The sequence below is a fragment of the Bradyrhizobium sp. CCBAU 051011 genome, from assembly GCF_009930815.1.
GTDB lineage: Bacteria > Pseudomonadota > Alphaproteobacteria > Rhizobiales > Xanthobacteraceae > Bradyrhizobium.
On record NZ_CP022222.1, the window covers coordinates 6,540,607 to 6,647,916 of the forward strand.

Annotated in this window: 123 protein-coding genes and 2 pseudogenes (2 of these 125 cut by a window edge); 56 read left to right on the forward strand and 69 right to left on the reverse strand. The window is 63.0% G+C overall.

What is annotated here, in order from left to right:
• The 3 genes from ACH79_RS30665 to ACH79_RS30675 all read right to left on the reverse strand — a co-directional run.
• A protein-coding gene (locus ACH79_RS30665; RefSeq protein ID WP_161854275.1) for a polysaccharide deacetylase family protein crosses the window boundary here: on the reverse strand, window positions 1-876 show its 5' portion. It extends 81 nt beyond the left edge of the window; the window shows 876 of its 957 coding nt (coding positions 1-876); it begins with the start codon at window positions 874-876; the stop codon falls past the left edge of the window.
• A gap of 157 nt (window positions 877-1,033) precedes the next feature.
• Entirely contained in the window at window positions 1,034-1,606 is a 573-nt protein-coding gene (locus ACH79_RS30670; RefSeq protein WP_161854276.1) for a glutathione peroxidase, read from the reverse strand.
• Window positions 1,607-1,678: 72 nt separating this feature from the next.
• On the reverse strand, window positions 1,679-3,283 hold the full coding sequence (locus ACH79_RS30675; RefSeq protein ID WP_371419298.1) for a L,D-transpeptidase family protein: 1,605 nt from the start codon (window positions 3,281-3,283) through the stop codon (window positions 1,679-1,681).
• A 355-nt stretch (window positions 3,284-3,638) separates the two neighbouring features.
• Between ACH79_RS30675 and ACH79_RS30680 the strand changes: the two genes are divergently transcribed.
• On the forward strand, window positions 3,639-4,187 hold the full coding sequence (locus tag ACH79_RS30680) for a CreA family protein (RefSeq protein ID WP_161854278.1): 549 nt from the start codon (window positions 3,639-3,641) through the stop codon (window positions 4,185-4,187).
• A 40-nt stretch (window positions 4,188-4,227) separates the two neighbouring features.
• Here the strand turns inward: ACH79_RS30680 and ACH79_RS30685 are convergent, their stop codons facing one another.
• Window positions 4,228-4,518, reverse strand: a complete 291-nt coding sequence (locus ACH79_RS30685) for a hypothetical protein (protein WP_161854279.1) — start codon at window positions 4,516-4,518, stop codon at window positions 4,228-4,230.
• A gap of 386 nt (window positions 4,519-4,904) precedes the next feature.
• Here ACH79_RS30685 and ACH79_RS43250 point away from each other — a divergent pair, with 386 nt between their 5' ends.
• The 4 genes from ACH79_RS43250 (at window position 4,905) to ACH79_RS30700 (ending at window position 7,326) form a co-directional block, all read left to right on the forward strand.
• The gene (locus ACH79_RS43250; protein WP_202639068.1) at window positions 4,905-5,066 is read left to right on the forward strand and encodes a hypothetical protein; all 162 of its coding nucleotides are present in this window, start codon (window positions 4,905-4,907) and stop codon (window positions 5,064-5,066) included.
• 44 nt (window positions 5,067-5,110) lie between these two features.
• On the forward strand, window positions 5,111-5,509 hold the full coding sequence (locus tag ACH79_RS30690; protein WP_161854280.1) for a hypothetical protein: 399 nt from the start codon (window positions 5,111-5,113) through the stop codon (window positions 5,507-5,509).
• A gap of 100 nt (window positions 5,510-5,609) precedes the next feature.
• Window positions 5,610-6,836, forward strand: coding sequence for a serine hydrolase (locus ACH79_RS30695; RefSeq protein ID WP_161854281.1), 1,227 nt, complete (start codon window positions 5,610-5,612; stop codon window positions 6,834-6,836).
• A gap of 40 nt (window positions 6,837-6,876) precedes the next feature.
• Complete coding sequence (locus ACH79_RS30700; protein WP_161854282.1) at window positions 6,877-7,326, forward strand: ester cyclase; 450 nt, start codon at window positions 6,877-6,879, stop codon at window positions 7,324-7,326.
• Window positions 7,327-7,344: 18 nt separating this feature from the next.
• Here the strand turns inward: ACH79_RS30700 and ACH79_RS30705 are convergent, their stop codons facing one another.
• The 3 genes from ACH79_RS30705 to ACH79_RS30710 all read right to left on the reverse strand — a co-directional run bounded on the left by ACH79_RS30705 (window position 7,345) and on the right by ACH79_RS30710 (window position 9,332).
• Complete coding sequence (locus ACH79_RS30705; RefSeq protein ID WP_161856652.1) at window positions 7,345-7,572, reverse strand: DUF6719 family protein; 228 nt, start codon at window positions 7,570-7,572, stop codon at window positions 7,345-7,347.
• Between the two features lie 20 nt (window positions 7,573-7,592).
• A complete protein-coding gene (locus ACH79_RS43255; protein ID WP_202639069.1) occupies window positions 7,593-7,745 on the reverse strand; it encodes a hypothetical protein in 153 nt (50 codons plus the stop codon).
• An 87-nt stretch (window positions 7,746-7,832) separates the two neighbouring features.
• Complete coding sequence (locus ACH79_RS30710) at window positions 7,833-9,332, reverse strand: PLP-dependent aminotransferase family protein (protein ID WP_161854283.1); 1,500 nt, start codon at window positions 9,330-9,332, stop codon at window positions 7,833-7,835.
• A 62-nt stretch (window positions 9,333-9,394) separates the two neighbouring features.
• Here ACH79_RS30710 and ACH79_RS30715 point away from each other — a divergent pair, with 62 nt between their 5' ends.
• Together ACH79_RS30715 and ACH79_RS30720 are read left to right on the forward strand one after the other, a co-directional pair.
• Entirely contained in the window at window positions 9,395-10,132 is a 738-nt protein-coding gene (locus ACH79_RS30715; RefSeq protein ID WP_161854284.1) for a pyridoxamine 5'-phosphate oxidase family protein, read from the forward strand.
• 52 nt (window positions 10,133-10,184) lie between these two features.
• Window positions 10,185-11,462 (forward strand): ArgE/DapE family deacylase, encoded by a 1,278-nt coding sequence (locus ACH79_RS30720; RefSeq protein ID WP_161854285.1) that lies wholly within the window; start codon window positions 10,185-10,187, stop codon window positions 11,460-11,462.
• Between the two features lie 100 nt (window positions 11,463-11,562).
• On the opposite strand, the gene ACH79_RS30725 is transcribed toward ACH79_RS30720, so the two are convergent.
• Window positions 11,563-12,354, reverse strand: a complete 792-nt coding sequence (locus ACH79_RS30725) for a cobalamin-binding protein (protein ID WP_161854286.1) — start codon at window positions 12,352-12,354, stop codon at window positions 11,563-11,565.
• Window positions 12,355-12,477: 123 nt separating this feature from the next.
• Here ACH79_RS30725 and ACH79_RS30730 point away from each other — a divergent pair, with 123 nt between their 5' ends.
• Complete coding sequence (locus ACH79_RS30730) at window positions 12,478-12,876, forward strand: PaaI family thioesterase (protein WP_161854287.1); 399 nt, start codon at window positions 12,478-12,480, stop codon at window positions 12,874-12,876.
• 131 nt (window positions 12,877-13,007) lie between these two features.
• On the opposite strand, the gene ACH79_RS30735 is transcribed toward ACH79_RS30730, so the two are convergent.
• The 3 genes from ACH79_RS30735 to ACH79_RS30745 all read right to left on the reverse strand — a co-directional run bounded on the left by ACH79_RS30735 (window position 13,008) and on the right by ACH79_RS30745 (window position 16,197).
• On the reverse strand, window positions 13,008-14,048 hold the full coding sequence (locus tag ACH79_RS30735; RefSeq protein WP_161854288.1) for a phenylacetaldoxime dehydratase family protein: 1,041 nt from the start codon (window positions 14,046-14,048) through the stop codon (window positions 13,008-13,010).
• A gap of 29 nt (window positions 14,049-14,077) precedes the next feature.
• Entirely contained in the window at window positions 14,078-15,091 is a 1,014-nt protein-coding gene (locus ACH79_RS30740; RefSeq protein ID WP_161854289.1) for a carbon-nitrogen hydrolase family protein, read from the reverse strand.
• A 152-nt stretch (window positions 15,092-15,243) separates the two neighbouring features.
• Window positions 15,244-16,197 (reverse strand): helix-turn-helix domain-containing protein, encoded by a 954-nt coding sequence (locus tag ACH79_RS30745; protein ID WP_161854290.1) that lies wholly within the window; start codon window positions 16,195-16,197, stop codon window positions 15,244-15,246.
• 263 nt (window positions 16,198-16,460) lie between these two features.
• Between ACH79_RS30745 and ACH79_RS30750 the strand changes: the two genes are divergently transcribed.
• Window positions 16,461-17,093 carry a GNAT family N-acetyltransferase gene (locus tag ACH79_RS30750; RefSeq protein ID WP_161854291.1) on the forward strand — a complete coding sequence of 211 codons (633 nt, stop codon included), beginning with the start codon at window positions 16,461-16,463 and terminating at the stop codon, window positions 17,091-17,093.
• 80 nt (window positions 17,094-17,173) lie between these two features.
• Here ACH79_RS30750 and ACH79_RS30755 read toward each other — a convergent pair whose 3' ends face one another.
• Window positions 17,174-17,476 (reverse strand): hypothetical protein, encoded by a 303-nt coding sequence (locus ACH79_RS30755; protein WP_057862860.1) that lies wholly within the window; start codon window positions 17,474-17,476, stop codon window positions 17,174-17,176.
• A 145-nt stretch (window positions 17,477-17,621) separates the two neighbouring features.
• Window positions 17,622-18,308 carry a DUF2161 domain-containing phosphodiesterase gene (locus tag ACH79_RS30760; protein ID WP_161854292.1) on the reverse strand — a complete coding sequence of 229 codons (687 nt, stop codon included), beginning with the start codon at window positions 18,306-18,308 and terminating at the stop codon, window positions 17,622-17,624.
• Between the two features lie 195 nt (window positions 18,309-18,503).
• On the opposite strand from ACH79_RS30760, the gene ACH79_RS30765 reads away from it, so the two are divergent.
• Entirely contained in the window at window positions 18,504-19,217 is a 714-nt protein-coding gene (locus tag ACH79_RS30765; protein WP_246738199.1) for a GrlR family regulatory protein, read from the forward strand.
• Here the strand turns inward: ACH79_RS30765 and ACH79_RS44385 are convergent.
• From ACH79_RS44385 to fabG, 3 genes are all read right to left on the reverse strand, one after another.
• Window positions 19,214-19,468: a hypothetical protein gene (locus ACH79_RS44385; protein WP_246738200.1), complete on the reverse strand. Its 255-nt coding sequence runs from the start codon at window positions 19,466-19,468 to the stop codon at window positions 19,214-19,216. The two genes, ACH79_RS30765 and ACH79_RS44385, sit on opposite strands and share 4 nt — an antisense overlap.
• Window positions 19,465-19,665, reverse strand: a complete 201-nt coding sequence (locus ACH79_RS30770; RefSeq protein WP_161854294.1) for a hypothetical protein — start codon at window positions 19,663-19,665, stop codon at window positions 19,465-19,467. The genes ACH79_RS44385 and ACH79_RS30770 overlap by 4 nt, the downstream gene beginning before the upstream one ends.
• Window positions 19,666-19,730: 65 nt before the next feature.
• Complete coding sequence (gene fabG, locus ACH79_RS30775) at window positions 19,731-20,411, reverse strand: 3-oxoacyl-ACP reductase FabG (RefSeq protein ID WP_161854295.1); 681 nt, start codon at window positions 20,409-20,411, stop codon at window positions 19,731-19,733.
• Between the two features lie 128 nt (window positions 20,412-20,539).
• On the opposite strand from fabG, the gene ACH79_RS30780 reads away from it, so the two are divergent.
• The 3 genes from ACH79_RS30780 (at window position 20,540) to ACH79_RS30790 (ending at window position 22,318) form a co-directional block, all read left to right on the forward strand.
• Window positions 20,540-21,247 carry an SGNH/GDSL hydrolase family protein gene (locus ACH79_RS30780; RefSeq protein ID WP_161854296.1) on the forward strand — a complete coding sequence of 236 codons (708 nt, stop codon included), beginning with the start codon at window positions 20,540-20,542 and terminating at the stop codon, window positions 21,245-21,247.
• A 105-nt stretch (window positions 21,248-21,352) separates the two neighbouring features.
• Window positions 21,353-21,553 carry a hypothetical protein gene (locus ACH79_RS30785; RefSeq protein WP_161854297.1) on the forward strand — a complete coding sequence of 67 codons (201 nt, stop codon included), beginning with the start codon at window positions 21,353-21,355 and terminating at the stop codon, window positions 21,551-21,553.
• A gap of 72 nt (window positions 21,554-21,625) precedes the next feature.
• Entirely contained in the window at window positions 21,626-22,318 is a 693-nt protein-coding gene (locus ACH79_RS30790; protein ID WP_161854298.1) for a hypothetical protein, read from the forward strand.
• Between the two features lie 292 nt (window positions 22,319-22,610).
• Here the strand turns inward: ACH79_RS30790 and ACH79_RS30795 are convergent, their stop codons facing one another.
• Window positions 22,611-23,357, reverse strand: coding sequence for a tyrosine-protein phosphatase (locus tag ACH79_RS30795; protein WP_161854299.1), 747 nt, complete (start codon window positions 23,355-23,357; stop codon window positions 22,611-22,613).
• 92 nt (window positions 23,358-23,449) lie between these two features.
• On the opposite strand from ACH79_RS30795, the gene ACH79_RS30800 reads away from it, so the two are divergent.
• Window positions 23,450-23,767: an MliC family protein gene (locus ACH79_RS30800; RefSeq protein ID WP_161854300.1), complete on the forward strand. Its 318-nt coding sequence runs from the start codon at window positions 23,450-23,452 to the stop codon at window positions 23,765-23,767.
• Between the two features lie 93 nt (window positions 23,768-23,860).
• Here the strand turns inward: ACH79_RS30800 and ACH79_RS30805 are convergent, their stop codons facing one another.
• Window positions 23,861-24,064: a DUF2735 domain-containing protein gene (locus ACH79_RS30805; RefSeq protein ID WP_371419299.1), complete on the reverse strand. Its 204-nt coding sequence runs from the start codon at window positions 24,062-24,064 to the stop codon at window positions 23,861-23,863.
• A 580-nt stretch (window positions 24,065-24,644) separates the two neighbouring features.
• Between ACH79_RS30805 and ACH79_RS30810 the strand changes: the two genes are divergently transcribed.
• From ACH79_RS30810 to ACH79_RS30825, 4 genes are all read left to right on the forward strand, one after another.
• The gene (locus ACH79_RS30810; RefSeq protein ID WP_161854302.1) at window positions 24,645-25,682 is read left to right on the forward strand and encodes a glutamine synthetase beta-grasp domain-containing protein; all 1,038 of its coding nucleotides are present in this window, start codon (window positions 24,645-24,647) and stop codon (window positions 25,680-25,682) included.
• A gap of 193 nt (window positions 25,683-25,875) precedes the next feature.
• Window positions 25,876-26,580 (forward strand): hypothetical protein, encoded by a 705-nt coding sequence (locus tag ACH79_RS30815; RefSeq protein ID WP_161854303.1) that lies wholly within the window; start codon window positions 25,876-25,878, stop codon window positions 26,578-26,580.
• Window positions 26,581-26,586: 6 nt separating this feature from the next.
• Window positions 26,587-27,270 (forward strand): substrate-binding domain-containing protein, encoded by a 684-nt coding sequence (locus ACH79_RS30820; protein WP_161854304.1) that lies wholly within the window; start codon window positions 26,587-26,589, stop codon window positions 27,268-27,270.
• 32 nt (window positions 27,271-27,302) lie between these two features.
• Entirely contained in the window at window positions 27,303-28,127 is an 825-nt protein-coding gene (locus tag ACH79_RS30825) for a tetratricopeptide repeat protein (protein ID WP_161856653.1), read from the forward strand.
• 11 nt (window positions 28,128-28,138) lie between these two features.
• Here the strand turns inward: ACH79_RS30825 and ACH79_RS30830 are convergent, their stop codons facing one another.
• Window positions 28,139-28,582, reverse strand: a complete 444-nt coding sequence (locus tag ACH79_RS30830; RefSeq protein WP_246738201.1) for a DMT family transporter — start codon at window positions 28,580-28,582, stop codon at window positions 28,139-28,141.
• A gap of 142 nt (window positions 28,583-28,724) precedes the next feature.
• On the opposite strand from ACH79_RS30830, the gene ACH79_RS43260 reads away from it, so the two are divergent.
• The gene (locus ACH79_RS43260; protein WP_141686549.1) at window positions 28,725-28,874 is read left to right on the forward strand and encodes a hypothetical protein; all 150 of its coding nucleotides are present in this window, start codon (window positions 28,725-28,727) and stop codon (window positions 28,872-28,874) included.
• An 83-nt stretch (window positions 28,875-28,957) separates the two neighbouring features.
• A complete protein-coding gene (locus ACH79_RS30835) occupies window positions 28,958-29,662 on the forward strand; it encodes a GrlR family regulatory protein (protein ID WP_161854306.1) in 705 nt (234 codons plus the stop codon).
• Here the strand turns inward: ACH79_RS30835 and ACH79_RS30840 are convergent.
• Genes ACH79_RS30840 through ACH79_RS30850 form a run of 3 tightly spaced genes read right to left on the reverse strand, consistent with a single transcriptional unit; the run spans window position 29,659 to window position 33,273 of the window.
• Window positions 29,659-29,859 (reverse strand): hypothetical protein, encoded by a 201-nt coding sequence (locus ACH79_RS30840; RefSeq protein ID WP_161854307.1) that lies wholly within the window; start codon window positions 29,857-29,859, stop codon window positions 29,659-29,661. The genes ACH79_RS30835 and ACH79_RS30840 overlap by 4 nt on opposite strands.
• On the reverse strand, window positions 29,856-30,959 hold the full coding sequence (locus ACH79_RS30845; RefSeq protein ID WP_246738202.1) for a PepSY domain-containing protein: 1,104 nt from the start codon (window positions 30,957-30,959) through the stop codon (window positions 29,856-29,858). The genes ACH79_RS30840 and ACH79_RS30845 overlap by 4 nt, the downstream gene beginning before the upstream one ends.
• Before the next feature lie 52 nt (window positions 30,960-31,011).
• Window positions 31,012-33,273 (reverse strand): TonB-dependent siderophore receptor, encoded by a 2,262-nt coding sequence (locus ACH79_RS30850; RefSeq protein WP_161856655.1) that lies wholly within the window; start codon window positions 33,271-33,273, stop codon window positions 31,012-31,014.
• A gap of 298 nt (window positions 33,274-33,571) precedes the next feature.
• Between ACH79_RS30850 and ACH79_RS30855 the strand changes: the two genes are divergently transcribed.
• Window positions 33,572-34,447, forward strand: coding sequence for a S1C family serine protease (locus ACH79_RS30855; protein ID WP_161854308.1), 876 nt, complete (start codon window positions 33,572-33,574; stop codon window positions 34,445-34,447).
• Window positions 34,444-34,821 carry a response regulator transcription factor gene (locus ACH79_RS30860; RefSeq protein ID WP_161854309.1) on the forward strand — a complete coding sequence of 126 codons (378 nt, stop codon included), beginning with the start codon at window positions 34,444-34,446 and terminating at the stop codon, window positions 34,819-34,821. The genes ACH79_RS30855 and ACH79_RS30860 overlap by 4 nt, the downstream gene beginning before the upstream one ends.
• 35 nt (window positions 34,822-34,856) lie before the next feature.
• Here the strand turns inward: ACH79_RS30860 and ACH79_RS30865 are convergent, their stop codons facing one another.
• From ACH79_RS30865 to ACH79_RS30880, 4 genes are read right to left on the reverse strand one after another with little or no spacing between them, the layout of a single operon-like run.
• Window positions 34,857-35,081: a hypothetical protein gene (locus tag ACH79_RS30865; protein ID WP_161854310.1), complete on the reverse strand. Its 225-nt coding sequence runs from the start codon at window positions 35,079-35,081 to the stop codon at window positions 34,857-34,859.
• A 6-nt stretch (window positions 35,082-35,087) separates the two neighbouring features.
• Complete coding sequence (locus ACH79_RS44390; RefSeq protein ID WP_246738203.1) at window positions 35,088-35,594, reverse strand: hypothetical protein; 507 nt, start codon at window positions 35,592-35,594, stop codon at window positions 35,088-35,090.
• Window positions 35,591-35,815, reverse strand: a complete 225-nt coding sequence (locus tag ACH79_RS30875; protein WP_161854311.1) for a hypothetical protein — start codon at window positions 35,813-35,815, stop codon at window positions 35,591-35,593. Before ACH79_RS30875 ends, ACH79_RS44390 begins: the two co-directional genes overlap by 4 nt.
• Window positions 35,816-35,830: 15 nt before the next feature.
• Complete coding sequence (locus ACH79_RS30880) at window positions 35,831-36,013, reverse strand: hypothetical protein (RefSeq protein ID WP_161854312.1); 183 nt, start codon at window positions 36,011-36,013, stop codon at window positions 35,831-35,833.
• 233 nt (window positions 36,014-36,246) lie between these two features.
• Here ACH79_RS30880 and ACH79_RS30885 point away from each other — a divergent pair, with 233 nt between their 5' ends.
• The gene (locus tag ACH79_RS30885) at window positions 36,247-37,869 is read left to right on the forward strand and encodes an ABC-F family ATP-binding cassette domain-containing protein (RefSeq protein WP_161854313.1); all 1,623 of its coding nucleotides are present in this window, start codon (window positions 36,247-36,249) and stop codon (window positions 37,867-37,869) included.
• A gap of 95 nt (window positions 37,870-37,964) precedes the next feature.
• On the opposite strand, the gene ACH79_RS30890 is transcribed toward ACH79_RS30885, so the two are convergent.
• Window positions 37,965-38,939 carry a glycerophosphodiester phosphodiesterase family protein gene (locus ACH79_RS30890; protein ID WP_161854314.1) on the reverse strand — a complete coding sequence of 325 codons (975 nt, stop codon included), beginning with the start codon at window positions 38,937-38,939 and terminating at the stop codon, window positions 37,965-37,967.
• 161 nt (window positions 38,940-39,100) lie between these two features.
• Between ACH79_RS30890 and ACH79_RS30895 the strand changes: the two genes are divergently transcribed.
• Window positions 39,101-39,976, forward strand: a complete 876-nt coding sequence (locus ACH79_RS30895; RefSeq protein WP_161854315.1) for an MBL fold metallo-hydrolase — start codon at window positions 39,101-39,103, stop codon at window positions 39,974-39,976.
• A gap of 129 nt (window positions 39,977-40,105) precedes the next feature.
• On the opposite strand, the pseudogene ACH79_RS30905 reads toward ACH79_RS30895, so the two are convergent.
• Together ACH79_RS30905 and ACH79_RS30910 are read right to left on the reverse strand one after the other, a co-directional pair.
• Window positions 40,106-40,456: pseudogene (locus ACH79_RS30905) on the reverse strand (PAS domain-containing protein); the annotation flags it as partial.
• Window positions 40,457-40,595: 139 nt separating this feature from the next.
• On the reverse strand, window positions 40,596-42,680 hold the full coding sequence (locus ACH79_RS30910) for a methyl-accepting chemotaxis protein (RefSeq protein ID WP_161854316.1): 2,085 nt from the start codon (window positions 42,678-42,680) through the stop codon (window positions 40,596-40,598).
• 160 nt (window positions 42,681-42,840) lie between these two features.
• Here ACH79_RS30910 and ACH79_RS30915 point away from each other — a divergent pair, with 160 nt between their 5' ends.
• Together ACH79_RS30915 and ACH79_RS30920 are read left to right on the forward strand one after the other, a co-directional pair.
• Window positions 42,841-43,596: an SDR family oxidoreductase gene (locus ACH79_RS30915; protein WP_161854317.1), complete on the forward strand. Its 756-nt coding sequence runs from the start codon at window positions 42,841-42,843 to the stop codon at window positions 43,594-43,596.
• Window positions 43,597-44,230: 634 nt separating this feature from the next.
• Window positions 44,231-44,488 carry a hypothetical protein gene (locus tag ACH79_RS30920; protein WP_161854318.1) on the forward strand — a complete coding sequence of 86 codons (258 nt, stop codon included), beginning with the start codon at window positions 44,231-44,233 and terminating at the stop codon, window positions 44,486-44,488.
• Window positions 44,489-44,508: 20 nt separating this feature from the next.
• On the opposite strand, the gene ACH79_RS30925 is transcribed toward ACH79_RS30920, so the two are convergent.
• Window positions 44,509-44,943, reverse strand: coding sequence for a hypothetical protein (locus ACH79_RS30925; protein WP_161854319.1), 435 nt, complete (start codon window positions 44,941-44,943; stop codon window positions 44,509-44,511).
• 424 nt (window positions 44,944-45,367) lie between these two features.
• Here ACH79_RS30925 and ACH79_RS30930 point away from each other — a divergent pair, with 424 nt between their 5' ends.
• Entirely contained in the window at window positions 45,368-45,592 is a 225-nt protein-coding gene (locus tag ACH79_RS30930; protein WP_161854320.1) for a hypothetical protein, read from the forward strand.
• Window positions 45,593-45,737: 145 nt separating this feature from the next.
• Window positions 45,738-46,538 (forward strand): SDR family NAD(P)-dependent oxidoreductase, encoded by an 801-nt coding sequence (locus ACH79_RS30935; protein ID WP_161854321.1) that lies wholly within the window; start codon window positions 45,738-45,740, stop codon window positions 46,536-46,538.
• Window positions 46,539-46,664: 126 nt separating this feature from the next.
• Here the strand turns inward: ACH79_RS30935 and ACH79_RS43275 are convergent, their stop codons facing one another.
• Together ACH79_RS43275 and ACH79_RS30940 are read right to left on the reverse strand one after the other, a co-directional pair.
• Window positions 46,665-46,817: a hypothetical protein gene (locus ACH79_RS43275; RefSeq protein ID WP_202639070.1), complete on the reverse strand. Its 153-nt coding sequence runs from the start codon at window positions 46,815-46,817 to the stop codon at window positions 46,665-46,667.
• Window positions 46,818-46,826: 9 nt separating this feature from the next.
• Entirely contained in the window at window positions 46,827-47,060 is a 234-nt protein-coding gene (locus ACH79_RS30940; RefSeq protein ID WP_161854322.1) for a hypothetical protein, read from the reverse strand.
• 236 nt (window positions 47,061-47,296) lie between these two features.
• On the opposite strand from ACH79_RS30940, the gene ACH79_RS30945 reads away from it, so the two are divergent.
• Window positions 47,297-47,482, forward strand: coding sequence for a hypothetical protein (locus ACH79_RS30945; protein ID WP_161854323.1), 186 nt, complete (start codon window positions 47,297-47,299; stop codon window positions 47,480-47,482).
• 53 nt (window positions 47,483-47,535) lie between these two features.
• On the opposite strand, the gene ACH79_RS30950 is transcribed toward ACH79_RS30945, so the two are convergent.
• From ACH79_RS30950 to ACH79_RS30955, 3 genes are all read right to left on the reverse strand, one after another.
• Complete coding sequence (locus ACH79_RS30950) at window positions 47,536-48,582, reverse strand: hypothetical protein (RefSeq protein ID WP_161854324.1); 1,047 nt, start codon at window positions 48,580-48,582, stop codon at window positions 47,536-47,538.
• Between the two features lie 280 nt (window positions 48,583-48,862).
• Entirely contained in the window at window positions 48,863-49,006 is a 144-nt protein-coding gene (locus ACH79_RS43280; RefSeq protein WP_202639071.1) for a hypothetical protein, read from the reverse strand.
• 7 nt (window positions 49,007-49,013) lie between these two features.
• Window positions 49,014-49,247, reverse strand: coding sequence for a hypothetical protein (locus tag ACH79_RS30955; RefSeq protein ID WP_057856073.1), 234 nt, complete (start codon window positions 49,245-49,247; stop codon window positions 49,014-49,016).
• Between the two features lie 316 nt (window positions 49,248-49,563).
• Between ACH79_RS30955 and ACH79_RS30960 the strand changes: the two genes are divergently transcribed.
• Entirely contained in the window at window positions 49,564-49,929 is a 366-nt protein-coding gene (locus ACH79_RS30960; RefSeq protein WP_161854325.1) for a hypothetical protein, read from the forward strand.
• A gap of 64 nt (window positions 49,930-49,993) precedes the next feature.
• On the opposite strand, the gene ACH79_RS30965 is transcribed toward ACH79_RS30960, so the two are convergent.
• Window positions 49,994-50,326, reverse strand: a complete 333-nt coding sequence (locus ACH79_RS30965) for a hypothetical protein (protein WP_161854326.1) — start codon at window positions 50,324-50,326, stop codon at window positions 49,994-49,996.
• A 183-nt stretch (window positions 50,327-50,509) separates the two neighbouring features.
• Between ACH79_RS30965 and ACH79_RS30970 the strand changes: the two genes are divergently transcribed.
• From ACH79_RS30970 to ACH79_RS30980, 3 genes are all read left to right on the forward strand, one after another.
• Complete coding sequence (locus ACH79_RS30970; RefSeq protein WP_161854327.1) at window positions 50,510-51,100, forward strand: NADPH-dependent FMN reductase; 591 nt, start codon at window positions 50,510-50,512, stop codon at window positions 51,098-51,100.
• Window positions 51,101-51,103: 3 nt separating this feature from the next.
• A complete protein-coding gene (locus ACH79_RS30975) occupies window positions 51,104-51,622 on the forward strand; it encodes a hypothetical protein (RefSeq protein WP_371419300.1) in 519 nt (172 codons plus the stop codon).
• Window positions 51,623-51,738: 116 nt separating this feature from the next.
• Window positions 51,739-51,918: a hypothetical protein gene (locus tag ACH79_RS30980; RefSeq protein WP_161854328.1), complete on the forward strand. Its 180-nt coding sequence runs from the start codon at window positions 51,739-51,741 to the stop codon at window positions 51,916-51,918.
• A gap of 106 nt (window positions 51,919-52,024) precedes the next feature.
• Here ACH79_RS30980 and ACH79_RS43285 read toward each other — a convergent pair whose 3' ends face one another.
• Complete coding sequence (locus ACH79_RS43285) at window positions 52,025-52,249, reverse strand: hypothetical protein (RefSeq protein WP_202639372.1); 225 nt, start codon at window positions 52,247-52,249, stop codon at window positions 52,025-52,027.
• A 153-nt stretch (window positions 52,250-52,402) separates the two neighbouring features.
• Here ACH79_RS43285 and ACH79_RS30985 point away from each other — a divergent pair, with 153 nt between their 5' ends.
• A complete protein-coding gene (locus ACH79_RS30985) occupies window positions 52,403-52,549 on the forward strand; it encodes a hypothetical protein (RefSeq protein ID WP_246738204.1) in 147 nt (48 codons plus the stop codon).
• Between the two features lie 109 nt (window positions 52,550-52,658).
• On the opposite strand, the gene ACH79_RS30990 is transcribed toward ACH79_RS30985, so the two are convergent.
• Complete coding sequence (locus tag ACH79_RS30990; RefSeq protein ID WP_161854330.1) at window positions 52,659-53,567, reverse strand: ketopantoate reductase family protein; 909 nt, start codon at window positions 53,565-53,567, stop codon at window positions 52,659-52,661.
• Window positions 53,568-53,877: 310 nt separating this feature from the next.
• Here ACH79_RS30990 and ACH79_RS30995 point away from each other — a divergent pair, with 310 nt between their 5' ends.
• Window positions 53,878-54,468, forward strand: a complete 591-nt coding sequence (locus ACH79_RS30995) for a septal ring lytic transglycosylase RlpA family protein (protein ID WP_161856657.1) — start codon at window positions 53,878-53,880, stop codon at window positions 54,466-54,468.
• Between the two features lie 21 nt (window positions 54,469-54,489).
• On the opposite strand, the gene hisC is transcribed toward ACH79_RS30995, so the two are convergent.
• Window positions 54,490-55,563 (reverse strand): histidinol-phosphate transaminase, encoded by a 1,074-nt coding sequence (gene hisC / locus ACH79_RS31000; protein ID WP_161854331.1) that lies wholly within the window; start codon window positions 55,561-55,563, stop codon window positions 54,490-54,492.
• Window positions 55,564-55,582: 19 nt separating this feature from the next.
• Window positions 55,583-56,431, reverse strand: coding sequence for a pyridoxal kinase PdxY (gene pdxY, locus ACH79_RS31005; protein ID WP_161854332.1), 849 nt, complete (start codon window positions 56,429-56,431; stop codon window positions 55,583-55,585).
• Window positions 56,432-56,541: 110 nt separating this feature from the next.
• Here pdxY and ACH79_RS31010 point away from each other — a divergent pair, with 110 nt between their 5' ends.
• Window positions 56,542-56,811 carry a DUF2312 domain-containing protein gene (locus tag ACH79_RS31010; protein WP_161854333.1) on the forward strand — a complete coding sequence of 90 codons (270 nt, stop codon included), beginning with the start codon at window positions 56,542-56,544 and terminating at the stop codon, window positions 56,809-56,811.
• 603 nt (window positions 56,812-57,414) lie between these two features.
• Here ACH79_RS31010 and ACH79_RS31015 read toward each other — a convergent pair.
• Window positions 57,415-57,759, reverse strand: a complete 345-nt coding sequence (locus tag ACH79_RS31015; protein ID WP_161854334.1) for a tRNA-binding protein — start codon at window positions 57,757-57,759, stop codon at window positions 57,415-57,417.
• Between the two features lie 169 nt (window positions 57,760-57,928).
• Here ACH79_RS31015 and ACH79_RS31020 point away from each other — a divergent pair, with 169 nt between their 5' ends.
• Entirely contained in the window at window positions 57,929-58,597 is a 669-nt protein-coding gene (locus ACH79_RS31020) for an FMN-binding negative transcriptional regulator (protein ID WP_161854335.1), read from the forward strand.
• A 72-nt stretch (window positions 58,598-58,669) separates the two neighbouring features.
• Here the strand turns inward: ACH79_RS31020 and ACH79_RS31025 are convergent.
• Window positions 58,670-58,979 (reverse strand): annotated as a pseudogene (locus tag ACH79_RS31025) (glutathione S-transferase family protein); the annotation flags it as partial.
• Window positions 58,980-59,269: 290 nt separating this feature from the next.
• Here ACH79_RS31025 and ACH79_RS31030 point away from each other — a divergent pair.
• Entirely contained in the window at window positions 59,270-59,539 is a 270-nt protein-coding gene (locus ACH79_RS31030; protein ID WP_161854336.1) for a hypothetical protein, read from the forward strand.
• Window positions 59,540-59,633: 94 nt separating this feature from the next.
• On the opposite strand, the gene ACH79_RS31035 is transcribed toward ACH79_RS31030, so the two are convergent.
• Window positions 59,634-59,984 carry a zinc ribbon domain-containing protein YjdM gene (locus ACH79_RS31035; RefSeq protein WP_161854337.1) on the reverse strand — a complete coding sequence of 117 codons (351 nt, stop codon included), beginning with the start codon at window positions 59,982-59,984 and terminating at the stop codon, window positions 59,634-59,636.
• Between the two features lie 450 nt (window positions 59,985-60,434).
• Between ACH79_RS31035 and ACH79_RS31040 the strand changes: the two genes are divergently transcribed.
• Together ACH79_RS31040 and ACH79_RS31045 are read left to right on the forward strand one after the other, a co-directional pair.
• Entirely contained in the window at window positions 60,435-61,433 is a 999-nt protein-coding gene (locus ACH79_RS31040) for a tripartite tricarboxylate transporter substrate binding protein (RefSeq protein ID WP_161854338.1), read from the forward strand.
• Between the two features lie 189 nt (window positions 61,434-61,622).
• Window positions 61,623-62,657 carry an SH3 domain-containing protein gene (locus tag ACH79_RS31045; protein WP_161854339.1) on the forward strand — a complete coding sequence of 345 codons (1,035 nt, stop codon included), beginning with the start codon at window positions 61,623-61,625 and terminating at the stop codon, window positions 62,655-62,657.
• A gap of 103 nt (window positions 62,658-62,760) precedes the next feature.
• Here ACH79_RS31045 and ACH79_RS31050 read toward each other — a convergent pair whose 3' ends face one another.
• Window positions 62,761-64,830 (reverse strand): ATP-dependent helicase, encoded by a 2,070-nt coding sequence (locus ACH79_RS31050; protein ID WP_161854340.1) that lies wholly within the window; start codon window positions 64,828-64,830, stop codon window positions 62,761-62,763.
• Between the two features lie 249 nt (window positions 64,831-65,079).
• On the opposite strand from ACH79_RS31050, the gene ACH79_RS31055 reads away from it, so the two are divergent.
• From ACH79_RS31055 to ACH79_RS31065, 3 genes are all read left to right on the forward strand, one after another.
• Window positions 65,080-65,793, forward strand: a complete 714-nt coding sequence (locus tag ACH79_RS31055) for an ROK family protein (RefSeq protein WP_161854341.1) — start codon at window positions 65,080-65,082, stop codon at window positions 65,791-65,793.
• 93 nt (window positions 65,794-65,886) lie between these two features.
• Window positions 65,887-66,246, forward strand: a complete 360-nt coding sequence (locus ACH79_RS31060; RefSeq protein ID WP_161854342.1) for a hypothetical protein — start codon at window positions 65,887-65,889, stop codon at window positions 66,244-66,246.
• A gap of 217 nt (window positions 66,247-66,463) precedes the next feature.
• Complete coding sequence (locus ACH79_RS31065; RefSeq protein ID WP_161854343.1) at window positions 66,464-66,763, forward strand: cytosolic protein; 300 nt, start codon at window positions 66,464-66,466, stop codon at window positions 66,761-66,763.
• A gap of 11 nt (window positions 66,764-66,774) precedes the next feature.
• Here the strand turns inward: ACH79_RS31065 and ACH79_RS31070 are convergent, their stop codons facing one another.
• Window positions 66,775-67,620 (reverse strand): BA14K family protein, encoded by an 846-nt coding sequence (locus ACH79_RS31070; RefSeq protein WP_161854344.1) that lies wholly within the window; start codon window positions 67,618-67,620, stop codon window positions 66,775-66,777.
• Window positions 67,621-68,255: 635 nt separating this feature from the next.
• Between ACH79_RS31070 and ACH79_RS31075 the strand changes: the two genes are divergently transcribed.
• Window positions 68,256-69,230, forward strand: coding sequence for a tripartite tricarboxylate transporter substrate binding protein (locus ACH79_RS31075; RefSeq protein ID WP_161854345.1), 975 nt, complete (start codon window positions 68,256-68,258; stop codon window positions 69,228-69,230).
• Between the two features lie 232 nt (window positions 69,231-69,462).
• Window positions 69,463-69,993 (forward strand): DUF4760 domain-containing protein, encoded by a 531-nt coding sequence (locus ACH79_RS31080; protein WP_161854346.1) that lies wholly within the window; start codon window positions 69,463-69,465, stop codon window positions 69,991-69,993.
• A gap of 199 nt (window positions 69,994-70,192) precedes the next feature.
• Here ACH79_RS31080 and ACH79_RS31085 read toward each other — a convergent pair whose 3' ends face one another.
• The 3 genes from ACH79_RS31085 to ACH79_RS31095 all read right to left on the reverse strand — a co-directional run bounded on the left by ACH79_RS31085 (window position 70,193) and on the right by ACH79_RS31095 (window position 76,361).
• Entirely contained in the window at window positions 70,193-70,747 is a 555-nt protein-coding gene (locus ACH79_RS31085; RefSeq protein ID WP_161854347.1) for a DUF2846 domain-containing protein, read from the reverse strand.
• Between the two features lie 360 nt (window positions 70,748-71,107).
• Window positions 71,108-72,535 (reverse strand): hypothetical protein, encoded by a 1,428-nt coding sequence (locus ACH79_RS31090; protein WP_161854348.1) that lies wholly within the window; start codon window positions 72,533-72,535, stop codon window positions 71,108-71,110.
• 91 nt (window positions 72,536-72,626) lie between these two features.
• Entirely contained in the window at window positions 72,627-76,361 is a 3,735-nt protein-coding gene (locus tag ACH79_RS31095; protein WP_161854349.1) for a vitamin B12-dependent ribonucleotide reductase, read from the reverse strand.
• Between the two features lie 785 nt (window positions 76,362-77,146).
• Here ACH79_RS31095 and ACH79_RS31100 point away from each other — a divergent pair.
• Complete coding sequence (locus tag ACH79_RS31100; RefSeq protein WP_161854350.1) at window positions 77,147-78,043, forward strand: DMT family transporter; 897 nt, start codon at window positions 77,147-77,149, stop codon at window positions 78,041-78,043.
• 274 nt (window positions 78,044-78,317) lie between these two features.
• Entirely contained in the window at window positions 78,318-79,382 is a 1,065-nt protein-coding gene (locus ACH79_RS31105; RefSeq protein ID WP_161854351.1) for a ketopantoate reductase family protein, read from the forward strand.
• A gap of 57 nt (window positions 79,383-79,439) precedes the next feature.
• Here ACH79_RS31105 and ACH79_RS31110 read toward each other — a convergent pair whose 3' ends face one another.
• The 3 genes from ACH79_RS31110 to ACH79_RS31120 form a co-directional block, all read right to left on the reverse strand.
• Window positions 79,440-79,772, reverse strand: coding sequence for an HNH endonuclease (locus ACH79_RS31110; protein WP_161854352.1), 333 nt, complete (start codon window positions 79,770-79,772; stop codon window positions 79,440-79,442).
• 104 nt (window positions 79,773-79,876) lie between these two features.
• Window positions 79,877-82,111, reverse strand: a complete 2,235-nt coding sequence (locus tag ACH79_RS31115; RefSeq protein ID WP_161854353.1) for a CHASE3 domain-containing protein — start codon at window positions 82,109-82,111, stop codon at window positions 79,877-79,879.
• Between the two features lie 18 nt (window positions 82,112-82,129).
• Window positions 82,130-82,534 (reverse strand): response regulator, encoded by a 405-nt coding sequence (locus ACH79_RS31120; protein ID WP_161854354.1) that lies wholly within the window; start codon window positions 82,532-82,534, stop codon window positions 82,130-82,132.
• Window positions 82,535-82,715: 181 nt separating this feature from the next.
• On the opposite strand from ACH79_RS31120, the gene ACH79_RS31125 reads away from it, so the two are divergent.
• Complete coding sequence (locus ACH79_RS31125; RefSeq protein ID WP_161854355.1) at window positions 82,716-83,606, forward strand: DMT family transporter; 891 nt, start codon at window positions 82,716-82,718, stop codon at window positions 83,604-83,606.
• 60 nt (window positions 83,607-83,666) lie between these two features.
• Here ACH79_RS31125 and ACH79_RS31130 read toward each other — a convergent pair whose 3' ends face one another.
• On the reverse strand, window positions 83,667-84,347 hold the full coding sequence (locus ACH79_RS31130) for a BA14K family protein (protein ID WP_161854356.1): 681 nt from the start codon (window positions 84,345-84,347) through the stop codon (window positions 83,667-83,669).
• 266 nt (window positions 84,348-84,613) lie between these two features.
• Between ACH79_RS31130 and ACH79_RS31135 the strand changes: the two genes are divergently transcribed.
• The 3 genes from ACH79_RS31135 to ACH79_RS31145 all read left to right on the forward strand — a co-directional run bounded on the left by ACH79_RS31135 (window position 84,614) and on the right by ACH79_RS31145 (window position 86,314).
• The gene (locus ACH79_RS31135) at window positions 84,614-85,024 is read left to right on the forward strand and encodes an NADH:ubiquinone oxidoreductase subunit NDUFA12 (RefSeq protein WP_161854357.1); all 411 of its coding nucleotides are present in this window, start codon (window positions 84,614-84,616) and stop codon (window positions 85,022-85,024) included.
• Window positions 85,025-85,097: 73 nt separating this feature from the next.
• Window positions 85,098-85,541, forward strand: coding sequence for a MarR family winged helix-turn-helix transcriptional regulator (locus ACH79_RS31140; RefSeq protein WP_161854358.1), 444 nt, complete (start codon window positions 85,098-85,100; stop codon window positions 85,539-85,541).
• A gap of 68 nt (window positions 85,542-85,609) precedes the next feature.
• Complete coding sequence (locus ACH79_RS31145; protein WP_161854359.1) at window positions 85,610-86,314, forward strand: hypothetical protein; 705 nt, start codon at window positions 85,610-85,612, stop codon at window positions 86,312-86,314.
• Window positions 86,315-86,777: 463 nt separating this feature from the next.
• On the opposite strand, the gene ACH79_RS31150 is transcribed toward ACH79_RS31145, so the two are convergent.
• Window positions 86,778-87,482 (reverse strand): DJ-1/PfpI family protein, encoded by a 705-nt coding sequence (locus ACH79_RS31150; protein WP_161854360.1) that lies wholly within the window; start codon window positions 87,480-87,482, stop codon window positions 86,778-86,780.
• A 130-nt stretch (window positions 87,483-87,612) separates the two neighbouring features.
• Between ACH79_RS31150 and ACH79_RS31155 the strand changes: the two genes are divergently transcribed.
• Window positions 87,613-88,551, forward strand: a complete 939-nt coding sequence (locus ACH79_RS31155) for a GlxA family transcriptional regulator (RefSeq protein ID WP_161854361.1) — start codon at window positions 87,613-87,615, stop codon at window positions 88,549-88,551.
• Window positions 88,552-88,859: 308 nt separating this feature from the next.
• Here the strand turns inward: ACH79_RS31155 and ACH79_RS44395 are convergent, their stop codons facing one another.
• The 6 genes from ACH79_RS44395 to ACH79_RS31185 all read right to left on the reverse strand — a co-directional run bounded on the left by ACH79_RS44395 (window position 88,860) and on the right by ACH79_RS31185 (window position 94,364).
• Window positions 88,860-89,063: a hypothetical protein gene (locus tag ACH79_RS44395; protein WP_246738206.1), complete on the reverse strand. Its 204-nt coding sequence runs from the start codon at window positions 89,061-89,063 to the stop codon at window positions 88,860-88,862.
• Between the two features lie 272 nt (window positions 89,064-89,335).
• Window positions 89,336-89,824 carry a hypothetical protein gene (locus ACH79_RS31165; protein WP_161854362.1) on the reverse strand — a complete coding sequence of 163 codons (489 nt, stop codon included), beginning with the start codon at window positions 89,822-89,824 and terminating at the stop codon, window positions 89,336-89,338.
• A gap of 284 nt (window positions 89,825-90,108) precedes the next feature.
• The gene (locus tag ACH79_RS31170) at window positions 90,109-91,005 is read right to left on the reverse strand and encodes a hypothetical protein (protein ID WP_161854363.1); all 897 of its coding nucleotides are present in this window, start codon (window positions 91,003-91,005) and stop codon (window positions 90,109-90,111) included.
• 325 nt (window positions 91,006-91,330) lie between these two features.
• A complete protein-coding gene (locus ACH79_RS31175) occupies window positions 91,331-92,551 on the reverse strand; it encodes a citrate transporter (protein ID WP_161854364.1) in 1,221 nt (406 codons plus the stop codon).
• A 38-nt stretch (window positions 92,552-92,589) separates the two neighbouring features.
• A complete protein-coding gene (locus tag ACH79_RS31180) occupies window positions 92,590-93,537 on the reverse strand; it encodes an alpha/beta hydrolase (protein ID WP_161854365.1) in 948 nt (315 codons plus the stop codon).
• A 47-nt stretch (window positions 93,538-93,584) separates the two neighbouring features.
• A complete protein-coding gene (locus tag ACH79_RS31185) occupies window positions 93,585-94,364 on the reverse strand; it encodes an SDR family NAD(P)-dependent oxidoreductase (RefSeq protein ID WP_161854366.1) in 780 nt (259 codons plus the stop codon).
• Window positions 94,365-94,698: 334 nt separating this feature from the next.
• On the opposite strand from ACH79_RS31185, the gene ACH79_RS31190 reads away from it, so the two are divergent.
• Window positions 94,699-95,694, forward strand: coding sequence for a DUF2155 domain-containing protein (locus ACH79_RS31190; protein WP_161854367.1), 996 nt, complete (start codon window positions 94,699-94,701; stop codon window positions 95,692-95,694).
• A gap of 97 nt (window positions 95,695-95,791) precedes the next feature.
• Here ACH79_RS31190 and aat read toward each other — a convergent pair whose 3' ends face one another.
• Complete coding sequence (aat, locus tag ACH79_RS31195; protein ID WP_161854368.1) at window positions 95,792-96,466, reverse strand: leucyl/phenylalanyl-tRNA--protein transferase; 675 nt, start codon at window positions 96,464-96,466, stop codon at window positions 95,792-95,794.
• 135 nt (window positions 96,467-96,601) lie between these two features.
• On the opposite strand from aat, the gene ACH79_RS31200 reads away from it, so the two are divergent.
• The gene (locus ACH79_RS31200) at window positions 96,602-97,543 is read left to right on the forward strand and encodes an AEC family transporter (RefSeq protein ID WP_161854369.1); all 942 of its coding nucleotides are present in this window, start codon (window positions 96,602-96,604) and stop codon (window positions 97,541-97,543) included.
• 12 nt (window positions 97,544-97,555) lie between these two features.
• Here ACH79_RS31200 and ACH79_RS31205 read toward each other — a convergent pair whose 3' ends face one another.
• Genes ACH79_RS31205 through ACH79_RS31230 form a run of 6 tightly spaced genes read right to left on the reverse strand, consistent with a single transcriptional unit; the run spans window position 97,556 to window position 102,193 of the window.
• Complete coding sequence (locus ACH79_RS31205) at window positions 97,556-98,431, reverse strand: amidohydrolase (protein WP_161854370.1); 876 nt, start codon at window positions 98,429-98,431, stop codon at window positions 97,556-97,558.
• An 18-nt stretch (window positions 98,432-98,449) separates the two neighbouring features.
• The gene (locus tag ACH79_RS31210) at window positions 98,450-98,833 is read right to left on the reverse strand and encodes a RidA family protein (RefSeq protein ID WP_161854371.1); all 384 of its coding nucleotides are present in this window, start codon (window positions 98,831-98,833) and stop codon (window positions 98,450-98,452) included.
• A 28-nt stretch (window positions 98,834-98,861) separates the two neighbouring features.
• Entirely contained in the window at window positions 98,862-99,665 is an 804-nt protein-coding gene (gene hpaH / locus ACH79_RS31215; protein ID WP_161854372.1) for a 2-oxo-hept-4-ene-1,7-dioate hydratase, read from the reverse strand.
• A 3-nt stretch (window positions 99,666-99,668) separates the two neighbouring features.
• Complete coding sequence (locus ACH79_RS31220; RefSeq protein ID WP_161854373.1) at window positions 99,669-100,529, reverse strand: fumarylacetoacetate hydrolase family protein; 861 nt, start codon at window positions 100,527-100,529, stop codon at window positions 99,669-99,671.
• 57 nt (window positions 100,530-100,586) lie between these two features.
• Window positions 100,587-101,204, reverse strand: coding sequence for a flavin reductase family protein (locus ACH79_RS31225; RefSeq protein WP_161854374.1), 618 nt, complete (start codon window positions 101,202-101,204; stop codon window positions 100,587-100,589).
• Window positions 101,205-101,215: 11 nt separating this feature from the next.
• Entirely contained in the window at window positions 101,216-102,193 is a 978-nt protein-coding gene (locus ACH79_RS31230; protein WP_161854375.1) for a tripartite tricarboxylate transporter substrate binding protein, read from the reverse strand.
• 167 nt (window positions 102,194-102,360) lie between these two features.
• Here ACH79_RS31230 and ACH79_RS31235 point away from each other — a divergent pair, with 167 nt between their 5' ends.
• Complete coding sequence (locus tag ACH79_RS31235) at window positions 102,361-103,158, forward strand: IclR family transcriptional regulator (RefSeq protein WP_161854376.1); 798 nt, start codon at window positions 102,361-102,363, stop codon at window positions 103,156-103,158.
• Between the two features lie 591 nt (window positions 103,159-103,749).
• Window positions 103,750-104,865 carry a serine hydrolase gene (locus tag ACH79_RS31240; protein ID WP_202639073.1) on the forward strand — a complete coding sequence of 372 codons (1,116 nt, stop codon included), beginning with the start codon at window positions 103,750-103,752 and terminating at the stop codon, window positions 104,863-104,865.
• Between the two features lie 202 nt (window positions 104,866-105,067).
• Here ACH79_RS31240 and ACH79_RS31245 read toward each other — a convergent pair whose 3' ends face one another.
• The 3 genes in view from ACH79_RS31245 to ACH79_RS31255 are tightly spaced (each overlapping or abutting the next) and all read right to left on the reverse strand, a layout consistent with a single transcriptional unit that may run on beyond the window.
• Entirely contained in the window at window positions 105,068-106,162 is a 1,095-nt protein-coding gene (locus tag ACH79_RS31245; RefSeq protein ID WP_161854378.1) for a sensor histidine kinase, read from the reverse strand.
• Window positions 106,159-106,599: a response regulator gene (locus ACH79_RS31250; protein ID WP_161854379.1), complete on the reverse strand. Its 441-nt coding sequence runs from the start codon at window positions 106,597-106,599 to the stop codon at window positions 106,159-106,161. The genes ACH79_RS31245 and ACH79_RS31250 overlap by 4 nt, the downstream gene beginning before the upstream one ends.
• Window positions 106,596-107,310: the 3' portion of a CHASE3 domain-containing protein gene (locus ACH79_RS31255; protein ID WP_161854380.1), read on the reverse strand. 815 nt of this gene lie beyond the right edge of the window; the window shows 715 of its 1,530 coding nt (coding positions 816-1,530); the start codon falls outside the window, past its right edge — the gene reads right to left on this strand; it ends in the stop codon at window positions 106,596-106,598. Before ACH79_RS31255 ends, ACH79_RS31250 begins: the two co-directional genes overlap by 4 nt.

A 107,310-nucleotide genomic window follows, 5' to 3' on the forward strand; every position in this document is an offset into this window, starting at 1 on the left:
GTCATATTGCGCGATGGTCTGCACCGGCGTCTTGGCCCGCATCGCGACCACCTTGTAGCCGCCGGCCTTCAGCTTCTTCAGAAGTTCGGGCAGGGCTTCGGCGGTGTGTTTCTGGAAGTCGTGCATCAGGATAATGCCCTTGCCGTTTTTCTCGACCTTGCGCATCACGTTGTCGATGATCGTCTGCGCCTTGCTCGCCTTGAAGTCGAAGGAATCGAGGTCGCAGGAGAAGATCCCGATGTTGCGCTCGCCGAGATAGGTGACCATTTCCGGCGGGTGCTGCAGCGCGGGGAAGCGGAAGAACGGCGCCGGCGCCTTGCCGCCGAGCGCCCATTTCACGGCGCTGAAGCCCTTTTCGATTTCCTCCTTGCGCTGCTGATCCGTCAGCTTCTTGTTGACGAGCGCGGCATGCGACCAGGTGTGCGACCCGATCGAATGGCCGCCCGCCATCACCTGCTTGAGGATCTCAGGATAATAGGTGGCGTGCTTGCCGATCGGGAAGAAGATGCCGGTGGTGCATTCCTCCGCGAGCGTCTTCAGCACCGCAGGCGTATTCACCGGCCACGGGCCGTCATCGAAGGTCAGCACCACCTCCTTGTCGCGCAGGAAGTCGAGCTCCTTGAAATGCTCGAAGCCAAAGCCTGGACCGCCCGTGGTGTCGATCTCGACGGTACGGCCGATGCCGAGCGCGTTCGGATTGTTGCAGGGCGGACGGGTCGAGACCGGTGCTGGCGGCGGGGCGGGGGCTGGCGCCGCCGCGGGAGTGGCCTGGGGAGCCGCCGTCGCGCCCTTGGTGGGTATCGCCTGCGACCACGCCGCGCTTGATGCCAACAGCGAAACCGCGCCTGCAAAGATCATCCCTGCCGCAACACGCATCTTGTTTTCCTTAAATTTGAATCCCGCACCCGGTCGCGGCGCTTCGGCCGTCCGGTCTGCCTCCATTCCCCGAAGCAGATAGTAGCCTAGTTGGAGTGCTCGCGCCAACGCAACCGTTGCGATCACGCGCAGCGAATTTGTCCCCGAGCCGGTTAATTCAGGAAGCGGCCAGTGCCCGAGCGATAGCGGTTTTTACCCGTGTATCCACGGGGTCGACGGATTCCGGGAAGACCTCGGCGATGTAGCCGTCGCGGCCGATCAGGTATTTATGGAAGTTCCAGCGTGGAACATCCTTCGGCCGCGCCTCTGCCGCCCATTTGTAGAACGGATGCGCGTTAGGTCCCTTGACGACGGCCTTCGCGGCGATCGGGAAGGAGACGTGGTGATTTTGCGTGGTCGCGGTGATTTCGGTCGCGCCGCCCGGCTCCTGGCCGCCGAAATCGTTGGACGGAATGCCGACGATCATCAGGCCGCGGCCGCCGAATTCGGTCCACAATTCCTGCAAGCCACCATATTGCGGCGTGTAACCGCAGAGCGAAGCGGTGTTGACGATCAGGATCGGCCGGCCGGCAAATTCCGAAAGCCTGATATCGCCGCCGGAAAGTCCCGGAAACGAAAACGCGTAGGCCGTGATCCGGCTCATGCCGGCCTGCGCCAGGGATTGCCTGCTCGAGGCGGCGGCTGCGATCGCGGCCAGCGCCGCTGATATCACGCTCCTGCGGTCGATCATGAAACGCCTCGGCTGTGGTTCAACAGCGCAAAGCATAGCGCAACGTCCGGACGGTCGCCGCTCAACAAGCCGTTATGGCCGGATCGCGCGCAGAGGAACGATGAAATCGGTGCCTTCGCCGGTCTCGCCGCCCTGGTTGATGCTGTGATCGGACACAATGATCGAGCCGCCGGTGGTCAGGACCTCCGCGATCCGCACGAGCGCGTCCTGCGGGATCGTGATGCGGTCCAGCGCCTCGGCCGGGCTGTTCTGAGCCGGCAGCGGCTTCGCCTCGGTGGCTGAACCGCCGGCCGGCCTGCGCCGAACAGGACGTTCGTCCTCGCTGACGGGAACTGCGTTGCGGGCCGCCGGCAGCGACACCACCGACCAGCGCAGCAGGTTGGGATCGTTCTTGTCGGCCTCCGCAGTGAAGACATGCGTGCCCAGCGGCCGGTCGCCCGGCGCGATCGTTACGGGAACGTCGAACTGCGGCTTGAAGTTCTCGCGGACGTAGAGCTTGGCGTCCTTGCGGCTGACGAACACGGCGATCTGACCGGCACGCCGGGGCGCTTCGACCTTGGCAGCCTTTTCCGCACCACCGGGCAGACGCGTCGTATCTTTCTTCGCGTCAGGTGCAATGGCCTGTGCATCGGTGACCGCCTTGACGGGCTCTGTCGGCTTTTCGGTCACCTTCGATTCAGTAGCGTTGGATTCCGCCGCTTCGACCTTGGCAGGCTCCGCATTGACGATCGCGGCCGTCGGGGCCTCGCTGTTCACCTCATCGGACTTTGTTTCCGACTTCGCTTCGACTTTCGCCTCGCCGGACTTGTCCCAGGCCTCCGTGTTCGCCGTATCGCCGGCCGGCTGCGCCTTGGCTGCAGACGGTGCTGCATCGGACATGACCGCGTTCTTCGCCGCCAGCGCGCGGCTGGCATCGGCTGTATGGGTTTGTTCGCGCAACGGGGCGGTGTGGCCAACGGTGGATCTGAGATCGAGACTTGGCTCCGAGTTCGCCAGGCCGGCATTCTCCGGCTTGGTCGCGCGGCCGGCGTCCGCGCCCTTGTCGCTCTTTATCGCGGGCGCATCGAGCTTGGGGTCGTCGGCGATCAGGGGCTGCGGCACGACCTTCTGCGCCACCAGCAAGGGGTGCGCGATACTGGCCGGCGTGATCTGGCCGGGCGTGATGATGACGCGCGCGCCCATCCTCGTCCAATTCCACATCTTCACGGCAAAGGCCGTCGGCATGCGGATGCAGCCGTGCGACGCCGGATAGCCCGGCAGCACGCCGGCATGCAGCGCAACACCCGACCAGGTGATGCGTTGCATGTAAGGCATCGGTGCGCCGCTGTAGATGTTGGAGCGGTGCATCTTGTGCTTCTGGATGACGCTGAACACGCCCATCGGGGTCGAGTGACCTTTCATGCCCGTCGAAACCGGGCTTTCGGCGAACAACCCGTTGGCGTCGTAGACGCGGAGCTTCTGCTGCTCGATCGAGATCGCGATGATCAGCGGACCCTGCGGCTTGGCTTTGGATTCCTTGACGGCCGCCTCGACCTTGGCCGAAGGCCGGCGTGCCTTTGGCTTGCGCGGCTGCGCCGGCGGCATGGGCCGGTAATAGCTCGGATCGGAATCCTGCCAGTAGAAGAGGGCTGCGGCATCTGCATTGGAAGCGGCGGCGACGGCACCGGCCGCGGTCAAAATCGCTATCTGCCAAAATCGCTGTTTGGAAATCTTGCCCGCACCACTCGCACTGAAAAATCGATGCCCGTTCACGCGCATACCCTCAATCCAGCTACTCGAATCTACTGTCCTGCCAATTCATTTGTTGTCGCAGAGGCGAAAAGCGTTCACCAGCGTAAGCCTTCTAATTTCAGTGCTTTTCGCCCTAATCGTAGCAAAAAAGCCTCACATTCCGTTAAACCGCGTCGGCTCGATCTGACGCCATCCATAAGGCGGTACTTGGGCCTGTACTTGGGCCCACCAATCTTCCCGTGGCCTTCCTGTGTGACATTCCGGCACTACATAGGCGATGAGCCCTTCATCGGAGATATCAATGACATCCAAGGCCGTCGTTACGTGTGACAAGAAGTGGAAGATTCTGGCCTTGGTGGTAGTGGTGCTGGCGTTGTGGCAGGCCGGCCCGGCCTTTGCCGCTGATGAGCCCGATCTGATTTTTCGCCGGTCGACGGTGTTCAAATGGCTGAGCCCGAACGACAAGCTCGCAACCTACGCCGTCGACGATCCCGAGGTCGACGGGGTGGCCTGTCACTTCACGGTGCCGGAAAAGGGCGGTTTCAAGGGCTGGCTTGGCCTCGCCGAGGAGGTCTCGGATATCTCGTTGGCCTGCCGCCAGATCGGCCCCGTCAAGTTCAAGCACAAGCTGGAGCAGGGCGATGACATGTTTCGCCAGCGCCGCTCGCTGTTCTTCAAGAAGATGCAGATCGTTCGCGGCTGCGACGCCAAGCGCAACGTGTTGGTCTACATGGTCTATTCGGACAGGCTGATCGAAGGTTCACCCAAGAACTCGACCTCCTCGGTGCCGATCATGCCCTGGGGGACGACCGACGCCGCGGTTCAGAAATGCGGTGAATTCATCCAGTAAGCCCCGATGGCCTCCCGCGTCCGGGATGGGGGTTTTGGGCTTACCGTTTGAGCGGATTGGAATATTGGCGGGCCTCCGGGCCGGGAACGACCTTGCGGTCGCGGCAACCGACCAGATGCACCAATTTCTGCGGCGCCGAAACATTGCCGCGGAATTCGCTGCCTTGCTGCGACATCGCACCACAAACGCTTGACGGATGCGCTGAGGCTTTTTCCTGGTGCTTCAGGGAAGGATCGATCCGCGAGTTACTCCCGGACAAATTTCCAACAACCGGCTGGCCGGGTTTGCGGGTCGGGGTGTCATTGCCAACATCGATGTTGCGATGGCCCACGACTGCTGTCCTTTGTTGAGGAGGGGTCGAAACGCACGAGCCCGCGCAAAGTTGCACGGTGTCCGGTTGAGTCGGCCGGACCGAAGCTTCGGTTCATCCGGTAAGCCTGCGAACGAGACGTTCCTCGTCCACTGGACGAGGGTCAAAGCGGTTCCAATGGCCGGCTTGCAGTGTTCAGCCGGAACATCTGAAGCGAGGGCGGCCTGGCTGAATTCATTGGGCTTTTCCCGCCATTGTTTCGTCGGGCAGCGGCGACGAAACAATTCTCCTGTGTGACGAAACCATTTTTCGTTTTCGGCGCAGAGGTCCGGAAACGGCCCGCGGCTATCCAGATTGGCAACGAGACGGCGGCGGCTAGCGGCCACCGACAACCGGAGACAGTTCAGATGCGGAACCTCAGCTTCATCCTCGCCTTTGCCTTCGTTCTGGCGGGTCCCTCGATGGCTGGTTCCTCCGATCAGGCCCTGCCGGGCGTCGGCACCTTTGCCTATAGCGGCTCGCCGGTTGCGACCACGGCCGATCAGCAGATGGTCTTGGCCGCCAAGTAAGCGTGGCGTATCCGTTGCAACGAGATCGCCGATAAAGGCCCTGCATGCTGGCACGTATCTGTTTGACCGTAATTCTGACGTCCCTCCTTCTCAGCGGTGCGGCGCAGGCTCAGGTCCAGTTTCAGCCGCCGCAGACCTCATTCCGTTCGCTCTTCAAGGTGCCTGACCCGCGCGGCGAGTTCGTGCGGCTCTGCGCGCCCCATATGGTCGGACGCTGGGCCCATCCCGAAAGCGTCTGCGGCTGCCTGCATGATTACGCCGCCGCGACCGTGGAAGATGCCGACCTGCGCGAAGCGCTGCTGCGCGGCATCAGCGAGACCGGGGTGCCGACGATCGAAACCGCATGGGTCCCGGCGTCGAAGCAAGCCCTGATCGGCCCGACCTTCACCAAGATCGCCAAGCCGACGCTGCAATGCATGTTCGAGCCGGCGACGAACCAGTAACGTCGGCGTTACTTAGTCTCCTACAATTCCCTCAGTCTCGACACGCCGACAACGCCCATTGTAAGCAACGGTCGGTCGACGATCTGTGCGGGGCCTGTCAATGCAGCCCGGACGAATCCTGCTCTCATGCGCGGTGCTTCTCGTGCTGGGCGTGCCAGCCGCCGCTGCGCCCGATGAGGACCTGTTGGGAAAGGCGGCCGGCTACCCGATCGGCTCGCGCGCCAACTGGTTTTATGACGAGCATGTCCGGGTCGGATCGTTCAGCCACCTCGACAGCATCCTGCCGCACTACACGCTGAAGAAGGCGGCTTCTCCGCGGCCGCTACGGAAAGTTTCCACCGAGCCGAAGATCGACTATCGGTTCGAACAGCAGACCTATACGCTTGACGACTTTCTCAACCATCAGCGCGTCACCGGCTTTCTGCTGATCAAGGACGGCGAACTCCTGGCCGAACGCTATCAGTACCATCGCAATGCGGACCACCGTCTCGTTTCGCATTCGATGGCGAAGTCCATTGTCAGCATTGCAGTGGGGATGGCGCTGGCCGAAAAGAAGATTGCCTCGCTCGACGACACCATCGCCCAATACGTGCCAGGGCTTGCCGGCAATCCCTATGGCGAGACGACGATCCGCAACATGCTGCGGATGGCGTCCGGCGTGCCGTTCCAGGAAATCTATGACGGCAAGGACGATCTGGCGAAATTCAACAGGATCCGCCTGACGCAGGACTCGGTCGCGGCGCTGCGCGCGTTTACGACGCGCGAGGTCGAGCAGGGGACGCGCTTTCACTATGCGTCCAACCAGACCGTTGCTCTCACGCTGTTGGTCCGCGCGGTGACTGGCACGTCGGTGAGCGAATATCTGACGACGCGCCTGTGGCAGCCGATGGGCGCGGAGGCTGATGCGACCTGGGTCAGGATCAAGGACGGCACCGAAACCGGCTCGGGGAGTTTCAATGCGGTCCTGCGCGACTATGGCCGCCTGGGCTTATTGCTGGCGAACGACGGCGCCCTGGGCGACAGGCAGATCGTGCCGAAGGATTATCTGCTCGACGCCACCGACTGGCACCGCCAGCCCGAGGCGTTCACGCCGCGCAAGGCCACGCCCTATTTCGGCTATGGCTACCAGTTCTGGCTGTTTCCGGGCGAGAAGCGGCGGTTCGCGCTGCTCGGCGTCTACGGCCAGTCGATCTTCGTCGATCCCGAGCTCAAGCTGGTGATGGTCATTACCGCGGCGGCGAAGAACGCCAGTGTCGGCAAGGAGCTGTTCGCGCGCGAGCGCGATGCGCTGTGGCGCGGGGTCGTCGCCAAATATGGCAGCTGGTAGGCTGGGCTCAACATCGAACAGATAGCACAGGGGAAAGACCATGCGATCCATCATCATCGGGCTTATCAGCATATTGCCGTTCGTTGTGTCTCCGGCTTCGGCCGCCGACGCGGCCAGTGAGGAAGCCAACAAAAAGGCAGTACTCGAATTCTACGATGCGGCGCTGAACCGGAAGGACTTTGACGCCGCCGCGAAGTATTTCGGACCGCACTATATCCAGCACAATCCGACGGCGCCTGATGGCATCGAAGGTTTCAAGACCTTCCTCGGTTTCCTCAAGGAGAAGTTTCCGGACTCCCGCAGCGAGATCAAGCGTGTCTTTGCCGACGGTGACTACGTGATCCTGCACGTCCACAGCGTACGCGAAAAGGGCACGCGCGGCCGCGCCATCGTCGACATTTTCAGGCTCGAGAACGGCAAGATCGTCGAGCACTGGGATGTTATCCAGGAAGTGCCGGAGAAGGCCGCCAACACCAACGGCATGTTCTAGCGCCTCGCGAGCGCGCCGCTATCGTTTCTTCGTCCCCAGCCGCGGAATGCACTTGCGCGTGCGCACCACGCCAGACGTCGTCATCTGCGAGCCCTGGACTTCCTTGATCTGTCCCGCCGGGCACGATCCGTCGTCGACCAGAACACGCTGGCCGAGCCTGAGGTCGACGATGTCCTGCTCGCGCGAGACCGCTTGAGCGAACGCAGGCGTGGCGAGCAACGACAGAACGAGGGCGGCGGCTTTCATCGGCGTCAAATCGGTCTTCCTCACTTGGTCTTGATCTTCAGCCCGTCGGGACCGACATTGATCTGCAGGCCCTCGGGTTCTTGCTTGGCCTTATAGAGATTGTAGCTGAGCGCGCCGACCGCGACGATCAACACGCCGATAATGAGATAGAGGACGTTGCGATTGCCAGGCATCCGCCATTTCCACCGTGACATTGATTTGAGGCATTGAGCTTAGTGACGCGGCGGCGATTCTGATAGAGCGCCGGCCGGCCGGAGCGGTCAGCTCGCGGCTTTCCGCTGTTTGCCTCGATCGGTTCCGCGGGCCTTGCGAGCTGCCTGCAACGCGGCGAGCGATGACTTCGCCAGCCGTTCGGCCGAGGCGACCAGTTGCGGCAGCTTGTGGCCGGCAAATCCCAGCACAAAGCCGGGGAGCGGCCGCGCGCGAAAATAGGTTTCCGCCAACAGCCAGCCTGCGACACCGGCATCCGCCTTTGCCTTTGCGGCAACCAGCGGATCGGTCGATGGATCGAACCGCGCGACCAGATGCAGGCCCTGCGAGGGCACCGGCACCGAGAGCATTCCCTGCGATGCCGCCGACAGGGTCGAGGCCAGCACATCGCGCGCTTCGCGGTAGATCCCGCGCACCTTGCGCAGGTTGGCCGCGAACGCGCCGGAATTGAGCATGTCCGCCACGGCGCCTTCGAGCAGCGTGCCGGGAAAGCGATCGAGCGCAGCGCGGGCGGTCGTCACCGGCCCGACCAGCCGCTCGGGCAGCGCGCAATAGCCGATGCGCAATCCGGGAAACAATGTCTTGGCAAACGTGCCCATGTAGATGACGCGCGAGAGGTGGTCGATGCCGGCGAGCGACAGCAGTGGTGCGCCGTCGTATCGAAACTCGCTGTCGTAATCGTCCTCGATCACGAAGGCGCCGGCGTCCCTGGCCCAGTCGAGCAGCTCCAGCCGCCGCGGCATCGACATCTGCACGCCCAGCGGAAACTGGTGCGACGGGGTCACGTAGGCCGCGCCCGCCGTAGCAGCGAGAGCCCGGCCCCGGGCCACGATCATGCCTGATACATCGACAGCCACGGCGACGGGACGCAGGCCGCAATGTCCGATCGCTCGTCTTGCGGCGGGATAGCCGGGGTCCTCGCACCAGATCTGATCGCCAGGCTTGAGGATCGCGCTGAGCACGATCCGCAACGCGTGCTGCGTTCCCGACGTCAGCATGATCTGGTCCGGATCGCAGCGCAGCCCGCGCGCCGACAGCAGGTGATCGGCAATCGCGGCGCGGAGTTCATGGCTGCCTCGCGGGTCTCCATAGTGAAGGTGCTCGGTGCCGAAGGCGCGCATGCGCCGGCCGGCAAACGCCCGGAAGCGCTGCAGCGCCCGCTCGTCGATATGCGTGCAGCCGAGCGCCAGCGGGCCCTGCTGCTGCAGCTCGACCGCGATCTTGGTCTTGCGTGCCTCGTTGGCTGGGGCAGGGATGCGCGCGGCGACGAAGGTGCCGGAGCCGACGGTGGCCACGGCAAAGCCATCCGCGATCAGCCGCTCATAAGCCGAGGTGACGGCGTTGCGGCGGAAACCGGTCTGTTTTGCAAGGGTGCGCGACGGCGGCAGCGGCTCGCCGGGTTTTGCGATCCCGCCCGTGATGGCGTGACACAGCGCCTGATAGAGCCGGTGCTGGGAAGAGGCGCCCGGCGTGACGTGCGCACCCGAGAGATCGAGCGCGAGCTCGGCCTTGCGTCGCGGCGGCGGCAAATTGGTCGGAATGTTTCGCATGGAATTGGCACTATCGCAGACCAAATTGGCCGGTACAACTGTCAACGACCGCACTCAATTGGATGGGGACTGCCGTGACCGACGCCGTGACCGCCGACGCGTATCCGTTATCGCCGCGAAACCAGGTGAAGCGGCGCCACGATCGCGGCTTCTACGACCATGCCACGGTCCATCGCCTGCTCGACGCCTCGATGCTGTGCCACGTCTCCTATGTGATCGACGGCCAGCCCTATTGCACGCCGACGTTCTTCTGGCGCGAGGGCAGCAAACTGTACTGGCACGGCAGCAGCGCCAGCCGCATGCTGCGCAACCAGTCGGAGGGCGAGCGGGTCTGTCTTACGGTCGCACATCTCGACAGCCTGGTGCTGGCCCGCTGCGGCTTCAACCATTCGGCGGACTACCGCGCCGTGATGGCGTTCGGCACGGCATACCTCGTCACCGATCCGATCGAGAAGGAACGCGCACTGGTCGCCATGGTCGACCGCTTCTTTCCTGACCGCACCGCGAGCTTGCGACAAAGCACGGTGCAGGAGATCAAGGCGACATCGGTCATCGCGATGGAGATCGAGCAGGCGTCCGCCAAGATCAGGTCGAAGGGCGTCGCCGACGACGATGAGGACTATGAGCTGCCAATCTATGCCGAGCGGATTCCGGTGCGCACAGTGCTGGGGCGGCCGGAACCCTGTCCGCGGCTGCTCGACGGCGTCGAGCGCCCGGCGTCGCTGCGCGGCTATTCGGAAGGCCGCCTGCTCGAAGATGCATTGCGGGATGCGCATTTTGCGCATTACGCCGGCGGCTGAGATCGGGGTAGGGTGGACGCTCCTTCCTCGATTTGCTGACTGGAGCCGCCGCATGACGACCGATCCGCAACAAAGAATCCTCGACGCCGTTGACGCCGGCTTTGACGCGCAACTGGCGACGACACGGGATTTCGTTGCGATCCCCTCGACCCGCGGCGCTGAAGGGCCGTGTCAGGACATGATCGGCGATCTCCTGCGCCAACGCGGCTATGAGGTCGATGACTGGCATATCGATGTCGAGGATTTGAAGGGTCTGCGCGGCTTCGGCCCGATCGAACATGATTTCTCCAAGGCACGCACAGTGGTCGGTACCTACCGTCCCTCCAATAATGCCGGCAGATCGCTGATCCTGCAGGGCCATTGCGACGTCGTTCCGGCAGGTCCCCTCGACATGTGGGAGACGCCGCCGTTCTCGCCCACGATCAAGGATGGCAGGATGTACGGCCGCGGCGCCTGCGACATGAAGTCCGGCACCATCGGCGCGCTCTATGCGCTGGATGCGATCAAGGCCGCGGGACTGAAGCCTACGGCGCGCATCCATTTTCAGTCCGTGATTGAGGAAGAGAGCACTGGCGTCGGCGCGCTCTCGACCCTGCAGCGCGGTTATCGCGCGGACGCCTGTTTCATCCCGGAGCCGACCGGCGAGACCATGGTCCGCTCGCAGGTCGGCGTGATCTGGTTTCGGCTGAAGGTGCGCGGCTTCCCGGTGCACGTCTTCGAGGCCGGCGCGGGCGCCAATGCGATCATGGCGGCCTATCACTTGATCCACGCGCTGCAAAAACTCGAGGCTGACTGGAACGAGCGCGCCAAGGCGGACCGCCATTTCAAGGCAGTCAGCCATCCGCTCAACTTCAACCCCGGCATCATCAAGGGCGGCGATTGGGCCTCCAGCGTGCCGGCCTGGTGCGACGTCGATTGCCGCATCGCGGTCCTGCCAGGCTGGTCGATCGCCGAATGCCAGAAGGAGATTTTGGCCTGCGTGTCGGCGGCCGCGCGCGATCATCGCTTCTTGTCCAACAATCCGCCGCAGGTCGAATGGTCGGGTTTCTTGTCGGAGGGCTATGAACTGACGAACTCTGCCGAACCGGAAGCCGCTTTTGCGAAAGCGTTTGGCGCGGTCTATGGCGGCACGGTGCCGGATCGGGCGTTCACCGCGCTGACCGATACGCGGTTCTACGGGTTGAACTACAACATCCCGAGCCTCTGCTTCGGCGCGAAGGGTGCCGCGATGCACGGCTTCAACGAATATGTCGAACTGGATTCGCTGCGGAAGTCGACGAAAGCGACTGCGCTGTTCATTGCAGAATGGTGTGGGGTGGAGAGGGTGTAGGAGCCGCGCTGCCGTAGGGTGGGCAAAGCGAAGCGTGCCCACCATGACTTGCATCGGATGCTAGAATGGTGGGCACGTCGCTGACGCTCCATTGCCCACCCTACGACACCGGCGAAGGCCACAACGCCTTCACGATCGCGTCCAGCCCATCCGTCAGCGCCGCCGGGCCGGGCTGCAGGATGATCGTCGACTTGATCTCGACGATGCGGTTGTTGCGCACGGCCGGGATATCGCTCCAGCCGGGACGCTGGCGGATACGATCCGGCACCACCTTCTTGCCGCACCAGGAGGCGAGGATCACATCGGGCGCCGCGTCGCGCACCGCATCAGGCGAAATGATCCGGTCCTTGGCCGCCTGCTGAAACCGCAAGTTCGGCAGCGCGTCCTCGCCGCCGGCGATCTCAATCAGTTCGGACACCCACCCGATGCCGGAGATCAGTGGATCGTCCCATTCCTCGAAATAGACCTTTGGCTTCGGCGCGGGCCGGGGCGTCGCCGCGATGCGTGCGAGGCGCTCTTCGAAGTTTCTCGCGAGTTGATCTGCGTGCCCCGCCGCCCCGACCATAGCACCGAGCGTGCGGACCATCGCGAGAATGCCGGCGATGTCGCGCTGGTTGAAGACGTGGATGGCGATCCCGGCGCGCACCAGATCGGCGACGATGTCCGCCTGAAGGTCGGAGAAGGCCAGCACGAGATCCGGCTCGAGCGCCAAAATCTTCGGAATGTCGGCGGAGATGAAGGCGGCGACCCGCGGCTTCTCGCGGCGGACCTGCGGCGGCCGCACCGCATAGCCGGAGACGCCGACGATGCGGTCCTGCTCGCCGAGCAGGTACAGCGTCTCAACGGTCTCTTCGGTGAGGCAAACGATCCGGCGGGGTGGGAACTGGCGCATGCCGGAGAATGCCGAATTTCGGCCCGCATGTCACGGCAGCCATTACCTCGGAGGTCATTGCCTCATTTACCGGCAGCCGCCATTCTGCCCGGGAAATCACGTCGAAGAAAGGCCGGAGGACGAATGACGCCGCTCGAGAAAATCCAGTCGATGAGAATGCCGTTCGCGGAACTGAAGGGCGTGACCTTCACGGAAGCAGGACAGGATCGGGTGGTAGCAAAGATGCTGGTGCGGCCAGATCTCTGCACGCTGCGGAACACGATTCACGGCGGCGCTGTGATGGCGTTGGCGGATTCGGTTGGCGCAGCGGCGACCGTCATCAACCTGCCGGCGGACGCCAAGGGCACGACCACGATCGAGAGCAAGACCAATTTCATCGGCGGCGCCAAGGAAGGATCGACCGTAATCGCCACCGCCACGCCGGTGCATCGGGGACGCCGCACCCAGGTCTGGCAGACGCGGCTGGAAACCGAGGACGGCAAGCTGGTCGCGATCGTCACCCAAACCCAGATGGTGCTGTAGCGTCAGCGCCTGGCGCAAGTTCGTCATGCCCGGCCTTGTGCCGGGCATCCACGTCTTTGCTTCAATGAAGTTAGAAAAACGTGGATGGCCGGGACAAGCCCGGCCATGACGGCTGCATTCTCACGGGGGTCTCAGGCCGCTTCCACCGCGTTCAGCATTCCGGTTTGCGGGTGACAATCGACATATTCGAAAAGCTGCTCGTCGGCGCGGGCGATGGTGACCTCGTGGTAGAGCCGCAGTTTTGCGGCCGGCCCGAGCGTCGACAGGTATTTCATGGCGGCGCCAAAAATCCTGACATGGGTCGGGTGCGATTCCGCCCAACGTTCGAGCGCCGACAGGCTTTTCCACCAGCTCATGCCGTAGGATTTTTCGGTCGCCGCGCCGTCGGGGCCAACCACCGTCATGTAGCGGTTGGCGTAGCAGCCGATCGAGCGGCCATGGTCGCGCAGGAAATCCATGCCCTCGCGCAGCACCGGCTCGACATCGCCGAGATACATCTTGCGTTCGGCGGCTTCGGTGTCGCCCCAATCCTGGCCAGAGCGGATCAGGCAGACATTGTCGTGCGGGATGATGCGGACGCGTGCGCCATCACGAACGGCGCGGGCCGAGCCTGATGGCGCCATCTCGCTGGTTTGCGACAACGGGATGCGGTCGCGCATGCCGCCCCAATAGGCGTGCTCCAACACTTCGCCGCTCATGCCGTCGGCGAGAACGGCGACGCCCTCCGGCCTGCCGAGGGAAGAGAACAACGTCTCATAGCCTTCCACGGAGGGGTAAAGCGCCTCGATGAAAGTGCCGAACCCGTCATTGGTTCGCTCGCCGCCGGTCCAGCGCTCGCGCGTGGGCAGAAACCAGCGATCGAATGTTTGCCGATCGTCCCAATAGGCCACCGTGACCGCGTTGGTGAAACCGGCCTCGTCAACATAGCGCGCGCGGTCCCAATGCGTCGGGCCGTCCTTGGCCGCGAAATCCGAGGCAAGCCGGGCCAGCGCCTGCTCGGCAGCGATCGATGGCGTTCCGCGGGTCTGGAGGCCGAAATAGGCCATCACCACCCGCGTGACGCTCGGTTTGTGCCGCGCCACGAACGACGGGTAGGGCGGCGCATAATCGTCGCCGACGCGGCGGTGACGCGTTCGCGCGGTTTGCAGATGTGCAGGGATTGCGGATTCCATCGGCCTGCTCCTTGTCAGGATGGACGCGTTCAGGCCTGCAGCCTGATTTCGCTCAAGACTTCGGCATCGACGGGCAGCGAGAAATGCTCGACGCGGTTGGCGCGCGTGGTGTTGAGCAGCAGCCGCGTGACGTCGGGCCGCGAATAATGCCCGGCCGGATCGGCGGCGTTCTTCGCCACCCCGATCATGCCGAGATCGATATCGGCGTACAAAATGCCTTCCTGATCGGGCGGGAGTTTCTCGGCAAGCGAACTGCCGTCCGGCCCGTAGATCACGGCGTGGCCACCGCCGGCATGCAGGAAGGCGTGCTTTTCAGGAGAGTCGCAGAGCTCTTCGATCATCGCCTGCGAGACCACCGCGCAGGGGCCGAGGAAGAAGCAGGAGCCTTCGACCGCATAGACCTTGCTGGCGGCGTTGTTGACCTCATGGCCGAGCGCATGCGCGAACGGATCGTAAAGTGAAAAGCTCGGCCATGCCCCGACATGCACCTGTTCGTTCTGGGCATACATCGCGTATTTCGACAGCGGCTGCAGATGCTCCCAGCAGCACAGCGCGCCGAGCCTGCCGACGTCGGCGCGATCGTGAACCGCGAGATCGCTGCCGTCGCCTTCGCCGAACACGGTTCGTTCGGCATGGGTCGGACGCAATTTCCGGCGCTTGGCGATGGTCTCGCCGTCGGGACCGATCAGCCATTGCGCGATGTAGAGGCTGCCGCCGTCGCGTTCGGACAATCCGAGCACCGCGGTCAGCCTCGCGCGTTTGACGGCCTGGCGGATCTTTTCCGCCTGCGGGCTGTCGAAGGCGAGCGAGTTGTCGAAATACCGCTGCACAAAGCCGCGGCCGATCGCCCAGGCCGGCGCGCCGAGCCAGATCTGCCACGGATATCCGGGGATGAAGGTTTCCGGAAACGCGATCAGCTTGGCGCCGTTCGCGGAAGCTTCCTCGATCAGCGAGATGGTCTTGTCGACGGTGGCGTCGAGATCGAGAAAAACCGGCGCCGCCTGCACCACCGCCACCTTGTATTTCTGATGAACCAGACCCATCGCACCATCCTCTTCGCATTTTTGACCGACACTTGCTGGGAGCGAGCCTACCGCCACGGCCACGGCCGTCGCTTGTCCGCGGCGGAACGAAAACTTGTCGTAACCGGCAGATGAATGGCTGAGGGGGCGTGACCAGACGGAGGGGACTGCCGCTATTTGCCGGGCCGCTCGCGCCATTCGCGCGGCGAGACGCCGAAACGCTGCCTGAAGATACGGCTGAAATGGGCGAGGTCGTTAAAGCCCCACGCGAAGGCGATCTCGCCGATGTGCCGGGCCTGACAGGCGGGGTCGGCAAGGTCGCGCTTGCAGCGTTCCAGCCGTTGGGTCTGCACATAGAAGCGGAACGAGGTCTGCTCGTCCGCCATCAGGTCGCTGGCGTAACGCGGCGAGATTCCGACCGCGGCTGCGGTGCGCGGCAGCGACAATTCGGGATCGGCAAGATGCGTCAGGATATGGTTCTTGAGCCGATAGAGCAGCGCCGAGCGGTGGGCCGACTGATCCGGCAAGCGCGCATGCAGCCTGTCGGCCAGCGTCATCGCCAGCAGGTCGAGCGCCTGGTCGAGCAGGCGGCTTGCGGCGGCGGGATCAACCTGTTCGATCGTCTTGCTGACATTGAGCGCGAAATCATAGGTCAGCCGTTCGAGCGGACGATCGCCGGCGAACGTCGTTGCGGTCAAACCATCGAACGAGCCGATGCGCTGCTGCAACAGCTTGCGCGGCATCTGCAGGATGGTCTGCGAAAAGCAGTCGTCGAAGCGCAGCTCGTAGGGGCGGGTGGTGTCGTAGATGACGAATTGTCCCGCGGAGACGATCGCCTCGCGGCCGTCCTGGAAGACGCCGTTCACGCCGCTGTTGCCGAGCGCCATCAGCACGAAATCTTCGCTGGCGCGCGCAATTCGCGACGGCGTGCGGAATACCCGCTGCGCGGTGGAATCGACGCGCGTGAACGCCGCAGGCCCGATTCTGGATTGCGATACCGAGCCCCAGAACGCGCCGCGCAAATCCGATTTGCAGTCGAGGCCAACGAAAGTGTCGCAGACGATGTCCTGCCACACCGCAAGCCGGCGGTCCGGGAGGCATGAACGCGTGTCGAGCACCACAGCCACAACGGGCCTCCGCGAGCAATCCGGGTGTGTTGCCTTAAGCCTTGGTTTGTTCGGAAATAAGCAGGCGCCATGCCAGTCTGCGCCGGGCGGCGAATCTTAACAATTGGTTAATGGCGCCGCCGCTAAAGCGCTGCAAACATTGCTGTTATTTAAGGCAGTATGCGGAGCAACCTGGTCTTGTATTTGATGTTGCGACGCACAATATTGGTGGTCTAGGGATTCGACGCCTCCTCGAAGGGCCTTTCTGAGAGGAGTTTTGGACTATGTACCTCACCGTTATTGCGGCCGCGCTCGCCAACAGCAGCGTGCGCACGCTCAGCCAGCAGGAAGAATTGCCGCTGTTGCGCGATCACCTGCTCCGGCTTGATCGCATCAGCCGCCGCGACCGTTTCCATGGCTTCATGGACGACAGCTTCATCGAGCGCTACGCCGAGAAATGCGCCAATGACGGCACGGTCATCATTGCTTTCTTCGAAGATGGCGTGGTTCGGGGCGCGGCAGAGCTGCATCCGCCGGATCAGTCGCCGGATTCGCTTCCCGAGATCGCCTTCAGCGTTGAAGCGTCGGTGCGCCGTCGCGGCGTCGGCAGCATCCTGTTTCGCAAGCTGATCGCGGTGGCGCGGGCCAAGGGCTACAAGAGCCTGCGGATCACCACCGGCGCGCAGAACGAGGCGATGCGGGCACTTGCCAGCAAGTTCGGCGCGCAACTCGTCTTCCGCCACGGCGAATCGACCGGCACGATCGATCTGACGAAATATGATCAGGCCGAGTTCGCCACGTCTTGGGTCGAGAACGCGGTGAATGCAACGCGCGCGGCCGTGGCCTTCAACCGCGCCTATTGGCGAATGCTGCTTCGGATGGCTAGTACCGCGCCGTCGGAGTGGGGCGCCTCGTAAGCCAGGGACGCACGTTCAAATCCAGCGAATTGCCCAAGGGGCGATTCGCTGGACACAATTCAGTGAATGTTTTGATCTTGTCAGGTGCCGGTGCGCTTGTCGTTGCCGAAGCGCCTGACGACACGGCGCTCGACCACGACGGAGCGCTGCGCGCCCGCTTCGCCCGCGATGACGCGGGTCGCCGATCGCGCCATCGCGCGGCCGGTCTTCTTCACTTCCGCCAGCACTTCCTCATAGGGCAGCCCCATCAGTGCGGCGGCGATTTCCGCCTGCTGCTGCTGATCGTCGGTGATTCCCACCGCGGCGAAGATTGCCTCCTCCAGCGTCGGCGGATCCCGCCGGACGCGTCGTGTGCCGTATTTCGTGTTCCAGTCTTCGCTCATAGGGGCCTCGCATTGACTTGCCGAGATACCTAGGTGCCCTAATGTTGCATTGCAATATGAATTTCGCATGGCAATACAGCCATGCGTCAACAATCCCTCAAATCTGGTTGGCCGTGCGGTTTCGATATTTTGATCGGTCCGCGCGTCAGGGCGCGGAATTGCCGGCCGCGGGCAGATCCAGCGGCTGTTGCGGCCAGCGCTTCAACGCGGCATGGCCCGCATCGGTGAGGACATAGATACCGCGCTCGGCGCGATCGAACCAGCCATAGACGTTATGCAGCAGGATTTTTCCGGCATCGGGAATCTCGGAGCGCAGGTCCCGGACGCGTCGCGGCCCGCCCGACAGCGCCGAGGCGCAAGCCAGCGCCTGCTGGCGATAGGCCGTCATGATCGGCGCGCGCGTCGATCCGCCCAGGACGGGATCGCCCTTGCGCTTCTGATGCTCCGCGATCAGGCGCGAGCGTTTTTTGGGGTCGCGGCGGGGGGCTGATGTCGGCGGCTTCACGATCACCTCGACATCGCCGGTATTGGTGACGGCGAGCATGCCGAAACCAAGCCGGCGGCAGAGATTGCGGTAGCGCGCGTCGCTTTCGCGGCCCTTGCCGCGCGCGGATAATTTGGCCGCGAGCCAGACCTCGTCGGCGGCGCCGGCGCGGTCCACCGCCTGCAGGATCAGTTCCAGATTGAAGGAAAGCTTCAGTTCACCGATCACCACGATCGGCGGGTCGTCGCCGCTCAGCGCGACCAGGTCGCAGCCGCCGACCTCGCCCTTGACCGTGAAGCCGAGCTTTTCGAGGAAGCGTTTGACGGGGAGATATAGCGCGGTTTCCAAAATCTGCTCCGGCGGCGCCGTGGCCGCGACTCAATGTCCGGACTTTAGCCGAATTCCGGCAAAGCGTTTGATCGGGCCGCACTGCGGCGGCTATTCTGGGCGCCGGGGACAAGGCCATACGGCAAATGGACGGAACCTGCGAATCCAGTGTTCGCGGGTCGAATGGTATTTGCCGGACTAGAAGCGAGCAGGGGCGTGCTGAAAGGACTGTACAAATTCCGTTTCACGACGGAGCGCGGGGAAGGTTCGGGCGTGATGTTCGCGACCGCGGGCGGCAGGCTCTATGGCGGCGATTCCGGCTCTTCCTTTGTCGGCAGCTTCACCGAGGCTGATGGCATCGTCTCTTGCGAGGTGACGATGTCCCGCCATTATCACGATCCCAGATACGTGCCGATGTTCGAGGTCGAACATGCCGTGATGAACTTCACGGGCAAGCCTCGCGGCGAGGGAATTCACTTCGAGGGCGGCAGCGCGGCCTTGCCCGGCGTCCATTTCACGACCGTTCTGACCCCGATCGATGTTACCGACGCGCCGGCGCCTGGTGAAGTCGGGCCTGACGCGATCGGCAACGGACTGTATTCGATCCACATTCGCATGCTGGACGGCATCGATGCCGGCAATACCGGCGTCATGATGCTGCGCGACGGCCGCATCCGCGGCGGCGACGCGTTCTTCGATTATATCGGCGCGTATTCGGCGGCGAACGGCAAATGGAAAGGCGAACTCGTCAACCGCGAACATACGCCGGCCATAAGCGAGCGGCCGATATTCGGCGGCCATGAAGTCGGCATCGGCTTTTCCGGCACCTACGACGCCGATGGCGCCGAAGGCGAAGCCACCGCACTCGCGGGCAAGCGCAGCATCCGCTTCAAGGCGGTGCTGCGGAAGTTGGTGGATGTCGAAGACTAGCCGATTAGCCGATCGTAGTCAGCGTGAGAGCCTATCCAGAACCAAACATAGACATCGTCGACTTCAACAGCCAAGACACGATACCGCAGTCCGACACGGGCAGACCAATACCGACCGACTCTTTTGAATTGGAGCGAAGGATGGCGCGGATCGCGCTTGAGCAACGCAAAGTTGGCATCAGCCAACTTCTGGATCGGGGAAGGCAATGTTCGGTAAGCGTCCCAAAACCTTGGCGATGCTGAGTGTTTCACAAGTCCCGGGATTTGCCGGCGCGATATGCCGCAACGGCCTCCTCTGCAAAGGCGTCGAGCTTGCCGGCGTGCGCATCACGTTCGATGGCTGCGTCGAATCGATCGGCGTCAAACGCTTCAAACCAGGCACGAAACCTCGCTAATTCTCGAGGCGGCAGTTGCTCGACGGCCTTTTCAATGTCTTCGGCTGTTGTCATTTCAACAATATAACACCCCCGAAGCGCAGCGCAAAGCCGTGCGACTGAATGGCTGGAGATGCGATCTAAACCCTCCCGTTCACCGGCAGCAGCGCGCCGGTGATGGCGCTCGCCGCGTCGCTGGCGAGGAACAGGATCACCTCGGCCAATTCCTTCGGCGCCACCCATTTGGCGAAATCGGCTTTGGGCATGCTGGCGCGGTTGGCTGCGGTGTCGATAATCGACGGCAGCACGGCGTTGACGGTGATCTTGCCCTTCAGTTCGGCGGCAAGCGCCTCGGTGAGGCGATGCACGCCGGCCTTGGAGGCAGCGTAGGCGCCCATGCCGGCACCTGCCTGCAGCGCGCCCATTGCGCCGACATTGACGATGCGCCCGGCACCCGATGCGACGAGATGCGGGATCGCCGTGCGCGATGCGTTCAGCGCGGTCATGACGTTGAGCGCGTACATCCGCTGCCATGTCCTGGGATCGCCATCCGCCACCGTTTCGAAGGCGAAGCCGCCGGCGATGTTGATCAGCGCATCGAGCTTGCCGAAATGCGATGCGGCGGTGTCGATGGCTTTCCTGGCTTGCGCCGCGTCGGTGAGATCGACGCCGCCAAGTTCGAACAGATCGGCTGTTGCCGGCGCTTGCGTCGGGGCGTGATCGACGCTCGCAATCCTGGCGCCGCGCGCCAGCGCCTCGTCGACGACGACGCTGCCAAGTGCGCCGAGAGCCCCCGTCACCACAATGACCTTTCCGTCCATGATGGCCTCCGTACGCCGAGGAAACAGGGGGATCGCAGCCTAGCGCCGAGAGCTTTTCATTTGCAATGCGGCTAATTTCAGTATCCAAATACGAGCACGCGACCAATCGCTCCCGCGGAGGATGTCACATGCCCGACGCGACCAGGCCCTGCGAGACGCATCCCGATCTCGTCAGCTTCAAATACCCGCTGCGGTATTTCAAGGAAGCTCTCAGGTACAGGCGAAAGGTCAAGATCGTCGCAATTGGATCGTCCTCGACGGCGGGCGTCCTGCCGGTCTTGCCTTATCCGCCCCGGTTGGAGTTGCTCCTGCGGAACAAATTCAATTTCTACGGCCGGATGATCGACGTGCTCAATCGCGGGATCAAGGGACAGGAGTCTCCGGAGGAATTATCGCGCCTCGAGACCGATGTGATCGATGAAACACCGGCGCTGGTCATCTGGCAGGTCGGCACCAACGCCGTATATCGGAGCGCCAGCTATAATCCGGATGAAGTGGGAGAGGCGATCACGGTCGGTCTTGATTGGCTGGCCGGCTTGCAGATGGATGTGGTGCTGATGGACCTGCAATATACGCAAGTGATGGTTGACCAAGCCCACCTTGAGCAGTCCAACGCGATGGTGAAGCGGATAACGGCCATTGGAGAGAAGGCCGGGGTCAACGTCTTCCGCCGCTTCGCGCTGATGAAGCGCTGGGTCGACGACGGCATTCCGATCCTCGATCTGGACGATGGAGAAAACTCCCACCTTCATACCGGCGAATGGGCGACCAATTGCATCACGCATGCCCTTTCCGACGCGATCGAGCGGGCGGTCGAAATGGACGGCGTCACGTAAGACTACGGTACGAGGCAAATCGATAAAATTTGCCGGAGTTCTGTAAGCCGTTTGCAGACTCCGTTCGCTAGAACCGGACACCAACAAAAGGCAGGGGAATTTGTCATGGGTTTGGTAGATCACGGTTTACCGCTTGTTCAGCTTAAGGAGCAGCGGCGCGACCTGGTCGTAGCGCTGCAAAATCGCAGCGGTCCGGTCTCGAGCTGGGAATTGATGCAGATCGCCGCGATCCAGCAGGCGATCTCGGCGTTCGAGGACGTCATCGCCGATCTCGATGCCGAAATGGAAATGGAAGCGGCGGCCTGAGCCGATAGGCGCGGCCTTCCGCAACTGCCACGGCCCGCTTTACGGCCCGTGCGCGGGGAGTAAGGTCGCGGTATGCGTCGCGCTCTGGTCTTTCCACTCGTTCTCCTCGCGTTGCATGTGCAGCAGGCGACGGCCGTGCATGCCCAGGCCTGCGTCGCCGATCAACATGGCGGGCTTGTCTGCGGCGAGGGCAAGGCCGCGATGCGTGTCGTCGCCGACACCATTTCGCCCGCGAAGGATTACGCGTTCGCCTGGCGCAGCGCGCAGGGCCTGCCGTCAGGCAGCGATATTCCCGACGATATCGAAAACGTCCTGATCCGCATCAGCGATGGCGCGGTGCTTGCCAAGCTCGCCGGCAAGTATTGGGCGACGGGCGCGATGCGCGCGAACCGCTACGAATTGATTGCCGCCTGGTCGCCGGACAGCCGATCCGTCATCGAGGTTGCGAACAGCCGCTGGGAAAGCGATTCCTTTGCCTACTACCGGATTGATGGTGGGACGGCGACGAAGCTCGATCTGCGTGCGCTGGTCGAGCCTGTCATGACGGCCAGGCTGCCGCCGCGAAATCGCCAGGGTAATTCCTTCCGCGTGAGGACGGATCAGCCGGTGACGCTCGATGCGCGCGGCCGCCTACGCTTTACCGCGATGCTCCATGTGCCCAAGAGCGAAACCAGCAACGACTACAAGGTACACGTCAACGTCCGGACGACAGGCGGCAAGCCGTCCGCGCAGGTCGTGTCGATGCGGCGGGTGAAGGCGGATTAGGGTGCGTACTCATCATTTCGGTCCGTGTCAGCTCTGCTTCTAAAGCGACGTGGCAGCGCGTCGTTGCGAATGCCGCGGACTTCGTCGCATACTGCGCCCCCTGAGTGTGAGGGTAGCCCGTCCGAGGTATTCAGCTGTTCACCAAGGCACTGTATTCTGCCTGTAGGGCTTGCCGGAGAAGCGGAGCGGTATTCCCGAGTTTAGGATTGTCGGGTTGGCGGAAGTACCCAGCCTTGGCGATCCGAGAGAGGAGCCCCGGCGCGCGCAGCGTCGGGGCTCTCTTTCTGCGTTGTCAGCCTTGCAGATAGCGCGCTTCGAGATGGGCGCGCTCGGCTTCGCCGAGACCGAGGCCCTCTCGGAGATAGGTCTCGAGATCGCCGTAGTCGGCGTCGATGGCCTCGAACGCGGCGGCGAGGAACGAGGCCTGCACCGAACCAAGCACCTGCCTGATGTCGTCAGGCAGGTCGGTGCTGTGATTGGGATCTCGCCGGTAGAAGCGGTTGGTCAGGAGATAGTCTTCCGAAATGATGTCCTCGGAAACGCCGAGCGCATGCAGGATCAGCGCGCAGGCAAAGCCGGTGCGATCCTTGCCGGCGGTACAATGGATCACCAGCGGCGCGCGGTCTTCCAGCAAATGCGCAAACAGCGCCCGGTAGTGCCGCGTGTTCTTCTGTACGTAGCTGCGGTAGGAGTCGCGCATCACCTCGACGGCGTGGTCCGTCGACAGCGGTGTGCCGGCAGCCACGATCGCGCGCAGCGCCGCGACCACCGTGGGTTCGACCGGCAGCGAGTGGACGGTGATTTCCGGCATGCCGCACAGGGCGGCGGTGCGCTCCTCGGTGCCGCGAAAATCGAACGCGCTGCGCACGCCGAGCTCCCGCAGCACGGAGACATCGTCACCGGTGAGATGACCGAGATGGTTGGAGCGAAAAATCTGCCGCCAGCGCACGGTCCGGCCGTCGCTGGTGGGATAGCCGCCGAGGTCGCGGAAATTGCTGGCGCCGGAGAGGTTGAGATGGCGGGCAGGAGAATCTGACATCAATGCAGCAGGGGTTCGAACGGAGAATATGGAACGGATCGGGTGTCGTTCCGGCCCGTCTCGTCTATACTGAACTCTCACGGGGGCGAAACATGAATCGGCGGAACATCACGATTTTTGGCGCGGCGCTGGGCCTCGCCGCGGTTGCAGTTACGGCATCGCCGGCGTCGGCGCAGTCCAGCTTCCGGAACTATCGTTGCACCGACGGATCGCAATTCATGGTCGGATTTTTCCAGTACGACAAACGCGCCCATCTGCAACTGGACGGCAAGGCGGTGACGCTGCCGAGGCGTTGGACCCTTTCGGGCTCGCGTTATCAGGGGAAGGGCGTGACCTTACGGATCACCAAGGCCGGGGTTACCACGCTCAAGCACGCCAGACGGCGGACCACGACGTGCGAGCAGACATGAAAAAGGGCCGAAACGATTTCGTTCCGACCCTTTTCTAGTTCTCCGTCCGCGCCGCGTTTGCCGGGCGCATCTCTGCCAAACACCTCCCAGGCATCAGTGATCCCGCTCGGTCTGGGCGTCCTGGATCGCCGCGGCGTGGTACCAGCTATCGCAGCAGTCAGCGAGGTTGACCGGCTGGGCAGCGGCAAACTCGGTCACGGCTTTGGTCTCGCCATAGCGACGTCCGCCGAGAGCCGCCCGGCCCCCGGTGGGGAATTGGTAAATCTTGGCGGTCCCCTGATTCAAACCCGTAGTCATCATCGCAAGTCTCCTTATGTCGAAGCGCGAGCCTCCATGCTGCATGCTGCGCCCGACTCGTTCTTGACTGGTTACGTGAGTCGATATTGTCGGTGCCCCGGGCGGGTGCAAGTGATCAAGAGAGCGGCAGCTTTTGTCTATTTCGTAGGCAGTTTCGGCGCTGCTTCCTGCGAGGCAGCCATCGCGTGACCAACGCGTGGGCCGACGGGATGGTTGCTCGGGGAGGCCGGCTGCCCGCACAAGGACTTCGAAAGGGTGCCACAGCTTTAAGCGTCTAGCGGCGGACAGGCGGAAATGCCGGAGAAATGGGCTGGATTCACTGTGCAGGAGAGCCGCCGAAGCGCCGGATTTGCAGGCCCGCCGCGCTTCTATGTCGCAGCTTTTATTTTAGGCCGCTGCCGGCAAGCCCTGTGGATGACTGATGCCGCACTGCAGCGATTGGCACGTTCCATGCTTAGGGGGACGTGGCCTACGTGGCCGGGTACACGTATGCGGAAAGACCTCCGGGGGCTGGGCGTCACACCTCAGATTTCAAGCGTCGGTCTTCCGCATTTCACAGAAGCAACTCAAGAGAGGCTCAATGACCAAGTACAAGCTCGAGTATATTTGGCTCGACGGCTATACGCCGACGCCGAGTTTGCGCGGCAAAACGCAGATCAAGGAATTCGACAAGTTCCCGACGCTGGAACAGCTTCCGCTCTGGGGTTTTGACGGTTCGTCCACCATGCAGGCCGAAGGCCACAGCTCCGATTGCGTGCTGAAGCCGGTCGCGGTCTATCCGGATGCCGCGCGTGAAAACGGCGCGCTGGTGATGTGCGAAGTCATGATGCCCGATGGCAAGACCCCGCACCCGTCGAACAAGCGTGCGACCATCCTCGACGATGAAGGCGCCTGGTTCGGCTTCGAGCAGGAATATTTCTTCTACAAGGACGGCCGTCCGCTCGGCTTCCCCTCGGACGGTTATCCGGCGCCGCAGGGCCCGTACTACACCGGCGTCGGCTATTCGAACGTCGGCAGCGTTGCCCGCAAGATCGTGGAAGAGCACCTCAACCTCTGCCTCGCCGCGGGCATCAACCACGAAGGCATCAACGCTGAGGTGGCGAAGGGCCAGTGGGAATTCCAGATCTTCGGCAAGGGCTCCAAGACCGCTGCCGACCAGATGTGGATGGCCCGCTACCTGATGCTGCGCCTCACCGAGAGCTACGGCATTGATATCGAATTCCACTGCAAGCCGCTCGGCGATACCGACTGGAACGGCTCGGGCATGCACGCCAACTTCTCGACCAAGTACATGCGCGAAGTCGGCGGCAAGGAATACTTCGAGAAGCTGATGGGTGCCTTTGAGAAGAATCTCATGGACCACATTGCCGTCTACGGGCCGGACAATGACAAGCGCCTGACCGGCAAGCACGAGACCGCGCCCTGGAACAAGTTCAGCTACGGCGTGGCCGACCGCGGTGCCTCGATCCGCGTTCCGCACTCCTTCATCAACAACGGATACAAGGGCTATCTGGAAGACCGCCGCCCGAACTCCCAGGGCGACCCCTACCAGATCGCTTCGCAGATCCTGAAGACCATCGCGGAAGTCCCGACCGGCGCCAAGGCGGCCGCGGCTTAAGAACTGACGATACGTCCCGGTAACACCGGGGGGCAAAAGCTGATCCGCCAAAGCGAAACCGCCTTGGCGGATCTTTGCGTTTTTATGACACGGCGTCTTGATGGGGTTGAATTGGAGCCGGCCGTTCAAGGCCGTTCCCCTGGGTTATTAACCGCGCTAGACAACGGACCGTGAGCTTGCCGGGGACACGGCATTGTTTGAGGGATTTTACAAGGTCAGGTTTCAGCTTGGCGCTTCGGTCGGCCGCAGCGTGATGTATGCGCGCGACGGCAGGATGCTGGGCGGCAATTCCGCCTTCGCCCATATCGGCACCTACGAAAAGCAGGACGACGGTGTCGACGTCGTGATTCAGACGGTGCGCCACAACCCGGACCCGAACTATCGCGCGATGGCCGGCACCGACGATGCCACGCTGCTGGCGAAGGGCAGGGCGGACGGAAACCTCTACCGCTTTGAAGGGGGCTTGAAGGAATTACCGGGCGTGGCGTTCCATTCGGTGATGACGCCGATCGAGCAGGACGCCATACCGATCGCTGGCGGTGTCGGCCAGAGAGGTATCGTCAACGGTCTTTATTCCATCCACGTGCGTCTGCTCGACGGCGTCGAGGGCGGCCTCACCGGCGTGATGCTGCTCAACGAGGGCCGCATCCTCGGCGGCGATGCGTCCTTCTATTATGTCGGTAGCTACACCTCGGAGAACGGGCGCTGGAAGGGCCAGATCCTCAATCAGGAGCATACGCCCGCCATGGGCGAGAACCCGATCTTCGGCGGCCATGAAGTCGGCATCGGCTTTTCCGGCACCTGCGACGAGGAAGGCGCGCTGCTGGAAGCGACTGCGCTCGCCGGCAAGCGCAGCCTTCGTATGACCGCGGTGCTGAAGCTGATGCGGCGGGTGTAGCGGCCGATGAGCGATGCCATCCGCGTGCTCTCGACGCTGGCGTTGAAGGGTGCCGTTCACAGCCTGGCCGGCCAGTATCAGGCGGCAGGCGGCGCGCGCATCGATGCCGATTTCGCGCCGACATTGGCGCTGCTGGACCGGTTGCGCGCGGGCGAAGCCGCCGATGTCGTGATCCTGACCCGCGAGGGGCTCGACGAGGTCGCCCGCGAGGGTCGGGTGGCCGCGGATAGCTGCGTGGATCTGGCCCGCTCGTGGGTCGGCATCGCCGTGAAGGCTGGGGCGGCCCATCCCGATATCGCGACCGAGGCGGCGTTGCGCGCGACGTTGCTCGGCGCGCGCGTCGCCTATTCGCGGCTTGGCGCCAGCGGCATCCTGTTCGCAAAGCTGATCGAGCGGCTCGGCATTGCCGCCGACATCAACGCCCGCGCGATCATCATCCCGCAAGGCTTCACCGCCGAGCGGCTCGTAACCGGCGAGGCCGATCTCGCGGTCCAGCAGATCAGCGAATTGAAGCAGGTCGGCGGCATCGAGGTGGTCGGGCCCATTCCGCGCGAACTGCAGACGCCTGCGGTGTTTTCGGCGGGACGGATGGCGACGAGGCAGAAAGCAGGCGAGGCGGATCGGTTGCTGCGCTATCTCGCTTCGCCCGATGTCGCGCCGCTGTTGCGCGAGAGCGGGCTGGAGCCTTGAATTTGGCGGCCCGTCGAAGCAACCTGCGGATCATGAAGCGGACGTTCCGAAGCCTGCTGATCGTGACCATTGCCGGGGCCGTCGCGCCGACGCCCTTGGCCGCGCAATCGGCCGACCTTGTGCTGTGCGACCGCGTGGCTGCCGATCCCGCGGATCCAGACAAGCCGGCCGATGCGAAAGGCGTGGCCGATATTGCAGCCTCTGACATCGCCACGGCCATCAAGTTTTGCAGAAACGCCGCGAACGCGTCGCGGCGCGCGATGTACCAGCTCGGGCGGGCCTACGCTGCCAACCGACAGACGGCGGAAGCGATGGCGGCTTGGCGCAAGGCGGCCGACAAGGGCTCGACCTCGGCGATGGTCGAACTCGGCGTGCTCTATGGAACAGGTGCCGGCGTCACGCGGGATGAGGCGCAAGCGCGAAAACTGTTCGAGCGCGCGGCGCAAGCCGGCAATCCGCGGGGAATCAGCAATCTCGCAGCGCTCGGCGGCGGCGCGTCATCCGATCCGGCGCGTGCGCGCGAATTGCTGTCGAAGGGCGCCGAGACTAACGCCGAGGCGCAGTATCAGCTCGGCATGATGCTTGCGGAAGGCAATGGCGGGACCAAAGACGATGCTGCCGCCCGTGCGCTGTTCGAGAAGGCGGCGGCGCAAAATCATCCCGGCGCACTGGAGCGAATGGGAGCGTTCGCGCAGGAAGGGCGCGGCGGACCAAAGGATGCGGAGGCCGCCAAGGCCTATTATCAGCGTGCCGCCGCACTCGGCGACGAGGATGCGAAGAGGGCGCTGGAGCGGCTGCGCTGTCCCTATGCGATCAAGGATAAACGCGGAAACGTGGTCACCAATCTGTGCTTCTGAGCCGCTGGCGCTTACTCCCGGATCAGCACGACACCGGCGATCAACAGCACCGCGCCCGCGAGCCGCGCGGCACTGAGGGGATGCGGCGTCAACCCGAACGCGCCGAAATGATCAAGCGTCACCGCGGCCAGCACCTGGCCGGCAATGACAAGCGCAAACAGCGTTGCGGCGCCGAGCGAAGGTAGCAACAGGATCGCCAGCAGGATGAAGGCGCCGCCGAACACGCCGCCGGACCACGCATACCAGGGCACATCGGCCATGGTTTTCCGGGACGGCACGCGCTCGCCGAGCGCGATCACCGCGACGATCATGGTGAGGAGGCCGCCGGCATAGCTAACCAGTCCCGCCCAGGCCGGCGAGCCCAGCGCGATGCGCAGGCTGCCATTGAGCGCCTGCTGGGTCACGACGCTGACGCCGGCACCGAGCGCGAGGACATAGAAGAAGATATGCTGCACGAGGCCCCCCAAACATTCCCTGCCGGGCAGAGCGATCCGGCGTTGTAAGGCAGGCCCGAGACAACGCGAATAGCCAGTCCGGAACAAGAGGGCCGCAGCGCAATTGTTGCGAACGGGGGCTCGCCAATAAGCGGTGCTGGCCATGATCCGAAAGCTGCAGTCAGGCGAATACCGGCTCTATTCCCGCAAAATCAATCCGAAAACGGGCAAGCGCCGTAACCTTGGAACCTTCAAATCGCGCGCGGCGGCCGAAAAGCACGAACGGGCCGTACAATATTTCAAGCGGCACTGAACCTGCGTTAAATCGCGGCTGGCACCTCGCCTGAGGCGGTGCTAAGCCCCCGCCAGACATTTTCGATATCAGGACATTTTCCGTTGCTGAACGGGCTTTACAAGGTTGAGTACGGCGTGAACGACGCGTTCGGCCGCAGCATCATGTGCATGCACAATGGCAAGCTATTGGGCGGCAATTCCGCTTTTGCCCACCTTGGCACCTATCAGGAAATCGGTGGGGAGATCGTCGGCGAGGTCATCACCCAGCGCCACAATGACGATCCCCACTACAAGCCGCTGATGGACACCGACGTCGCCGCCATCAGCGTGCGAGGCAAGCTGAAGGGCAACAATATTCGTTTTGAAGGCAGCGCCGCGCCGCGGCCGGGCGCCTTGTTCTGGGCCAACCTGACGCGGCTCGACGACGAGGCTCTGCCCCCGGTCGGCAACGTGGGGCCGGGCGGTATTACCAACGGCCTCTATTCCCTGCAGCTCCGCGCGCTCGACGGTGTCGAGGCGGGCCTGTCGGGTGTGATGCTGCTGCTGGACGGCCGCATCCTCGGCGGCGATGCTTTCTTTTATTACCTCGGCTCCTACGCTTCGGCCGATGGCCGCTGGAAGGGCGAGATCCTCAACCAGGAGCACACGCCGGCGAAGGGCGAAAACCCCGTATTCGGCGGCCATGAGGTGGGCATCGGTTTTACCGGTACCTGCGACGAAGCGGGGGCTGAACTCGAAGCCATTGCGTTGGCCGGCAAGCGCAGCCTGCGGCTGGCCGCGACGCTGAAGCTGATGCGGCCGGTCTAGATCCGCTTGCGGCGCGCGAAAAACCAGACAGTGAGGACAACCGGCGCGCCAAGTGCGAGCCAGGAAAAATAGCGGCCGGGGCCTTCGTACAACAGCGCGCTCAGCAATCCTGCGACCGACAGCACGCCGATCAAAAGCGGACCGCCATACACCGTCCGCCAATTGCCGCTGGATCGTGGTTTGCGTGCGTCGATCATCGCGCCGGCTGTAGCGAAGGCTGTCCCGCGATCGCGTGGCTGCGATGCTTGCGGCGCTTGACGACCCATAGATACAGCCCGCTGGCGATGACGACGATGGTCATGATGTCGAGCAACGCCCAGATAATCTTGAGCGGCATGCCGCCGTAGTCGCCGAAGTGCAGCGGTTGCGAGACCAGCAGCGCCTTGAGGTAGACGGGAAGGTCGCGCGCGTCGGAGACTTCGCCGGTTTCTCCATCGAGCAGCACCGGCTTGAGCAGGCGCGAGGTCAACGGCGTGTCGCCGCGCATGAAGACCGCGAAATGGTGCGAACTCGTGAACGGCGTGCCCGGAAAGGCGATGAAGGAAACATTCATGCCGGGCGCGACCGTGCGCGCATTCGCGAGCGTCGTATCAAGCGAGGCCAGATGCACCGGCGGTGGCTTGCCGGCGTATGGCTTGACCATTTCGGTGAGTTCGTTGGCTTTCCACTGGCCCAGCATCACTTCTGCAAGCGTGTTGATGACGCCGGTGGCGCCGACCACCAGGGCCCAGGCGATGGTCACCGCGCCCAACAGATTGTGCCAGTCGAACCAGGCGATGCGGCGCGATTTGTCCCTCAGCGTGCCGAAGCTCAGGCGGCGCGTAAACGGCCAGTACAGCACCACGCCGGAGACGATCGCGACCAGGAACAGGAATCCCATCGCGCCGAGGAACAGCTTGCCGGGCTGGCCCGCAAACATATCGACGTGGAGCTTGAGGAAGATCAGCATCGGACCGCCGCCGACCGGGCCGAGCGGCTTGGCGGTGTGGGCATCGTACGCTCTGAGAGTCGCCGCATCCGGATCGCCATCGACCTTGCTGTTGGTGAACGCGATCACATTGTTCGGTTCGTCCTTGTCCCACGAGATATATTGCAGGACACGGCCGGGATCATGCGCCAGCGCGGTGCGGGCGATCTCGTCGATGCTCCGCTTCACCGCGCCCGGCTGGGCGATCTCGGGCTTTGGATCGTAGCCGAGCAGCTCATCGATCTCGTGATGGAAGATCAGCGGCAGGCCGGTGATGCACAACAGCAGCAGGAACAGCGTCGATATCAGGCTGCTCCAGGTGTGGACCACCGACCAGATGCGAACAGTTCTGGCTTTCAGTGCAGCCTCCCTTCGATCGCTCCTACCACTTGTAGGCAAGGCTTGCCGTCACCCGGCGCCGATCGCCATAGAAGCAGGCCGTTTCCGATGCGCAACTGGCTACGTACGTTTTGTCGGCGATGTTGATGACGTTGAGCGCGGCGCGCCAGTTTTGCCATTCGTAATGGATCGTCGCGTCACCAAGGACAACCGAGGGAACCACCAACGTGTTCGCGTTATCGGCGAAGGACTTGCCCACGTAGCGCACGCCGCCACCAAAGCCAAAGCCTCGCAACGGCCCCTCCTGGAACGTGTAGTCAGCCCAGAGGGATCCTATTTGCTGTGGCGTGTTGGTCGGTGTCAGCCCGATCAGGGCCGGATTTTTGTCCTTGCTGTTAAAGAGATCGTAGGTGGTGAAGGCGCCTACCATTTTCAGGCCGGGTGCGACATTGGCCACGGCCTCCAGTTCGAGACCGCGCGATGTGACCTCACCGGTCTGGTTCTGCAGGTTCGGCGGCGTGCTGTTCGGGTCCGTCGTAAGGACGTTTCGTCGCTTCAGATCGAACACGGCAATACCGAAATGACCGTTGAAGCCATTAGGCTGAAACTTCAATCCGATCTCGGCCTGTTCGCCGGTTTCGGGTCGGAGCAGTTGGTTCGAAGCGTTGAGGCCGATGATCGGGTTATAGCTTGTCGCGTAGGCGACATACGGCGCCAGCCCGTTGGCGAAATTGTAGATCAGGCCGGCACGGCCACTAAACTTGCTGTCCTCGCTGATCAGCGTGGCGCCCGTGGGACGATCGCCCTGGCTGGTCGATACCCAGTCATTGCGGCCGCTCAACACCAGCGTAAAGCCGCCAAATTTGATCTGGTCTTGAATGTAGGTGCCGAGCTGATTTTGAGTCAGGAGGAAATTACGGAACGGCGCGTCCGTGAACGGAATGTCGCCGACGCCGTAAACCGGATTGAACACGTTGATCGAGGGCACGCCGCCAAAGGCGAAGTTCTGATAGTCGTCGATCCGATAGGTGGTCAGATCGAGGCCGAACAGCATCGTGTGCTGCACCGGACCAGTGTTGAAACGATACTCCAACTGGTTGTCCAGATTGCCTTGGTTGGCGGTGTTTTTCGCGTACCAATTGTAACGCGCCATGTCGCCGGCGGCGAGGTTGGTATAGCCGTTCCCGATCAAGCCGCGATAGGTGATGTCAACGTGGGCGTAGCGGGCATTCTGCCGGAATGTGACGCTGTCAGAGACGTTGCGCTCGAACTGATAGCCGATCATCTCCTGTTCGCGCTTGAACGTATCGACGCTCGGATCGCCGACGAACAATTTCGTCGGGATGCGTCCAAACGGTGCGTCGATTACCGTACCGGTATAGGGCAGGAAGTTAATGCCACGCGTATCCGTCTTCGATGCTGACGCCAGCACCGTGAAAGTCGTGTCCGCGTCCGGCTTGTAGGTGACGGACGGCGCGATGAAGTAGTTATTGTTGGGCGTGAAATCGACCTGGGTGCCGCCGTTCTGCACTTGGCCCACCACACGATAGAACAGTTTCCCATTCTCCGGTTGCGTCGCAATCGGGCCGCCGAAATCGAACGACAGATAGGCGTTGCCGAAATTATTGACGCCGGTCTCGAGATAGCGGATCGGCTCCACCGGGGGCGTCTTGCTGACCGCGTTGACGATGCCGCTGGGGCTGGAACCGCCATACAGCACGGCGGAGGGACCGCGCAGCACCTCGACGCGGGCAAGATTGAACGGTTGCAGCTTCCAACTTGCATAGGATGTGTAGAAGAGTCGGAGTCCATCGAGGAAGAGACCGACATCGTCCGACTTGAAACCGCGGATCAGGAACCAGTCGTTACGTGTATCGGCGCCGAATGTCCCGGCGACAACGCCCGGCGTGTAGCGCAGAATCTCGTCGAACTTGCCGGGCTTCTGGTCGCGAATCTGCTCGCTGCCGATCACCGAGAGCGATTGCGGTGTCTCCATGATCGGCGTGTTGGTCTTGGTGCCCGCCATCGAGCGGCCTGCGACGTAGCCCTGGACGTCGCCGCGCGGGTTTTCGACGAAGCCGACGCCACGCTGCGGCTGCGGCCGGTTGGTTCGCGCTGCCTGCGTTGCGCTCCGCGTCTGCCGCCGCTCCGGCGTTGCAACGCGCCGGCGCGCCTCCGGCGCTCCCACCTCCACTGGGGGCAACGACTGTGCCCCGGATTGCTGCGAAGAGCTTGACTGCGCGAAGGAAGCCTGTGGCCACAACGCCAATACGGATACGGTCGCCAACGCGGCGACCTGCAACAAATCACGAGACTTCAAAGTTTCACCCCAACCTGCGAGTACTTTGTCGCGCCTTCCCCTGGTTCAGCAGCGCAACACTTCGACGCATACGCGAGGGCGTTCGATTCCTCTAATGGAAAGGTTCTTAGAAGCACTCTTAGAAGACTTCTAGAAATTGATCTGTATGCTGTCGATTTGCCATCGACACTCAAAAGCTGTGGCGCGGGAATATTCAGCAATCGTCGCTGCCTCCCCATCAGGCTAGTTCCCCAACGCGATACGAACTCCCAGATTGAAGTCAGACGATCCAGGAGTTCTCGCCATGACTGACCCAACCGCACGAATCCTTCCCTCGTTATCCTCAGCCCTTGCCGACATGGTCGCCCGGACAAAATCCGCGATCGTCTCGGTGCATTCCCATCGCTCGCGAGCCACCGGCTTTATCTGGAAGCCCGGCTTGATCGTGACGGCCGATGAGCCCCTGGCCGATGAAGGCGAAGTCTCGATCAGGTTTCCCGACGGATCGGAACGGCCTGCGAGCATCGCGGGACGCGATCATACGACCGACATTGCGCTACTGCGCTTCGATGCCGGGAATAGTACGCCGGTCGCACTTTCACCCATCGTCCCGGATCTCGGTTCGCTAGCGGTCGTCATCGCGGCCGAGCAGGGCGTTACAACGGCGGCGCTGGGAATGATATCGCTGGTCGGCAGCCGCTGGCGTAGCATGCGGGGTGGGGAGATCGACGCAAGGATCGAACTGGACGTGCGACTGCGGCGTAGTCATGAGGGCGGCCTTGTCCTCAATGCCTCCGGCGAAGCGATCGGCATGGCTGTCCAGGGTGTGCGACGCATACTCGTGATTCCGAGTGCCACCATCGACCGGATCGCCGCGAGGCTTGAAATTCATGGCCGGATTGCACGTGGCTATCTCGGCCTTGGATTGCAGCCGGTCGAACTCGACGACGGGCTCGGCGCGATGGTGATGAGTGTCGATAGGGCAGGTCCTGCGGCTGCCGCCGGCATTCGGCAGGGCGACATCATCGTTGGGTGGAACAACGAAAAGCTCTCGGGCGTCCGATCACTGCTGCGGTCCCTCGGCCCCGACAGTATCGGCTCGGTCGTCGACGTCGCGATCAGGCGCGCCGGCGAGGCGGTTCAGGTCCGGCTCACGATTGGCGAAAGGCCAGAAGCATGAACGGCGCGGCGTCGCCGGTGATTGTGGTCGCTATTGAGATCGCAGATGCGGCATTGGTGGACCGGCTCGCATCGCTGCTCAGCGGCGTAGCCGGCATTCGCCTGGCGGCACCGGGAGAAGAAGCGACGGTCGCGCTCGTGTCACGCGACCGCGCGGCCGTCACTGAGCATGCCGAGATCGATCTTACGCCCCGCGAGCGCGACGTGCTCCTGCTGTTGGCTGAGGGCGCATCGAACAAGGCGATTGCGCGACGGCTCGGAATATCCGTTCACACCGCAAAATTCCATGTCGGTTCGCTGCTGGAGAAGCTCGACGCCACCGGCCGTACCGACGCGGTCACGCACGCGGCGCGGCTTGGTGTGATCAACCTGTGACCGCACGGCCTGCCGGCAGGCGCGCTCATTCTCCCTTAGCCGCGGCCTTTGTTCGCCGCGTGGTCTTTCAGTTGCTCGGTCTGGGTCCATTTGCTGTCCTGACCGCGCTCTCGCGAATGCTCAGCCTTGTCGCGGTTTGAGAGCACCATGTTCTCGCCGATGAGTTCATCCTGCACGTCGGTCATGGCGCCGGTCCCGGCGCCTTTGCCTTTTGACCCGGGTCCGAGATGCTTGCCGTCGCCGTGCGCTCCACGTGTCATGTTGGTCTATCCCTGTGGCTTCTGGGGTTTATGACCCGATTGCCCCGGATGATTGTGCTTGTTGTGCTGGCTTTCCTGATTGAGGCCGCCCCGGCTCACCGCAAACTCCGATTGACGGCCGTCGCGCTTTGCAATTTTTGCGCCGCCATCGCGCTGGGTTCGCGCAATCTCTTCCTCAACCAGCCTCTCATCGGGGACATCAGGCTTTCTTTCCAGCATGCGCAGTTGTTGCTCATGCGTCTTCTTTCCCTGCAGCGTTGTTTTTCGTGGGCCGCAATCCCGATCGTTTTGCGGCGGCCCGCGCCGCCGGTTGCGAACCTCTGCCTTGTCGATGCCGCCTTGCGGATTGGTGTCGTTCTCGATGTCGCCCTCGAAGGTGTTGGCGCCCGCGAACTCCTCCAGTTCATCCGGCGTTACCTGCGCCATCGCGGCGCCCTTCGAACCGCCGATCAGCGGATTGCGATGCAGATCGGCGTTGGTTGGCCTGTTCAGTTTGACGTGCTTGGTGCTCATGACGCGTCCCTCGATGCGGGATGGGTGCCGCCGCCCTTTCGTTCCGGCTCATGCGTGTGGTGAGTGTCATGCTCGCCGCCGCCGCCGGACACCTTGCTGTGCCGGCGCTGCGGATCGTCGGCCGGCGGCTTCTTGATGTGAAGCGGATCTTTGGCGTTCTCATGGGAAGCGCCCGGGCCGCCTTGGCGAATGCTTGCCGGGGTCTTGGTTGAAGTCGACATGGTGCGCACTCCAGACTAGCGATCCTGCTGATGGCCTTGATGGGTGGTATTCTGTGCTGTGTTGCCCTGCTGGCCCTGCTGCTCGGGATTTTCGGTACGGCCTCGGTCCTTCCGGGCCTGATGGGCATTGCCGGACTTGGGATCGCCGGTACCCTTGTGGCTTTGGTTGTCCTGCGGCACCGGAGGGGGTCTGGTCATTGATGGCTCCCGTTGTTGGTCGGCCTATGTTGCGAGGTCAACGCGCGGCGAACCACAAGGGTTTCTCGCCGGTTTCCGGGAACCGCGATCACATCCGTATGGGAACGACAGTGGCACGAATTTCGGAAAGCCAAGCGCGCTGCATCGCCGGACCATCGGGTTTCACGGAACTTGAAGGTCCGGCTGCGATGTCCTAAGCAGCGGCCGCAACGATTTCCTCCTTTCAGGCCCCAATGATCCGTCTCGATAACGTCAGCAAGCAAGTCGGCCACCAGATCCTCTTCATCGAAGCTTCGGCAGCCCTGCAGAAGGGCGAGAAGATCGGTCTCGTTGGCCCGAACGGTGCGGGCAAGACCACGCTTTTCCGGATGATTTCGGGCCAGGAACTGCCCGATGAAGGCCAGGTCTCCCTCGATCGCGGCATTACCATCGGCTATTTCAGCCAGGACGTCGGCGAGATGTCGGGCCGCAGTGCCGTCGCCGAGGTCATGGACGGCGCCGGCCCTGTTAGCGTCGTGGCAGCCGAGTTAAGAGAACTCGAGGCCTCGATGGCCGATCCCGATCGCGCCGACGAGATGGACGATATCATCGCGCGCTACGGCGAGGTTCAGCACCGCTTCGAGGAGCTCGACGGCTACGCCCTCGACGGCCGGGCCCGCGAGGCGCTGTCAGGCTTAGGCTTCAGCCAGGAGATGATGGAAGGCGATGTCGGCGCGCTCTCGGGCGGCTGGAAGATGCGGGTCGCGCTGGCGCGCATCCTGCTGATGCGGCCCGACGTGATGCTGCTGGACGAGCCGAGCAACCATCTCGACCTGGAAAGCCTGATCTGGCTGGAGCAGTTTCTGAAGGGATATGAAGGCGCGCTGTTGATGACCTCGCACGATCGCGAGTTCATCAACCGCATCATCAACAAGGTCGTCGAGATCGACGGCGGCACGCTTTCGACCTATTCCGGCAATTACGAATTCTACGAGCAGCAGCGCGCGCTGAACGAGAAGCAGCAGCAGGCCCAGTTCGAGCGCCAGCAGGCGATGCTCGCCAAGGAGATCAAGTTCATCGAGCGTTTCAAGGCGCGCGCTTCCCACGCCGCCCAGGTGCAGAGCCGGGTGAAAAAGCTCGACAAGATCGAGCGCGTCGAGCCGCCGAAGCGGCGGCAGACCGTGGCATTCGAATTCATGCCGGCGCCGCGCTCGGGCGAGGATGTCGTCAGCCTGAAGAACGTCCACAAGGGCTATGGCAGCCGCAGCATCTATCAGGGGCTCGATTTCATGATCCGCCGCAAGGAGCGGTGGTGCGTGATGGGCATCAACGGCGCCGGCAAGTCGACGCTGCTGAAACTGGTGGCGGGCTCGGCTGAGCCTGACGACGGCACGGTGGCGATCGGCGGCAGCGTCAAGATGGGCTATTTCGCCCAGCACGCCATGGATCTGCTCGACGGCGAGCGCACGGTGTTTCAGTCGCTCGAAGATTCCTTCCCGCAAGCCGGACAGGGCTCATTGCGGGCGCTTGCAGGCTGCTTCGGCTTCTCCGGCGACGATGTCGAGAAGAAGTGCCGGGTGCTCTCCGGCGGCGAGAAAGCGCGGCTGGTGATGGCGAAAATGCTCTACGACCCGCCGAATTTTCTGGTGCTGGACGAGCCGACCAACCATCTGGACCTCGCGACGAAGGAGATGCTGATCGGCGCGCTCTCCGAGTTCGAGGGCACCATGCTGTTCGTCTCGCACGACCGGCATTTTCTGGCGGCGCTCTCCAACCGCGTGCTGGAGCTGACACCCGAGGGCATCCACCAATATGGCGGCGGCTACACCGAATATGTCGCCCGCACCGGGCAGGAAGCGCCAGGATTGCGGAGCTAGCCTCCGTAGCCCGGATGGAGCGAAGCGCAATCCGGGGTTCTCCGTACGGGCTGCACTGCTTCCCGGATTTCGCTTCGCTGCATCCGGGTTACAGGCTATCTGCGCACAAGCGGCGCAATAACTTCGATCTCGTTGGTCCAGATGCCGCCGGCATAGTTTTGCGGCAGCCGTGCGAACTGCTCTGATGTATCGATGCCGCTGGAAAATTCGCCGCCCCGATAGGGGCCCAACACGAAGACTTCGCTGTTGGCGGCTCGCATGCGGCTCAGAAAGCGGTCCGGCCATCCCCACATCCACGGCGCGACATTGATCGGCAGCATGACCATGGCGTTGCTGCAGGCCTTCGGCACCAGGCCGGTCCAGCCGTAGCCGATGTAGCCGAGCAGGCAGCTCTTGATGGCGGTGCGCGAGATTGTCCGGATCTCAGGCAGACGCGTGCGCACGGCCTGGACCGGTTCATCGCCGCCATAGACCATGATCTGCGCCCGGCGCTCGGCGGGAAGCTTGCTCAGCACTGCTGCCAGCTTCTCTCCCTCGGACACGTCGCGGCTCTTTACATTGATCAGCAGCCGCGCTTGCGGGAAGGTTGTCAGAACCTCGGCGAGTGTCGGCATCAGGCCGATGCCCTTGCCGCGGAAGGGAAAGGTCTTGCCGCCATCGGCGGTATAGCCGTGGCCGATATCGAGCTTCTTCAGATAGGCCATGGAGTGTTCGCGCGTGACGCCTTGCCCATCGGTGCGGCAATCCAGCGTCCAGTCGTGAAACACGGCGAACTCGCCGTCTGTTGTCGGGTGAACATCGAGCTCGACGATATCGGCGCCGGCCGCAAAGCTCGCCCGCATCGAACTGATTGTATTCTCCTGATATTCGTGCGTCGGTGGCAACATCCGTGCCGCCGTGCAGGTGTCATTCTTCAGGTCGCGCTCGTCGAAGCGCTGGGCGATGCCGCGATGGGCGAGCAGGATGGGCTTGCCCTCCCGATGTGCGGCGAGATGATTGGTGTTGTTGAGGTAGATGGCTGCGGCGAAGACAGCAATCGCCGCCGCGGCATATTTGAGTTTCTTGTTCAAGATTTGTCCCCGCGTGAGAGGCGCATTCGCTAGGCAGCATTTCTGTTCGATTTGCGGCGGAGAACAGCGAATGCCCCAACGTGTGGATGCTGCAACTTGCACGCGGCTTGTCGGAGGCGAACTCGCCCGTTAGGCTCTTTCAAAAGGGGGGCGAAGCGAGGATGAAGCAGCTCAGGATCGGCGACGTCACCATCGATGCGGTGATCGAGCGCGAGGGGCCGTGGCGGCGGCCGCAGGATTTCTTTCCGGCCTATGACGAAGCGATCTTCAGGCATCATCTCGCCGGCATGGAGCCGGAGGTGTTCGACACCGCGCTGGGGCTGATGGTCATCACCTACCAGACCTTCGTGGTCCGCACGCCGCGCTACACCATTCTGGTCGACACCTGCACCGGCGAGGACAAGGGCCATCCGCCGCCGTTCGATTTTCCCGGCAAGGAGCGCTGGCGCGACGAATTGTTCGCGCTCGGCATCGCCTACGAGCAGGTCGATTACGTGTTCTGCACCCATCTGCACATCGATCATACCGGCTGGAATACCACGCTGCGCGACGGACGCTGGGTGCCGACCTTTCCCAACGCGAAGTACATATTTCACAAGAAGGAATATGCCGCCTGGGAGGCGGAGCACGCCAAGGGCGCCAACCCGCCCGGCACGGTCTTCCGCGACAATTGCCTGCCGATCGTCGAGGCTGGGCAGGCTGTGCTGGTTGACGACGATTACGCCCTCGACGATACGATCACGCTGACGCCGACGCCGGGGCATTCGCCCTGTCACTGCTGCGTCAACATCTTCTCAGGGGGCAAGCGCGCGGTGGTGGCCGGCGATCTCATGCATCACGTGATCCAGTGCCGCGAGCCGGAATGGTCGGCCAAGCCCGACTGGGATCCGAAACAATCGGCGATCTCGCGGCGCAAGTTCTTTGCCTCCGTCGCCGGTACCGACACGCTGATCCTGCCGATCCATTTTCCGGCGCCGACCGTCGGCCTCATTACCGCGGATGGCGACCGCTTCGATTATCGATTCAAAAGGGATTGACGGACCATATCCCGGCGCGGTCTGCCATTTCGATCTCGCGCGCTCTGCTACGGCATCGTGCTCGCCGCCTTGGACCGCGGGCTCGGCAGCGTCATCAACGGGCAGGGCATCATGCGCTCGGATATCGTGGAGTACGCCGCCATAGAGTTCGGCCCAGCCGTCGGCTTCGTCGGGCACCATCTCGCGCAGCTTCTGGCCGACCACGTTGGGGATGCCGGCATGTTGCGCGTAGGCAGGATTGGCTTCGATGTGGATGTAGTCGCTCAGGGGTCCGTGCGGACCGTCGAGGAATTCGATGATGCAAAAACCCTCGTCGATGGAATTGAACAGGGTTCGATAGCGTTGTTCGCTGTCGGCGAGGGCGGACTCGGCTCGTTCAAGTTCGGTGTTCTCGGCGACGGCGTACGCCCTGAGCCGCGTATTTTCCGCTTCCAGCGCCGCGATCCGACGCTGCAGTTCATCGACGTCGACCAGTGTCACCACGAGCGGCCGCCTGGGGCGACCGCAACAACAGTTGTCGGTTCAGAGGTGTGCCTCATTGCGCCATATCAAGTTCCAGTGGCGCGAAAAGTTCCTCTTCTCGCACGCCGGTCGAATAGGCGAGTAGCGCCGCTCGGCCCTACGCCGCGCGCACTTCGGAGAGGAAGCGGTTGACCTGGCCGGCGAGGTCCTTGGACTGCGAGGACAATTGCTCGGCTGCGCCCAGCACCTGATTGGCGGCGGCGCCGGTATCGTCGGCGGCCTTCTGCACGCCGGTGATGTTGGAATTGACCTCCTGGGTGCCGCGCGCGGCCTCCTGCACGCTGCGTGAGATTTCCTTGGTCGCGGAGCCCTGTTCCTCGATCGCCGCTGCGATGGCGGTGCCGATCTGGTCGATTTCGGCGATCACGTTGGCGACGTTCTGGATCGCCGTTACGGTCTGGTCGCTCGCCGTCTGGATCGAGGCGATCTGCTCGGAGATTTCGGTGGTCGCCTTCGCGGTCTGGCCGGCCAGCGATTTAACTTCGGAGGCGACGACGGCAAAGCCGCGGCCGGCATCGCCGGCGCGCGCGGCTTCGATGGTCGCGTTCAGCGCGAGCAGGTTGGTCTGCGCCGCGATGCTCTGGATCAGCGTCACGACGTCGCCGATCTTCTGTGCGCCCTCGGCGAGCGAGCGGGCGGTCTCGCCGGTGCGGCGTGCGTTCTCGACCGCGCGGGAGGCGATTTCAGTGGATTGCGCGACCTGACGGCCGATCTCTGAGATCGAGGAGGTCAGTTCTTCGGTGGCGCTGGCAACCGTCTGCACGTTGGCGGAGGTCTGTTCGGACGCGGCGGCGACGATCGCGGCCTGGCGGTTGGTGGCGGTCGCGGTCGACGACATCGACTGCGCCGTGTCCTCCATGACGGACGAGGCGGCTGAAAGCCCGCCGACCAGCTCGGTGACCTTGGCTTCGAACGCGCGGGTGAGTTCGTCGAGCACCTGGGCGCGGCGCATCTTGCCGTCGCTCTCGGCAGCCTTCTCGGCGGCAAGACGTTCGGCCTCGATCATGTTGTCCTTGAAGACGCGCACCGCCGCAGCCATCGCGCCGATCTCGTCGGAGCGGCCGGCGCCGGCGATGTCCCCGGATACGTCGCCGCTGGCCAGCCGCGACATCGTGGAAGTGAGGTCGACGATCGGACCGCAGACACGGCGGCGAACCATCGCGATCAGCACGGCGCTGGCAACAGTAACCGCAATGAGGCCGGCGAGCGCGATCAGGAAACTGAAGCGCGCCGAGGAATAGGCGGTGGCCAGAACATATTCGGCGTTGTCGTAGAAGGCGTTGCGAACCTCGACGACGGCGCCGAGGCCGACCTGGGATTCCGCATAGAAGAAATCGACATTGTTCTCGTATTTGCCTGACGCCGCGCCTTCCTTGGCGAACTTCAGCGCTTTGCCGAAACGGCCGACATAGACTTCATTCATCCTTTCCAATGCCGCGGCCACGTTGGCCGGCGTCGCCGGGTTGCCGCGCAGTTCCTGCAGCGACATCAGGATCTGGTCGGCACGCCCCTGGGAGCGGGAATATTCCATCTTTTCGGCTTCGGTGGCGGCGCGATTGGCACCGACGAGGTTTTTGTGGATGCTGGCGTTGTAGCCGCCGATATCGCGCAGGTTCCAGGCGATGTTGGCATAGACGGCCTGGCGATAAGCATCGCCGTCGAGCTGGGCCATGCGGCGCACCTGCTCGTCGAGCAGCTTGGTGACCGCGGCGTTGAAAACGGCATTGTCGGCGACGATCTTTCTGGCGGCGTCCTTGCGCGCTTCGGCCTGGCCGTCGATCGCCTTGTCGATGGCGTCGCGCAGCGCGTTGAATTTCACATTCAATTCGTCGATGCCACTGCCGATCGCGGCGGCGTCATCGAGCCCTTTGGACAGGTTCTTGCGGACGGCGTTCATCTTGTCGCGGGCGCCGTCGGTGTTCTTGCGCAGTTTTTCGTTGAGTTCCTTCCGCACCGCCGGATCGACCGCGGGCGGGCCGTACAGGATGTTGGTCGAGAAGCCGCGCTCGGAGTTCATGTAGCGCGGGATGTCACCGACCGCGCGCACCACCTCCAGCCGGCTCTGCGCGAGCGAGACCTTGTCCATGGTCTGGTACTTCGAAACCGCCACATAGACGGCGAGCCCGCCGCCGACGGCGGAAAGCGAGACGATGGCAGCGGTGAGGAGGGTACCGATTTTCATGGGATTTCAGGCCATTTGCGCGGGTCTGGGAGTGCGGGCCACCAGTATAGGTGGTGCAAATTAATCCAGAGTTACGGTTGGGCGTGTCACACCCGTGCCTTCCATTTCGTCTTGATTTAGCGGGGCTTTCCGCGGTTTTCGAGAGAGAGGAGCGAGGAACATGAAGATCGTTATCATCGGTGGTACCGGCCTGATCGGCTCGAAATTGGCCCCGTTGCTGCGGTCGCGCGGCCAAGAGGTGCTGCAGGCCTCGCCAAGCAAGGGCGTCAACGCCGTGACCGGGGAGGGCCTGCAGGCGGCGCTGGCGGGCGCCGACATCGTCGTCGACGTGTCCAATTCGCCCTCGTTCGAGGACAAGGCGGTGCTGCACTTCTTCGAGACGGGAACGCGCAACCTGATTGCGGCGGCGAAGCAGGCCGGCGTGCGGCACTGCGTTGCGCTTTCGATCGTCGGCACCGACCGGCTCGAGGGCAGCGGCTATCTCCGTGCCAAGCTGGCGCAGGAGCGGCTGATCGAAAATTCCGGCCTGGCCTACACGATCCTGCGCGCCACGCAGTTTTACGAATTCGTTGGCGCAATCGCCGATGCCGGGCGCAGGGACGGCGCGGTGCACGTCTCCAGCCAGTTGATGCAGCCGTTGTTGTCCGACGAGGTCGCGATAGCGCTGGCCGATGTGACGCTTGGCGAGCCTGCTGGCGGCATCCGCGAGGTCGCGGGTCCCGAAGCAGCGCCGATGGCGGATTTCGTCGGCCGCTGGCTGCGCAAGCAGGGCGATACCAGCAAGGTCGTGGCGGGCGCCGATGTGCCGTATTTCGGTGCGCCGCTCGCGTTGCGCACCCTGGTGCCGGACGACGGCGCGCGGATCATGCCGACGCGGTTCGACGATTGGCTGGGCAGGGCGACTGGCGGGGCGTGATTGGAGTCCAGGATGTCGCTGCCGCTTACGCTCCTTGAACTACGGCGGACAATTCGCTCATCCGGGCTACGAACTGCGGCCTATCCGCGTCATTGCGAGGAGCGACAGCGACGAAGCAATCCATTTTTCCGCAGGCGCTGACAGGTGGATTGCTTCGCTGCGCTCGCAATGACGGGCCGATAGAGTTCACTGTGTCTCTTCAGTGGCAGGCTTCGATGCGGACGTCGGTTGCGGTGCCTTGGAACCCATCTCCTGACACGGCAGTTGCGTCCATGTGCCGTCGGCTTCCTGCTGATAGGCATGACAGGAGGCGGAAGCGGGTGCTTCGCTCGTCTTCGTCATATGAGAGTTGGTGCTTGAGTTCCTGGCGAGCGTCGGCGCCGCCAAAGTGAGGAGCGCAGCCGCCGAACCGAAGAAGATCGCTTGCCCTAGCCGCATGACAAATTCTCCCTTTCTCGAAAACGATGTGTGTTCTTCCTAAAAGATATTGTGGAAATTTTTGGGAATGCCGATGGACGTACCGGCACAAGCTTAACGATTAGCAAACGCGCGGGGCTGACGCGCCGCAGCGCAGGACGAATTCTGTTCTCGCGCGCGGGAACCAGTTTCTCCGGCTGCGCGTTGGGCCGGCATCATGCCGAAGGTACGGCACATGCGTCCGGAAAAGTCACTCTTCAATGCGCTGCTTACCCATTTCCTGATGGGCGTGGCGCTTGGACTGTCGATGGTCCTGTTGCTCAGCCTCATCGATGCCTTCCATGTCAGAGATCTCGTTGCCAAGAGCAGCGCACCGGTGCAGACCACGGTGATGCTGGTCACGACCTACGCCCTGATGTTTGGCATCGGCTCAGCACTGACCGGCTTGGTACTGACGCTGGAAGAAGAGAGCTGAAGGTCGCACGGCCTGCCTGATCAGCGGCGCAGGCGTGCGATTGCGCCGGCGACGATCTGCATGGTGACGCCGACCGTCCATCCGGCCATGATCATCCCTATCCATCCCACATGCGGATTTTGGCGCAGCACGATGACGCCGACGCAAGCGAACGCCGAGAACGCCGCGAGGAAGGTGCCGACCGCGCTGAGCAATTCCGGCGCATCGATCTTGGCGACCCAGGCGCCATCGATGAGTTGCTTGTTCGAGGCGTTGTAGGGCAGGGGCGGCGTATCGATGCCGAGGTAAAAGCCGATGGCGCCACCGATCATCATCAGAAGCAGGAAGGCCTGGTTGGTGAGCGCGGAATGGCTCGTTCCGACCAGTGCTGCCACAAACAATCCGCTCGCTGCGCCTGCCATCGCAAGCCCAAGGCGTTCCAGAACATGGGCAACTTTTCGAACGCGGGTCTGCATGCTCGGCCTCCCGCTTATTGTCGGGAACAGGTTAGGCCGATTTCACAACGGGCGGAAGCAACCTGACGGTGCACGCCACGGCGTGCGCTTCTGCGCGCGGATCGGCAGGCACAACAACTTGCAACGGCCGAAAATGGTTTCATTCGTTTTTGCGCGTTGCGGAGAAGAGCGCAGGTGTCGCGCGAGAAAGATTGGATACACATTTCATTGACCAGTCCGGCAAGCAGCCGGATATTTGGCGCTGCTTTTCGCCAATCGGGATCACCGCATGAGATTGAATTCAAAGCCAGTCGTGGGCGATATGCGCAAGCGCATCACCCGCCGCTGCGTCTCGGCGGCGACCGGCGCCTGTTGTTGATCCGTACGTAACAAACCCCCGCGTTCACTCATTCGACAGGAGCGCCATTTCGGCGAACGAACAGCCATGCCCAAAGCCTACATCATCGAAGTTCACGACCGCGCCGCCGGGATCGTCGCCGGCAACGAGCGCGGCTTTACGTTTTTCTCCTCTGACCGCGCCTTCGATCGCCTCGACGGCCGCGATTTCAGCTCCGCGCGGGAGGCTGAGCGCGCGGCCAGGGCGATGCTGGGCGGCAACCAGCGCGCATTCGCTGCCGTGAATCGGCGGCGCGATGTAGCAGAAGCGTAGGGCGCAATAGCGTAGCGTATTTGCGCCGGCTGTCGTCGTTGGCGGATTTACGCGGAGCCTGTCATCGGGCGGGCATTCGCGCGACCCGTTGGCTAATCCGTCCCACGGTCTTAGGATACGCCTTGTTTCGATAGGAGGCGCGAACATGAGTCTGTTGAGTGCGGCGTTTGATCCCGCGCACGAGGCGGCGCTCGTCACCGGCGCGGGCAATGGAATCGGCCGCGCGATTGCGCAGGCGCTGGTGGGAGAGGGCGTGCGCACGGTGTTTGCCGATGTGAACGGGGACACCGTGACCGCGGCGATCAAGGCCTCGGCGCGACCCGAACTGGCGGTGCCCTGGATTGGCGATCTCGCTGATGCCGCCGCGCGCGAGGCGCTGCTGGCGGAATCCGCCAAAGCGCTGGGGCGCGTGACGCATTTCGTGCACAGCGCCTCGCCGCCGCGGCGCGAAAGCGATCATGCGCTCGGCGTCACCACCGAGATCTGGGCGCAGATGCATGCGGTGAACCTGGAAGCCGGATTTCATCTCTGCCGCGAACTGGCGCAGAAGCTGATCGCCGACAAGGAAGGCGGCTCGTTTCTGCTCCTGACCTCGCTGCATGCGGGCACGCCACGCAACCTGCCGCATTATTCGACGGCGAAGGCCGGGCTTTCCATGCTGGTGAAGGAGTTGGCCAAGACGTTCGGCCGCTTTGGCATCCGCGTCAACGCGCTGGTGCCCGGCGCGATCGCGGCCGGCGGTTTCGTCGCCGACCCCGCGCTCGCAAAACATATTCCGCTTGGCCGACTTGGTGAGGCCAAAGACCTTGCGCCGCTGGCGCTGGCGGTGTTGTCGAACCGGATATCGGCCTACGTCACGGGCGCGGCGATCGTGATCGACGGCGGGCTATCGCTGACCAACTGGTTCGAGCCGCCGGAATTGGGGGGAGTTGTAGAAGATTCGTAGGATGGGGAGCAAAGCGATACCCATCGCGTTTGCGGCGGGGATGATGGGTTTCATTTCGCTCTACCCATCCTACGAGAGTTCCGTTCCCGGATTGCGTTTCGCTCCATCCGGGTTACGGGTTACGCGCTATGTTCCTGGGTGCTTCGCGTGCCATTTCGGGCCCGGGCCGCGCATGTAATGCAACTCGGGGCGATAGCGGTTGCGGCCGAGGTCGAGCAGACCCTGCCATCGGGTCACGATCTCGGTCAGGCGTCGGAGCAGCGGTTGTATGGCCAGCATGGCGACCTCTCAATGCGGCTTGCCGAGCAGGGATGAAAACGGCAGCGCGAAGATTTCGTCGTCGAGGTCGTCGCTGACGTGCAACGTCCAGTCGCGCCAGTCTTCCGGGTCCTGCAGCATGATCAGCGACTGCACGACGCGGGCGGCATGGGCGCGCACCTCGGCCAGATCCTCGACGGCGGCGCCGCTCTGGTCGAAGCGTACGCCCTCGGAATTGGAGCAGTGGAAATAGACTCGTGCCATGTCCGACTCCCGCGGTTGCGATTACGCTGAAAATAGCAGGTGGAAGAGCGACTTAATATTCGGGGAGATTGCGGACGGGATACTACGGGGAGTGGCGACCACAGGTGGAGCCGTTGCCTAATCTTGTCTGAAAATTATCCATTCTGCCGGGAGGAACGAGAGTTCCGGTTCGGCCGTTTTCACCGGGAAGCCGCGACGATTCGGAAAAGCGCCGTGGCGGAACCCCGGAGAGCGACATGATGTCGGAAATGCAGATCCACACGATTGCGCGTCAGATGATGGAGAAGCACGGCCTCACCGCGATCGCGCAGGCCGCACACAACGCGCAGGCTTGCGAGAGCAAGGGCGACATCGAGGAAGCCAAGGAGTGGCGTCACATTGAAGACGCCATGAAGATGATGCGGGGCCCGCATCAGAGCTGACGGATTTGTCCCGGATGCGGCCGCGCCGCGCCGCATCCGGGAGAACACGCTATTTACCGCAGCGGCATCGGCGGGCGCACCACTGGCTCGCCGTCATCGGCGATCGTTTGCTGAGGCGGTAGCGGCGCGGCGGCCTGCGCCGGCGGAAGCGGCGCTGCGGGTGCCGCCGCCATTGGCGCGGGTGAATAGGGCGAATAAGAACTGACCGGCTTCGGCCTGCGCGGGGCGGGCGGAGGCGTGGTCGGCCGCACCGGAGGTGCGGTCAGCGATGACACGCGCGGCCGCTGGCTTGGCTCGGCGGGCCTGGTCTCAGCGGCCTTGGCCTCGGACGCCCTGGCAAGGTCGCGCGCCATCTGCGCCTGGCTTGTCTTGAGCTGCGCGATAGTGGCTTTGAGCTCCTCAACCTGCTGGCCCATCGCGGCAAGATCCTGCGCCATCGATTGCAACTGCGCCGGTTCGGCGGCAGGAGCGGCCGCGATTGCGGCCGCGGGTTCGCTTTGAGCCGGCGCTGGGCTTTGAGCCGGCGCCGGGGGGGCCGGCGGTTGCGCGACGGCCTGATCGGTTGCGGCTTGGGCGGCCGGCGCGCTCGGTTGCTCGGCTGCGGCTGGTTTGGCTGCCGAGGGCAACGCAGCCAGCACGAAGGGCGGCGCCCACTCGGCGGCCATCGCCGTGGCCTGATCGCCATAATGCTGCCAGGCGGCGGCAGCCAAGGCGCCGAAAAGGCCCAGGAGCGCCATGACCACGCGCTTCGCCCATTTGGCGGTCGGCCGCTCGGCGGCAGGCTTGAGGCCGTCCACCTTGATCTCGGCCAGCTTGACGTTCTCGACCTGGATGTCGCGCCTATCGGCGGCGCGAAACGTCGGTTCGACCTGCGGCGCCGACGCGCCCACCGAAATTGGGGGCGCGACGTGAACCTCCGGCGTCGGCGCGGTCTGGACTTGCGGGTTGGCCGCAATTTGGACCTGCGGCGCTACCGGCGGGGCGGCGGGTGGCGGGTCGTGCGCCAGCGGGGGCGCCTTGTGGGCGTGTGCGGCCAGTACCGTTTCGATCGCAAAAACGTCGTGCGGATCAGCCTCTTTCAGCGTTGGCGTGGATTGCATTGGCGGTCCCTTGCGCAAGTCCAATGGCTCCCGCGACCGGGCGGCGAGCGAGCTGCTTTGCTAGCGTGAAAATCCTCTGCCCACGCCACCACACGGCCAGCGAGGTTTGACCAAAGCAAGGCAATCTCGTGGAGAGGTTGAGGCCGGGGTGCGTCGGGGGAATATGGGAACCGGCAACAGAATCGATGAAGTGCCAGACCAATCCTGCGATCATCATAACCGAACCTGACAGCATCCGCGGCGCTACGCGCTATGCGATCGAGAGGCGGGTGCCCGGGTCTCAGATATGCTGGACGCCGTGCCGGGCGTGCCACTTCGGGCCGGGGCCGCGCATGTAGTGGCGCTCGGGGCGATAGGGGTCGCAGGCGCGCTCGATCAACCTGTGCCACCGCGTCATGATCGTATCCAGGCGACGAAGCAGCATGGCGGCCTCAGTGCGGCTTGCCGAGTACGAAGGCGAAGGGCAGAACGAAGAGCTCGTCGTCGAAATCGTCGTTCACATGTACGACCCAGTCGCGCCAGTCTTCGGCGTCGCGGCCCATGATCATCGAGCGCACGATGCAGGCGGCGCGGTCGCGCGCCTCGGTGAGATCGCTGACCGCTTCGCCGGAACGGTCGATGCGGACTTCCCGGGAGTTCGAGCAGTGGAAATAAACCTGGGCCATGGCGGCCTCCTGCGTTTGAGACGATCTGTCTCGTTGGTTGCAGGCTAGCCGCACAAGGTTCTGGATCTCCGTGAGGGAGATCACAGTTACTACTTAAGATTTTGTTAAGGATGTAATGGTCAAACTTTAGGCAAATGGAATCGCAGCGGAACCGGACCTCCCGAGCCGGCAGTTGCAAGAGAAGGCCGGCGGCGTAACGCCCGCCGGCCTTTTCTCTTGGCGGCCCGCCAGAAACTCACAGCGCTGTGAATCGGTGTCCGGAACAGCACCCCGGCCTCGCTCGTTCGTCCTTCATACGTGAATGGAGGAATGAGCAATGACCAAACTGAAGCTGCTCGGGGCGGCCGCCATCCTGGCGACGGCGCTTGCGACACCGGCAATGTCGCAGGAAGCGACCCAGGAGCCTGGAATGATCGGGTTCAACTACCCGAATTCCAACTATCTGCGCGGCGGATACGGCGTGCGCACGCCGAGCCCCTATGACTATAGCTACTACTATGGCGATTACGGACCTCGCGCGTATTACGGGCCTCGCGTGTATGGGCCTCGCGTGTATTACGGGCCCGGCCCCGTCGGGCTTGCGGCCGGCGTAGCCGCCGGTGCGGTCGGAATGGCGGGTGCGATTGCCGGCGCGCCGTACGTTGATTCCTACGCCTATTATGACGGGCCCGGCTATTGGTAAAGCCGGAACGCACAACTGCAACAAAAGCGGCCGCAAGGCCGCTTTTTGCTGGCTGCTTGGCGCTTCAGCGGCTGGCCGCCGCGTAGGAAGACAATAGCGCGAGGAAGATGATTGCATTCAGCGCGGTCGCACCGAGCACGAGGGCGAGCCCAACGCCGAGGCCGCGGCCGCCGATCGCCTTGATGGCGGTTGGCAGCACCAGCGCGAAGAAGATCAGGGTGAACGGCATCACCGGCAGCATGTCGAAGCCGGTGCCCTTTGGATCGGCGTGGGCATAGACGAAGGGGAAAGTGCAGATCCAGAACGCCGCATTGGCCGCTGCCAGCATGAGCGCGGCGATGCGGACCGAGGGGACGTCCCAATCGGAGGCGGGCGGTAGCGGAGGCGGGGCGGACATCTTCACTCTGTGCGGCGATCCGGAAAAAGATACAGCTCGATCCGGTGATTATCGGGGAGCCATGAAGTTCGGCCTTAGGTATCGCGGGCCGGACTTCAGGTTCATTCGAAGTAGCTCACGCCTTGCATGAGAAAGGCCCGCATGGTTCGACTGCATCATCCAATGTCTTAGGGGTGAGACGCCATGAGCAACCGCATTCTCGTCTTTTACGGCTCCTACCGCTCCGACCGCATGGGCATTCGTCTCGCGCAATTCGTCGTCGAGGGATTTCGCGCCCGCGGTGACGATGTCGAACTGATCGACGCCAAGGCGATCGGCCTGCCGATGCTGGACCGCATGTACAAGGAATACCCGAAAGGCGCGGCGCCCGCGGCGCTCGAAGAACTCGCGGGAAAGATCCGCGATGCCGACGGATTTGTGTTCGTATCGGGCGAGTATAATTGGGGCATGCAGCCCGGGCTGAAAAACCTCACCGACCATTTCCTCGAAGAATGGTTCTGGCGGCCGGCGGCGATCGCGAGCTATTCGGCCGGCCGCTTCTCCGGCGCGCGCGCCGCGATCGCCTGGCACGGCACGCTGTCGGAAATGGGCATGGTGGTTATCTCGAGTTCGATTGCCGTCGGGCCTATCGCGCAGACGCTTTCCGAAGACGGCAAGCCGACCGGCGACGGCGGCAAGGCGCTGACGCACGCGTTTCCGCGCTTTGCCGATGATCTCGTATGGTGGATGGAGGCGGCGCGGGCGCAGCGCGAGCGGAAAAAACCGCCATATTGAGGGATGTCCGTCAGCATCCGCGCCGTGCCGCGAATGGAGCGCAATGTTGGCGAAAACGCACCCACTTTTCGCCACGGCTGGACAGCAGATTGCGCTTTACCTGCCATCTTCCGCCTTTGTCGGGTCGCCACAGGCGTCTCGCTCATGCTCCCCTGCACGGATTACGAATCGATGTCGCCAACGAAAGCGCGCTGCGGTCTGTTTGTTGTTGCGCTCGCGGCCACGCTCTTCGGCTCGCCGGCCGGCGCACAGAATCTCGATCAGGGTAAACCGCCGGCAAAACTGTTTGCCGAAGGCTGCGCCTCCTGCCACCGCAGCCCGCGCGGGCTTGCCAAGGGCCGCTTTCGGCTCTCGCTGTATCTGTTCCTGCAAAAGCACTATGTGAGCGGCTCCAGCTCGGCCTGGGCGCTGTCGTCCTATCTGGAATCCATTGACAGCGCCAAGCGCGTCGCGGCGAAGCCGGCCTCGACAGGCGCGTCGCGGTCGTCGATGCGCCCCCCCGCGCCAGTGCCGGCGCGATAGGGCGACGTCGCCATCGCTTGCTCACGGCAACGCTGCGAAATCTCCGCAAGGTGGTCATCTTTTCGACGTGTGTGGGGATAGCATCGTGAGCGTGTGTGTGGCGGGGAGTAACGACCATGGTAGTAGCTGAACTTCAGACCAAGGTAGAGAAGTGGGAGATCAAGGCCGGCAAGTGCGAGGCCATGGCCAAGGAGGCCAAGGACAAGGCGCAGCAGGCCTTTTACGAGGGGCTTGCCGGCTATTACACGAGCCTGGCGACAGATTTCCGCAAGATCCTCGAGAAGCGAACCGCGTAAGTGGAAGCCGCGATGCGCAGGGCGGGTTAGCGAAAGCGTAACCCGCCGATTCTGTTGCGCAGACAAGGCGGATTACGTTGCGCTAATCCGCCTTACGAGTTGGGGTTCACGCGCCGCCGATCGCACGGTTGATCGTGCCGCTGCCGCCGCAGTTCGGGCAGGCTGAGCCGACGATGCGGCCCTCACCATGACATTCGGGACAGATGTCCTCGCCGGTGCCCACCGTTCCGCGCGCTGCTTCGTCGCCGGGATTGAGCATTGAATTGGCCGCCTGCATCTGGGCGGCAGGGCGCTTTTTTGTGCCTTGTGAATTAGGAGCCTTGTTCCGCATGGCGCATGCCTCCTTGGGGTATCCGACAACGCGGCGGTGGCGCGGAGGTTGCGGCGATGCGCAACCTTCGCCGTAGCGAAAGCGTTGGAATGGGATGACGGAACATCCGACCATGCATCCCATGAGGGATTCGATCCATCCGAGCCGGCCGTTTTGCACGATCGTGCGAGGGACGAGATCATCACCTGGACTGCCGAGCAGGCCGACGACTTCCGCCGTACGAGCCGCACACGCGACGACGGCACGGTGGCGTGGCAGCAATATGTGTTCGACGGCTGGGGAAACGTGCTCGGCGGGTGAGAGGCGACAAGGGCGGATTTAGCCAGCGGTCGCGCGAATGCGCGCCCGCTGACAGGCTTCGCGCAACGCGCCGATACCGACCGCGAATAATGGCGGATTTCGCTAACCGCTAATCCGTCCTACGTCCTTGTCTAGCGCGCTCGGCGAGCTTCACCATCAGCTGCAGGGCCTGATTGGTCGGTGTCGCAATGCCGAGCTCGCCGCCCTTGCGCACCACATGACCGTTGAGAAAGTCGATCTCGCTGGGCTTGCCGCGCGCAAGATCCTGCGCGGTGGAGGACATCTGGTTCGGCATCAAGGTGGGGATGTTCAGGATGTGCGCTAGGAGGTCATCGGGAATCGAGACACCACTGGCGCGGGCGACGGAGGTTGCTTCCTGCACCGCGCGCGTGACGACATCGCGCGTGCCTTCGACTTCCAGCATCGGCCCGTAAGAAATGCCGGCCACGGCGGACAGCGCGTTGAAGGCGCAGTTGATGATCAGCTTGCTCCAAAGTGTCTTGTCGATGTCGTCGGCGATCGTGACGTTGACGCCGGCGGCCTGAAAAATTTGCGCCAGCGCTTCGCTTGCGGCAGAGGGGCCGATGGCGAGGTCGCCGCCACCGTGATGCCTGACATGGCCGGGCCCGGCCATCTCACTGCCGACATAGACGACGACGGGAATGACGGCGTGGCCGGTGACGGCGGAAAGACGCTGTGCATTGTCGACGCCGTTTTGCAGGCTGAGCACGGATGTTTGCGGCCGCAGGCGCCCGGCGAGGGAGGCGCCGGCCTGCTCGGTATCGGCCGACTTCACGCATACCAGCACCAGATCGGGCGAGGCGAAGTTGGTTGTGTCGGACGCGGCCTTGGCAGGCAGGTGGCCCCTGAACGTCTTGGTGTCCAGCAAGAGGCCGTGCGCATTGATGGCGTCGACATGCGGCTGCCGGCCGATGAAGGTTACGTCATGCCCGGCTTTCAGCAGCAGTCCGCCATAATAGCATCCGACTGCGCCGGCGCCGATCACTGCGACTTGCATGTGTTTCTCCCATTTGTAGCCAAGATAAGCCGACAGGTCGCCTCAATGCGCGCCCGGCGACGAGCGCAATTGCGCTCGCGGAGTGATGACAAGCTCCGAGACATCCGGGACCACTCTAACACCGCCCCGAATGTTGCTTCGCTTATCCGGGCTACAACGGGGGACCACTAAATTCTGTGACACAATCATCACACTCAATCCGAATGCGCTGTGGAGGCCGCGTCCGGCCACGTTTCCGCCCGTATTCGGTCCCGCCATGCCGCGTGTTGGTTTTCGGCTTGGGCTGGGGTACGAGCGGGGGGATTGCAACATGTCTTCCATTGGCTGCATCGGTACTTCATACGTCGACGTCAGGGCAGGCCGTACTCGATTTGATGCGCCGTTGATCACGGCCGCGCGCGCAGGGAGATTCATACGGCTGCTTGCTGCCGCGTTGGGAGCCGCATCGCTTGCGGCCTGCGCACAGTCCTCAGTCGTCACCCAAAAATCTGAACTTCGGGCCGTCAGGCAGGCGTCGGTGGACCAGGATCGAGCGGCACCGTCCATGATGAAGAGGCGCGTGGTCGCCGCGAGAAAGCACGCCCGGTTCGCGTCGCGCAAGGATACAGGCGGCGCCAAGACGGCCTCGCATGGGGTTGCCAGCTTCTACACCGAGGGAACGAAGACCGCGAGCGGCGAAAAGTTCAACACGCTCGATATGACCGCCGCGCATCCGACGTTGCCCTTCGGCACCAAGTTACGCGTGACAAACGTCGCGAGCGGCCAGTCGGTGACGGTACGCGTCAATGACCGCGGCCCGTATGTTCGGGGGCGTGTTGTCGACGTCTCATATTCCGCGGCCGACGCGCTGGGAATGGTGGGCAAGGGTGTTGCCAAGGTCAAGCTCGACGTCGTGGAGTAGCTGACGACGCAGCCGTAGCGCTTATCCGTTCTTCGGGCTGCCCAGGATGTCCGACAGAGCCGACAGCAGCCGGTCAATTTGCTCGTCTGTGCCCACACTTATCCGCAGATAATCGGCGATGCGCGGAGCGGAAAAATGGCGGACGATCACCGCCCGTTGGCGCAGCCCAGTAGCTAGCGCCGCGCCCTCGTGCGCCGGATGCCGCGCGAAGACGAAGTTGGCCGAGGAAGGCAGCACTTCGAAGCCCAGCCGGATCAGTCCGCGATTCAGCCGCTCCCGGCCTTCGATCACGCGCGCGCGGCTCGCTTGAAAATAGGCTTCGTCCTCCAGAGAGGCGATGGCGCCGGCCTGGGCGGGCCGCCCGAGGGGATAGGAGTTGAAGCTGTCCTTCACCCGGGTGAGTCCCTCGATCAGGTCGGCGTCGCCGATCGCATAGCCAACCCGCAAGCCGGCCAGGGCCCGCGACTTGGACATGGTTTGAACGACCAGAAGATTCCGGTGGGAGGCAACCAGCGGGATCGCAGTCTCGGCGCCGAAATCGACATAGGCCTCGTCGATCACAACGGGAGCGTCAGGATGTTGCTGCAGCAGGGTAATGATCTCGGCGCGCGACAGCGCAATTCCCGTCGGCGCGTTCGGATTGGGCAGGATGAGCGCGCCGGCCGGCCGGCGATAATCGGCCACGCGAATCTGCATGGCCTGATCGAGCGGGACGGTCTCGTAGGCGATGCCGAACAGGCGGCAATAGACCGGATAGAAACTGTAGGTGATGTCAGGGAATAGCAACGGCGCATCATGCTTGAGCAGCGCGGTGAAAGCGTGGGCCAGCACCTCGTCCGAGCCATTGCCGACGAACACTTGTTCCGGCCGTACGTGGTGGTGGGCGGCCAAAGTAGCCCGCAGCGCGGTGGCCTGTGGATCCGGATATAAACGCAGCGTATCGGCCGCCTCGCCGCGAATGGCTCCCAACGCGCGTGGCGAAGGGCCAAACGGACTTTCATTGGTGTTGAGCTTGACCAACTCCGCCATGCGGGGCTGCTCGCCCGGCACATAGGGCTTCAGGTCGTGGGTCAAGCTGCTCCAGAAACGGCTCATTTTTTTCTCCAAATCCGCCCTACGGCCCGATCGCGATACTCTCGAACTTGCGCGTCGGATGAGCCAGCCACTCCGCGCTTTCGACGATGCGCATTTCCTCGGCACCGCTGGTCGCGGTGCGTTCCAGCACGGCGAAGATGGCGGAGGTGGCGTGGCTGAGCGCATCCGGCGTGTCGGCGCCGCGGAGGCGGGCAGCGACCAGCAGTGCGGCGAACAGATCGCCGGTGCCGTTCGGGCTGATCGGCAGTTTTGGTGTGCGTACGCGAAAGGACCTCGCGCGCTCGACGGCGAGAGTCTCGATCTCGCCCGGTGGCGTGTCGGCCAGCTCGGCGCTGGTGACGATGACCGTTCCGCGCGCCATGAACGCACGCGCGGCCTTGAGCACCTGGTCGATCGTCGCGGCCTTCTTTCCACATAGCCATTCGAACTCGAAATGATTGGGCGTGATGATGTCGGCGAGCGGACACAGAAGATCGCGGACCAGCGGCGGTATTTCAGCGTGGACGAACAGGCCGCGGTCGCGATCCCCCAGCACGGGGTCGCAGCAATAGCGCAGCGCGGGATTTTTCGCCTTGGCGCGCGCGACAAAGTCCGCGACCACTTTGGCGTTGTCGGCCGAGCCGAGATAGCCGGACAGGATCATCTGCGCGCTATCGACCGCGCCGCGCTCCTCGATGCCAAGCAGGAGATCGCCAACGAGTGTCCCATCGAGCACGCGGCCGCGCAGCGTCGGATAGCCCGGCCGGTTGCTGAGTAGCGTGGTCGGCACCGCCACGACGTCGATGCCGTGCATCTGCATTGGAAACACCGCGGCGCTGTTGCCGACATGACCGAAGGCGACCTGCGACTGAATGGAAATCACGTTCATGAGATGTTTCTGGGGATTACCGAATTGCCGAAGAGGGGAACCCGCCGAGGTTAACACATTGGTTATTTGTTTGCGGTCATTTTCACGATCTCATTCAACAGGGAGTCACCATGTCTGACGTCACCATTCCCGGCGGCCGGATCCGTTCTTTCGTTGAGCGGATCGAGAATCTCGACACCGAATTGCAGGAGCTGAACGAGCAGAAGAAGGAAGTGTTTTCGGAGGCCAAGGGCGAGGGGTTCGACGTCAAGATCCTCAAGGAGATCATCAAGCTGCGCAAGCAGGACCAGGACGAGCGCGACGAGCGCGAAAGCCTGCTCGATCTCTACATGCGCGCGATGGAAACCGCGCCGCCGGAGAAGACCGCCAAGGCGGCGTGAGCCGAAGAGAAGCCGAGCAAAGAATGTAGCCCGGATGAGCGCAGCGATATCCGGGACGATGTGAGAGTTGTCCCGGATGTCGCTCCGCTCATCCGGGCTACTCGCTGCTTGCTCATTCCCAGGCGAATGAGCTCTAATGACGCATGCACTTCGTCAGGACATGCTCGTTTGAACAGCGAGCGCAGCGTGGGTAGGGCGGGTTGGCGCAGCGTAACCCGCCGCTTCACCACGCGAAGTGGCGGATTACGCTGCGCTAATCCGCCCTACGCATCTGACTCTCATCCGGTCTAATGCCTCCCCGTCATTGCGAGCGAAGCGAAGCAATCCATCTCTCCACGCGGGGATAGATGGATTGCTTCGCTTCGCTCGCAATGACGGGAGAGAGTCTTTCTCAAAAATGGGTTGAAGGTTTCGTCGTGACTTTTTCGCCGCCGCGCGCAAACACAAAGCAAACGTGTTGTTAAGAATTGATCCGCGCTGATTTGCGCTGACGCGATTCGTTCTTTGCGAACAAAATGGAGTCGGATAGAGAACAAAGCCGTGCTTGTTTCTCTGCCGACGCCGTCGCAATCTCAATCCTCCACGCCCGCGTAGTACGCAGCGTCAAAACACCGGCTCGCCGATCGCAACCTCGCTGCGCGGGCCGAGCACGATCACGTTGCCAGCAGCGTCCTTGGCGCCGAGGATCAGGAGTTCGGACGTGAAGCCCGCGATGTTCTTCGGCGCGAAATTGCAGACGCACACGACCAGCGAGCCGAGCAGTGCCTCCGGTTCGTAGTTCGTCACTTGCGCGCTCGACCACATGATCCTGTCAGCGCCGACGTCGACGCCGACCTTCAGGGACGGATTGCGCGCGCGCGGAAACGGCTGCACGTCCACGACCTTGCCGATGCGGATGTCGAGGCGGGCGAAATCGTCGTAGGTGGCCTGGGGTTTTAACGGGGGCATGATATCGGGCTCGTTTGGCAAGCTGGATGTCGGGGACTGTCGCATCACGTAGCCTCATATCGCAGTTGTCTTGCGGTTGGAACGCGCGCCGGCGCAGGTTGGTGATCCCTCGCCGAATAGGTTAGCCTTGCGTGAGCCCTCTATCCTCCAGCCGTTCGAGCGCTTGGCCATGCATATCCTTCGACCCCAGTTTCGCATCGAACAGGACCGTGCGCTCGCATTTGCGGCCGAGCGCGGTTTTGGCGCGATCGTTGCCGCCGATGAGCGTGGCCCGTGCGCCTCGCACGTGCCGTTCGTGGTCCTGCGGCGCGACGACAGCGTGATCGTGCAGATCCATCTCACGGCCAAGAATCCGCTCGTGGCGCTCGCCGACGGCAACAGGCGTTTTCTCCTGATCGTCTCTGGTGACGACGCCTATGTCTCCAACGACTGGTATGCCTCGCGTGACAACGTGTCGACCTGGCTCTACGAGGCCGTACATCTCTCGGGCGTCGCGCACTTACGTGCGCTCGACGAGAACCGCGGCCATGGCGATGCGCTGCTCGCCGTCTCGGAGGCGCGCCTGCCGAAACAGCCCTGGGACCTGGCTAAAATGGAGCCCGCCAAGCGCGAGAGCATGCTCGCCTCGATCCGCGTCATCGACCTCGTCGTCGAAGAGATCGAGGGGCAGTCAAAGCTCAACCAGCACAAGAGCGATGAGGACCATGTGGCGGTTACCAACCAGTTGGCGCGTGCGGAAGAGACGGGGAGCAGAAGACTGGCCGGGCGGATGCGCACGCTGCGCCCGGAGCTGGAATATGAGTTTGGCAAGCGTGGCCTGGAGACCGCCGCGGGTTGAATGTGGATGCGAGGTGCCAGTTGCTTTAGTCTGCCGCAGCGAGACGTGCCATCTGGTCTGCATGCGCCTTCACGAGAACGCCAATATGGACCAGGGCAGGCTCGCCATCTCGACCGAATTGAGCGTGGCGAAAACCCATTCCATCGCTTCGCTGTGACCGCGCGGATCGGCAGGCATCAGCACGTCACTACGGTTGCCTAGATGCAGCAGGATCGCACCGCTCTCGAAGATCGAGATGTCGCCATCGGTCAGCCACGGCACCTGGCCGAAGGGCTGGCGCGAAATGTTCGGCATTGCGATCGCGGAATGGCACGCTCTCGACGCCATAGGGGCGCGGCAGCTCCGGAACCCAGTCGAAGGTGGTGAGAATCAGAGCGGCCATCGGAATCTCCATTGTGTTTCACAAAGGACGGCCGAACGGCTCGCGCCCCGACACCCACCGACAAGTTTTTCGTCAGCCGCAGGCGGATATCGACGCAGCGGCCGCACCAGCGTTAGCGAATCTGCCGCTTGCGGACCCAGCCAAAATTCCAGCGAACCTTCACGGCTTCTCGTGCGACCAACGCGCGGTTCCACATCCTGCCACTGCATGTGTGCATTGCAGCAACGGACTATTGCAACGCGGCAAAATGGATATTAGGTCCATATTTCAAGTTATTAAGGAGAACTGAAGTGAAGAAGATTTCCCTGTCCATCGCGGTCACCGCCGTGCTCGCCATCACGGCTGCCACGAGCGCCGTCGCTGCCGAGCTGCCAGCCTATGAGAAGGCAGGCTTTCCGATTTCGGCCGTGCAGGTTCAGGCGCTGGGCGCTGAACATGTCCAGGAAGCGTCGCCGCTGGCAACGTCCGCTACGCCCGTTCAGGTCAGTGTCCTGACGCCGCGCAGCAAGATCACCACCGCGCAGGGCCGCCCCGCGACGGTCGGCCGCGCCGTTCAGTAAGGACAGGCGCGAGTTGGCGCTGCGCATGAACGCCTTGCCTCAGATAGCAGAAAGCCCGCGAAATCCTCGCGGGCTTTTTTCGTGATGATCCGGCTTACGCCTTCTTCACGAATTCCGATTTCAGATTCATCGCGCCGATGCCATCGATCTTGCAGGCGATGTTGTGGCCGTCTGCGCCCTCGGTCAGGCGGATGTTCCTGACCTTGGTGCCGCCTTTGACGACCGACGACGATCCCTTCACCTTGAGGTCCTTGATGACGATGACGCTGTCGCCGTCCGAGAGCGCGTTGCCGTTGGCGTCGCGCACGCCCGCCTCAGGCGAGGCCTCTGCGGCGGTGCCGGCCGCGGCGCTCCACTCATGGGCGCATTCCGGGCAAACCCACAGGCTGCCATCCTGATAGGCATGTTCGGAATTGCATTTCGGGCAGTTCATTGCGTCGTCCATTGTCGTCCTAAAACCCTGTCCGGGCGAAGCGCACCGTAGGTTCATGTCCGGGTAAAGCAAGGGAAAAGCTTCGGTCCCAGAAGGGGCAAGAGCCCATGGCATCGAGTAGCCTCGCATGAGCGCAGGCGACTTGCGGGATGACGTGAGAGTGGTCCCAGATGTCGAGAGCCCGTCGTCACCTCCGCGAGCGCAATTGCGCTCGTCGCCGGGCGCGCGTTCGCGCGACCCGTGGCTCATCCGGGCTGCCAGAGTGCAGGCGAGGGCCTTTTTGTCGCGACAGCCGGGCTTTGCAGCATCGCGCACACCCCATAAGCTGACGTCAGCCGAAACGCGCCCCACCTCCCGCCAGAGATCGCCGCGTTACGTCGATCGAAGACGGAAGCGAAGGAGACGAGAACAGCAAAAAGCTGCAACGCTGCGCACTGCCATTGGGAAAAGGGGAGGACACCGATGCCGCTGTCGATCGACCGCCGTCGCGCGCTTGCGCTCACCAGTTCTTTCATTGCGGCGCCGTGGCTCGTGCCGCGGGCGGGCCGCGCCGCGGAGGCCTGGCCGATCCGGCCCGTCAAATATGTCAACGGCTTTCCGGCCGGCGGCGCCACCGACACGCTGTCGCGCGTGCTCTGCCAGAAGCTGAGCGAACTGTCCGGGCAATCTTTCGTGGTCGAGAACAAGGCCGGCGCCGGCGGCGTGCTTGGCGCGGATGCGATCGCCAAAGCGCCGGCGGATGGCTACACGATCGGGCTCGGCGGCATCGCCTCCAACGTGCTCGCGATCGGCTCTTACGCAAAACTGCCGTATCGGCCGCGCGAGGATTTCACCTTCATCTCCGGCATGTGGCAATTGCCGAACATTTTGTCCGCAAAGAAGGACCTGTTCTCCGCGGACCTGAAGGAATTGCTCGCGGCGTTCAGGAAGGAGCCTGGCAAATACACCTACGCGTCCGCCGGCTTCGGCACCACGCTGCATCTCTCCGGCGAGATGATGAACAGCATGGCCGGCGTCCAGGTCCGCCACGTGCCCTATCGCGGCGCCGCGCCGGCGCTGAACGACCTGCTCGGCGGCAATGTCGATCTCCTGTTCGACAATCTTCCAGGCTCGTTGCCGAGTGTGCGCTCCGGCGCGATCAGGCCCGTCGCGGTCACCGCGAAGAAGCGGATCGCGGAGCTTCCCGACGTGCCCGCGTTCGCCGAATTGTTGCCCGGCTACGAGATGACCTCATGGACTGCGCTGATCGGCCCCGCCAACATGCCGCCCGACCTCGTCGCGCAGATCAACGCGCTCACCGCAAAAGCGCTGAAGGATCCTTGGCTGCAACAGCGCTACGCAGACCTGGGGGCCACCACCTGGCCGACCACGCCGCAGGAGATCGCGGCTTATCGTGACAGCGAGGAAGCGCGGCTATTGCCGATCATGAAGGCGGCCGGGATCAAGCCGGAGGGTGGGTAAGGGGATGCTCGTGGTCTCCGAGGCTCGCCTGCCAAGATCACGCTGCGAGTTTGCGCAGATTGAGCCCATCCCAAACAGAAGCGCCGCGTCTCGCGCCTGCGAGAAGCCTGCATCCTTCGGCTAACGCTATCACTCCTCAGGGAACGCCTGTTTCGCTGCGGCGTTCCTGCTCATGAGGAGGAATTCGCCATGAAGTTAAAAGCATTGTTTATTGCAGCAGCCGTGCTGCTGATGCCGGCCGCCGTACTCGCGGCGCCGGGTATCGTGACCACCACGGTCAGCCTCAAGGCCGGGCCCGGTGAAGGCTTTCCGACCGTCGACCGCATTCCCGGCGGCGCCCGTGTCAACATCCACGGGTGCTTCAGAGGCAAGGCCTGGTGCGATGTGAGCTGGTCGGACGATCGTGGCTGGGTGTCGTCGCGATATCTCCAATACCTCCACCGCAACCGCTACGTCTATCTGCCCGACTATGTCGACGAGATCGACGTCCCCATCGTGCCGTTCGTGCTGACCTCGTACTGGTCGAGCCACTATGCGGCACGTCCCTGGTATCACCGCCGGGCCCACTGGGGCGGCTACTGGCAATCGCATGAGCGTGTCGCGACGCGGTTGACGATCGACCGCTCGGCGGCCCGGATCGGCCGCGCGGCGGCAGCGCGCGACGCTGCGCTCCCCGAGGCAAGGACGCGGGTCGGTGTCGAGGAGAGGTCGCGTGCCCGTGTCGAGGAACGGACGCGGGCCGGTGTGACGGAGCGGAGCCGCGCCGGCGTGACGGAACGCGTGACGCGGGAGAGGGACATCACGACGCGTGGCGCACGCGAAGGGCGCGAACGCGCGGTGGTGCAGGACCGCATGACACGCGAGAGCGCGCGGACGGCGCGAGAGAGCGCGCGGATGACGCGTGAGGGCGCAAGAGCGACGGTACGCGAGCAGCCGATGACCCGAGCCCGCCCGCAGACGCCGCCGGTCATGGCCCGCGGCCATGACGAACCGCGTGCGGCTGCGCCGCGGATCGAGCGTGCAACGCCCCGCATGACGCAGCCCGATGCGGCGCGCGGCGGCGGTGGCTCGCCGAACGTACGCGCGCAGCAGATGCCGGCCCCGGCCGCTCCGCGCGCAGCAGCGCCCGCGACGCCGCAGGGCGGCGGTGCGCCGCAGATCGCACCGCGCGGTGGCGGTGGACCGGGCGGTGGCGGAGGCCCCGGTCAGGACAGGCGCCAATGAACGAAAAGCCCGGCCTTGAGCCGGGCTTTTTCTTTTGCTCGACGAACTGCTGGCGGCCTGACGGGCTGCGCGTTTCTCAACGTCGTGGGCGAGGTGAGAAAGGCTAACGCCACATGCCGCGCATGCGTTCACGAATATCGATCTGCACGTTTTGATTTGGCGTCGGGCGTGCTGCCGAAGTCGCCGCTGGCCATGTCTGTCGGTCGAACAGCTTAACCAGGTGGTCCGGTATGAAACGCGTCCGCGACGCATAGACGTGCCGGTCGCCGCGTGCCTGCTGACCGTGCACGAAGAAGCGCTGGGGCACGATCAGATGCAGATCGTCCTTGGCGCGCGTCATCGCGACGTACAGCAGGCGTCGTTCTTCTTCGAGTTCAGCCGTTGTGCCGGCGCCTAGATCAGACGGCATGCAGCCGTCGACAACGTTCAAGGCGTACACGGACTTCCATTCCTGCCCCTTTGCAGAGTGGATCGTGGACAGGATCAGATAGTCTTCGTCGCGCAGCGGCGGGCCGGAGCGATCGCTGGTCGCGTCAGGCGGATCGAGCGTGAGCTCGGTCAGAAAGCGCTCGCGGGAAGGATAGCCCGATGCGATTTGCTCGAGCTGCAGCAGGTCGGCCAGCCGCACCTCCGCATCCTCGTGGATGCGCTCCAGATGCGGGGTGTACCAGAGCCTGATACGCTCGACGTCGGCCGGCCATTCCGAATAGCGGATATTGGTGAGCGTTTCGACGAACGAAATCCAATCCTGGCCGGCGCGGGGTGGCGTTGGAAGCGCCGCGAGCGCGGAGATCGGATCGGCCATTACAGTGGTTTGATCGAGAATGCGTTGGGCCGACGCCGGACCAATGCCCGGCAACAAATGAAGCACGCGGAATCCCGCAACCCGGTCCCGGGGGTTCTCGACGAATTTGAGCAACGCAAGCACGTCTTTGACGTGGGCGGCATCCAGAAACTTCAAGCCGCCGAACTTGACGAACGGAATATTGCGCCGCGTCAGCTCGACTTCCAGCGGGCCGCTGTGGGAGGACGTCCGGAACAGGACAGCCTGTTCCTTGAGCCGCGATCCTTCCTCGCGGTTCGACAGCACCTGCTCGACGACGTAGCGCGCCTGGTCGGCCTCATCGCGAACGGTGACCAGACGCGGTAGCTGGGCCGAACTGCGATCGGTCCAGAGATTTTTGGTGAACCGTTCTCTGGCAAGCCCAATCACGCCATTGGCGGCAGCCAGAACCGGCTGCGTGGAGCGATAGTTGCGGTCGAGCGTAACGATCTCTGCCCTGGGGCTGAAGTGATCCGGGAAATCCAGGATGTTTTTGACGGTGGCCGCACGAAACGAATAGATGGATTGGGCGTCGTCGCCCACCACGGTAAGGCCGCGGCCATCCGGCTTGAGCGCCAGCAGTATCGTCGCCTGAAGCCGGTTGGTGTCCTGATACTCGTCGACCATGACATGATCGAACCGGCCGCCGATCTCCTGCGCGATCGCGGGCTCGGACACCATCTGCGCCCACCACAACAAGAGATCGTCATAGTCGAGGACGTTCTGCTTCTGCTTGGCCTCGACGTAGCTTGCGAACAATTGCTTGAGCTCATCAGCCCATCCCGAACACCAGGGATAATGCTGTCCGAGCACCGTCTCGATCGGCATCTGCGCGTTCACGCAACGGGAATAGATCGCAAGGCAGGTGCCCTTGGTGGGAAAGCGACTCTCGGTCTTTGAAAATCCGAGCTCATGGCGCACCAGATTGAGCAGATCAGCCGAATCCTCGCGATCATGGATCGTGAAGGCCGGATCGAAGCCGATGCTATCAGCGTATTCGCGCAGCAGCCGCGCCCCGATGCCATGGAAGGTTCCTGCCCAGGTCAGCGCCTCCGTCATGATGCCGGCCTTATCGCCGAGCACACGGCGCGCGATGCGCTCGACGCGCTGCGTCATTTCGGCGGCGGCACGGCGCGAAAACGTCATCAGCAGCATGCGGCGCGGGTCGGCACCCCTGATGATGAGGTGGGCGACCCGGTGCGCGAGCGTGTTGGTCTTTCCGGATCCGGCGCCGGCAATGACAAGGAGCGGCGAGCCTATGGTTCCACCCGCCGCGATGCCGTGCTCGACGGCCCGGCGCTGCTCCGGATTGAGGCTTTCCAGATATCGATCGGTATTCTCAGCGAGCACGAATCACCCCATGTCGATCCGAAGGTCGGCCGATTCGCTGAAGGTCGCAATGACGAATGTCCGCCCTGTCTCGTTGTCCAGCAAACGCCTTGTTAAGGATTGGCTCGCGCTGACTTGCGCTGATACGATTCGTTCCTTGCGAACAAACTGGAGTCGGATGGAGAACAAAGCTGTGGTGCAGCCTGTCTCCCTGCTTCAGGTGAGCGTCGGCTGGCGTTATGATCATCCGACCGAGCAGGGCGCGAATTCATGGCGAAGAAGGCGGGCAAGCTGATATCGCGACAAACGGTCCTGGCGATCGACATCGGTGGTTCGCGCGTGAAATTCATGACCGACAAGGAGCGAACCAGGCGTGCGTTTGCGTCCGGTCCTGATCTCTCTGCGAGAGCTATGGTGAGGCAGGTCAAGGCGCTGACCAAAGACTGGTCCTATGACGTCATCTCGATCGGGTATCCGGGGCCGGTGATCAACAACCGGCCGTTGTCGGAGCCTCACAATCTCGGTCTCGGGTGGGCCGGTTTCAATTTCGAAAGGGCCTTTGGCCGCCCGACGAAACTCGTCAACGATGCGCTGATGCAGGCAGTCGGCAGCTACCAGGGTGGCCGCATGCTGTTCCTGGGGCTCGGAACGGGTCTTGGCTCCGCGATGATCGTGGATGGCATTCTGGAGCCGATGGAGCTCGCGCACCTGCCGTACCGCAACGGCAAGACGTTCGAGCAATGCGTCGGCGCCGCGGCGCTGAAGCGCGTCGGCAGGAAGAAATGGCAGCGCGCGGTCGATGACGTCTTGAAGCGCCTGCTCGCTGCACTGGAGCCGGATTACATCATCCTTGGCGGCGGCAACGCCGACAAGGTCGATCATTTGCCGCGCAAGGTCCGCCTCGGCGCCAACACCAACGCGTTCGAGGGCGGATTTCGGCTGTGGAAGAAGGGGGCGGCCAGACCGGCCGGCTTACGGCGATAGAAAATGCGTCTCCGCGGCGTCCGTGCATAGGCGCGTGAGCTTTGCACCTGGATTTGAATGGCCTCTCAACAGCCGGCTGTCTATGGTGTGCGCATGTCCCGTCTTGTATGTCTATTGACTGCTATCGTCCTATCGCTGTTGTCTGTCGCCGCTCTGGCTGCGCCGGTGCATAAGCGGCCGGCTCCGCGCTGGCACGGCTACGGCTTCCTGCCGGGCTACCAGCAGCCGCTGAACAACAGCCTTCCACTTTACGCCCAGAAAGACGCGATGCGGCGTTTGGCACGCCGCGACCGGCGGCATTGGTACATTGACCCGGTCCCCCGTTACTACGGGTATGATGGCGACTGGCACTATTTTGGCCGGCCCGGCTTTTACGGCGGACGCTACAATGGCGGTAGCTTTGGCCCGTGCTGGACGCGGACACCGATCGGACCGATCTGGAATTGCGGCTGATCAGGTCAACAGGGCGCAAGAGCCAACGCGCCGCGCGAATGCGCGCCTGACGACGAGCGCAATTGCGCTCGCGCAGTGATGGCAGGCTCCGCGAAATCGGGGGGCGATCTTAGAGTAGTCCCGGATGTCGCTTCCGCCTGCGCTCTCCGAGCTACGGCGGACAAGCCGCTGATCCGGGCTTCTCGCTAAGTTCAGTCCAACCGCGAAGGAGTATCCGATGAAATCGCTTTTGCTGCTCACGGCGAGCGGTCCGCTGCTCATTCTCACATCGCACGAGTCCTTACGCGATCAGAGGCTTCTTGAGGTGCTCAAGCAAAAAGGGATCGGCAAGTTCGTCGCGTTTGAGGTTCCCTTGTCGCTCGCCAAGGAACGCTACGGCGGGCATTTTCAAGCGGTCGAAAGCAATCTGCACGAGACGGACGATCTGAGGGTCCTCGACTTCAACGGCCAGCGGATCTTTCAGCTCTTCCGTTTCGATGAACTCGGTTCACCGATCCTGCAAGAACAGCGAGCGTAGCCCGTGTTCGCCTATCGGCAAGAATGCGTCTGGCCGTCGTAGCCCCGGTAAGTCCCGGACGACGGATTGTAGGTGCGGAAGCGGGTGCAGAACATGACCATGGTCCGCTCGCGCGGCTTGCGGGCTGTCTTGTGGGCTGCCCCGGCCGGCTGCAGCGATCTACTCTGCTCTGTCCCTTCGCTGCGGCTAGCGATCTTTGATTGCTTGGCGACAGACTTCTGCTTCAAGGCGGGCTTCTGGTGCGCAACCGCCGGCTTTCCCCCCGCGGGAGCCGGCTTCTGCGCGACATCAGCAGGCTTCGCGTCCGGGACGGTCGGCTTCTGCTCTATGGTGGCAGTTTTGTCGTCCACGGCAGCCGCCTTCTCCTCGACGGCTGCAGGCTTGTCCTGCGCCACCGTTGGCTTCGGCTCGGCAGGGGCGGGCTTCTGCTCGACGATGGCAGGCTTGTCGTCCGGGGCAGCCGCCTTCTCCTCGGACGCTGCGGGCTTGTCCTGCGCGATGGCTGGTTTCTCCTCGGCGGGGGCCGGCTTCTGCTCGACGAGGGCAGGCTTGTCGTCCGCAGCAGCCGACTTCTGCTCGACCGCGGCGGGCTTGTCCTGCGCGATGGCCGGTTTCTCTTCCGCGGGCGCCGGCGTCTGCTCGGCGATGGCGGGCTTGTCATCAGCGGCAGGCGGCTTCTCTTCTGCAGCGGCCGGAGGCTTTTCCTGCGCGGGCTCGGAAGGTTGCGCTGCGGTCGGGCTGGGATTGTCCGTGGCCGACGACTGCGCGAGCGCTTGAGCGCTTATCACCATAAACAAGACACAACACAGCACGGCGGCGCGCTCGGCGACGGCGGTCGTGAGAGCTGACAAACGCATGGATTGATACTCGGCTAATTGTCCCCGTGAAAGTTCCACACCCATTTGCGGCAAGTCTGTGAACAGCGCGGCCGTTTCGTGAGCGACGACGCGCTTAAGACCGAAGTGTGTGCCGGCTGCCACACCACGCGCGTTAGGCATGGCGCCAGGCAGTGAAAAACCGTTTTGGTGGGACGCAACTGCAAGAAGATGTTTGTCGTTCAACAATCAAGGCGGGCGCGGCCCGGATGTCTCCGCGCCGCTGCTTGCTGACGATCGCTTCCCGGACGCGGTGCAGACACTCTTCCGGAGTGCACCGCAGGGCCCAGACACAAAATCGCGAAAATAACCCCATGCAAAGTAGCGAGCGCAGCCCGGATGAGCGCAGTGAGTAGGGCGGGTTAGCCAACGGGTCGCGCGAACGCGCGCCCGATGATAAACTCCGCGTAGCCCGCCGACTTGGTCACTTGGAATGGCGGATTACGCCTTCCGCCTTCGCTCTGCGAGCTACGGCGGACAGGTTGGCTAGCTAGCCCGCCCTGCGTTTGCTTCCCTTGACATGCCGGCGCTCCGCCGTCCGAATGGCTGACAGCGCATAAGCGCAGCGTCGCGGTGTCTCACTCGGCGCATCAAAAACAAAGCGGGAGGGTTTGCGAATGTTTCGACATGTCAGAAATTTCGCGTTTTTCGTGCTTGCGGCCGCAAGCCTGCTCGGCGCCGGAAACGCGCAAGGGGCCTTCCCGGAGCGGCCGATCACGCTGATCGTGCCGTGGGCCGCCGGCGGCGGCACCGACGCGGTCGCGCGCCAGATTGCCCACATGCTGGAACGCGATCTCAAGCAGCCGGTGAACGTCGTGAACCGCACCGGCGGGTCTGGCGTGGTCGGCCACCAGGCGATCGCGTCAGCCGCGCCTGACGGTTACACGTTCGGTCTCATCACGCTCGAGATCAACCTGATGCACTGGGTGGGGCTCACCGATCTTACCTTCGAGAAGTACACGCCGATCGCGCTGGTCAACCAGGACCCCGCCGCGATCCACGTGAAGGCGGACTCGCCCTACAAGACCGTCAAGGAGCTGTTCGAGCATATCAAGGCGAACCCGAACAAGGTGGTGGCCTCAGGCACGGGGCAGGGCGGAAGCTGGCATGTCGCCCTCGCCGGCCTGATGCAGGCCGACGGCGTTTCGCCCGGCTCGATCCGTTGGGTGCCGTCCACGGGAGCTGCGACCGCGCTGACCGATCTCGCGGCCGGCGGCGTCGACTTCGTCGCGTGCTCGATGCCGGAAGCCGAGGCGCTGATCAAGGCGGGGCGTATCCGCAGCCTCGTGTTCTTCTCGCCCAAGCGCGCGCCGAACTTCCCTGACGTGCCGACCACCGAGGAGGCGACCGGTCACAAGTGGCACAAGGGTGTGTGGCGCGGCTTTGCGGCGCCCAAGGGCCTGCCGAAGGAGATTGCCGCGCAGTACGAGACCGCGATCAAGAAGATCTGGGACAGCGAGGAGTTCAAGGAGTTCATGAACAGGCGCGGCTTCGACATGATCTATCTGGATTCGGCGAAGTTTGCGGAGTTCATGAAGGCGGACAACGAGGACAACGGCAAGGCGCTGAAGTCGCTCGGGCTGGCAAAGTAAGATGCCGCTCATGCCGCCGCCGTGAGGCTCGACACGTGCGGCCGGATCAGCCTACCGGGTCCGCGCAAGGCGCGGCCCGATGACAGGCGTAGTTCGCCGTTTGGTTGAGTCGCGGCGGCGGACTACGCTGCGCTAATTCGTCCCACAAGTAGCGCGAGCAGATTGGTCAATTGACAGCCATCAGCGACGGGGGAAGGCTCAGGATTAAGAGGCCCAGGATAGGAGAGAGGATATGATCGACTGGGGCAGTGCGCTTCAATGGGTGAAAAGCGCGGTCGACTGGGGCAGTGCCCCGCAATGGATGACGGCGGTGATTGCCGGCGGAGCGCTGTTAGTCGCCTATAAGTCTGTACAAAGCCAACGCGAAATCGCAAGGAAGCGAGCTGCAATCGATTTTTTCCTAAAGACTGAAATGGACAAGGATACACTTGCCTCTCACACAAAATTTGTGGCCGCTAGTGATGTCCTTAAAGAACTAAATGAAGGAGGTGATTTCAGCGAGTTCATTGGTACTGGTCACTACTATGCAATGCGAGATTATTTAAATCTCCACGAGTTGATAGCAGTCGGGATCCTTAACGAAGTCTTCGACGATAACGTTTGCTATGAGTTTTGGTCCGGTGAGTTAAGGCGAGCATATGCAGATACTGGGCGCTTCATCGAGCACATCCAAGCGCTGCCAGGCGAAAGAGGCAGTTACGCCGAGATGGTGAAGCTGGCCAAACGCTGGGCTCTGAGGGACAAGAACCGTAAATCGCACTAACTAACGGAAGTTCAAGCGCTTGAAACGACCGATCGTGGTGGCGGCGAGTAGTCCGCGTGAGCGACGCGAGGTGCTGTGAAAATTGCGATCCGTCAATAGGACGTCCCCCGGATGTCGTTGCGCTCATCCGGGGCTACGCTTGCTCAAGGAGCCCTTTGCCCCTCAGCCGTTCGAGCGCCTCAGCCATGCTTTCTACGACCTAAGAATTCCGCTCCTTCAGCTTTGCGATGACGGCGGCGCCTGTCGTCGCGTCGAGTGAATAGAACATCATCCGCGCCAGCTCGGCATATCCGCACGGGATTGGGCGTCCTGTAACTCCCCATGACGTAGCAGCATTGATCGCATCAATGTTGGTGCGGACTTGCGGCCCCAACTCGAAATAATAGGACATGCCGGGCGCAATGGTGACGTCGCTCTCGCAGGACACCTGATTTCGGACATCCATGATCGTCAGCTTGTGCGTTCCTGCCGGCCGGTCGGTGATGAAGTAGCTGCCGGCGCCGAGTTCGCCGACCAGCTTGCCATCGACCTTGATGGGCGGGGCGCCGAATCCATTCAGCGTACTGGGATGTCGAATGAAGTAGAGCCGCGCCTGTCGCGCATCCAAGGCCCGGTTCTGCGGCTCGTACGTCGTGGTTTTTGTCTCCACGCAGCCCGTCAACAGGCCTAAGCAGAGAAGCGCAGGTGCCGACTTGAGCGCGACCTTAAGCAGGCTTATCCCTGGAGATAGCTCATCATGCATGCCTGTCGCCACGCCCCGGTCCCCCCGTCGCTTCAGTTCAAAGATATCGTTCGCACCGTGGTTGTAGCGTCGATCGTACCGCGATCAAGTTCGAAAGCTGGCCTCGTGATGAGTTTCGCAACGGCTGCACCCGTTCGATCTCGTCGTCGATAAGATCGAGGGCCAGTCAAGCCTCAATCGATGAGGATCATTGAGCGAGTAGAGCGGGTTAGCGAAGCGTAACCCCGCCGACTCGGTCGCTTGGAGTGGCGCCCCGCTACGCTTGCTCTCGCTGACCCCGCGTCAGCCAATAGGTGGGTTAGGACAACGCTACCCGACCTGCCGCGAGCGGGTGGCGGATTACGCTTCGCTAATCCGCCCTACGAGTACTTGTTAAAGCTTGGACGCCGATGGCGGTCCATAGAGACAATCTACCGCAATGACCTCGATCTGCACGTTCGCGCCAGCGCTGACTTCTGCCGCGATAGTACTAATTCCTGGAATGCGCTTAAAGTCAGCCTCTCGCTGACAAGCTACTAGAAAGATACCTTTGTCGATCTGTTCTGCCTTGAGATACATAGGCAACTGCTTGGTAAGCCCGGACCAAAATTTTGAATTGCTCGCAAGCTTCGCCTCAAGGAGTACTCGGCTCGAATAACCTTGCGAGAACTTGAAATCGACAGGTCCACGGCCGATGTTCGCTTCTTTCGAGATGTCTATATTATTAGCTTGGCAAAAAGGAATAATCACGCCAGAGAACAATGCTTGAAACGCGATTTCTCGCTTCGGACTCTTGTCGTCATTCCAAAGAAGTCTCCACCCCTCATTGTTCTCAACGTAATTCTTATACTGGTTTGTGAATTGCAAGATTGAACGAAATAAATCATCAGAAGAGGCGATTAGGCAATGAACGATGTTCTTACCCGCCCAGCCTCGAGCCACCAAATAAGGTTGGTAGTAGCCATGTGGGTCTGTGTTCAGATTGTACGGTTCGCTGCCTTCCGTTTCTTTTGCCTTGACGTACTTTTCGCGAAGTTCTGGGTGTCGTCGCGCCAGATCGATTATAGTTGCCTTGTCCACATTCCTGGTAATGTCGTTGCCAAATTCTCGACGAATAGTCTCATTTTGAGTGTCGAAACAATAATCCCAGAAGTCGCTTGGATTTATGGTTGGCAGCGCCCTCAAATAATCCTCAGGGACCAGTAACACTGGATGTTCCGAGTAAGGGTTTAACGGGAGTTCATAGCGAGCAGCTTGCCATCTTCCTCTTGTGATATCGAAAAAGGCGCGAAGATACCGGATCTCCTGGGTAGGCAATTCGTATTTCTTGGCTATCGCTTCGGTATACTTGGCAAGCCGATTTCTCAAAATTCCGGCCGTCGCGTCACTTATTCGGTCAGCGCCAATTCGTTCTTCGAATATTTGCACTTCTTCAAAGTGTTCAAGGCGAGTTACCCCTTGCTGGACAGCAGCGTAAAGGCCGCGCGCCATTTGCGTTGCCAGCCCTCGACCCGAACCTGCGCCTTGAGTGCCGCTTCCGGAATATCCGATGCAAAGCTCGTGCACTTCGCCCAGCTCTAGGAGGGTGACTGCTTGCTTCCAATGTGGAGATGAAGTTTGTCCCTTGCTCTGTGCGATCAACTTGAACACAAAATCGAAGAACTGGACTACTTCAGCGTGGCTACCCTTAAATTCTTCGGTGCCTTCATTGTCAAAAATGAGAAATGGATCGATGAATAATTTTGTGTCGGCAAACAGAATGGGATCGAACCACACATCCTCTTTTGACTTCGTAATTCGAAATCTTTCGGAGAAAAGCACGATGAGCCTTTTGCCTCCTTGTTACCAGTTCTCCTCGACATCGCCTTAGAAAAACGGGCGGCGAGAGCCGCCCGTTTATTGTTAAAAGGGCTCACGAGCACCCCGTCGTGCTCCCACACGTATCGCACTTCATGCAGGTCCCATTCCGCACCAGCGTGAAGTTGCCGCACTCCGAGCACATCTCGCCTTCGTAGCCTTTGGCCTTGGCTTCTGCGCGGCGCTCGGCCTTGGAGGGGGCGACGGCGACTGCGGCGCTGCCGGCCTTGCTCCATTGCAGCCTTTCCGTCGGCGAAAGGTCGTGGCTCGCTTCCTGCTTCAGGGCAACCGCGCCTTCGAGGGTGTCGGCGAGGCGGGCGTTTGCGCCGTGGCCGCCGATCGCGGTGACGTTGCCCGAGCCGCGGGCATCGACATCGCCGCCGCGCATCACCACCAGATTATCCGTGCGCGAGCGGGTCAGGCCCTTGGACAGATATTTGGTGGCCTGGTGGCCGTCGGACGGCTCCTTGCCTTCCTCGACGCCCTTGCCGAGCGCGTCGAAATTCGACTCGGTCGGATCGACATGGGCGAGGTCGAAGCGCGACATGTAGCTGACCGCGAGTTCGCGGAACACATAGTCGAGGATCGAGGTCGCGTACTTGATGCTGTCGTTGCCCTGCACGGGGCCCGCCGGCTCGAAGCGGGTGAAGGTGAAGGCGTCGACATATTCCTCCAGCGGCACGCCGTATTGCAGGCCGAGCGAGACCGCGATGGCGAAGTTGTTGATGAAGGAGCGGAGTGCTGCGCCTTCCTTGTGCATGTCGATGAAGATCTCGCCGAGACGGCCGTCGTCATACTCGCCGGTACGCAAGTAGACCTTATGGCCGCCGACCACCGCCTTCTGGGTGTAACCCTTGCGGCGATCCGGCATCTTCTCGCGCTCGCGCATCACGACGATACGCTCGACCAGTTTCTCGACGATCTTTTCCGAGACCTGGGCGGCACGCGCGGCCATCGGCTTCTCGTAGAGCGCCTCCACCGCATCGTCCTCGTCGTCATCGTCTGAGATGAGCTGCGAGTTCAAGGGCTGGCTCAGCTTCGAGCCGTCGCGGTAGAGCGCGTTGGCCTTCAGCGCGAGCTTCCAGGAGAGGAGATACGCCGCCTTGCAATCCTCGACCGTGGCGTCGTTCGGCATGTTGATGGTCTTCGAAATCGCGCCCGAGATGAACGGCTGCGAGGCCGCCATCATGCGGATGTGGCTCTCGACCGAGAGATAGCGCTTGCCGATCTTGCCGCAGGGGTTGGCGCAGTCGAACACCGGATAGTGCTCGGCCTTCAGATGCGGCGCGCCTTCCACGGTCATCGCACCGCAGATGTGCACATTCGCCGCCTCGATCTCGCGCTTGGAGAAGCCGAGCGCGGCGAGCAGATCGAAGCCGGGGGCTGCGATGACTTCGGGGGCGAGGTTCAGCGTGTCGCGCAGGAAATCTTCGCCAAAAGTCCACTTGTTGAAGGCGAACTTGATGTCGAACGCGGTCGGCAGCGCCTTTTCTACCTTGGCCAGTGCTTCATCGGTGAAGCCTTTTGCCTTCAGGGTGGAGGCGTTGATGCCGGGGGCGTTGGAGAGCGAGCCATGGCCGACGGCGTAGGCCTCGATCTCCGCGATGTCGCTTTCGCGGTAGCCGAGCGCGCGCAGCGCCTCGGGGACGGCCTGGTTGATGATCTTCCAGTAGCCGCCGCCGGCGAGCTTCTTGAATTTCACCAGCGCGAAATCAGGCTCGATGCCTGTCGTGTCGCAATCCATCACCAGGCCGATGGTGCCGGTCGGCGCCACCACCGTGGTCTGCGCGTTGCGGAAGCCGTTGGTTTCGCCGAGCGCGAGGGCGTCGTCCCACGCCTTGGTCGCATGCGCGATGATGTCGCTTTGCGGGCAGGAGGCGTGATCGAGCGGCACCGGGTTGACGGCGAGCGCTTCATAACCCGACGCGTTGCCGTGGGCGGCGCGGCGGTGGTTGCGGATCACGCGCAGCATGTGCTGGGCGTTCTTCTTGTAGCCGGGGAAGGTGCCGAGCTCGGCCGCCATCTCGGCCGAGGTCTTGTAGGCGATGCCGGTCATCACAGCGGTCAGCGCGCCGCACAGCGAGCGGCCTTCCTTGCTATCATAGGGCAGGCCCATGGTCATCAGGAGGCCGCCGATGTTGGCAAAGCCGAGGCCCAGCGTGCGGAACTCATAGGAGAGTTCGGCGATCGCCTTGGACGGGAATTGCGCCATCATCACGGAGATTTCGAGCACGATGGTCCAGAGCCGGCACAGGTGCTCGTAGGATTCGACGTCGAACCGCTTGGTGGTGGTCGAATAGAACGTGATCAGGTTCGCGGACGCGAGGTTACACGCCGTGTCGTCCAGGAACATGTATTCCGAGCACGGGTTCGACGCGCGGATCTCGCCCGATGCCTTGCAGGTGTGCCAGTCGTTCATGGTGGTGTTGAAGTGCAGGCCGGGATCGGCGGACGCCCAGGCGGCGTGGCCGATCTTCTCCCAGAGCTCGCGGGCCTTGAGAGTTTTTGTAATCTTCTTGTTGGTGCGGCCGATCAGATTCCAGTCGCCGTCGGTTTCGACAGCACGGAGGAAATCGTCCTTCAGCGAGACCGAGTTGTTGGAGTTCTGGCCGGATACCGTGAGGTAGGCCTCCGAATCCCAATCGGTGTCGTAGATCGGGAAGTCGATGTCCTTGTAGCCCTGCTTGGCGAACTGGATCACCCGCTTGATGTAGTTGTCGGGCACCAGCGCGCGGCGCGCGAGCTTGATCTCGCGGCGGAGGGCAGGGTTCTTTTCGGGATCGAAGCAATCGTCGCCGCTGCCTTCGCAGTTGACGCAGGCCTTGAGCACGGCCTTGAGGTGCTTCTGGTTGATCTTGGAGCCGGTGACGAGAGCGGCAACCTTCTGCTCCTCCTTCACCTTCCAGTCGATATAGGTCTCGATATCGGGATGGTCGACGTCGACCACGACCATCTTGGCCGCGCGGCGCGTGGTGCCGCCGCTCTTGATGGCGCCGGCTGCGCGGTCGCCGATCTTGAGGAAGCTCATCAGGCCGGACGAGCGGCCACCGCCGGACAGGCGCTCGCCTTCGCCGCGCAGGCGGGAGAAGTTGGAGCCGGTGCCGGAGCCGTATTTGAACAGGCGCGCCTCACGCACCCAGAGGTCCATGATGCCGCCCTCGTTGACGAGGTCGTCACCCACGCCCTGGATGAAGCAGGCGTGCGGCTGCGGATGCTCGTAAGCCGACTTCGACTTGGTCAGCTTCCCCGTGAACGGATCGACGTAATGGTGGCCCTGGCCGGGGCCGTCGATGCCGTAGGCCCAATGCAGCCCGGTGTTGAACCACTGCGGCGAGTTCGGCGCGACCATCTGTTTTGCAAGCTGGTAGCGCAGCTCGTCGTAGAACGCCTGCGCGTCTTCATCGCTGGAGAAGTAACCGCCCTTCCAGCCCCAATAGGTCCAGCAGCCGGCGAGGCGATCGAACACCTGCTTGGCTGAGATTTCGCCGACATAGCGCTCGCTTTCGGGCAGCAGGGCGAGCGCCTCGTTGTCGGGCACCGAGCGCCACAGCCACGAGGGGACCGTCTCTTCCTCGACCTTTTTCAGGCACGCGGCGACGCCGGCTTTGCGGAAATACTTCTGGGCGAGGACGTCGGAGGCGACCTGCGACCAGAACTGGGGCACCTCGACATTTTCCAGCCGGAACACGATCGAACCGTCGGGGTTGCGGATCTCCGATGTCGTCAGCCTGAAATCAATCCCTGCATAGGGTGACTGGCCGGAAGTGGTGTTGCGCCGCTCGATTCGCATTTTTAGTGCCCCGTCTTCTTGCCCGGTCCGCATTTCCTGGCGGTTGCCGGATGTTTCAGTGAGCGAACCTTCGGGACCAAGGTTGAAGACAACCTTGGCCCTTGAGATCCGCCAGCTCTACCGGTGAACCCGGCCCTGTTTCTGCTTTCGCCACCCCAAGGGTTCGTCCCGCCTAACGGCGAGGCCAACCCCATCCCTTGGCTTTGAGCCTGATCGGTCCGCCGCCTACCCCTAGTCGGCTTTCCGGATCATGCTCGAACTCAACGCCGCAACTCGTCGCCTGAGCCATTCGGCTCGTTTTTCGGCCCCGGATCACCCCCGAATTTTGGGCAGACAAGCCCTCGATCCGTGCCTCAACCGGCTGACGGAGTGCTCGTTCGGAACCCGTTTGGGAGTGATCGGCGGGACCCAGAACTTAACTCGCGCCGTCCAATACTAAGGCTAGGACAAACCCGTTACGCCCGTCAAGGAGTAGTACGAGTTCCTGAATCAAATACTAAATATGGTGGAAAGTGCGGGAAAACAGGGGTCGGTGCCGCGCCTGTGATTGATGCAAGTATCAGTGAGTCCTCAGGGATTCCCAACCAAAAAATTTGTTCGTCCCCTGTGGAGGGAGGCCTTCGTCCCGCTGTTCACAGGGCAGGTATTTTTTGAGCTTTCGGGATTGCACTGGAGAGACTCACGTAAGGCTACGGGCAGGGGAGGTCTGGCATGCCCGGGCATCCGTGGCGGCACGCCGTGATTAGCGGCAAGGTGGGGGCCGATTCCATCCCTTGCCGGGCCCCATGACAGAATCAAAACCCACCGCGCCGGCGCGGATCGCGCCGGCAGGCCTGATGTTCCTCGCCATCACCTCGGTGGGCTGGGGCTTCAACTGGCCCGTCACGAAATATCTGCTGAGCGAATTGCCGCCGCTGACCCTGCGCGGCTCGACCGGGGTGATCGGCGCTGCGCTGCTGGCCGTGCTGGCGCTGGTGCGCTCGCAGAGTCTTAAGGTCGAGCGGCACTTGTGGCCGCGGCTGATGCTCTCGGCGCTGCTCAACGTCACCGGCTGGATGGTCTTGATGGGGCTGGCGCTGCTCTGGCTGCCGGCGAGCGAGGCGGCGCTGATCGCCTACACCATGCCGGTCTGGGCTTCGCTGGTGGCCTGGCCGGTGCTCGGCGAGCGGCCGACGGTGCTGCGCACGGTGGCGCTGGTGATGGCGTTTGCGGGGCTCGCAGCCATCATGGGCGGCAACGGCATCACGGCGACGACGGAAAAACTGCCGGGCATGGTGATGGCGCTCGCCGGCGCGTTCGGCTTTGCGCTCGGCACGGTGCTCGCAAAGAAGCTGCCGGTGCCGCTGCCGCCGATCCCGGCTGCAGCGTGGCAGATCGGGCTCGGATGTTTTCCGATCGTCATCATCGGCCTCGCCTTCGAGACCACGCATATCGAAAAGGTGACGCCGCTCGGCTGGTGGCTGCTGATCTATTCGACCGTGATCCAGTTCTGCATCGCCTATGTGAGCTGGTTCGCAGCACTCGCCCGCCTGCCGGCCTCGGTCGCCGCGATCGGCACCATGGCGGTGCCGGTCATCGGCGTCGTGGCCTCGGCGATCGCGCTCGGCGAGCCGCTCGGGCTGATCCAGATCGTGGCACTGGTGTTTACGCTGGCCGGCGTCGTGCTGGCGACAAGGTCTTAGCACTAGCAAGGCAGGTCTCACGGCGTCGTCATGCCCGGGCTTGTCCCGGGCATCCACGTCCTTTGTTCGCCGCGTGGAAGAAAAGACGTGGATGGCCGGGACATAGGCGAGCGCAAGCGACGCCGTCCTTCGGGCGGCTATGCCCGGCCATGACAGGGCAGGGACGGGTATCCGATTGTAATGCCTGCCGGTTTGCAGTAGGCATCGGGGCGGAAAGTTCTGGCATAATGGGTGCCAGGTCTGAGGGCCTGGTTTTTTCTGTGAAAGAGAGAGTATGGCGCGCAACGTTTTGATCCTGGGGGCCTCCTACGGCTCCTTGCTGGCGACGAAGCTTTTGATGGCCGGTCATAACGTGACCCTGGTCTGCCGGAAGAAGACGGCCGAGCTCATCAACCGCGACGGCACCGAAGTTCGCATCAAGCTGCGCGATGAGGCCGTGCACCGCGCGATCTTCTCGCGCGACCTGCCGGGCAAGCTGGATGCGACCACGCCCGCCGAGGTCAATCTTTCCCGCTACGATCTGGTCGGCCTTGCGATGCAGGAGCCGCAATACACCAATCACACGATCCGGGTTCTGATGATCAAGATCGCCGCGGCAAAATTGCCGTGCCTGTCGATCATGAACATGCCGCCCTTGCCCTATCTCAAGCGCATCCCCGCGCTGGCGGATATGGACCTGGAGGAAGCCTACACCAACGCGCAGGTCTGGGAGCGCTTCCAGCCGGGGCTGGTGTCACTCTGCTCGCCCGATCCACAGGCCTTCCGCCCGCCGGAAGAGGCGGCGAACGTGCTGCATGTCGGCCTTCCCACCAACTTCAAGGCCGCCGCCTTTGCCGACGAGCAACACAACAAGCTGCTGCGCGAGCTGGAGGCCGACATCGACGCGGTGACGCTCGACGGCCACGACGTCCCGGTGAAGCTGAAGGTGTTCGACTCGCTGTTCGTGCCGCTCGCCAAATGGTCGATGCTCTTGACCGGCAATTACCGCTGCATCACCCCGAGCGAGCCGCAGTCGATCCGCGACGCCGTGCACGGCGATCTCAAGCTGTCGCAGTCAATCTATGACCACGTCGACGGCATCGCCCGGCGCCTTGGCGCCGACCCGGCCGACCAGGTGCCGTTCGCGAAATATGCCAAGGCGGCCGAAAGCCTGCTCAAGCCGTCATCGGCGGCGCGCGCAGTCGCCGCCGGCGCGCCGTTCATCGAACGCGTCGACCTGCTCGTGAAGTTGATTTCGCACCAGCTCGGCGCTCCCAGCGCCGAGATCGATCGCACGGTCGAGACCGTCGATCAGAAGCTGAACGAGAAGATCGTCGCGGGCGGCTCGGGGGCGCAGTGAGGGGCGTGAGTCCTGTTCGAAATGGCGCGCCCGACGGACTACATTTCGGTCGGGTTCTCACGCGCCAAGTTGTTTCTCCAGTTCGGGAATAAGCTGTCTGAGCTTCCCGTGACTGATGAGCGGTGAAGCGGCGATTTCAGCAAGCCGCTGCTCGACGTGGGGCCACTGATTGGTCTCGCGCGGATCGGTATCGTCCTTGGCGAGATTGCAGGGGTAGCAGGACAGCACGCGGTTGCTCCTGCCGTTCTGGCCTCCCTTTGAGAGCGGGATGAAATGGTCGATGCTGGCCTTCACCTTGCCGCCGGTCTTTTGCCGGGAGAGGGCAACATCGCAGTAGGCGCATCGTCCGCCCCAATCGAAATAGCAGCGCTTGTAGATCACGTCGGCCATCAGCCTTGGCTCTTCCCGCGAATCATTTCGTCCAACGTCTCACCCTTTTCATATATCAAGTCGGCATTGAAAACGACGCCGCCAGGGAGAGGCTTGCGGCTTGTTCACCCCGACAGCGCGCGCCGCACCATGTTCGCCAACTGCGACTTCCGGTAAGGTTTCGTCAGCAGCAGTACGCCGGCATCGAGCCGGCCCTGGTGCACGATGGCGTTGTCGGTATAGCCGGACGTATACAACACTTTGACGCCGGGGCGGAGCTTCAACACCTTGTCCGCCAGTTCGCGGCCGGTCATGCTGCCGGGCATGATGACGTCGGTGAACAGGAGGTCGAATGCCTGGCCGCCTTCAATCAGGTTCATCGCCGCCGGCCCATTGGCGGCGGCCACGGTGCGGTAGCCGAGACTCTGCAACTGCGCGGTGACGAAGTTGCGCACCAGCGCGTCGTCTTCCACCACCATGATGGTCTCGTTGCCATGCGGCAGCGGCGGGGCTGCAGCCGGCGTGGCCTCGACCTGGCCGCGGGCAGGGGGCAGATAGAGCTTGATCGTGGTGCCGTGGCCGATCTCGCTGTAGATGCGGATGTGCCCGCCCGATTGCTTGACGAAGCCGTAGACCATGCTCAGCCCGAGGCCTGATCCCTTGCCGACTTCCTTGGTGGTGAAGAACGGCTCGAACACCTTGTCCAGCACGTCCTGCGGCATGCCGGCGCCGGTATCGCTGACCGCGAGCATCACATAGGGGCCGGGCTTCACGCCCGGATTGGCCTGCGCATAGGCCTCGTCGAGCACGACGTTGCGCGTCTCCAGCAACAGCTTGCCGCCATTCGGCATCGCGTCGCGCGCGTTGATCGCCATGTTGAGCAAGGAGTTGGCGAGCTGCGAGGCGTCGATATGGGCGGTCGCCATTTCCTGATCGAGGATCGAGTTGACCTCGATCTGCTCGCCGAGCGTCGGGCGCAGCAGTTTTGCGATGTCGAGCACGGTGGCGTTGATGTCGACGTTGCGCGGCTGCAGCGGCTGGCGGCGGGCGAAGGCAAGCAGGTGCTGGATCAGCTCGCTGCAGCGTTCCGCCGCCTGGTCGATCAGTTCGGCGGTCTTCTGCAGCGCCGGCTCATGTGCAAGGCCCGCAACCAGCGTTTCGGTGGTGCCGGTGATCACGGTCAGCATGTTGTTGAAGTCGTGGGCGACGCCGCCGGTGAGCTTGCCGATGGCGTCGAGCTTCTGCGACTGCAACAGCTTGTGCTCGGTTTCGCGCGACCCCGTGATGTCATGATAGACCAGCGCCGCACCGCTGATGGCGCCGGAGGCGTCGCGCAACGGCCGGCCGCTGATCACGAGATGAACCGGCGGATTGCCGCTGACGGGGCGCATCACGATTTCGCTGGCGTCGAACGCTTCGCCGCGCAGCGCGCGCGAGGCGGGCATGTCCCGGAGCGGCAGCGGCGTGACGCCGTCGGCATGAAAAACCGTGCTGAGCGAGCGCAGCAGTTCGATCGTCATTCCCGGCCGGTAGCGCAGCATCTTCTCGGCGGCCGGATTGGAGAGCAAGATCTCGCCCTTGGTGTCGATGACGAGCACGGCTTCCGCCATGCTGTGAAAGGTGCTGCGCAAGACCGCGGCCGAAAGGCGCAGTTCCTCATGCGCGGCGACCAGATGCTCGGTGCGCTCGGCAACCGCGGCCTCCAGCGCCTCGTTGGTGGCCTTGCTGGCACTCAGCGAATCCTGCAGTTCCCGACGCGAGCGGCGGGTCGACACCGTCAGAACGGTGGCAAGGACCAGAATCAGCGCGACGCCGGCGAGATCGATCGCCAGCAGAAACCTCCCATTGATGTCGGATTCAGCGCGCCTGGCAAAAAGCAACCGGCGCTCTTCCGCCACCGCCTTTGCAAGATTTCCGGCGATCGCAGCCGTCGCCGCGCGGTCCTCCTGGCCGACGAGCGCCGCGACCGCGGCGCTGTCTCCCGCATTCCGGAGCCTGATCAACTCGCCATTGACGGCAATCTGGCGCTCCACCAGCGCCTTGGTCTCTTCGATCAATTGCTTTTCGGTGGGATTATCCTTGACCGCTTCGATCAGCGGCGGCAGTGCCAGCAGGATGGCGTCGCTGGCCTCGCGGTATTCCCTGGCGAATTGCTGATCGCCGGTAATCGCGAAGGCGCGCGCGGCGCTTTCAGCGCGGCGCAGCAGGGGGCGCATGTCGGAGAGCTTGCTGAGGATTCCGAGCGCGCGGTCGACCGAGGCCGCATCATACCGCGACTTGAGATCCAGACCGATCGAGGCAGCGCCGATAACGAGGAGGATGGCGAGGCCAATTCCAAGAATGATACGCTGCGAAGGCATTGCCAGTTGCTTATTTCACTATTTTGACGGCTGCGCGGAAGCTTTCGGTTTGGTGAGGCATTGATTGACCGAGGTCAACAGCGCTTCCGGCGTGAACGGCTTGCGCAGGCAGCATGCCGCACCGAGCTCGATCGTCATCCGCAGGAAATCCGGTGCGCGCTCGGCATTGGCGAACGCATAGCCCGACATCGCGATAACGGGCACGTCCGGCCTGTGCTCGTGAAACATCCGGATCGACTCGAAGCCGCGCATATGCGGCATGAACACGTCGATCAACATGACGTCGAAATCGTCGGATTCAAGTGCGCGCATTCCCGCTTCACCACCGTCGGCAACGGTGACCTCGAAACCCTTGCGCGTCAGACAAACCTCGATGGCAACGCATGCCATCGGGTCGTCATCGACCACGAGAACGCGCGGCACGATGATTCCTTCTTCCCTCGGGCGGCGGCCAAGTGACTCGCACATCCCACACGACGATTAAGTCGAAACGCCGACAGGTCGTCTGTATGGTAGAGTGCACATAAAAGTTGTCGAGAGCAATTCCGTTTCGCTGTGTCAGAACAATAACAAATGCAATTCCGGTTCCGGATCTAAGCCTGCCATGCCGCCGACCAAGCTTTCGGGACGGCTGTCCCCCTTTGGGCTCATCCTGCTTGCGGTCACGTCGGTCGGGTGGGGTCTCAACTTCCCGATCATGAAACATTTGCTGAATGAATGGCCGCCATTGTCCTCACGGGGCCTGTGCGGCATCGCCGGCGCTGCGGCGCTGGCGCTGTTTGCGCTCGCGCGGCGGCAGAAATTGACCGTGCCGCGGCCGATGTGGCTGCGGCTCCTGCTGGTATCGACGCTCACCATCGGCGGCTGGGTCGCGTTCATGGGGCTGGCGCTGTTGTGGCTCAACGCCAGCGAGGCCGCGGTCCTCGGCATATCCATCCCGGTCTGGGTGGCGTTTCTGGCATGGCCGATCCTGGGTGAGCGGCTGTCGCCGCTCCGCGCCGCCGCGCTGACGGTCGCGCTCGCCGGCATCGCCGTTTTGATCGGCGGCCATGGCATCGAGGCCAGCGTCGAGAAGCTGCCGGGCATCGCGTTCGCGCTGGCAGGCGCGGTCTGCGTCGGGCTCGGCACCGTCTTGACCAAGCATTTCCCGCTGGCGATGCCTCCGCTGTCACTGGCCGCCTGGCAGATCGGACTCGGCTGCCTGCCGATCGCGATCGTCGGCCTCGCAGTCGAGCAGCCGCAACTGGCTGATCTATCATCGGTGGGCTGGGCGTCGCTGGTCTATATGACGTTGATCCAGTTCTGCCTGTGTTACGTGTGCTGGTTTGCCGCACTGGAACGGCTGCCGGCGGCGACGGCCTCGATCGGAACTCTGCTGGTTCCCGTCATCGGCGTGCTGGCGGCGGCGGCGATGCTGCGCGAGCCGTTCGGTCTGCGCGAAACCGCCGCGCTGGTGTTCACGCTTGGTGGTGTCGCAGTGGCGCTACGGGCCTAACTCTGGAACGAAAAGGGCGGCGCAGAGGAATGCGCCGCCCTTCAATTTCAAGATAGCGCGCTATTGCGCCGGGCAGGGGTGTCGTTGGCCGTCATAGCCAAGATATGTGCCTGACGCCGGATCGTAGGATTTGTACCTGCGCATGCAATACGCCACGGCGTCATCGCCGACGGGCGCCGCCGCTACGACGGTGTCGTCATAGTAGTAAGGGTCATCGTAATAATAGGAGTTATAATAGGAGTTGCCGTAGTAGCCGTAGGCTGAGCCGATGCCGGCACCAATCGCGAAGCCCGGCCAGAAGCCACGGTGATGGTGGTGATGACGGCCACGCCAGCCACCGCCAGACCAGTTCCCCGCGCCGCCGCCCGCGACAACTGCGCCGCCACCAGGGCGGACGCCCGGTGTCGCGACAGGTCCTCCTCCGACCATTCCACCGCCTCTCACACCAGCGCCGCCACCGGCCGCTATGCCTGGACCGCCACCTCTAAAGCCGCCACCTCCGCCGATTGCCGCGCCACCGCCGCCACCTCCACCGATCGCAACGCCGCCGCCGCCACCTCTACCGCCGCCGCCACCCCCGCCACCACCGCCGCCGATAGCTGCGCCGCCACCGCCACCGCCACCGCCGCCACCACGGCCACCGGCCATGCCCTGTGCCTGAGCGTCGCTGAAGCTTGGTGCAACCAGCGGCAGCACAAGCGCGATCGCTGCCGCGGTACTCAAAACCTTTAGATTGATCATTGTAGGCTCCATTTGCGGGATATAGGCCCTAACCCGTTTAAGGGGCGGACGTTCCCGAGCCCGCGCATTGATTGCGCGCCAGTTCAGCTTGTGGCAGCGGAACTGTATACGGAATGAACGGACTGCGCCGATTCCGCGACCATGGGCGGGCACAATCGGGCATGGCAAAACCGCCCTCGGCAAGGCCGCAATCTCAGCCTTTGTCTGGACAATCCGCCCCGCCGATGGCATCAGAGCGGCACGTTTTCTCGAACCGGCCGAGCCCCATGAAGCAGTTTTTGCTGAAGTTTTTCACCTGGTGGAGTGGCCAGACGTTCGGCACGCAATTGTGGACGTGGCGATTCGGCGAGTTGGTCGGCCAGGACGAGCAGGGCAACCGCTACTACCGCACCAAAGGCCGCAAGATCGATCCGACGCTTGGCTTCGAGCGGCGCTGGGTGATCTATAATGGCTATGCCGAGGCGAGCCGGGTGCCACCGTCATGGCACGGCTGGCTGCATCACACCGTCGATGTCGCCCCGACCGAAGAGAACTATACGCCGCGGGAATGGGAAAAGCCGCATGTTCCGAACATGACCGGCACGCCCGCGGCCTACCGTCCCTCCGGCTCGACGCTGGTCAGCGGCCGCCGCCCTAAGGCGACCGGCGACTACCAGGCCTGGACGCCGGGAAACTGACTTCACGTTTATTTTAGCAGGAAGACCTTCAGGAGCTCTTGCCGCCGTAGATAGGTGTAGATACACTTATTTCATGAAGCAGCCGAATGACCCTGACGCCGCTGATTATATGGCCGCCGCCGGCTGTTTCTGCCTGGCGTCGCGGCAGGCCGCGCGAAAGATCACGCGGTTGTACGATTCCTACATGCAGGAATCCGGAATTCGGGTCACCCAGTTTACCATCCTGTCGCAGTTGATGCTGCGGGGGGAGATGCCGATCGGAAAGCTGGCCGGCATTCTCGGCATGGAACGCACGACGCTGACGCGAAATCTCACAGTGCTCGAGCAGCAAAAGTGGATTTCGATCAAGCCCGGCGACGATCCGCGCGCGCGAATGATCGGCATCAGCGGACAGGGCAGGAGCGTGGTGCGCCGCAGCTTTCCGTTCTGGTCGAAGGCGCAGGCGCATATCGGCAAATTGCTCGGCGCCGACGGCCAGGCTGCGCTGAAGCTGCTGGATTCCCGGAATCTGGGATGAGACGAACGGGCTTCGGCCCACCGCTTTTTCATTCCGATAGGTGTAACTACACGTAAAGGAGAGATGTCATGCTCGACTTCATCGGAACTATCGTGCTCGTTGCCGCCATCATCGCCATCATCGTCAGCATCAATGCGCTCACCGGCGCGATGCCGGTCAGTACGTCACAACGTCTCGCGCTTTCGGTCGGCGCCGGGCTGTGGACCGGGCTGGCTGCCGCGCTCGCCGGCGCGAACCTGTTCCTCGGGTCAAATCCGCTGGGGCCGCCGACGATCGGTACAGTCATCGCGTTGCCGCTGGTCGCCACTGCCGTTGCGGCGGCGATCTCGCCGTCGGTGCGGGCTACGCTGCTCGGGATGCCGATGCCCTTCCTGATCGGCCTCAACGTCTGGCGTGTGGCGGGAGGATTCTTCCTTCTCCTTGCGGCCGAAGGCCGGCTTGGCGGACCATTTCCAACCTCGGCGGGTTGGGGCGATATCATCACCGGCGTGTTGGCTTTGCCCGTGGCCTGGCTCGCGCTGCGCGGCCAAGGCAAGGCGCTGGTCTGGACTTGGAATGCATTCGGCATGCTCGATCTGGTGGCCGCGGTGGCATTCGGAATTATCTCGGCGAATGGCTCGCCGCTGCAGATCATTCACGCCGGCGAAGGCTCGGAGGCGGTGCAGGTGCTGCCCTGGTCGCTGATTCCGACGGTGTTGGTGCCGATGTTCCTGATTGTGCACGGCATTATCTTTGCGCGGCTGGCGCAGGGCAGTCAGCGCGTGCCGGGCTGAAGCCTGGCGTTGCGCTGCACATATGGTCCCGTTTTGCACCGGCTCGCCTGTGGATAGCGGGATCAGCGGGTACAACCATCACGGCCGCCTTGTGCTCTCCGCGAGGCTGCGGCTCAATAGGGCCATCTTACGGAGATGGGAAACCATCGCGTCGGTGTCGGGCTCCAGTTCGCGACTGCCCCGATTTGCAGCGGCCACCGAGTAGGAAACGGCTGGGAGATAGGCCCCCGGTGCAGATTTCCTGAAATCGCCCGCTAATGTGTGGCTGCCGTAGGAAAGGAAAGGCCGTCTGGGCAACCAGGCGGCCTTTTTCTTTGTGGCGACGCTCACGTGTCCCGGACGCGGTGCAGCGCTCTTCAGCAGTGCACCGCAGAGCCGCGACCTACAACGCAGATAGGTCCCGGCTTGACGTCGCGTCACTGTCTGCCGTGCGGCGTCCGGACACCATACAAATCTGCCAGCATCACCCCAGCCGCGCGGCAGCGCGGTCGATCATCTCGCCGCGGCGGATTTGCGCTGGCGCAATCCGGTCCTTCATGAGGGCGAGGACTTCCGGCGGCGCCGTGTCGGGCGAGCCGGAATTGAACGGCGGCGCGGGATTGTATTCGAGGCGGAGCTGAATCGCTTCCGCGGTCCGCCGGTCGTGCAGCAGCGAGACCAGCGTCAGCGCAAAGTCGATGCCGGCGGTGACGCCGCCGCCGGTGACGCGGTTGCGGTCGACGCAGACACGCGTCTTGGTCGGGATCGCGCCGAACGCGGAGAGGAAATCCATCGCCGTCCAGTGCGTCGCCGCGCGGTAGCCTTTCAGCAGGCCGGCGGCCCCCAGCACCAGCGAGCCCGTGCAGACCGAGGTGATGTATTTGGCTCCGGGGGCCTGCTGGCGCAGGAAGGCCAGCATCTCCTCGTCGTTGATCATGTCATCGGTGCCGAACCCGCCGGGCACGCAGATGACGTCGAGTTGCGGGCATTCGGCAAAGGTCGTGGTCGGCGTCAGCGTTAGGACGGAGTCGCTCGTAACCGGCTCGATCCGCTTCCAGATCAGATGAATTTTTGCGCCGGGCAGGCTGGAGAACACCTGCAAGGGGCCGGTGAAGTCGAGCTGGGTGACGCGCGGGAATAGCACGAGACCGATTTGCAGCGGCGTGGGTGTCGGGGACGGCGCGGACATCGTGACCTCCGGAAAATTTGGCTTGACGGAAGGCATCCTGACATGGTCGCTTCGTGTCCGAAATGGCATTTTTCCCTCATTTTCAGACATAGGCCAAAGTTAGAGCAGAGGCCAAGAGCGAGCCAGCATCATGATCGGCGTTCTCATCTTTCCGGACTTCCAGTTGCTCGACGCTGCCGGGCCGATTTCGGCCTTCGAGATCGCGGCACGCTACGCCGAGGCCCCGCCATCGATCCGGGTGATGGCAGTGACGCCGGGGCCGGTGCGCTCGTCGTCAGGCGTCGAGATCGTCGCGAAGGGATTGAAATCGGCATCTGCGATCACGACGCTCATGGTCGCGGGCGGCGAGGGCGTGCGGCAGGCGGCGACCTGCGAGAAGACACTTGGTTTCGTGCGCGCCATGGCGAGGCGTGGCGTTCGCATTGCCAGCGTTTGCTCCGGCGCTTACGTGCTCGCCGAGGCCGGCCTGCTCGATGGCCGCCGCGCCACCACGCATTGGCAGCGCACGCGGCACTTTCTGAAGACCTATCCGCAAGTGAAGCTCGAGCCCGACCGCATCTTCGTCCGCGACGACGACGTCTGGACCTCGGCCGGAATATCGGCCGGCATCGACCTGTCGCTGGCGATGATCGCGGAAGATTACGGCGACGACATCGCGCAGAAGACCGCCAAACAATTGGTGCTCTATCACCGCCGCAGCGGCGGCCAATCGCAATTCTCCTCACTGCTGGAATTGAAGGCTCCGAATGGCCGTTTCGGGCCGCTGCTGGCCTGGGCACGGGAAAACCTCGATGCGCCGCTGACCGTCGAGGATCTCGCCGAGCAGGCTGGCATGAGTTCGCGGCATTTCACCCGCGCCTTCATGGCGGAGACCGGCACGACGCCATCCAAGGCGGTGGAGCGGTTGCGCATCGAGGTGGCGCGTCAGCGCGTGCAGTCTTCCAGCGAGGCGATCGAGCGCGTCGCGCAAACCACAGGCTTCCGCGATCCCGAACGGATGCGCCGCGCCTTCATTCGTGCCTTCGGCCAGCCGCCGCAATCGCTGCGCCGAGCGGCAAGGGCAGGGTAGGCGGAAAGCCGTTATCTGCGGAAATCCACCCGGCCTTGTGAGAAATAGCCGTCTATCCGCTGATCGCTCACCACAAGGCCGACCCAGGGCACGGTGATCTCCGGGTTGTCCAGGTTGATATATTTGCCGACCAGCCGCCGCGGGCCTTCGCGCTGTGCGTCGATCAGTCCCCTGCGCTTGCCGGAATCCCAGTCGAACAGCAGGTAGACGCGGTCGCCTATGATTTTTGCCTCGCCCCGGCCCTGTTTCCATTGATCAGGAGTATCGCCCGGAATGGTGGGATCCGCACCTCCCTTCCAGCGGCTCGATCATTGGCCTTCGATGGTGCCGTGCGGGTAGCTGCTATCCTGGGCGCTCCACGGCTCTGCATTCTCGTCGGCCGCAGATTCTAGGGGCATCGTGTTGCGGGCATACTGCATCACGTCATCGTCGTTCGGATGCGGAACATCCATCACGCCGAATGGATTTCGTGGTGCTGGACCGCTGTCCGATGCGATGTTTGGATTGTTCATTGATGTCTCCAACCGCGATTGCGTTCTCTCGTGAACGCGTGGGATCGCAGGATGGAGGCGTGGCAGCCACCCGATTTCCGGAGGAACTCTGCTAATATGCGCGGCTTCGGCGCGGATCGCGCCTTACACCCTGCTAGATCAGCGCTCCGCGCCGTGCTCGCGCCGATCAATGGCCGCAGCGTGCGAACGGGTCGGCTTACCGGGTCGAGTGCCCGTCACCCTCAGTCTCTTGCCGACGTAGTACGCCGCAGGTCGTTTGAATTGAATGCTATCTACGCCCCCCGAAAGAATTCAACTTGCGCAACTTCGTTCACACCGTCCACGTCAACTTGAACGTCGATGACCTTCTCGGAGTACTCCCCACCTTCGACCGCTCTTCGGTCTTGAAGATAAGGCGCTGTGTAGAAGCGCGGCCGGCAAATTTGCTTGTGCGACCGCTGGACAAACGTGGTCGCATTCAATTGAGAGCGCAACAACACTTGGGAGTGCTCAGGGAGGGTATCGATCACAGCTTCGATCACTACCCTTTCGTGAGGACGCAGGCTCCAGCTGCCTTCGCCGGTCAAGAAGTAGAGCAGGTCCCAAAGGAATCGGATCAAGGCCTTAACGGCGGCACTCACAGTCGCCACCTGCAATTGCCGCACCGACACCTCCTCCGAGCCCGGTACCTTTGAGCCAGTCGGGAATGCGATCCAGAGCGCGCAGCGGGAGAGGCATTGGATCCACGCCAGGCACATACCGGCTAGCGTCATGTCTTGCATGTGACGCCGGTGTCCTCCAGCTTCCGGTGAGGCCGCCGCGCTGATTCAGCACTCTGTTCAACCCTCCGGAGGTGTGGCGGTTCGCAGTGCTTCTCGCGATGCTGTGCGACCACTCAAGGCCCGTCTCACGCGTAAGCGATCGGGGGGCCCCAATCGCAAGAATGCAGCTTTGCTCAAACCGCCACCGAGTGCACCCAGTCCGCCGCCAGCAGGATGTCAGTAGCGCTGGCGCAAGGGTTGGTCGAGTGCGCGCGGTCCGGCTCCATGAGCGAGCGTCGTTCCGCTCAGGCAACGTCGGCTTGCGCGCTCGGCTTATCTTCTGAGAGCAAGGCATCGAGGTCGACGAGCTGCGGATCGTCGTCCTGCGGTTCGCCGTTCCCCGCGCTGCCATGAAGGTGCATCAATGTCTGCACGCGGCGGGCGTTGAGATGGTCAACATGCTGATGCTGCAGCGCCACCGGCAGCAGCGCTTTGGGCAGTCCGACCAGGGTAAAGGCCGAAACCTTGCGCACCTCGCCGTCCTCGCGCCAGAGCAAGGGATGGAGGGTGTAGATCAATTGCCGCTCGATCTCCGGCGATAGCGGCTGCTCCGACTCTGACAGCGTGAGGCTGGCGAGGTTGGCGTTGCCTGCACGTGTACGCACGGCGGCGGATCGCAGTTCCCAGCATATCAAGTCCGCCGCCGACAGAACTTCCCGGCGCACGGCATCTACATTGTTCGAGAACCTGGTCGCTTCCGGTATCGACAGCGCGCCCTTGGTGACCGCATCGACCAGCGCGGTAGCGCCGGAATCAAATCCCGGCGCAGCCCGCTCGATCGCCGCAGCCAGCGCTTCGATCTGGTCAGCCGTCGTGTCGCGGTCACGCTGCGCCTTGGCATCGGCGAGTGCGCGCTCGGCCGAGGCGACCTGCTCGTCGAACTCCGCCAACGAGGCGCGCCACGTCTTGGTGCGATCATCGACGGCGCGCATGTCGGCTTCTGCGCGATCGAGTCGGGCAGCGGTAGCTCCTGCGACCGCCAGCCGTTCGGCCGCGGCGCGTTTCTCAGCAAGTTCCGTTTCGGCAATGCTCAAGCGGTCGGCCAACTTCTGCCGGGCCGCCAGCTTCTCCTTTAGCGCGTTCTCGAAGCGCTCGATCGGGTCGAGTTCCCGCTTAAAAAGGTCGCGCTTAAAAAATGCCATGGCAATACCCCCGCGCGTCGCGATCATCCGCCGAATCAGCGGGAAGATTCGTTATTTGCGAAGAATAGCCCGAAACTTGGAGACATTGCGGCTTAAGTTCGCGTAGCGAAACCGGTCAACAGGATGATGGTCGGCGGGCTGACCAACACCTTCAGTACACATGGGCTGAGACAACAGCGCTCAGTTGCGCCCCTTCAGTAAGATGCATGCGTTCTTTTCCGCGGCGTGGATGCCGCGCGCATTCGAGCGGCGTGACGACCCCCGTTCACCGTAGCCTGGTTCTCAACGATGCCGAAGATGAATGGATCGACAGCAGCGAAAACGGCTAATGCGGCCGGTCGGGATGCCAGCCGAGCACCGCCAGCATCACGAAAAATCCGATGACATAGGCGGCAGCCACCGGCCAGCCCTGGCTGACCCAGCGGCCGACGGATTTGGCTTCCGGGTACATGTTTGATAGCGCGACGCCGGCCGATGAGCCGAACCAGATCATCGATCCGCCGAAGCCGACGGCATAGGCGAGATAGCCCCAATCATAGCCGCCTTGTTTCAGCGCGAGCGCGGTGAGGGGGATGTTGTCGAACACCGCCGAGACGAAGCCGAGGCCGAGCGTGGTCGGCCATGAAGCGGCCGGCAGCTTCTCGACCGGCATCAGCGAGGCGGCGGTGACCAAGGCAAGCAGAAAGATCGTGCCTTTGAAGGTTTCCGGCATCACCTTCCAATCCGGCGCGCGCCATGCCGCCGTCAGCAGAATGATCGCCCAGACGGCGATGCCGAGAACCGGCATGGTATCGAGCAAAGCGGGGAACTTCACATTGGCGATGATGTTGGCGGCGAGCGCGGCGATCAGGATGGCGGCGACGATGAGGACCCGCGCCGGATCGATCATCACACTTTTCGACGGATCCTTCTGGATCGGCGAGAAACGCTGCTGCTGGATCGACGCCGGCACCGCGAAGACCAGCATCGCAGCGACGGCGGCGATATACGCCTCCACCACGGCGAGCGGACTGACGCCGGCGATCCACATCATGGTGGTGGTGGTATCACCGACGACGCTGCCAGCGCCGCCGGCATTCGAGGCCGCGACGATCGCGGCGAGATAACCGATGTGAACGTTGCCCCGGAACACATGCCGCGCGACCGTACCGCCGATCAGGGCGGCGGCGATGTTGTCGAGGAAGCTCGACAGCACGAACACCAGCACCAGCAGCACCACGCCGCCCTTCCAGTCGTCCGGCAATAGCGCCGGCATCGCATCCGGAATCCGGCTTTCCTCAAAGTGCCGGGACAGCAGCGCAAACCCCATCAAGAGCAGGAACAGGTTGGCGAGCGTGACCCATTCATGCGCCATGTGATGGCCGAGGCCGGCGAGGCCCGTGCCGTCCTTGAAGCCGGTGAAGACCAGCTTGTAGATCACGATGGCCGCCAGTCCCGTCAGCGCGACCTGAAGCGTTCTGTGATGGAATAGCGCGACCCCGAGCAGCGTCAGCGCGAACAGGATGAAGTCGACGGGGATTCCAAACACAAGGATCGGGTCGATCACTATGGCCTCGCGCGCGGGACGGATGCGGCTACTGTCGTCTATTTCAGCGCCTTCAGCCAGCCCGCGATTTCGCTGACGGCGACATTGGCCTGCTGCAGCAACTTGCCCATGGTGAAGAAGCCGTGGAACTGGCCGTGGAAGTGGCGATACGTTACGGGCACGCCGGCTTCCTTCAACCGCGCGGCATATTCGGCGCCCTCGTCGCGCAGCGGATCGGCGCCTGCGGTCAGCACATAGGCAGGCGGCAATCCGGTGAACGTTTTGGCGCGCGCGGGTGAGGCTTTCCAGTGATCGATGTCGGCCGTGCCGTTGAGATAATGATTGCAGAACCATTTGATCACGGAATGCGTCAAGAGAATGCTGGTCTCGGGCTCGCTGTGCGAGGGATGTTTCATCGCAAAGTCGGTGGCAGGATAGACCAACACCTGGCCGGCAAGTTTGGGGCCGTCGCCGTCGCGCGCGGCGAGTGCCACGACGGCGGCAAGGTTGCCGCCGGCGCTGTCGCCGCCGACCAACAGGTGCCCCGCGTCGACGCCGAGCTCATTGGCGTTGGTGGCGATCCATTTGGTCGCAGTGATCGCGTCGTCGATTGCGGCGGGGAATTTGTGCTCCGGCGCCAGACGGTAGTCGATGGAGATGACGATCAACTCGCCCTCATGGGCAAGCTTCTGGCAAACCACCTCATGGGTATCGAGATCGCCGATCACCCAACCGCCGCCGTGAAAGAACACCAGGCACGGTGCAAGGCCATTGGTTTTGCGCAGCGTCTTCGGCGTGTAGATGCGCGCCGGTATCGCGCCGTGCGGCGCGGGGATTGCGAGCGGCTTGTTCGATTCCAGCGCCGGCGGCTCGGGGTTAACGGCGACGCGGGCGGCCCGATAATATTCGCGCGCTTCCGGTGCGGTCAGCGTTTCATAGGCGGGACGGCCCGCTTCCTGGAAAGCCTTGTAGACGGCGGCGGCATCGGGATCGAGAGTTATGGGCATACGGACAAAGACCTTTTGCGTTGACTGAAATTACGTTGACTGAAAGCTCAGGCAGCGGTGCGGCCGCCATCGACGGTATAGGCGGAGCCGGAGACGTAGCTCGCTTCGTCGGAAGCAAGGAACGCCACGATGGAAGCGACTTCGGAAGCCTGTCCGAGCCGCCGCGCCGGAATCCGGTCGACGATCTTCTCGGTCGGCGGCGGCTCGTTGTCGGGATTGCGGCCCTGCAGGATCGTGCTCAGCATCCGGCTGTCGATCAGGCCGGGGCAGACGCAGTTGACCCGCACGCCGGTGCCGGTGCACTCCCAGGCGGCGCTCTTGGTGAGACCGATGACGGCATGCTTGCTGGCGCTATAGACGGCGATCATCGGCGATCCGATCAGGCCGGCGATGGAGGCGGTGTTGATGATGCTGCCCTTGTTCTGTTTCAGCATCACCGGCAGCACGTGCTTCATGCCGAGAAAGACGCCGACCACGTTGACGTCGAGCACGCGGCGAAAACTCTCCAGCGAATATTCCGGGATCGGCTTGATATCGCCCTCGATGCCGGCGTTGTTGTAGAACGCATCGATCGTGCCGAACCGGTCGACGGTGGCGCGGACATATTCGGCGACGTCGTGTTCCTGGGTAACATCAGCCGTGACCGCAAGCGCTTCGGCGGAGGCGGGCAGGTCCTTGATGGCCGCTTTGAGATCGTCCTCCCTGCGGTCGACGGCGACGATACGGGCGCCGCGTTCGGCCAACAGGTGGATGGTCGCGGTTCCGATGACGCCGGCCGCGCCGGTCACGACGGCCACCCGGCCATCGAGGCGAATTCGATCGGGCATATCCTGGGTTTCCTCTGGCTCCTCCGGTTATCCCGGATTTTGGTGGTTTTCGCGCGTGGCCGCGTGAATGGAGCGACTATTTCATCTGAAACGGGCCATGACTAGATCGTGGAGCGACTGTCCGAGAACGGTTTCCGCCTTTCCGGGCCACGATCGAGATCATGGAACGACTGTCGGAAGTCGGTTTCCGCTGTTCCGGGCCGTCATCGAGTGCGGCGGGAAGGGGGCAAGCCGCCCTTTCCGCGCCGTATTCGCCGTGTTAACCGGGTGAGACGCGAGCGGCCGATAAGTCTGTACTATGTCGCGAGCCCGATTCGCCTGTAAAAGCCGCGAGATGCTTCGAACCATTGCCCTGACCGGTCTTGCGGCCCTGATCGCCGCCACCACGGCTTCGCTCGCGCCCCCCGCGCAGGCGCAGATCGGCAATATCTTTTCCGATCCGCCGCTGCGGCCGCCGGGCGCCATTCCCCGCGGTAATCAGCAGCAGCAACAATTCCCCGACGACGACGAGGAAGTGCCGGAATTGCCGCGCGGCCGGCTATTGCCGACGCCGAACCGGCCGCCGCCGGGGCAGGGTGCACCGCCGCCGGGCAGCTTCCAGTCGCAGCCGCTGGCGCCGCCGCCCGGAACGACCGTCGCTCCGCAAGGCCAGCAGCCGGGTGTCGCCGTTCAGCCGCCGCAGCCGGGTCAGCCGGGCGTCGCCAATGCGCCGCCGGGACAACGCCAGCCGCCAGCCAAGGGCGTTCCGAGTTCACCGGCGACCCTGCAGCCGGGCGACGAAGTCGTGTCCGAGCCGCCGGCCACCAAGATCACCAACAAGAAGGCGAGTTTCTCCGGCCTCGACAAGATCACCGGCCGTATCATCAATTTCGACGAGGACATCGGCGAGACCGTGCAGTTCGGCGCGCTGCGCGTGAAGACCAGCGCCTGCTACACGCGGCCGTCGACCGAAGCCGCCAACACCGATGCCTTTGTCGAGGTCGACGAGATCACGCTGCAGGGCGAGGTGAAACGGATCTTCTCGGGCTGGATGTTCGCCGCCAGCCCCGGCCTGCACGGTGTCGAGCATCCGGTCTACGATATCTGGCTGACGGACTGCAAAGGTCCGGACCAGACTATCGTCAGTGCGCAACCCGATCCGGCCAAGGCGGCCGCGCCGCCGCCGGGTGCGCAGAAGCGTCCGCCTCAGCCGAAGCAGGCGGCGCCACGCCCGCCGGGACCGCCGCCACAGCCGCAGTTCCAGCAGCAGCCGCAGCAGGCCCCGCCGCCACCACCGCCGCCGCCGCAACAGCGGCCGGGTGGACTGTTCGGCGGATTGTTCGGGAATTAACGGCGTTACAAGCGTAGCCCGGATGGAGCGCAGCGCAATCCGGGATCAGTGTCGCCATGGAGAAAGCGGCCCCGGATTTCACTGCGCTCCATCCGGGCTACGCGCGTTTTGCAATAATCGTCAGTGCATCGGCACCGCTGATGCTGGCTTGCAGCCGCATAAACTCCGCAGGCTCCCCCGCGATCGCCTTGTCGAGCATTGCGCGATAGCGCCGCCTTGAAATTTCGACCGCGCCAAAACTGCGCAGATGCTCAGTGACATATTGCGTGTCGAGCAGCTCGAACCCGCCTGCAATCAGCCGCGCCACCAGATGCACCAGCGCTACTTTGGACGCATCGCGGGCGCGATGAAACATGCTCTCACCGAAGAACGCCCGCCCCAGGCTGACGCCGTAGAGCCCGCCGACGAGGTCGCCGTCCTGCCAGACCTCGACGCTGTGGCAGTGCCCGAGCTCGTAGAGCCCGAGATAGAGATCGCGGATGCGCTTGTTGATCCAGGTGTCCTCGCGGCCCGGCTGCGGCGCCGCGCAGCCCGCGATAACCGCCTTGAAGGCGGTGTCGACGGTAACGCTGAAGGCGTCCGAGCGCACGGTGCGGGCAAGCCGCGAGGCAATGCGGAAGCCTTCGAGCGGGATCACCCCGCGCAGTTCCGGCTCGACCCAGAACAGCGTCGGATCATCGGCGCTCTCGGCCATCGGGAAGATGCCGCAGGCATAGGCCCGCAGCAGCACTTCGGGGGTGATTTCGGAAGCGGCTGACTCGCGCGATGTCATGGGCGGGAGGATAGCAGGAGGCAGCGGGCCTATGCTACGTTTCAAGAGCAATTGGTGCGCAACCATGGCCGCATTGATGCGACAAGGATGACGGCGAGGGGGAATCCCGGCCGAATTCCGGCAGATGAGTGCGGCATGAATGCAGTGTTGATCGTCGTCCCCGTGTTCGCCCTGATCGGGGCGGGCTATGCGGCGGTCGCGCTGCGTTTCATTACCCCTACGGCGCACAAGGGCATTGCCGAGTTCGCTTTCAGCATCGCCATTCCGGCGCTGCTGTTCCGGATCGTGGTCGTCGCCGAATTTCCCGCCGTCAACGCTTTCTCGGTGTGGGGCGCCTATTACGGCGCAACGGCGGTGATATGGATCGCCGCGCTGCTGGCGTCATCGCTATTGCGGCAATCCCGGGCGGATGGCGTGGTGCTCGCGATCGGCTCGATCTACGGCAACATCGTGATGCTCGGCCTTCCCCTGACATTGTCGGCGCTGGGAAGTCAGGCGGCGGGCTCGATGGCCCTGATCCTGTCGGTCAACACGCCGCTACTCTGGCTTTGCGGCACGCTGCAGATGGCATGGGCGGAGCGGAAGTCTTCCGAGACGGCGCCGCTGCTGGTGCTGCGGGCTATCAGCGAGATCGCGCGCAACCCGATCATGCTCGCGCTCGGCTTCGGCTTCCTCTGGCGCCTCACCGGATTGGGGCTCCATCCGGTTGCGGACAAGACCCTCGAACTGTTGGCGCAGGCGGGCTCGCCCACGGCCCTGATCGCGCTCGGCATCAACCTCTTTGGATTCAGGATCAAGGGCCAGGCGCTCGGCATGGCCATCATGTGCGCGCTCAAGCTCGTGGCGATGCCGGCCGTCGCGGCGGTCCTCGCATTCTACGTCCTGGCCTTGCCGCCGATCTCCGCGGCCGTGGTCGTTCTTTTTGCGGCGATGCCGACCGGCGCCAATGCCTATATTTTCTCAGCCCAGTACGGACGGCTCAACGAAGCCGTTTCGGGCGCCGTCGCGCTTGGCACGACGCTGGCGGCGGTGACGCTGCCCGTTGTCGTGTCATTCGTGACGGTCGCGCTGCGCTAGGCCATGGCTGGCCTAATCTGCGAAGCCAAACAGCTTGGCCGGGTTGGTGACCAGGATTCGCTTCAGTTCCGCTTCATCGGCTACGTAGCGGTAGAGCAGCTCTAGCAGGTCGGCATCGTTGGGCGGCTGCACCACCGACACCGGATGCGGCCAGTCGCTCGCCCATACGCAACGGTCGGGTGCCGCCTCGATATAGGCGCGTGCGATCGGGATGACGTCGTCCCAGGGCGGGCCCTTCTTCGAGGTCTTTTCGCCGAGCGACAGCATCACCCAGAAATTGCCCTTCGACAGGAGCTCAAGCATCTTCTGCAGGTTCGGGTCGTTCTTGCCGCCGGCCGGGTCAGGGCGCGCCATGTGATCGATCAGCACGGGAACGTCGAGGTTTTCGTATTTCGCGACGCTGGAGAGGATGCCGTCCTTCTCCGGCTGGATCTTTGCGTACCAGCCGAGTTCGCGAATTCTGGCGATCGCGCGGGCAAAATCCTTGTCCGAGAGCACCGCGCCAAGTTCCTGGCGGAAGCTGAAACGCGCGCCGCGCACGCCGGCGTCATGCAGCCTGGCGAGATATGAGTCATCGGCTTCGGCAAACACCAGCGCATTGGCACAGCCGCGATAGTTCGGTCCCATCGCGGCGAGGCCGTCGAGCACGACCGAATGATCGGCGCCATAGGTCGTGGTCTGCACGATGATGCCGCGCTCGATGCCGAGCGTCTTGTGAACGCGCAGTGCCGCTTCCCAGGTCGCAGTCGGCATCTGGTAGGCGGCTCCCGGCCGCACCGGATATTTGTCCAGCGGGCCGAGCACATGAAACTGGCTGTCGATGCTCTTCGGCGGCGGCAGTTTTGAGGGACGGCGCGGGTTCGGATCGAACGGAAGATAGGTCGGCATGTCAGGTTCCTTGTGGGGTCAGCCGATCACGGCTGTGAAATCGCATTGCACGAGCGCGCCGTTCTCCATGTCCATCTGCAGCGCGTGGCGGGCAGGGCGCGAATGCTCGTCGGGAAACATCTTCAGCCATTCGACATTCACCGGCGCGCGCTGGGTGCGATCCTGCAGCCACACCGTCATCTTGATGATGTCATCGGTGGTTCCGCCGCCGGCTTCCACGATGGCCTTCATGTGGGCGAACATGTTGGCGCACTGGTCCTCGATCTTTTCCGGCATCTTGCCGGTTGCGGGGTCGCGGCCGAGGATGACACCGGACATCAGGAGATTGCCGATCCGACAGGCGTTGGGAATCGGATTGGCGTGCTTGAACTCGCCGATATGAATGCTCTTGCGCCTTGTCATTACTGCTCTCCCTGGAACATTTTTTTATTCAAACGAACTGGCAGGACACGGATCCGAACCGGCCGTAATCGGCATGGAACGTGTCGCCTCTGGCAATGTCGACCGGACGCGTGAATGATCCCGCCAACACCACTTCGCCGGCATCGAGATGCTCGCCTTGGGCGGCCAGCCGGTTGGCAAGCCAGGCTACGCCGTTGGCGGGATGATTGAGCACGCCGGCCGCGATGCCGGTCTCCTCGATCTGGCCGTTGCGAAACAACAGCGCGCCGATCCAGCGCAGGTCGGCGTCGAGCGGGCGAATGGGCCGGCCACCGACGACCAGCGCCGCATTCGCGGCATTGTCGGAGATCGTGTCCGTCACCTTGCGCGGCGCCTTGGTATCGGGATCGACCCGATGCATCCGGGTCTCCAGGATTTCAAGCGCGGGCGTGACGTAGTCGGTGACATTGAGCACGTCGAACAGCGTGCAGTCGGGGCCTTCCAGCGGCGCCCTTAGCACGAACGCCAATTCGACCTCGATCCGGGGCGCGCGGAAACGGTCGAACGGAATCGCCGACGCGTCGGGGTAGAACATGTCCGCAAACAGCACGCCGTAGTCCGGCTCGGAAATACCGACCGCGTTCTGCATCGCTTTCGACGTCAGCCCGATCTTGTGGCCCCTGACGACCCGGCCACGGGAGAGCTGCAGCCTGGTCCAGGCGCGCTGAATGGCGTAGGCGTCCTCGATCGTGAGGTCAGGATAATCGCGCGTGAACGCCGGGATCAGCGACTTGTTGCGTTCGGCTTCGTCCAGGCGTTGCGCCAGCCGTTCGACGATTTGTTGATCGAGCATCGGCTATTGCTCCGCCGCCACGGTGTTACGGAGGATGCCGATACCAGCGGATTCCACCTCGACGACGTCGCCGACCTTGAGCCAGCGCGGCGGCGTGAAGCGCGCACCGGCCCCGGTCGGGGTGCCGGTCGCGATCATGTCGCCGGGCTTCAAGGTGGCGAAGGTGGAGAGATAGGCGATCAGGAAGTCGAACGGAAACATCAGCCGTTCCGTGGAATCGCTCTGCCGCACCTCGCCGTTGACGCGGGTGACGATGTCGAGCGGCCCACGCGGGTCGCATTCATCCGAGGTGACGATCCACGGGCCGACGCTGCCCGAGCGGTCAAAATTTTTGCCCTGGGTGACGTTGAACTTGCCGTGGTGCAGCCAGTCGCGAACGCTGCCCTCGTTGCACAGCGTCATGCCGAAGATGTGCTCGAAGGCGCGCTCGCGCGGAATGTGCCGGCCTTCCCTGCCGATCACGATCACGAGTTCGCCCTCGTAATCGAGCTGTTCGGAGATCTTCGGCTTCTCGATCGGCTGGCCGGAGCCGACGACCGAAGAGGGATTACGGACGAACAGGCTCGGATATTTCGGCAGGTCCGAATTGTCCTTGTACTCGGCATTGCGGTCTTTGTAGTTCACGCCGATGCACCAGAGCTTTTCGGGGTTCGGGATCGGCGGCAACAGCACGAGTTCATCGAGGGAATGGTCCGGCTTGAGATCGGCGACCAGTTGCCGCGCCACTTCCAGACCGTTCCTGGCGATCAGGGACCGAAGGTCAGGACATTTCGGCCCCAACCGTTGGGTGAGGTCAACCACACCGCCGGCAACGGCCGCACCGAAGCGCGGCTCGCCGTTTGCGAGATAACTCAGAAGATGCATGCGGTGGATCTCCGGATCAGCGCCGCGTTCGCGCAGCGACAACGCCCTTCGGCGTTTTCAGGATTCAGTTTTCGAAGTCTGGAACACGGGCTTCAGGGTGACGATCTCGCCGAGCTTGGCGTAACGGGGACCGGCGATGCGGGCGATCGGATCGAGCGCCTCGGTTTCGATCTTGCCGTTGTTGAGCAGGCCATCCCTGATATGGAAGACCAGCACTTCGCCGACGATGAGTCGGCTGCGGGTCTCGCCGAATTCGAGGCACTGCCGGAAGCGGCATTCCATCGCGATCGGTGCGGCCGTGAGGCGAGGCACCTTGATCCGCTCGCCCGGCAGCGTCGAAAGCCGCAACTCCTCGACCTCGCTGACATCAGGCGGATGCTCGGTAGAGCTCTCATGCACCGCATTCATCAGACTGGAGTCCGCGATGTGAACGACATACTCCTCGTTGTTGAGGATGTTCTGCGCGGTATCCTTGTAGAGCCCGCCCTTGCGGCCGACGCTGATGGCCAGCATCGGCGGCTTCGGCGAGACGAAGGTGAAGGCGGAGAACGGAGCGAGGTTGAGCACGCCGCCGCCCGACAGGCTGGTCACCCAGGCAATCGGTCGGGGCACCACGATGCCGGTAATCAGCCGGTAGGCCGTTTCGGGGTCGAGATATGCCGGATCGATCCGCATCGGAAAGACCTTCAGTCAGCCTTGATGTTCGCCTTGCGGACGACGGGAATCCACTTGGCGTCTTCTTTTTCGAGATAGCTCGTGAATTCCGCTGGCGTCATCGACACGGCCTCGGCGCCGAGCGCGTTGAACTTCTCGACGATGGCAGGATCTTTCAGGATCTCCGCGAGCGTTTCGTGAAGCTTGGTCACGACCTCGGGTGGCGTGCGCGCGGGTGCGAACAGGCCGGTGAAGGTCTGGCCGTCAAACTCCTTGTAGCCGAGTTCGGTGAAGGTCGGGACGTCAGGAAGCCAGGAGGCGCGGTGGTTGCCGGTGACGGCGAGCGCGCGCAGCATGCCGCTCTTGATGGAAGGCAGTCCGACCGAAATCTGGTCCAAAGCAAATTGCACCTGTCCGCCGATCAGGTCGTTGAGGGCAGGGGCGTTGCCGCGGTAGTGCACCGTCAGCCATTGCAGCTTCAGCTTCTCCTGCATCAGCTCGCTAAGCAGATGGTTGGTGGTGCCCTGGCCGGGCGAGGCCATCGTCAGCTTGCCGGGATCGCGGCGGGCAAGTTCGATAAACTCCTTCAGATCCTTGGCTTGCACCGACGGATGCACTTCGAGCACCAGCGGTGTCATGGTGATCGAACTGATGGGAACGAAATCCCGCTTCCAGTTGTAGGCGTCGCGTTTGGCGATCTCGGGCGCGAACAGCACCGGACCGTTGGCGCCGACGAACAGCGCGTAGCCGTCGGGCGGCATTTTCGCGAACGCCTCGCCGGCGATCAGGCCGCCGGCGCCGGCCTTGTTTTCCACGATGAAGGGCTGGCCGAGCTTGGCCTGGAGCCTGTCGGCGATGACGCGCGCGGCGCTGTCGACATTGCCGCCGGCCGGATAGGGGACGATCAGGCGCACCTGCCGCGCCGGCCATTGCTGGGCGTCGGCCGGTGTGTTCGACAGCACAGCCAATAGTGCCGATGCAGCGACGCCTGCGACCGCGAAAAACTTCATCGGATTCTCCCGAAAGGCGGCACATTTGCCGCTACTTTTTTGTTTGCGCGCTCCGCCCTAGCGGCATGCGCATCTATTGTTCCGCGTCGCGGATTTTGCGCGCACCCCTTCCACTGTCGACGAAATTGTGGTGTTTCTGTCCACATTGTGGACAGTGGGCCAAGCGTATGACAAACGGTCGGTTAAAGGCGCGCAGGCGCGAGCCGCTGCAGGGCGGGCAGGCGATCCGCCGGGCGCTGGCGGTGCTGCGTACGCTCGCAATCGGCGGCGAGCGTGGCGTGCCTCTCGCGGAAGTCGTGCAGGCCACCTCGCTTACGCGCCCCACCGTCCATCGCATCGTGCATGTGCTGATCGAGGAGGGCATCGTCGAGCGCAGCGAGCGGACCGGCAATTACGTGGTCGGCCGCCAGGTGCCTGAACTGGCGCTGGCGCGTCCATCGCGTTCACCGCTGCTGATTGCGGCCGAGCCACATCTGGCGGCGGCGTCGGCGCAGCTCGGCGATACCCTGTTTCTGACGGTGCGTACCGGTCTCGACACCTTGTGCGTGGCGCGCCGCATCGGCAGCTATCCGATCCAGATATTGTCGATTGAGGTCGGCGTGCGTCGTCCGCTGGGCGTGAGCAGCGCAGGGGTAGCAATATTGGCCGCCATGCCGCCATCGGAGGCGCGCAAGATCGTGCTCGCCAACGAAGCCAGATTTAAGGGCTATCGGACCGATACGCCGACGGTGCTCGGACAGGTCCAGCTCGCCCGCCGCAGGGGCTACAATCTGCGTGACGTCGGTCTGGTTCAGGGCACGAAGTCGCTTTCAGCCTGGATCCGGACGCCGGACGGCCAGCCCGCCGCAGCGATTACGTTGTCCGCCATTCGGAACAGAATGAGCCCACGCCGCGCGATCGAAGTGGCGGACGTTCTCGTCGCGGCTGCACGTGCGATTGAGGCGGCGACGCCGCAGGATTCATAGCCCGCTTGATTGGAAACGTTTTAGCCTGGTCGTTGGCGAGCCGAGTTGCGTAATGGCATCTCGGCCCTGACGGTTGTGCCGCCGATCTGATATGGTCCCATACTCTCACTCAAGATGCGCGTTAGGGCATATTGATGTGTTGCATGGGCGGCAATTGAACCACACGATTCTCGTTCATTTATCGCGGGAGCGATCATGAATAGGTGTCTTCTGGTGACGATTCTTGCGGCTCTCACCGGTACGGCGGCGGCTGCGCAGGCTCTGGCCAACGACGCGCTCATCGCGCGCGCGAAATCATTCGAACTAGATTCGCCCTATGCGCCGCCGCCAGGCGACCCCTTGACACATCATGCCGCCGGATATGCGAAGGTGATGTGCTCGGCTGTATTCATGACCGGCCTGGCGCCTGATTTCGCGGCCGAAAATGTTGGGTTCTTCACGGCTCCCTACGGACAGCGCGCGAAGCTTGGCAAGCCGGTCATCGATCGCACCAACAAGGCGGTCCACGTCGCGCTCCCTAGCGGCGTGACCCGGACGGCAAAATATCTCGGGAGCCAGGGTTGCGTCACGTTCCCGATCGGCGAGAGCGCCGTGAATTTCAAGCCGGTCGCCGTCAAGAGCCGATTGCCCGATCCCGCGACCCAAATGTGGCCCATGGGCGACATGCTGCCGCAAGAGCCGTTGCCGGCAGAGATCGATGCCGAGAAACTCAAAGCTGCCGTGAATGCCGCGTTTCAGCCGGCCGAAGGACTGACCGCGGCGTTCGTTGTGACATGGAAAGGCCGCCTCATTGCCGAGCACTACGCCGAAGGTGCTACGGCGCAGACGCCGCTCGAAAGCTGGTCCATGGGCAAAAGCGTTACGGCAGCGCTCTTTGGCATTCTGGTCAAAGACGGCGTCTATGATCTAGACCAGCCGGCACCGATCCCGGAATGGCAAACCCCCGGCGACCCGCGCGCCAAAATACGCATTGCAGATCTCCTTCGCATGTCGAGCGGGCTTCGGATCAGGGCGCCCCAAGACCCGGATTATGACTTGAGCGGGCCTTACCCTGATCACGTCTATCTTTATACCGGCGGCATCGATTCCTTTCACTATGCGGCAACACGGCCATTGCAATGGCCTCCCAACACGGTCGGACGCTATCGCAACACCGATCCGGTCCTGATCAACTATCTGATCCGGCTCGGTGTCGAAAAACGCGGCGACGAATATCTCTCATTTCCTCAGCGGGTACTGTTCGACAAGCTCGGCATCCGTACCATGGTGGTCGAAACTGATCCGTTCGGAAATTTTCTAGGGCAAGGTTATGGGGTAGGCTCTGGGCGCGATTGGGCGCGGCTTGGCAATCTCTTTCTTCAGGGAGGCGTTTGGAACGGTGAGCGCATTCTCCCAGAGGGCTACACCACATTCGTCAGCACGCCTGCGCCCGCATGGGCCGCGGACAATCGGCCGATCTATGGAGCTTTTTTCTGGCTCAACGGCGACAGACAATATCCGGTCCCGCGCGATGCCTATTACATGGCGGGCGCTGGCGGGCAGACCGCGCTGATCATGCCCTCGCACGACCTCGTCGTCGTGCGTCTCGGCCACTATCGGGGAGCATCTTACGCCACTTCAGGCTTCAGCAAGGCGCTCGCGCTGCTGATCGAGGCGGTGCCAAAGAGCATAAAAGGCCCGTCCCAAGAATCTGAGCGAAGTAAGTAAGACTACCGAAAATCGTGGGACGCGAGTTCCGTGATTGGTGCGGACTCTTTCACACCTTCGGCTGAGGTGGCGAGGTTCTGTTCCGCACCCGGAACGTATTGCTACAGCCCAAGCCGCGCAGCCACTCCTCAATCTCCATGTCTCACCTACACCGTGTAGACGCCGGAGGGCTCCTTCGAACCAACAGTGTATCAGGTCCAGCTTAACCCGCCGCGGCGTTGGTCTGTTTCGCGGCCGGCGTTGCCGGGACTCGCCGGAAGCGCAGCACGATCCGTGTGCCGTGATGGTTGGGATCGCGCTCGGCGCTGGCGTCCAGCTTGGCGGCCATCGCGCTGACGATGCGTTGTCCCATCCCGGTGGAGCGCGGGTCCGCCTTGGCGTTGAGACCGACGCCGTCGTCCGCAATCGAGACCACGAGATCTTCGCCGTCGGCCTTGAGCTCGACGTGAATGGGACCGGCGCCGTCGGGATAGGCGTATTTGACGGCGTTCATCACCAATTCGTTGACAATGATGCCGATCGCCACGGCGCGGTCCGGGTCGATCTCGATCGGTTCGGCCTTGAGCGTCAGCCGTGACATCCTGTTGCCCTCGGCCGAACGGCGGAGGTCTTCCAGCAGGGCTTCGAGATACTGATTCAAGAGCACGCTCTTGAGGTCATGCGAAGTGTAGAGGCGGCGGTGCACCTGGGCTACCGCCGCGACGCGGCCCATCGCATTGGTCAGCGCCGCCTTGACATCGTCCTGGGTGGCCGAATTGGCCTGCAGGTGCAACAGCGAGGCGATGATCTGCAGGGAGTTGCCGACGCGGTGGTTGACTTCGCGCAGCAGCACTTCGCGCTCGGCGGCGAGCGCCGCATAACGGTCGCGCGAGGCGTGAACCTCGGCTTCGGCCTCGTCGCGGGCGCGCTGCAGCTCCGCCTGCCGCAGCGCGCCATTGACGGCAACCTGAAGCAGCGGAATGAAATCACCCTGCGTATCCTTGACGAGATAGTCGGCGGCGCCGGCCTTCAGCGCCGTGACGGCGATCGCCGAATCCTGTGCGGCCGTGACGAACACCACGGGTGGGGCGTCCGCGATCGCCATGATCCGTTCCAGCGTTTCGAGGCCGTCGAGACCCGGCATGTACTGGTCGAGCGCGATCACATCGATGCCGCCCTGCGCCAGCCGCGCGAGTCCTTCTTCTCCGCCTGCAGCGTGGATGACCTTGAAGCCGGCCCGCGTCAGGCCGCGGTCGACCAGCCGGGCGAGGCCGGCATCGTCGTCGATATACAGCAATGTCGGCGTCGCAGGTTTCATATGGCTGCCGGAGGGACCTGAATGACGGAAAAGAACAGACCGAGCTGGCGAATGGCGTTGGCGAAGCTTTCGTAGTTCACGGGCTTGGTAATGTAGACGTTGCAACCGAGGTCGTAACAGCGCTTGATCTCATGAGAATCGTCGGTGGTGGTCAACACCACGACCGGGGTGGTCTTGAGATACTTGTTTTCCTTGACCCGCTTCAGAATGTCGATGCCCGTCGTGTCGGGCAAATTGAGATCGAGCAGGATCAGGAGCGCGCTGCCTTTGTGATTCAGGCCCGTCCCGTCCGAGCCGAACAGATAGTTCAGCGCGGCTGTACCGCTGGTGAACGGAATTATCTCATTGTTGACACCGGATCGGCGTATATTCCGCTCGATCAGGCGGGCATGGCCCTCATCGTCCTCGATCATGATGATGGTGACTGGATTACTCATGGCCGTGTGTTCCGGTTGGCAGACCAATTAATAGGCAGCGTAATCGTGAACGTGCTGCCCTGGTTGAGTTCCGAGGCGACCGACATGGTTCCTCCCAGCCGACGCACCAAGGCGCGTACGTGGGCAAGCCCGATGCCTTGTCCCGGCTTATCCTGGGTTCCGGCGCGGCGGAACAGATCGAAAATGCGCTGATGATCCTTGGGGTCGATGCCGCGCCCATTGTCCGATATCTCGAAAATCGCAAAGCCGAGCTTGGTGCGACCTCGCACCGAGATTTCGCCGGGGACCCCGGTCTTGAGGTATTTGAGTGCATTGTCGATCAGATTGGAGAATATCTGCTCCAGTGCAAGGCGGTCGCTGACGATATTCGGCAGCGCGTCGATGCGGATCTCGGCCTGGGCTTCCGCGGCCTGATGCGCCACCGTCGTCACAATGGCTTCGATTAGCTCCCTGGTATCGATCCAGACCGGCTCGAATTCGCGACGTCCCTCGCGGGTGAGGTTGAGGATCGCCGATATCAGCCGGTCCATCTTGCTGATCGACGATTTGATGAAGCCGAGCGCCTCGGAGAAATCTTCCGAGAGCTGCTTGTCGGAACCCTCGAGCACGGGTTCGGCGGTATCGGTGGCGTTTTCCGGCGCGGGTGGAGCTTCAGATTGCGCGCGGGAAAGCGCTGCGATCCGTCTGAAAATATCGCCGCGCAATTCCTCC

Excerpts from the sequence above, each read along its gene's own strand:
- ACH79_RS30670 (WP_161854276.1), bottom strand. The coding sequence starts at position 1,606 with ATGATCGACCGCAGGAGCGTGATATCAGCGGCGCTGGCCGCGATCGCA.
- ACH79_RS30680 (WP_161854278.1), top strand. The coding sequence starts at position 3,639 with ATGACATCCAAGGCCGTCGTTACGTGTGACAAGAAGTGGAAGATTCTG.
- ACH79_RS43250 (WP_202639068.1), top strand. The coding sequence starts at position 4,905 with ATGCGGAACCTCAGCTTCATCCTCGCCTTTGCCTTCGTTCTGGCGGGT.
- ACH79_RS30690 (WP_161854280.1), top strand. The coding sequence starts at position 5,111 with ATGCTGGCACGTATCTGTTTGACCGTAATTCTGACGTCCCTCCTTCTC.
- ACH79_RS30695 (WP_161854281.1), top strand. The coding sequence starts at position 5,610 with ATGCAGCCCGGACGAATCCTGCTCTCATGCGCGGTGCTTCTCGTGCTG.
- ACH79_RS30700 (WP_161854282.1), top strand. The coding sequence starts at position 6,877 with ATGCGATCCATCATCATCGGGCTTATCAGCATATTGCCGTTCGTTGTG.
- ACH79_RS30705 (WP_161856652.1), bottom strand. The coding sequence starts at position 7,572 with ATGAAAGCCGCCGCCCTCGTTCTGTCGTTGCTCGCCACGCCTGCGTTC.
- ACH79_RS43255 (WP_202639069.1), bottom strand. The coding sequence starts at position 7,745 with ATGCCTGGCAATCGCAACGTCCTCTATCTCATTATCGGCGTGTTGATC.
- ACH79_RS30710 (WP_161854283.1), bottom strand. The coding sequence starts at position 9,332 with ATGCGAAACATTCCGACCAATTTGCCGCCGCCGCGACGCAAGGCCGAG.
- ACH79_RS30715 (WP_161854284.1), top strand. The coding sequence starts at position 9,395 with ATGGGGACTGCCGTGACCGACGCCGTGACCGCCGACGCGTATCCGTTA.
- ACH79_RS30720 (WP_161854285.1), top strand. The coding sequence starts at position 10,185 with ATGACGACCGATCCGCAACAAAGAATCCTCGACGCCGTTGACGCCGGC.
- ACH79_RS30725 (WP_161854286.1), bottom strand. The coding sequence starts at position 12,354 with ATGCGCCAGTTCCCACCCCGCCGGATCGTTTGCCTCACCGAAGAGACC.
- ACH79_RS30730 (WP_161854287.1), top strand. The coding sequence starts at position 12,478 with ATGACGCCGCTCGAGAAAATCCAGTCGATGAGAATGCCGTTCGCGGAA.
- ACH79_RS30735 (WP_161854288.1), bottom strand. The coding sequence starts at position 14,048 with ATGGAATCCGCAATCCCTGCACATCTGCAAACCGCGCGAACGCGTCAC.
- ACH79_RS30740 (WP_161854289.1), bottom strand. The coding sequence starts at position 15,091 with ATGGGTCTGGTTCATCAGAAATACAAGGTGGCGGTGGTGCAGGCGGCG.
- ACH79_RS30750 (WP_161854291.1), top strand. The coding sequence starts at position 16,461 with ATGTACCTCACCGTTATTGCGGCCGCGCTCGCCAACAGCAGCGTGCGC.
- ACH79_RS30755 (WP_057862860.1), bottom strand. The coding sequence starts at position 17,476 with ATGAGCGAAGACTGGAACACGAAATACGGCACACGACGCGTCCGGCGG.
- ACH79_RS30770 (WP_161854294.1), bottom strand. The coding sequence starts at position 19,665 with ATGACAACAGCCGAAGACATTGAAAAGGCCGTCGAGCAACTGCCGCCT.
- fabG (WP_161854295.1), bottom strand. The coding sequence starts at position 20,411 with ATGGACGGAAAGGTCATTGTGGTGACGGGGGCTCTCGGCGCACTTGGC.
- ACH79_RS30780 (WP_161854296.1), top strand. The coding sequence starts at position 20,540 with ATGCCCGACGCGACCAGGCCCTGCGAGACGCATCCCGATCTCGTCAGC.
- ACH79_RS30785 (WP_161854297.1), top strand. The coding sequence starts at position 21,353 with ATGGGTTTGGTAGATCACGGTTTACCGCTTGTTCAGCTTAAGGAGCAG.
- ACH79_RS30790 (WP_161854298.1), top strand. The coding sequence starts at position 21,626 with ATGCGTCGCGCTCTGGTCTTTCCACTCGTTCTCCTCGCGTTGCATGTG.
- ACH79_RS30795 (WP_161854299.1), bottom strand. The coding sequence starts at position 23,357 with ATGTCAGATTCTCCTGCCCGCCATCTCAACCTCTCCGGCGCCAGCAAT.
- ACH79_RS30800 (WP_161854300.1), top strand. The coding sequence starts at position 23,450 with ATGAATCGGCGGAACATCACGATTTTTGGCGCGGCGCTGGGCCTCGCC.
- ACH79_RS30805 (WP_371419299.1), bottom strand. The coding sequence starts at position 24,064 with ATGACTACGGGTTTGAATCAGGGGACCGCCAAGATTTACCAATTCCCC.
- ACH79_RS30810 (WP_161854302.1), top strand. The coding sequence starts at position 24,645 with ATGACCAAGTACAAGCTCGAGTATATTTGGCTCGACGGCTATACGCCG.
- ACH79_RS30820 (WP_161854304.1), top strand. The coding sequence starts at position 26,587 with ATGAGCGATGCCATCCGCGTGCTCTCGACGCTGGCGTTGAAGGGTGCC.
- ACH79_RS30825 (WP_161856653.1), top strand. The coding sequence starts at position 27,303 with ATGAAGCGGACGTTCCGAAGCCTGCTGATCGTGACCATTGCCGGGGCC.
- ACH79_RS43260 (WP_141686549.1), top strand. The coding sequence starts at position 28,725 with ATGATCCGAAAGCTGCAGTCAGGCGAATACCGGCTCTATTCCCGCAAA.
- ACH79_RS30840 (WP_161854307.1), bottom strand. The coding sequence starts at position 29,859 with ATGATCGACGCACGCAAACCACGATCCAGCGGCAATTGGCGGACGGTG.
- ACH79_RS30855 (WP_161854308.1), top strand. The coding sequence starts at position 33,572 with ATGACTGACCCAACCGCACGAATCCTTCCCTCGTTATCCTCAGCCCTT.
- ACH79_RS30860 (WP_161854309.1), top strand. The coding sequence starts at position 34,444 with ATGAACGGCGCGGCGTCGCCGGTGATTGTGGTCGCTATTGAGATCGCA.
- ACH79_RS30865 (WP_161854310.1), bottom strand. The coding sequence starts at position 35,081 with ATGACACGTGGAGCGCACGGCGACGGCAAGCATCTCGGACCCGGGTCA.
- ACH79_RS44390 (WP_246738203.1), bottom strand. The coding sequence starts at position 35,594 with ATGAGCACCAAGCACGTCAAACTGAACAGGCCAACCAACGCCGATCTG.
- ACH79_RS30875 (WP_161854311.1), bottom strand. The coding sequence starts at position 35,815 with ATGTCGACTTCAACCAAGACCCCGGCAAGCATTCGCCAAGGCGGCCCG.
- ACH79_RS30880 (WP_161854312.1), bottom strand. The coding sequence starts at position 36,013 with ATGACCAGACCCCCTCCGGTGCCGCAGGACAACCAAAGCCACAAGGGT.
- ACH79_RS30885 (WP_161854313.1), top strand. The coding sequence starts at position 36,247 with ATGATCCGTCTCGATAACGTCAGCAAGCAAGTCGGCCACCAGATCCTC.
- ACH79_RS30895 (WP_161854315.1), top strand. The coding sequence starts at position 39,101 with ATGAAGCAGCTCAGGATCGGCGACGTCACCATCGATGCGGTGATCGAG.
- ACH79_RS30910 (WP_161854316.1), bottom strand. The coding sequence starts at position 42,680 with ATGAAAATCGGTACCCTCCTCACCGCTGCCATCGTCTCGCTTTCCGCC.
- ACH79_RS30915 (WP_161854317.1), top strand. The coding sequence starts at position 42,841 with ATGAAGATCGTTATCATCGGTGGTACCGGCCTGATCGGCTCGAAATTG.
- ACH79_RS30920 (WP_161854318.1), top strand. The coding sequence starts at position 44,231 with ATGCCGAAGGTACGGCACATGCGTCCGGAAAAGTCACTCTTCAATGCG.
- ACH79_RS30925 (WP_161854319.1), bottom strand. The coding sequence starts at position 44,943 with ATGCAGACCCGCGTTCGAAAAGTTGCCCATGTTCTGGAACGCCTTGGG.
- ACH79_RS30930 (WP_161854320.1), top strand. The coding sequence starts at position 45,368 with ATGCCCAAAGCCTACATCATCGAAGTTCACGACCGCGCCGCCGGGATC.
- ACH79_RS30935 (WP_161854321.1), top strand. The coding sequence starts at position 45,738 with ATGAGTCTGTTGAGTGCGGCGTTTGATCCCGCGCACGAGGCGGCGCTC.
- ACH79_RS43275 (WP_202639070.1), bottom strand. The coding sequence starts at position 46,817 with ATGCTGGCCATACAACCGCTGCTCCGACGCCTGACCGAGATCGTGACC.
- ACH79_RS30940 (WP_161854322.1), bottom strand. The coding sequence starts at position 47,060 with ATGGCACGAGTCTATTTCCACTGCTCCAATTCCGAGGGCGTACGCTTC.
- ACH79_RS30945 (WP_161854323.1), top strand. The coding sequence starts at position 47,297 with ATGATGTCGGAAATGCAGATCCACACGATTGCGCGTCAGATGATGGAG.
- ACH79_RS30950 (WP_161854324.1), bottom strand. The coding sequence starts at position 48,582 with ATGCAATCCACGCCAACGCTGAAAGAGGCTGATCCGCACGACGTTTTT.
- ACH79_RS43280 (WP_202639071.1), bottom strand. The coding sequence starts at position 49,006 with ATGCTGCTTCGTCGCCTGGATACGATCATGACGCGGTGGCACAGGTTG.
- ACH79_RS30955 (WP_057856073.1), bottom strand. The coding sequence starts at position 49,247 with ATGGCCCAGGTTTATTTCCACTGCTCGAACTCCCGGGAAGTCCGCATC.
- ACH79_RS30960 (WP_161854325.1), top strand. The coding sequence starts at position 49,564 with ATGACCAAACTGAAGCTGCTCGGGGCGGCCGCCATCCTGGCGACGGCG.
- ACH79_RS30965 (WP_161854326.1), bottom strand. The coding sequence starts at position 50,326 with ATGTCCGCCCCGCCTCCGCTACCGCCCGCCTCCGATTGGGACGTCCCC.
- ACH79_RS30970 (WP_161854327.1), top strand. The coding sequence starts at position 50,510 with ATGAGCAACCGCATTCTCGTCTTTTACGGCTCCTACCGCTCCGACCGC.
- ACH79_RS30975 (WP_371419300.1), top strand. The coding sequence starts at position 51,104 with ATGTCCGTCAGCATCCGCGCCGTGCCGCGAATGGAGCGCAATGTTGGC.
- ACH79_RS30980 (WP_161854328.1), top strand. The coding sequence starts at position 51,739 with ATGGTAGTAGCTGAACTTCAGACCAAGGTAGAGAAGTGGGAGATCAAG.
- ACH79_RS43285 (WP_202639372.1), bottom strand. The coding sequence starts at position 52,249 with ATGCGGAACAAGGCTCCTAATTCACAAGGCACAAAAAAGCGCCCTGCC.
- ACH79_RS30990 (WP_161854330.1), bottom strand. The coding sequence starts at position 53,567 with ATGCAAGTCGCAGTGATCGGCGCCGGCGCAGTCGGATGCTATTATGGC.
- ACH79_RS30995 (WP_161856657.1), top strand. The coding sequence starts at position 53,878 with ATGTCTTCCATTGGCTGCATCGGTACTTCATACGTCGACGTCAGGGCA.
- hisC (WP_161854331.1), bottom strand. The coding sequence starts at position 55,563 with ATGAGCCGTTTCTGGAGCAGCTTGACCCACGACCTGAAGCCCTATGTG.
- pdxY (WP_161854332.1), bottom strand. The coding sequence starts at position 56,431 with ATGAACGTGATTTCCATTCAGTCGCAGGTCGCCTTCGGTCATGTCGGC.
- ACH79_RS31010 (WP_161854333.1), top strand. The coding sequence starts at position 56,542 with ATGTCTGACGTCACCATTCCCGGCGGCCGGATCCGTTCTTTCGTTGAG.
- ACH79_RS31015 (WP_161854334.1), bottom strand. The coding sequence starts at position 57,759 with ATGCCCCCGTTAAAACCCCAGGCCACCTACGACGATTTCGCCCGCCTC.
- ACH79_RS31020 (WP_161854335.1), top strand. The coding sequence starts at position 57,929 with ATGCATATCCTTCGACCCCAGTTTCGCATCGAACAGGACCGTGCGCTC.
- ACH79_RS31035 (WP_161854337.1), bottom strand. The coding sequence starts at position 59,984 with ATGGACGACGCAATGAACTGCCCGAAATGCAATTCCGAACATGCCTAT.
- ACH79_RS31040 (WP_161854338.1), top strand. The coding sequence starts at position 60,435 with ATGCCGCTGTCGATCGACCGCCGTCGCGCGCTTGCGCTCACCAGTTCT.
- ACH79_RS31045 (WP_161854339.1), top strand. The coding sequence starts at position 61,623 with ATGAAGTTAAAAGCATTGTTTATTGCAGCAGCCGTGCTGCTGATGCCG.
- ACH79_RS31055 (WP_161854341.1), top strand. The coding sequence starts at position 65,080 with ATGGCGAAGAAGGCGGGCAAGCTGATATCGCGACAAACGGTCCTGGCG.
- ACH79_RS31060 (WP_161854342.1), top strand. The coding sequence starts at position 65,887 with ATGTCCCGTCTTGTATGTCTATTGACTGCTATCGTCCTATCGCTGTTG.
- ACH79_RS31065 (WP_161854343.1), top strand. The coding sequence starts at position 66,464 with ATGAAATCGCTTTTGCTGCTCACGGCGAGCGGTCCGCTGCTCATTCTC.
- ACH79_RS31070 (WP_161854344.1), bottom strand. The coding sequence starts at position 67,620 with ATGCGTTTGTCAGCTCTCACGACCGCCGTCGCCGAGCGCGCCGCCGTG.
- ACH79_RS31075 (WP_161854345.1), top strand. The coding sequence starts at position 68,256 with ATGTTTCGACATGTCAGAAATTTCGCGTTTTTCGTGCTTGCGGCCGCA.
- ACH79_RS31080 (WP_161854346.1), top strand. The coding sequence starts at position 69,463 with ATGATCGACTGGGGCAGTGCGCTTCAATGGGTGAAAAGCGCGGTCGAC.
- ACH79_RS31095 (WP_161854349.1), bottom strand. The coding sequence starts at position 76,361 with ATGCGAATCGAGCGGCGCAACACCACTTCCGGCCAGTCACCCTATGCA.
- ACH79_RS31100 (WP_161854350.1), top strand. The coding sequence starts at position 77,147 with ATGACAGAATCAAAACCCACCGCGCCGGCGCGGATCGCGCCGGCAGGC.
- ACH79_RS31105 (WP_161854351.1), top strand. The coding sequence starts at position 78,318 with ATGGCGCGCAACGTTTTGATCCTGGGGGCCTCCTACGGCTCCTTGCTG.
- ACH79_RS31110 (WP_161854352.1), bottom strand. The coding sequence starts at position 79,772 with ATGGCCGACGTGATCTACAAGCGCTGCTATTTCGATTGGGGCGGACGA.
- ACH79_RS31115 (WP_161854353.1), bottom strand. The coding sequence starts at position 82,111 with ATGCCTTCGCAGCGTATCATTCTTGGAATTGGCCTCGCCATCCTCCTC.
- ACH79_RS31125 (WP_161854355.1), top strand. The coding sequence starts at position 82,716 with ATGCCGCCGACCAAGCTTTCGGGACGGCTGTCCCCCTTTGGGCTCATC.
- ACH79_RS31130 (WP_161854356.1), bottom strand. The coding sequence starts at position 84,347 with ATGATCAATCTAAAGGTTTTGAGTACCGCGGCAGCGATCGCGCTTGTG.
- ACH79_RS31135 (WP_161854357.1), top strand. The coding sequence starts at position 84,614 with ATGAAGCAGTTTTTGCTGAAGTTTTTCACCTGGTGGAGTGGCCAGACG.
- ACH79_RS31140 (WP_161854358.1), top strand. The coding sequence starts at position 85,098 with ATGAAGCAGCCGAATGACCCTGACGCCGCTGATTATATGGCCGCCGCC.
- ACH79_RS31145 (WP_161854359.1), top strand. The coding sequence starts at position 85,610 with ATGCTCGACTTCATCGGAACTATCGTGCTCGTTGCCGCCATCATCGCC.
- ACH79_RS31150 (WP_161854360.1), bottom strand. The coding sequence starts at position 87,482 with ATGTCCGCGCCGTCCCCGACACCCACGCCGCTGCAAATCGGTCTCGTG.
- ACH79_RS31155 (WP_161854361.1), top strand. The coding sequence starts at position 87,613 with ATGATCGGCGTTCTCATCTTTCCGGACTTCCAGTTGCTCGACGCTGCC.
- ACH79_RS44395 (WP_246738206.1), bottom strand. The coding sequence starts at position 89,063 with ATGAACAATCCAAACATCGCATCGGACAGCGGTCCAGCACCACGAAAT.
- ACH79_RS31165 (WP_161854362.1), bottom strand. The coding sequence starts at position 89,824 with ATGCAAGACATGACGCTAGCCGGTATGTGCCTGGCGTGGATCCAATGC.
- ACH79_RS31170 (WP_161854363.1), bottom strand. The coding sequence starts at position 91,005 with ATGGCATTTTTTAAGCGCGACCTTTTTAAGCGGGAACTCGACCCGATC.
- ACH79_RS31180 (WP_161854365.1), bottom strand. The coding sequence starts at position 93,537 with ATGCCCATAACTCTCGATCCCGATGCCGCCGCCGTCTACAAGGCTTTC.
- ACH79_RS31185 (WP_161854366.1), bottom strand. The coding sequence starts at position 94,364 with ATGCCCGATCGAATTCGCCTCGATGGCCGGGTGGCCGTCGTGACCGGC.
- ACH79_RS31190 (WP_161854367.1), top strand. The coding sequence starts at position 94,699 with ATGCTTCGAACCATTGCCCTGACCGGTCTTGCGGCCCTGATCGCCGCC.
- aat (WP_161854368.1), bottom strand. The coding sequence starts at position 96,466 with ATGACATCGCGCGAGTCAGCCGCTTCCGAAATCACCCCCGAAGTGCTG.
- ACH79_RS31200 (WP_161854369.1), top strand. The coding sequence starts at position 96,602 with ATGAATGCAGTGTTGATCGTCGTCCCCGTGTTCGCCCTGATCGGGGCG.
- ACH79_RS31205 (WP_161854370.1), bottom strand. The coding sequence starts at position 98,431 with ATGCCGACCTATCTTCCGTTCGATCCGAACCCGCGCCGTCCCTCAAAA.
- ACH79_RS31210 (WP_161854371.1), bottom strand. The coding sequence starts at position 98,833 with ATGACAAGGCGCAAGAGCATTCATATCGGCGAGTTCAAGCACGCCAAT.
- hpaH (WP_161854372.1), bottom strand. The coding sequence starts at position 99,665 with ATGCTCGATCAACAAATCGTCGAACGGCTGGCGCAACGCCTGGACGAA.
- ACH79_RS31220 (WP_161854373.1), bottom strand. The coding sequence starts at position 100,529 with ATGCATCTTCTGAGTTATCTCGCAAACGGCGAGCCGCGCTTCGGTGCG.
- ACH79_RS31225 (WP_161854374.1), bottom strand. The coding sequence starts at position 101,204 with ATGCGGATCGATCCGGCATATCTCGACCCCGAAACGGCCTACCGGCTG.
- ACH79_RS31230 (WP_161854375.1), bottom strand. The coding sequence starts at position 102,193 with ATGAAGTTTTTCGCGGTCGCAGGCGTCGCTGCATCGGCACTATTGGCT.
- ACH79_RS31235 (WP_161854376.1), top strand. The coding sequence starts at position 102,361 with ATGACAAACGGTCGGTTAAAGGCGCGCAGGCGCGAGCCGCTGCAGGGC.
- ACH79_RS31245 (WP_161854378.1), bottom strand. The coding sequence starts at position 106,162 with ATGAAACCTGCGACGCCGACATTGCTGTATATCGACGACGATGCCGGC.
- ACH79_RS31250 (WP_161854379.1), bottom strand. The coding sequence starts at position 106,599 with ATGAGTAATCCAGTCACCATCATCATGATCGAGGACGATGAGGGCCAT.